Raw genomic sequence first — 113,435 nt, 5'->3', positions numbered from 1 at the left:
TTCATCGCCGGGTGCTCCGGCGGGAACCCGGAGGAGCGCGGGTCGGTGGCCAGGTCGGTCAGGCGCAGCGGCTCGGGCCGGTCGATCAGGGCGCCGAGGATGCCCCGGCCGGCCGGCAGCTCGCCGATCGCGGCGGCGGTCTCGTCGTCCACGCCGACGTGGATGAAGTCCGCCAGGCCGTGGCCGCCCGGTGCGATCACGCCGAGCGCGGCGTACCGGGCGTCCACCAGTTCGGCGGCGCCGGTGGCGATCCGGTGCAGCGTCGCGTGCAGGTCCAGCCCGGCGCCGACCGAGACGACGGCCTCCAGCAGCCGCTGCATCCGGTCGGTGACGGCGGCCGCCGACTGCAGCCGCTCCGCCACCTCGGTGACCAGCGTGTCCAGCCCGAGCGAGGAGATCTCGGGCACCCGGTGGGGCGCCGGGTCGGGAGCGGTGGCGGGTGGCAGGTCTGGCGTGGGGTCCATGGTGTCGAGCGTAGTTTGTACGGTTTTCAGCCGAAGGTCGGCGCGACCACCGGCGGGCGACCGGCTGCGGCGGTGCCCACCGCCACCGGGCCGTCCGCCGCGCGCTCGCGCTCCCACATCGCCCGCAGCCGGCCGCCCGGCTCCGCGACCAGCTCCGACCAGGTGCCGCGTTCGACCACCCGGCCGCCGTCCAGGACCAGGACCTCGTCGACGGAGCCGTCGTCGAGGCCGGCCAGCCGGTGGGTGATCAGCACGGTGCTCCGGCCGGCCGTGGCGGCGAGCAGGTCGGCGGTGAGCGCGTCGGCGGTGGGCAGGTCGAGGTGCTCGGCGGGCTCGTCCAACACGAGCACCGGGAAGTCGGCCAGTAGCGCCCGGGCGAGCGCGAGCCGCTGGCGCTGGCCACCCGAGAGCCGGGCACCGTGCTCCCCGACCATGGTGTCGAGGCCCGCCGGGAGGGTGTCCGTCCAGTCCAGCAGCCGGGCGGCGGCGAGCGCGGCGCGCAGCTCCCGCTCGTCGGCCGAGGGCCGGGCCAGCCGCAGGTTCTCCCGCAGCGAGCTGTCGAAGACGTACGCGTCCTGGGCGCAGAGCCCGATCACCCGGCGGACGTCGTCCCCGGCCAGCTCCCGACTGTCCACAGCCTGTGGACGGCCGTCGGCGAACGTGATCCGGCCCGCGGCCGGCTCCAGGAAGCGCAGCAGCGCCTGGGCGAGCGTGGTCTTGCCGGAGCCGGACGGGCCGACCACGGCGATCCGGCGGCCGGCGGCGAGGTCCAGGTCGAGGCCGACCAGCGCGTCCGCCTCCTGTCCGGCGTGGCGGACGGTCAGCCCGCGGACGGTGATCGGCAGCGGCTGCCCGGGCAGGGCCACCGGGGCGGCGGGCTCGGTGACCGGGGCGGGCGCGTCCAGCACCTCGGCCAGCCGGGCCGAGGCGGTCCGGCTGCGCCGGCGGGCCTGGACGGCGAGCGGCATCCCGGTAACGGCCTCGAAGGCGGCCAGCGGGGTCAGCACGACCACCGCCAGGCAGACCGGCGCCAGCGCACCGCTCTGCACACCCCGGATGCCGACGGCCGCGGCGGCGGCCACCGTCAGCCCGGTGAGCAGCGCGATCAGCCCGGTGCCGAGCGCGGTGGTGGCGGCCGAGCGGGCGGCCAGCCCGGTCAGCGCGGCGTCGGCGGACCGGACGGCGGCCAGCCGGCCCGGCAGCGCCCCGGCCACCGTGAGTTCGGCCGTTCCGGTGAGGGTGTCGACGACGGCGGTGGCCAGCCGGCCGCGGGCCGGGGCCTGCCGCCGCTCGGCACCGGCCGACCAGCGGGCGGCCAGCGCGGGCACCACCGCCCCGGCCAGCAGCAGCCCCAGCCCGAGGACCAGGCCGGCCGCGGGCAGGAAGGCGGCCATCGCCGCCGTCGCGGCCAGCGACACCACCGCGGCCACCGCCGCCGGCAGCCGCCAGCGCAGGTGGTGGTCCTGGACGGCGTCGACGTCGGCGACCAGCCGGGAGAGCAGGTCCCCGCGCCGGAAGGCCGGCAGCCCGGCCGGGGCCAGCACGGTCAGCCGGCGGTACACGGCGGCCCGCAGGGTGCCGAGGGTGCGCAGCACGGCGTCGTGCGAGACCAGACGCTCGGCGTAGCGGAACACGCTGCGCCCGATGCCGAAGGCCCGCACCGAGGTGACGGCCATCATCAGGTAGAGCACCGGCGGCATCTCGGAGGCGTAGGAGATGAGGTAGCCGGAGGTGGCCATCAGCGCCACCGCGCAGCCGAGCGCGAGCGCGCCGAGCAGGACGGAGAGCGCCAGCCGGGGCCGTACGGTCGCCGCTCCGGCGGGCTCCTCCGGCGGGGTGTCGGCGGCCGGCACCGGCTCCCCGTCGTGTGCGGGCCGGGGCGGCGCGGCGGCGGCCGCGGGCACCGGCGGCCCCTCCAGCCGGACGAGCCGGTCGGCGACCGCCAGCAGTGCCGGCCGGTGCGCGACCAGCAGCACGGTGCGCGCCGGATCGGCGGTCAGTACCCGGACGGCGTTCACCACGGCCGCCTCCGAGGCGCCGTCCAGGCCGGCGGTCGGCTCGTCCAGCAGCACCAGCGGCCGGTCGTCGGCGAGCAGTACCCGGGCGAGCGCCAGCCGCTGGCGCTGGCCCGCCGACAGGCCGGCGCCGTCCTCCCCCAGCACGGTGGCGAGCCCGTGCGGCAGCCGCCGCACGAAGTCCCGCGCGTGCGCGGATCCCAGCGCCGCCCACAGCTCGTCCTCGCCGGCGCCGGGCCGGTAGAGCCGCAGGTTCTCGGCGACGGTGCCGGCGAACAGGTGCGGGTGCTGCGGCACCCAGGCGATCTGCCGGCGCCAGCTCGCCGGCTCCAGCTCGTCCAGCCGGTACGTCCGCCCGTCGGCGGCGGTGATCCGGACGCTGCCCGCGTCCGGCGCGGTGAGGCCGAGCAGGACGGCGAGCAGGGTGGACTTGCCGGCCCCGCTCGGGCCGGTGAGCGCGGTGGTGGTGCCCGGCCGCAGGGTCAGCCCGGCGGCGTCCAGCGCCGGTGCGCTCCGGCCGGTGTGCAGCACCGTGAGGCCCTCGGCCTCGACGAGGGCGCCGACGAGCGCGGGGGCGGGGGCGGTCCCGGCCGGCGGCAGCGGGGTCTCCAGCACCGCGAAGAGCTCGTCGGCCGCGGTCAGCCCCTCCACGCTGGAGTGGTACAGCGCGCCGACCTGGCGGATCGGGAAGTAGACCTCGGGTGCCAGGATCAGGATCAGCAGCCCGGTCTCCAGGTCGAGCGTGCCGTCCACCAGCCGGAAGCCGATGGAGACCGCGACCAGCGCCACCGACAGGGTGGAGAGCAGCTCCAGGGCGAACGAGGAGATGAAGGCGATCCGCAGGGTGCGCAGGGTGGCCCGGCGGTAGTCGGCGGTGATCCTGGCGACGGTGGCGGCCTGGGTACGGGCCCGGTTGAACACCTTGAGCGTGGGCAGGCCGGCGACCACGTCCAGGAAGTGGTGCGAGAGCCGCGAGAGGGTCTCCCACTGCCGGTCCATCCGGCTCTGGGTGGCCATCCCGATCAGCGCCATGAAGAGCGGGATCAGCGGCAGCGTCCCGGCGATGATCGCGGCCGAGGTGAGGTCGGCGCCGACGACCCGCAGCAGCACGATCACCGGGACGACCACGGCGAGCGCCAGTTGCGGCAGGTAGCGGGCGAAGTAGTCGTCGAGCGCGTCGACGCCCCGGGTGGCGAGGGTGGTGAGTTCGCCGGTGCGCCGGCCCGCCAGGTGGGCCGGGCCGAGCGCGGTGGCGTGGTCGAGCAGCCGGCGCCGCAGGGTGGACTTCACCCGGGCCACCGAGCGGTGCGCGGTGAGTTCGGTGAGCCAGCCGACCAGCCCCCGGCCGACCGCCGTCAGCGCCAGCCAGAGCAGCGGCGCGGCCAGCTCGTCGAGGCCGGCCCGCTGCTGGAAGCCGCGGACGACGATCTCGGCGATCAGGCTCGCCTGGGCGACCACCAGGGCCGCCCCCGCCCCGCCGAGCAGGACCGATCCGGCGAGGAAGGCGCGGGTGGTGCGGGCGTACCCGAGCAGTCGGGGGTCGACGGGCTTCACGGCTCAGCCCTGGTCGAGCGCGGCGGCCGGGTCGTGCCCGGGGATGTGCTGGACGCCGATCCGCTTGCGGAAGACCCAGTACGTCCAGCCCTGGTAGAGCAGCACGAGCGGGGTGAAGACGGCCGCGACGATCGTCATCAGCTTCAGCGTGTACGGCGAGGAGGCGGCGTTGGTGACGGTCAGGCTCCACTCCGGGTTCAGGGTGGACGGCATCACGTCCGGGAACAGCGAGAGGAAGAGCATCGCGACCGCTGCCACGATGGTCGCCCCGGAGAGGACGAACGCCCAGCCCTCGCGGGCCAGTTGGTTGGCCACCAGGGCGCCGATCAGGGCCAGCACCGCGGCGGCCAGGACGGCGAGGCTCCAGCCGTTGCCGTGGTCGGCCTGGGTCCAGAGCAGGAAGGCCAGTGCCAGCACCGCCGTCACCAGGCCGAGTCGCAGCGCCAGGGCACGGGCCCGGTCGCGGATCTCCCCGACCGTCTTCAGTGCGGCGAACACCGCGCCGTGGAAGGTGAAGAGGGTGAGCGTGACCAGTCCGCCGAGCAGCGCGTACGGGTTGAGCAGGTCCCAGAAGCCGCCGACGAAGTTCTTCTGCGCGTCGATGTCGACGCCGCGGACGATGTTGGCGAAGGCCACGCCCCAGAGGAAGGCCGGGAGCAGTGACGTCCAGAAGATGGCCTCCTCCCAGTTCCGCTGCCAGCGCGCGTCGGAGCGCTTGGCCCGGTACTCGAAGGCGACCCCGCGCACGATCAGGCAGACCAGGATCACCAGCAGCGGGATGTAGAAGCCGCTGAACAGCGTCGCGTACCAGTCCGGGAAGGCCGCGAAGGTGGCGCCGCCGGCGGTGAGCAGCCAGACCTCGTTGCCGTCCCAGACCGGGCCGATGGTGTTGATCAGCACCCGCCGCTCGGCGGTGGAGCGGGCCAGCGGCTTGGTCAGGATGCCGATGCCGAAGTCGAAGCCCTCAAGGAAGAAGTAGCCGATCCACAGGACGGCGATCAGGACGAACCAGACGTCGTGGAGTTGCATGTCGGATCCTCAGTAGTCCTCGGTAGTCCGCGGTGGGGCTCGGTGAACCGGGCGGGCCCGGTGGCTCGGGTGGGGGCCCGGGCTCAGTAGGCGAAGGCGAGCGGCTTGTCCGCGTCCTCGTCCGGGGACGGGCCGCGTAGCGTCGGGTCCTCGGTGGGCGGCCGCTCGGAGGTGACCGGCCCGGCCTTGGCGTACTTGACCAGCAGCCGCACCTCGATGACGGCGAGGATCGCGTACAGCACGGTGAAGGTGGTCAGGGCCCCGATCTGGGTCCCGATGCCGACGTTGGGCGACACCGCGCTCGCGGTGGTCATCAGCCCGAAGACGGCCCACGGCTGGCGGCCCATCTCGGTGAAGATCCAGCCGAAGCTGTTGGCGATCAGCGGGAACCCCATGGTGAGGATGCCGATCCGCCAGCTCCACTTGGTGAGGGCCGGGCCGAGTTCGCGCTTCGGCAGCAGCATCAGTCTCGGCACCTCGGTGTCGCCGGTGCGGAACTCCGGTGCCAGCAGCCACTTCCGCCGGGTGGTCCAGAGCCCGACCACCCCCGCCACGAAGGAGGTCATCCCGAAGCCGATCATGAGACGGAAGCCCCAGTAGGTGACGAAGATGCTCGGGATGTAGTCCTTCGGGTCCCCGCCGTACTTGGCGGCCTCGGCGTTGGCGGTGTCGTTGATGCCGGGGACGGAGGAGCTGAAGTCGCTGTTGGCGAGGAAGGAGAGTATCCCGGGGATCTCCAGCTCGACCGAGTTGTGGCCCTTGCCGACGTCGCCGACCGCGAAGACCGAGAACGGCGCCGGGGCCTGGCTGTCCCAGAGCGCCTCGGCGGCGGCCATCTTCATCGGCTGCTGGCGGAACATCACCTTGGCGAGCGAGTCGCCGCTGAGCGCGGTGCCGAGACCGAAGACCACCGCGAGGACCAGGCCGAGGCGCAGCGAGGTCCGCATCACCGCGACCCGCTTGGGATCGGCGGCCTCCGGCCGGCGCTTGGCCTTCCAGAGGTGGAAGGAGGCGATGCCGACCATGAAGGCCGCGCCGGTGAGGAAGGCGGCGGTCAGGGTGTGCAGGACGACGGTGACGGTGGTGTCCTGGAACAGCACCCGGGCGATGTCGGTGAGCTGCGCCTTCCCGGTGACCGGGTCGACCGAGTAGCCGACCGGGTGCTGCATCCAGGAGTTGGCCGCCAGGATGAAGTAGGCGGAGAGCACGGTTCCGAGCGAGACCATCCACATGCAGGCGCAGTGCAGCTTCCTCGGCAGCTTGTCCCAGCCGAAGATCCAGAGCCCGATGAAGGTCGACTCGAAGAAGAATGCGATCAGCGCCTCCATCGCGAGCGGGGCGCCGAAGACGTCACCGACGAAGCGGGAGTAGTCCGACCAGTTCATCCCGAACTGGAACTCCTGGACGATGCCGGTGACCACGCCCATCGCGATGTTGATCAGGAAGAGCTTCCCCCAGAACTTCGTGGCGTGGAAGTACTTCTCCTTGTCCGTCCGGACCCAGGCGGTCTCCAGTCCGGCCACGATGGCGGCCAGGCTGATGGTGAGCGGTACGAAGAGGAAGTGGTAGACGGTGGTGATGCCGAATTGCCAACGCGCGATGGTTTCGTGAGCGATTGCCAGTTCCACGTCGCCCTCTCTCCGACCCGACCTCGAAGGTCACTTTCCGGACAAACTTCATCTATAGCTGTAGACCGCTGCGTACCCGTGCAAGCTTGTCCGCTTGTGAACGTGAACACGTTCACAAGGACCAGTATCCATCATGCTTACGAGTGGTTTGCAGGCGGGGTGGGATTGACCGGCGATGCCGTGCGCACAGTCTGCGGACCGGCCCTGGCCTGCCACAACGAGCGCCCGGGCGACTCACGGAACGATCTTGGACGATCCGGCGCTTGACATTCGGCCCATCGCCGCGGCACGCGCGACCGTGCCCGGCCGGGCGGTGACCCGGCCGGGCACGGGCCCGGCGCCTAGCGGCTGCCGTAGGGGCGGGTGATGATCTCCATGCCGTGGCCTGCCGGGTCGAAGAAGTACAGCCCCCGGCCGCCGTGGTGGCGGTTGATCTCGCCGGGCAGTTTCAGCTGCGGGTCGGCGTAGTAGGCGATGCCGCCCGCCTCGATCCGGGCGAAGGCGGCGTCGAACTCCTCGTCGGAGACGAGGAAGGCGTAGTGCTGCGGGGCGATCGCCTCCGCCGGGACGGACGCGAAGTCGAGGGTCACCCCGTTGCCCGTGGCGACCGGGACGAACGGGCCCCAGGCCGTCCCGACCTCAAGGCCGAGGATGGCCGCCAGGAAGGCGGCGGATTCCCGGTTGTCCCGGGCGTGAACGATGGTGTGATCGAGCTGGATCGTCATGCTTCGAATGCCTCCGTAAGGCACTCACGGGCTACCTCCATGCCTCACCCGGACGGTGACCGACACGCGATGCCGTACCGGGATCCTAGGCCGCGGCGGCGCCCGCCGACCAGCCCCCGCCGGACCGGTCGGACCGGTCGGACCGGTCGGACCGGTCGGACCGGTCGGACCGGTCGGACCGTCATACCGCTTCGCCCACGCGGGGATCACGGCCGGGCCGGCGCCCCCAGTGCCGCCAGCTCCGCCAGGTCCTCGGCGCCCAGCCGCAGCGAGGCGGCCGCGACGTTCTCCTCCAGATGGACCGGCGAGGAGGTGCCCGGGATGGCCAGGATCGAGGGGGAGACCGCCAGCAGCCAGGCCACCATCACCTGTGCCCGGGTGGCGCCGTGCCGCTCGGCCACCCGCTGGAGCGCCGGGTCCTCGGGCACCCCGGAGCCGCCGAGCGGGAAGAACGGCACGAAGGCGATGCCCCGCGCGGTGCAGTCCGCCAGCAGCGCCGCGTCCTCCGCCGAGTGCTCCAGCACGCTGAACCGGTTCTGCACGGCGGTCACCGGTGCGATCGCCTCGGCCTCGGCGAGCTGGGCCGCGTCCACGTTGCTGACCCCGAGGTGCCGGATCAGCCCCTCCTCCCGCAGCTCCGCCAGCGCCGCGAAGGACGTCGCGATCGACCGCAGGCTGGGCATCCGCCGCAGGTAGACCAGGTCGAGCCGGTCCACCCCCAGCTCACGCAGGTTGCGGTGGACGGCCGCGCGCAGCTCCGCCGGACCGGCCGGCTCCAGCCAGCTGCCGTCGGGGTTGCGGCCGGGGCCCACCTTGGTGGCGATCACCAGGCCGTCGCGGTACGGGTGCAGGGCCTCGCGGATCAGGCCGTTCGCCGAGACGTCCTCGTGGAAGTAGAACCAGGCGGTGTCGATGTGGTCGACACCGAGCTCGACCGCCCGGCGCAGCACGGCGAGGCTCCGCACGGGGTCGCAGGCCGGGCCGTCCCAGTCGCGGGCGGGCAGCTTCATCGCGCCGAAGCCCATCCGGGCGATCGGCAGGTCGCCGCCGAGCAGGAGGGAGCCGGCGGCCGAGGCGTGGGAGGTGGTCGTCATGTCGGTAAGCCTCCGCCCGGCTCGCCCGTCGCCCGACCGATCTGGCATGTTGCTGCCATGAGCACCGACCCGATCATCACCCTGCACGGCGAGCGGGAGCTCGTCCAGCGGGCCGGCCACCTCTTCGTCGCCTCGCGTGAGGAGTTCCTGGTCGCCGCCACCGACCTGCTGACCTGGTCGTCGGGCGTCAACGCCGCCTTCGCGGAGGGCAAGCGGCCGCACCTCGTCCCCGGGCTCACCATGCGCAAGCTGTACACCCGGCGCGCCCTGGCCGATCCGGAGTCGCACCGGCGGCTGGTGAGGATCGCCGGCACCGGCATCGAGGTCCGGATCAGCGACGGACCGCTCGCGCGCGAGGCGATCATCATCGACCGGCGCACCGCGATCCTGGCCGGCGCCCCCGTACGGGGCGTGCGGACGTACACCGTGGTGCAGTCGCCGGAGGTCGTCGACGGCGTGCGCTCGCTGTTCCGCGCCGCCTGGGAGACCGCCACCGACCTCGCCGACTGTGCCCGGCCGCCGCACCTCACCGAGCAGGCCCGGCAGGTCCTGAGCGCCCTCGCGACCGGCCACACCGACGAGACCGGCGCCCGCCTGCTCGGCCTCTCGCTGCGCACCTACCGCCGCCGGGTCGCCGACCTGATGACGACCCTCGGCGCCACCTCCCGCTTCCAGGCCGGCCTGCTGGCCCGGGAGCTGCTGGAGGACGGCGTCACCCCCGCCGCCCGCCGGTGATCTCCGGCCCGATCACGAACCCCTTCGCGGGCCCCTCCGGCACGAACGCCTCCTCCCCGTACGGCGTCCGGACCGAACGGGCGTAGGCACCGCGCTCGATGTCGGGGCCGGTCAGGACGGTGACGGCGCCGCCGTCGTCGAAGTCGTCGATGATCACGTACACCGGAATGCCGGCGGTCGCGTAGGCGCGGTGCTTGAGGACCACGTCTCGTCGGCGGTTCCTGCTTCCGGCTGACACCGTCTCGACCACCATCGCGAGACCCGAGGCGAGTACGCCCAGCCCTTCAGGGTGCTCGATCTCCTCCAGGTCATCGGGGGCGACGAAGACATCAGGGATCATCACCCTCAAGCCGTGGATGACGTTACCGTCGTTCGCGGGGGCCCAGCCGGTCGCTCGTAACTGGTCGTGCAGCGCCAGCAGCACGCGGCGGTTGATCGTCAGGTGGCGGGTCCCGCCGGTGGGCGACATCTCGATGGCTCCCTCGATGATCTCCGCCCTGAAGCCCTCAGGGACGTCCATCTCCTTCCACACCTGCCACAGCGCCTGGTCCAGGTCCACGACGGTCTCCTCGGCTACGAGCGCGGTCATTGAGACACCTCTTCCCGTCCAGTGTGGTCGGCTCGCGCGATCCGCATCAAGCCGCGGCCGTACGGTCGCGCACGACCGGAGACCGGGCGGAGAGAACCAGGGCGGTTCACCCGAACGGGCGGTTTCAGCGCTGGTGGGGGATCTCCACGCGGAAGGTGGCGCCGGTGCCGGGGGCGGTGTGGAGGGTGAGGGTGCCGCCGTGGGCGTGGGTGAGCGCGGTGGCGATGGCGAGGCCGAGGCCGGCGCCGCCGCCGTCGTGGCGGCTGCGCGAGGCGTCCACCCGGTAGAAGCGGTGGAACACCCGGACGGCCTGCTCCTCGGTGAGGCCGGGACCGGAGTCGGCGACCTCCAGCAGGCAGAGGCCCTCAGCGGTGCCGACGCCGATCCGCACCGGGGTGCCGGGCGGGGTGTGCTTGACGGCGTTGCCGACCAGGTTGGTGACCACCTGACGCAGCCTCGCCTCGTCGCCGAGCACCGGTGCGGGGCCGGGCGCGCCGGTGCCGGACGGACCGGTGAGGGCGACCGGGCGGGACGGGTCGAGGGCGGTGAGGTCGTGCAGGGCGTCCGCCGCGAGGGTGCGCAGGTCCATCGGCGCGAGGTCGAGCGGGCGTTCCTCGTCGAGCCGCGCGAGCACCAGCAGGTCCTCGACCAGGGCGCCCATCCGGACGGCCTCGCTCTCGATCCGGAACATCGTCCGCTTGACGTCCGCCTCGGTGGGCAGCGCCCCCATCCGGTACAGCTCGGCGAAGCCTCGGATGCCGGCCAGCGGGGTCCGCAGCTCGTGCGAGGCGTCGGCGACGAACCGCCGCATCCGTGCCTCGGACTCGGCCCGGGCGGCGAACGCGGCCTCGATCTGGGTGAGCATCGCGTTGAGGGCGGCGGACAGCCGGCCGACCTCGGTGCGGGTGGCGAGCTCGGGCATCCGGTGCGACAGCTCGCCGGAGGCGATCCGCTCGGCGCCCTCCTCGATCCGGCGCAGCGGCCGCATCCCGGCCCGGACGGCGAAGAAGCCGAGGGCCGCGATCAGCACCAGCACCGCGCCGCCGATCGCCAGGAAGGACGTGCGCAGCCGGGCGACGGTGGCGTCGATGTCCTCCCGGGAGACCGCGACCATCAGGTACGCGGGGGTGGGGGTCGGCACGGCGAAGGCGCTGGGGGGAGCGGGGCCGAGGGCGGGCGGCCGCTGGAGCGGCAGGACGAGCGTGCGCCAGCTGCGCTGGCCGCGCTGGTCGGGCAGGTCGAAGGGGGTGTCCGGGGCGGCGGCCGCCGGGTCGAGACCGGCCAGCTGCGGCGCCGGGTCGTTCTCGGAGACCGGCTGGCGCACCACCTGCTGGACCTTGCCGTCCGCCGAGAGGTACTGGACCAGGTACTGGCTGGGCAGCGCCGCCGCGGGCCGCCTCCCGCCGACCGAGGGCTGCCGGCTCTCCGGCCAGGTCGTCCGGCCGGGGGCGCGGTGCGAGAGCGGTTCGGCGAAGCGCTGCAACTGGTCGTCGAGCCGCTCCACCAGCTGCATCCGGACGGTGCCGAGCACCACGGCGTCACTGACCGCGAGCCCGGTGGTCACCAGGGCGAGGACGAGGACGAGCAGCCGGACGCGCAGCGAGAAGCGGGGGAACACGGGGGGCGGTCAGCTCTGCGGCGGCCGGCGCAGCGCGTAGCCGATGCCGCGGACGGTGTGGATCAGCTTGGGGCCGTGCGCGGGGCCGGAGTCGAGCTTGCGGCGCAGGTAGGAGATGTAGGACTCGACGATGGAGAGGTCCCCGCCGAAGTCGTAGGCCCAGACGTGGTCGAGGATCTGCGCCTTGGAGACCACCCGGCCGACGTTGGCCATCAGGTAGTGCAGCAGCTTGAACTCGGTCGGCGAGAGCGCGACCGGGGTGCCGCCGCGGGTCACCTCGTGGGCGATCGGGTCCAGCGTGAGGTCGGCGACGACCAGCCGGCCGTCCTCGGCGGGGCCGCCGGCCCGGCGCAGGATGGCCCGGATCCGGGCGATCAGCTCCTCCAGGCTGAACGGCTTGGTGACGTAGTCGTCCGCGCCGGCGGCCAGGCCCTGGACCTTGTCGCCGACGCCGTCCTTGGCGGTCAGGAAGAGCACCGGCAGGTGGTCGCCGGGGTGGCCGTGGGCGGGCCCGGCTATCTGGCCCCGGGTGGTCTGCTCGCGCAGCCGCTCGACCACGGTGAAGCCGTCCAGGTCGGGCAGCATCACGTCGAGGACGACGAGGTCGGGGCGTTCGACGGCGATCAGTTCGAGCGCCTCGGTACCGCTGGCGGCGGAGGCGACCCGGAAGCCGGAGAAGCGCAGGGAGGCGGAGAGCAGCTCCCGGATGTTGGGTTCGTCGTCGACGACGAGGAGGAACGCCTCGCCCGGGCCGCCGGCCACGGCGGAGCTGCCAGGTGTGGACACAGTGCCTTGCACGGGGGTTCCGCCTCCCGGTCGGACGATGGCGTTCAGCTTGAGGCTAGCCCGGGGAGGCTATGCGCCGTCGATGAATGTTGGATTAACACCTTAGCGGGCGGATTCGGGCGAACGAGCCCGCGCGGTCGGGCTGGATGGTGTGCGTACGAGCCGGTGGACAGGGCGGAGGCGCCGCGCGGCCGCGGCGCGGAGCCGTCCCCGGGCCGGGGGCCGGGCGGTTCCGGACCGGGGCGGTCGGTTCCCGGCCGGAGGCCGGGCCGTTCCCGGCCGGTGAGGACCGCGCGTGACCCAGGGTACGGACACACCGCGCGGGCACGGACACCGCGCGGCCCCTGGCCCGGCACGCCACCCGGTCACGGACAGCACAGCGCGCGGCCCGGCCGCCGGAGGAGGTTCGGCCGGGCCGCGCGGGCGCCCGGGGGCTGCGGGGTCAGCCGCCGGGCCCCCTCCTACCCGTGGACGGGCTAGGAGGGAGGCGTCCGGGTCTGGTTCTGGGTCCCCCGGCCACCGGCGCCGCCGCCGAAGCCGCCCGCGCCGCCCGCGCCGAAGCCGGCGGCGCCCTCGACGAGCTGGGTGGCGGCGTACCCGCCGTCGGCGGCCGGGGTGCCGACCACGGTGACGCTCTGACCGGGCTGCAGGTCGGCGACCTTGCCCTCCTTGTTGAGCTGGACCTTGGTGGCGTCGCCGGTGGTCACCTTGACGGTGTTGCCGTTGGCGTCGGTCAGGTAGACGGTGGTGCCGTCGACGGCCTTGACGGTGCCCCGGGTGAAGCCGCCCTGCGCGCCCTGGCCACCCCCCTGACCCGCGCCCTGACCGGCGCCGGCGCCCTGACCGGTGCCCTGGCCGCCCCGGCGGGTGCCGTTCTGCCCGCCCCCGAAGCCGGAGGCCGCCGCCCGGGGCTGCTGCCCCGCCGCGGCCGACTTGCCGGAGCCGGTGGAGCCGTGGCCCTGCTGGTACCAGACGCCGCCCGCGAAGGCCGCCGTGGCGAGCACGGCGCCGGCCAGGACGAGGGTCGGCCACGGCAGCCGGCGGCGCGGTGGCGCCGCCAGCTCGGCGGTGACGTCCCGGGCGTCCGGCGCGGTGGAGAGCAGGACCACCTGCTCGGCGTGGGTGCGCGGCTCGATCTCGTTGCTCATGGTCTGCGGGTCCTTGGTCACTCGTGGCGGAGGGCGTCGATCGGGCGCAGCGAGGCGGCCCGGTTGGCGGGGTAGCTGCCGAAGAACAGGCCGATGGCGACGGCGATGCCGAACGCGCCGAGCACCGACTCGGGGATCACCACCGGCTTGATGCCGACGACGGAGAAGTGCGATCCGGCGAGACCGGCCAGCACCCCGAGTCCGGCCCCGATCACCGACAGCAGGGTGGACTCGACGAGGAACTGCCCGAGGATCGCCACGCGCGGGGCGCCGAGCGCCTTGCGGATGCCGATCTCCCTGGTCCGCTCGGTGACGGTGACCAGCATGATGTTGGTGATGCCGATCCCGCCGACCAGCAGCGAGATCGCGGCCACCGCGCCGAGCAGCACGGTGAAGGTCTTGGTGGTCGACTCCCGGGCCGTGAGCAGCGAGGCCTGGTTGCCGATCCGGAAGTCCGCCTTGCTCGGGTCGGCGATCGCGTGGGTGCCGAGCAGCACCCGGGTGACCTCGGCCTGGGCGGCCGTGGTGGTCTCGGCGGAGGTGGCCTGCACCAGGATCTGGCTGACCGGGCCGAAGCCGGTGAAGGCGTTCTGCACGGTCGGCAGCGGCGCGATCACCACGTCGTCCGGATCGGTGAAGCCGGTGCCGCCCTTGGCCTGGAGCACGCCGACCACGGTGAGCGGGGTGCCGCCGACGGTGATCGCCCTGCCGACCGGGTCGGTGGTGGCGAACAGCTGCTTGGCGGTGGTGGCGCCGAGCACCGCGACCTTGCGGGAGCCGAGCACGTCGTCGGCCGTGAAGTACTCGCCCCGGCCGATCTTCAGGTTGGCGGTCTCGAAGTACGCGGGGTAGGTGCCGACGATCGAGCCGGGGCTGTAGGAGATGTCCCCGTACAGCGCGGTGCCGCTGGCGGTGACCACCGGCGCGACGGACTTGATCGAGGTCGCCTCCGGGTCGCTCGCCAGTGCCCTGGCGTCGGCGACCGTGAGCTTCTTGGCGGTGGAGGCGGTGCGCGAGCCGCCGAAGGAGGACCCGGCGGTGACCGTGAGCGAGTTGGTGCCGAGCGAGGTGATCGACTCCTTGACCGCCACCGAGGAGCCGTTGCCGACCGCGAGCAGCAGGATCACCGAGGCCACGCCGATCAGCACGCCCAGCATGGTCAGGGCGGAGCGAACCTTGTTGGCGGCCAGGCCGCCGACGGCGAACCGGAGCATCTGCCAGAGGATCATGCGAGCACCCCCTGGAGGTCGGCGGCCGCGAGCAGGGCGGGCGGCGGGCCCTCCACCGGGGCCTGCCGGACGTCGCTGACGACCGCGCCGTCGACCAACCGGATCACCCGCTTCGCGTGCAGGGCGACCTCGTCCTCGTGGGTGATCAGCACCACCGTGCGGCCGGTCGCGTTGAGGCCGTCGATCAGGGCCAGCACCTCGTCGGTGGAGCGGCTGTCCAGGTTGCCGGTGGGCTCGTCGGCGAGCAGCATCGCGGGCGCGGTGACCAGCGCCCGGGCCACCGCGACGCGCTGCTGCTGGCCGCCGGAGAGCTCATTGGGCCGGTGCCCGGAGCGCTCGGCGAGGCCGACCAGGGAGAGCGCGGCCAGCGCCCGGCGCCGGCGCTCGGCGCTGCGCACGCCCGCGTAGGCGAGCGGCAGCTCGACCTGGGCGAGCGCGGTGGTGCGGGGGACGAGGTTGAAGGACTGGAAGATGAAACCGATCTTGCGGTTGCGGACCAGCGAGAGCTGCTGCTCGTCCAGGTGTCCGACGTCGATGCCGTCCAGCAGGTAGCGGCCGGCGGTCGGTACGTCCAGGCAGCCGAGGATGTTCATCAGGGTGGACTTGCCGGAGCCCGAACTGCCCATCACCGCGACGAAGTCGCCCTGCTCGATGTCCAGGTCGACGCCCAGCGGCTCGCCGGTGGCCGGGTCGGACGGGCCGCGCAGCGCGTGCACGGTGGCGTCGCCGTGGCCGTAGGACTTGGTGAGCCGGCGGATCTGGATGACCGGGGGCGCCGCCGCCGTGCTCTGGGGCGCGGGGGCGGTCCTGCGCCCCATCAGCGGTTCCCGCCCCGGCCGGTGCCGCCGCCGGCGGCCGCGCCGACGCCTGCCACGCCGGCCGCGCCGCCGGCTCCCGTGCCGCCGCGGCTGCCCTGGCCACCGGTCAGGCCCGGGAAGGATCCGTTCGGGAAGCCGTTGGTCCCGCTGGTGGTGGCGAGTTCGACCTTGTCGCCCTCCTTCAGCCCGGAGACCACCTGCACGGTGGTGTCGCCCTCGACGCCGACCTCGACGGTGACCCGCTCGCTGGAGCCGTCCGGCTGCACCAGGGTCGCCGTCCGGCTGGTGCCGGTGCCCGCCAGGGCGGCGGTGGGCAGCGAGAGCGCGTTGTCGGCCTCGCCGGTGACCACCGAGACGGTCGCGCTGAGGCCGGTGCGCAGCTTGCTGGTGTCACCGGTGATCTGCAGCGTCGCCGCGTACTGGACGGCGGCCGCGCCGCCGCTGCCGCCACTGCTCACCGGCAGCGAACTGACGGACAGCACGGTGGCGTTGAGCTTGGTGTCGGACTGCGCGTTCAGCGCGACGGTGGCCGACTCGCCCTTCTTGAGCTTCAGCGAGTCCAGCTCGGAGAAGTTGGCGGTGACCTGCATCCCGGTCGGGTTGGTCAGCACGATGAAGCCGCTCGGGGCGCCGGAGCCGGTGGTGGTCCCGGTGGACTTGGCGGTGCTCCCGGTGCCGCCGCTCCCGGTGCCGCCGCCCACCGTGTCGCCGACCTTGTTGGAGACGGACGCGACCGTGCCGTCCACCGAGGCGGTGAGCGTCGTACCGGCCAGCGCGGCCTGGGCGTTCGCCAGGTTGGTCTGCGCGGTGGCGACCTGCTGCTGGGCCTGGGCCACGGCCGCCTCGTCCACCTTGGTGGTGGTGATCGTGGTGGTCTGCGGGACGGGGGTGGTCTGGGGAGCGGGCGCGCTGCTCGCGCCCGCTCCCCGTTCCCCGCCACCGGTGCCGCCACCGGTGGAGTCGTTGGACGAGCCGCCGGAGCCGCTGGAGGACTTGTTCGAGCTGCCCGGGATCTGCTGGGTGGTCGTGGTGGTGACGCCGGCCTGCGCCTTGGTCAGGTTGGCGTTGGCCGTGGTCAGCGCCGACTGGGCGGCATCCACCTGCTGCTGGGCCGCCGTGGTGTCGACGGTGGCCAGCACCTGTCCCTTGGTCACGGTGTCGCCCACCGCGACCTTGACGGCGGTCAGCTTCCCGCCGGTGGTGAAGTCCTGGGCGGCGTCGGTCGGCGAGGCGAGCGTGCCCGTTCCGGACACGGTGGCCAGGACCGTGCCCTTCGCCACGGTCGCGGTTCGGACCTGGGCCTTGCCGGCCGCCTTCTCCGTCCCGCTGTCCAACGTGGTGTACGCCAGGGCCACGGCGCCCACCAGGGCCACGCCCAGTGCGGAGTTCAGGAGGACGGCACCACGCCGTCGCGGAAGCACCTTCATGGCGCACAGCTTCGCCGGACGCTCTTGCGGCACCCTGGGCGCGGCCTGGGAGAACCCTGACCGGCCGAATCCGGGCATTCCGCCACGCTCCGCCCGCCCCCAGCCCTCACCTTGCCAACCCCCGCCCAACCGTTGGCCGAACTCCCAGGAGGTTCCCAGCCATCCCCAGCCATCCGGCAGCCCCGGGGGCATGGAGCCGGCCTGTCCGCCGCCGCACCGCCACTGCTGGGGAGCCACTGCGGCGGAGTAGGAAGTCGGCCGGACCGACTTCCCACTCCGAGTCGGCTTGTTCTCCGAACTGAGGCGCCTCGCTCGGGTGAGCGAGGCGTCTCAGGGGCGCTAAATCGTCACCGGTACGGGTGGGTCTATGCAGGAACGTGAATGGTCCTTGCCCGGTTCACCGGAGGCTCCTTATGGTCCTGACTAGGAGTCCGCAGCGTGTGTAGGGGAGAGGGTCATGGAGCTCACGAGGATCGCTGGCGGAGACCCGGACTGCCGCGAAGACGACTGTCCGACCGTCTACACGACCGATCGGGGGACCATCGCCGTGCAGGGCTTCACGGTGCACCGGACGACCCCGGAGGGCGAGGCCGTGGTGGAGATCCCGGAGGCTCTGCTGCGGGAGGCGTTCCATGCTCTTGACCGGTGAGGACTGGCGGGCGTTCTTCGACTCGTTCAAGCAGGAGGCTTTTCGGCTGGAGACCCGGAGTTCCTATGCCATGCCGGGCGAGGCCGAGGAGTTCCAGGAGTTCCTGGACACCGGCGAGTTGCATCTCGATGCCGACGACAGGTGGCTCACCCGTGTGCGGAACTACCGTGCCACGGGCCGCAGGATCGCTCGGGTGCATGTACTCACCCGGCCGTTGTCCGACTACCTACGGTACGAATTCGCGGCCTACGCCTACAACGTCGAAGCCGGGGAGGACATCAGGATCCTCGATCTCACCGGCACGGAGAACCCTGGTCTCCCTGATCAGGACTTCTGGATGTTCGACGACACGAAGGTCGTCGACATGAGGTATGGCCCGGATGGCACGCAGATCGGCCGAGAGCTTCTGGAAAGCCCTGACATCGACCAGTTCCGGCGCTGGCGGGATCTCGCCGTCTCGCTGTCGGTCCCCTTCACGGAGTACAGCGCGGATTGACCCACGATCCCGGTAGGGCCGGAGAGCAGCGTCGAGACCTTGCAGCAGCACTCAAGGATCTCCGGCGCGCCTCCGGCCTTTCCGGGGAGCGTCTGGCTGTTCGGTGTGGCATGAGCCAGAGCAAGATCTCCCGAATCGAGAACGGGAAGACTCTGCCGTCGGTCGTCGACGTACAGCAGATACTCAATAGTCTCGGTGTCGACGAAGACCTGGCACGGGAGCTCTTGACACTGGCCAGCGCGGCGAACGCCGAGTACGAGGACGTCAGGTCATCTGTCCGGCGTGGCCTGCATCTACGACAGCGTGAGCTAGCTGCTCTTGAGGCCGGCGCCTCGCACATCCGCTACTTCTTGCCCGCGATGCCGACCGCCCTCCTCCAGACGCCCGAGTACATGCGGACGGCGATGAGTCCCCCGGTTGCCCCGGCTGACGCTGATGTCTCCCAGGCCATTGCGCTCAAGATTGAACGGCAGGCTGTCCTGTACGACCAGGGGAAACGTTTCGACTTCCTGTTGACCGAGTCTGCTGTTCGCTGGCGGCTGTGCGAGCCGCTGGTCCTGGCCTCGCAGATCGATCGGCTCGCCTCTCTTTCCCGTCTGCCCAATGTCACGATCGGCATCGTTCCGTTGTCGGCCCAGGTAGCGGATGCGCCGTTCCACACCTTCACGGTCTACGGCGCCAACTTGGTGACCATCGAGCTCTTCACCGGACGGCTAGTACTACGCGACCCCAAGGACATTCAGCACTATCACGCCCTGTTCGAGTTCTTTCGCGGTAAGGCGATCGAGGGGGACCCACTCAGGTCCATGCTCCGGCGATGGTCGGATGAGTTCCGCCGTGCCGCATAGCCGGTTTATGCAATGACGTGAATCCTCGTGCTACTGCAAGCACGGTGACCCTACCGTGGTGACCGAACAATCTGGTCGCAACGACAAGGAGACCGGCAGATGAGGCAGATGTCGTCGCCGTGGGGAGTGAGCAGGATGGAGCCGTTCCCCCGGGGAGCCGCGGTTCCGGCGTTCACGCCTGTGATCGATCCTGAGACGCAGATCGCCGTGCTCGTGGACGAGCACGGTCGCACCGTCAAATCGGGGGGCCACGGCACCAGTACCAGCGGGCTGACGCCCACCATGACGAGCCCCGGCGACGGGTCGGGGCCGGGCGGGGCGACGGATGCCGACTCCACCGAGTCCTTCGACCAGGACCAGAGCTCCGGGTGACGAGCGACGACCGCTCGTCAGTGCTGGTCCTCACCAACTCCCGTGATGTGACCGCGGATGTGGTGCTGCGAGTGCTGGCCGGGCGTGGCGTCCCGGTGGTCCGGCTCGATCCCGGCACCGATCTGCACGAAGGCGCCTCGCTGACCACCCGGTACCGCACGACCGGTCAGCGGGGAACCTTACGGACGCCGACCCGGAGGCTGGACCTCACCCGGGTGCGGTCGGTCTGGATGCGCCGAGCCTCTCCGTACGAGGGGCCCGCGCAACTGGACGGGCGGGAGCGACGGTTCGCGGCCGCCCAGTCGTTGTGGGGTACCGGGGGTGTGCTGGCCTCGCTCCCCGGTGCGCACTACGTCAATCACCCGTGGGCCAACCGGGCTGCCGAGTACAAGCCGGCGCAACTCGCGGCAGCGCAGCGGAACGGGTTCCGCGTACCCGACACACTGATCACCAACGAGCTGGGTGCCGCACAGGAGTTCGTGGCGGGCCAGGTCACCGGGGCGGTCTACAAGCCGTTGTGGAACATCGCGTACGAGGTGGCCGGTCGGCTGCGCCAGGTGTGGGTTCGGGACGTGCGTGCCGGTGAGCTGACCGCCGGGGTGGAGGTCTGCCCGCACCTGTTCCAGGCCAAGGTGGCGAAGGCGTTCGACGTGCGGTTGACCGCGGTCGGCGACCGGGCCTTCGCGGTTCGGATCGACAGCCCCGAGCTCGACTGGCGCCGGAGGCAGGACCTCATGGCGTGCGCTCCGGTTGCCGTGCCCGAGGAGGTCTCGCGCGCCGTCACGTCCTACCTCGGTGAACTCCGGCTGGTGTACGGAGCGTTCGACTTCGCCGTGACAGCGGCCGGTGAATGGTACTTCCTGGAGTGCAACCCCAACGGGCAGTGGGCGTGGCAGCCGCCCGAGACCACCGATGCGATCGCCCAGGCCATCGCGGACCAGTTGCAGAGAGGCCCCGACGCATGAGCCCGTCCGCAGAGCTCCGAGCCGCCATGGTCCGCCGACTCACGGCAGAAGGCACGCTGAGCGATCCGGCGTGGTGCAGGGCGGCGGAGGCCGTCGCACGCGAGGACTTCGTCGGACCGTACTTCGAGCCGACGCCGAACAGCGCACCGACCGCCTACCGGTCGGTGCGCCCGAACGATCCCGGGTGGCTGGAGGGTGTCTACGCCGATCGGACGCTGATCACGCAGCTCGACGGCACGACACGGCCGGGTCAGGAGGGCGGGGAGCCGATCGTCGGCTCCCCGTCCTCCTCGTCGACCCTGCCGTCGCTGGTCCTGCGGATGTGGCAGCAGCTCGACGCCGCCCCGGGCCACCGTGTGCTGGAAATCGGCACCGGGACGGGATACTCGACGGCCCTGGGCGCCCACCGGCTCGGCGATGCCAACCTCACGAGCGTCGAGTACGACCCCGTGGTGGCCGAAGCCGCGGCGGTCGCGCTTCACGAGGCGGGCTACACCCCCCGGCTGATCAGCGGCGACGGCCTGCGAGGGGACCCTGGCGGCGGAGCGTACGACCGGCTGATCGCCACGTGTTCGGTCCGGTACATCCCGATGCCCTGGCTGCACCAGGTGAAGCCGGGCGGTCGGATCCTGGTCACCCTGTCCGGGTGGAGCTACGCGTCCGGGCTCGCGCTGCTCACGGTCACCGGAGCGGGGAGTGCGACCGGCCGATTCCTGCCCGGGTTCACCAGCTTCATGATCGCCCGCCCGCACGACCGCCCGCCCCGGTCCGGCCTCGCGATGCTGCCCGGGGAGGAGCGCGCGAGCCGGATCGATCCCGCCGTCATCGGGACGTGGACCGGGAGCTGGGTAGCCCAGCTCGCAGCACCCTCGGCGGAGCGGATGGGGGCGGGCGGAGAGCAGGTTCTCGTGGACGTGGCAACGGGTTCGCTGGCCCGGACGAGAGCTGATGCGAGTGGTGGTTGGACCGTCATCCAACGCGGACCGCTGCGGCTCTGGGACCAGGTTGAGCGAGCCGTCGAGGCCTGGCAGGAGGCCGGCGAGCCGCACCAGGAAGGATTCGGGATCACCGTTTCGGACGCAGGGCAGCGGGTGTGGATCGGCACAGAGGACGCCCCGGGCTGGGACCTGCCGGTGTGAATGAAGTGGATCGGCTGGTGGCGCCCCCTCGCTCGGGTCGAGCGAGGGGCGCTGTCCGGTCAGGTCGTGAGGTGGTCGAACTCGCCGGCCTTGATGCCCTGGACGAACTTGGCGAACTTCAGGGGCGTGGTACGGACGATGATCTCGCCGGTGTCGGACTCACGGAGTTCGACCATGCCGTCGACGGTGCGCACCTCCATGCAGTTATCACTAGAGCTGCTGAACGAAGACTTCTGCCATTGATTCTGGGACATCTTTAGTCCTTCAAGCTTCGCGCTGTACGTTGGATCAGATCTCGCGATTCTTCACAAGTGAGAGCCGCCCTCTCGATGCGGTCAAAAGTGCTGCGATATGATTCGAGTTCATCTGGGGCATCGAAGAACATGGGGCCTCGCGAGGACTCCATTTCAACTGTATCGAGTTCGGAAACCGCTCCGAAGCTGTAGAGGATGCTCTCGATCGGGCCTGGGTGGGTGTGCACGCCGAAGGGGACCACACGGACACTCACGTTGGCCCTGGCAGAGTCATCGACCACGCAAAAGAGTTGCTCTCGCAGCACATCGGTGCCGCCGAAGCGCGTGAGCAGGCTGGACTCGTGGACGTACACCTCCAGCTTCTTACCAGGACTCTGAAGGAAGGTGTCTCGCCGCTTTCTGCGAAAGGAGGTGCGCAGCTCGATCTCATGAGGTGTGAGGCCAGGAATCTTCCGACTGAACATACCTTGCGCATACTCACTGGTCTGCAGGAGTCCTGGAAGGAATACGGACGTCCAAACCTTGACGGTCCCTGCAGCGAAGTCTTCGTGTTCTGCAGATTCAAGGAAGGCACTGGGGATCAGGCCGCGATACTCCTCCCACCAACCCTTCCCTCGTGAGGCAATGATTTCGGCAAGCGCGCCGATGAGCGGCTGATTGGTGTAGTTACAGGCTGCCGTGATCGTGTGGAGCCGATCAACGTTGACGCTGGTCTTCCCGCTCTCCATCTGCGTCACCTGGGTGGGACTCACGCCGAGTACGCGAGCAAGCTGACTGCCGCCGAGGCCGGCCTGTTCGCGCATCCGTCGCAGCTCGGCGCCCAAACGGCGTTGGCGGAGAGTCGGGTTGGGGCGACCGGGCATGACGTCCTCTCGGCGTTTCGTGAGACCAGTGTGCCGTGTGACCCGCGCGCAGAGTCAACCGATCACACGGGAGGGGGAACTTCCCCGCGAACTACCAAAATTTAGGTTCCTGTGCGCTACGGTCGTCTCACATCGATCCGATGGATCGTCAGTAACGCCTGTTTCCAGGGCAGTAGGCGCCTGCTGCCCGCGCACCGCAGAGCAGCCGTACGCGGGACTCCCAGTCCCGCTCCGGCCTGGCTCACGGCGACGTATCCGCCGGTGACACCACACCCACTCCACTCCGCCTCTCTTCGGAGGTCCCTCATGTGTGCCTTCACCCTGCCCGAACCGCCCGACTGGTCCGCCGCCCGCGAGGAGCTGCGCGAGGCCCTCGACCTCGCCGGCTGGCCCGACGACCTCATCCACGACGCCGAACTCGCCCTCTGCGAGCTCTACGTCAACGCCTGGCGCCACGGCGGCAGCCCCGCCCCGCTCGTCGTCGTCCTCCTGCGCGACCACACCCTGCGCGTCTCCGTCGCCGACGACAACCCCCACCTGCCCGAACCCCGCACCCCCGCCGACCCCTACGCCCTCTCCGGCCGGGGCCTGCACCTCGTCCGCTCCCTCACCCACCGCTTCGGCACCGACCCCCGCAAGCACGGCAAGCGCGTCTGGTTCGAGCTGGACGCCGCCGCGTGAGCGCCGCCCGCCGCACCCCGATCGCCCCCGACGACCCCCGCATGCGTGACTACACCCACCCCCAGATCACCACCCTCCTCGGCGAACTCCACACCCGAGGCGCCAGGTTCGGCATCCAGTGGGGCTCTGCCACCACCGTGGGCGGCACCGTCGACGGCCGCATCCTCGTCGACTTCGGCAACGCCCCCGTGGCCACCCTCCTCAACCTCCTCCACCTGCTCCGCGACACCGAGAGGAACGAGCCGTGGGAGTCCTGATCCCCCTCGTCACCGAAGCGATCCACACCGAACGCACCACCGTCGCCTACCTCAGCGTCGAACACGCCCCCGACGCCACCGTCCAGCTCCGCCTCGCCGTCGACCTCGACATCCACACCGGCCCCGGCGAACACCTCGCCCTCCCCCTCACCCACGACCAGGCCCACGAACTCCTCCACGACCTCGCCGCCCACCTCGGCCACCGCGTCCTGGGAATCCGCCGATGAGAACCGGCACCGCCAACTTCCTCATCGGCGCCGCCCTCCTCACCCTCCTCGCCCTCGCCCTCACCACCGTCACCCTCGGCGTCATCACCGCCCTCAAGGTCAACGACGACCAGCACACCCTCGCGCCGAAACCCATCACCCCCCACGGCCGCTGGGAACTGCGCACCCGCCCCGACGGCACCCACGAATACGCCTGGATCGCCCGCCAGGCCGGCCACTACGGCCCCGAAATCCGACAGCAACCCCCCGCCCCCGGCCGACACCGCATACCCACCTAGCAGCGGCAAAGCGAAGGCCCCCGCCCACCCGGGCAGGGGCCTCGCCGCCACCGCACGGAAATTCCCGGTGCGGCGAGCCGGTTCGGACCTATCCTGCCTGCCGTGACCGACTGGAGCAGGATCGAAGCCGCCGACTGTGCCGTACCCGCCGACCGGCCACTGGAGGAGCTGGTCCGCGAACTCTCCGGCGCCCTGGCGGACCCCGATCCGGACGTCCGGGACGGAGCGCCGTACGCCGTCCTCGCGACCTGGATCGAGCGCGGGGTGATCGACGGGCCCCGGCGGCTGGCGCTGGGGGACGAGATGGCCGCCCGCTTCCTCGACCCGCAGATCCAGGCCCGCACCTTCGCCCCCCTCGTCCTCGACATGCTGGTGGAGAAGGGGGACTTCGAGGCCGGCTGGGTGGACGCGTTCGAGCGGTGGTACCCGGCGGAGACGGACCTGCGCGGCCATGACGAGAAGCTCGGCTGGCTCCACGCCGTCGCGCACGGCGCGGACCTGCTGGACCGGTTCGGCCGCCACCCCGAGGTGGATCCGGTGCGGATGCTGCACCTCGCCGCCGCGCGGCTGACGGCGCCCACCGACCACGTGTTCGACCAGCTGGAGGACGACCGGCTGGCGCGGGCGGTCGCCCGGGTGCTCACCCGGCCCGATCTGAGCGAGTCCGACGCGACCACGTGGCTGGACCCGGTCGCCGCCCGCTTCGGGGCCGACCGCCTCAGTACCCCGGTGCCCGCCCACCTCAGCAACTGCCAGCGCACGCTGCGCCTGCTCTACGTCCTCGCGGACCGCGGCGTGCGGGCACGGAACACCGATGCCGCACCGGAGGCCCTCCCCCACGGGGCGGCGGTCAAGGAACGCCTCGCCGCCGTCCTCGACCGGATCGTCAAGCGGTAGGCGCGGGAGCACCCGCCCCGGGCGTGGCCGTCCCGGCCGCCACGGCCCCGAGATCCACCATCGAAGCGACCCCACCCCGGCCGGCACCGCACATCCGCCCGAGCCGGCACGTTGAGGCCCTCGCCCACCGGGCGAGGGCCTCTCCGGTCTTCGACCGCAGTGATCGCCGGTACTCCACGCCCGTCACCGGCCCGCGCGAAAGGTTCCGAAAATAACTCCGAACCCACCTGCAACCACCGGCCGGGATGCGCGTCTATACGGATGAAGGCACGGAGAGCGAGACCGGCGAGGCCGGGGGGCGCTACCGCTGACAGCGGGGCCGGTCGTCTTCACACACCGTCAGCACCATGACCCTGGGGAAACACGTCATGCGCAAGTCCGTTATGCCCTCTTTCACGAAGAACGTCGCCGCCACCGTCGTCCTCGCCGGCTCCGTCCAGCTGATGACCGCCGAGGCCTCCTGGGCCTGCGGCTCGGGAAACACGGCCGGCGCCGAGGCCAAGCCGGTCACCCCCGCCTCCGCGCACAAGGGCGACCTCACCGCCGGGTTCCACATGACCCCCGACGGCCAGAGCATCACCGCCGGCGGCGCCAAGGCCGAGATCGGCGTGGGAGTCACCAACTTCACCGGTGCCCCGTACGAGAACGTCGCCCCCATGATCGCGATCTTCAACCCGAAGGGCGCCACCCGGCTGGAGGACTTCACCGTCGAGGCCGCCACCGCCGGCGGCTGGAAGAGGCTCTCCCTCCACCACGGCTGCGACCCCACGATCATCGCCGACACCAGCTCGCTCAAGACGAAGCAGCTCACCGACGGCCGCGCCACCCACTTCGCCTTCCGCGTCTCCGTCTCGGCCAACGCCGCAGCCGACCTGAAGAGCTTCGAGGTCTACATCGGCGGCAAGGCCGACGGCTACCCCGGGGAGCATGGCGGCACCCACACCTACACGGTCGTCCGCACCCCCGCCCCGGCCAAGCCGGCGACCACCGCGAAGCCGGCCGCCAAGCCCACGACCAGCGCCAAGCCGACCGCCAAGCCCGCCGCCCCGAAGTCGGCCGCCCCCGTCGCGCCCGTCGAGGACAAGACCCAGACCCCCGCCACCCCCAAGACCACGCCGACCGCCTCCGCCACCACCGCCCCCGCCCCGGCCGGCACCCCCGAGCTCGCCCAGACCGGCGCCGGCACCCCCAACGGCTTCCTCGCCGCCGCCTCCGCCGCCTTCGTCGCGCTCGGCGCGGGCGTTCTGATCGCCGTGCGCCGGCTGCGTCCCCAGCGCTGACCGGCCCACGGAGCACCGCAGGGGCCCTGCCCCCGCACGGCGGTGCGGAGGCGGGGCCCCTCGTCGTTCCCGGGTGACGACCGGCTCAGTCCTCGACCGGCTCCCGGCCCGCCGACGTCCACCCCGACGTCCGCCCCGACGCCCACCCCGAGGCCGCCGCGCTGGCCGCCAGCAACCGCAGACCGGCCTCCGACGACGAGCCGGGCACCGCACTGAAGAGCAGCATCCGGTGCCCGGACGCCTCCGGCAGCGGCAGCGCCTCGAAGTCCAGCGCCAAGTCCCCGACCACCGGGTGGTGGAACTCCTTGGTGCCGAACAGGCAGTCGTGCACCGGGTGGCGCGACCAGAGCGCCGCGAACTCCGCGCTCTTCATCGACAGCTCGCCGATCACCTCGGCCAGCTGCCGGTCCTCCTGGTGCCGCCCGGCGGCCAGCCGCAGGAAGGCGACCTGGGCCCGGGCCTCGGTCTCCCAGCACGGGTAGAGCTCCCGGGTCCGCGCGTCGAGGAAGAGCAGCCGGGAGAGGTTGGGGCGCGCCGACGGCGAGTCCGGCGCCGCCGCGTCCAGGTGCCCGGCCAGCAGTGCGTGGCCGAGCGGGTTCCAGGCCAGCACCTCGTTGCGCAGGCCGACCACCACCGCCGGGACGTCGGCCATCGCCGCGATCAGCCGGCCCACCGCCGGCCGGACCCGCTCGAAGCGCTCGGCCTGGCGGCCCTTCGCCGGCCGGCCCGGGCGGGCCAGGTTGCGCAGGTGGGCGTGCTCGTCGCCGTCGAGGCGCAGCGCCCGGGCGATGGCGTCCAGCACCTCGTCGGAGACGTTGCGGCTCTGCCCCTGCTCCAACCGCGTGTAGTAGGTGATGCTGACGCCCGCCAGCTGGGACAGCTCCTCGCGCCGCAGCCCGGGCACCCGGCGCCGGCTGCCGTACGTGGTCAGCCCGACGTCCTCGGGTCGCAGCCGGGCGCGGCGGGTGCGCAGGAACTCGCCCAGCTCGCTCGGCTTCTCCGCCCCCGCCGACGCCGCCAAGGAGGCCGACGACGCCGAGGAGGGGGCCGGCGACGGCCTCTCCGCCGACCGGGGCTGCTGCGCTGACGGTGTCTCGGGTGCGGTCATGCCTCCAGTGAACACCGCCGGGCGGCGCCGAGCCTGTCCCTGCCGGTGCCACCCTCCGCGGGGGTCTGGGTACTCCCGGCGCGGCCCAGCAGGCTGCTGCCGTACCCGGAACACCCCGTCGAGTCGAAAGGCAGCGGAGCGATGACCGCCACCCTGTCCGAAGCACCAGCCCTCCCCCGCACACCAGCCGGAATGACCGGTCGGCAGCGACTCGTCCTGGTCGTCCTGCTGGCCGCCCAGTTCATGCTGGCCGTGGACTTCTCGATCCTGAACGTCGCCCTGCCGGTGATCGGCCAGGGTCTCGGCTTCGGGCTCGGCAGCCTGCAGTGGATCGCCACCGCCTTCGCCCTGAGCGCGGCGGGCTTCACCCTGCTGTTCGGACGGGTCGCCGACCTCTTCGGGCGGCGCCGGGTGTTCCTGATCGGTCTCGCCGTGCTCGGCGTCTCCTCGCTGGTCGGCGGGCTGGCCACCACCCCGGAGCTGCTGCTGGCCGCCCGGGTGGCGCAGGGCCTGGCCACCGCCGCCGTCACGCCGGCCGGGCTGGCGCTGCTCACCACCGCCTTCCCGGAGGGCCCGCTGCGCGAGCGGGCCCTGGGCCTCAACGGCGCGCTGATGTCGGCCGGCTTCACCTCGGGCGCGGTGCTCGGCGGACTGCTCACCGACCTGCTGAGCTGGCGCTGGGCGTTCTTCGTCAACGTGCCGGTGGCCCTGGCCGTCCTGCTGGTGGCGCCCCGGCTGATCGCGGAGAGCCGGCCGGCCGGGAAGGTCCGGATGGACGTCCCGGGGGCGGTCACCGTCACCGGCGGTCTGCTCGCCCTGGTCCACGGACTGACGGCGGCCGGTGAGCACGGCTGGGGCGACCCGCTCGCGCTCGGCTCGCTGGGGGTGGGCGCGGCGCTGCTGGTGGCGTTCTGGTTCGTCGAGCGGACCGCCGCCTCGCCCCTCGTGCCGGTCCGGGTGCTGCGGCGGCGCACGGTGGTCTGGGGCAACGCGGCCGGCCTGCTGGCATTCGCCACCGAGACCTCGCTGGTCTTCCTGCTGACCCTCTACCTCCAGCGGGTGCTGGGCTTCTCCGCGCTGGCCACCGGCCTGGCCTTCGGGGTCCTGGGTGCCGGCACCGTGCTCGGCGGTGTGGTCGCGCCGCGGCTGATCGGGCGGCTCGGCAGCCGGGGCGCGCTGCTCGCGGGATTCCTGGTGCAGGCCGCCGCGACCGCCGCGCTGCTCCTGCTCGGCGCCGACCGGGCCTGGCTCGGCCTGCTGCTGGCGGCGACCTTCGTCGGCGGGGTCGGCAACATGCTGGCGATCGTCGGCTTCATGGTGACGGCCACCTCGGGCCTGCCGGACGAGGAGCAGGGGCTGGCCACCGGGGTCGCCACCATGACCCAGCAGGTCGGCATCACCCTGGGCACCCCGGTGATGAGCGCGGTCGCCACCGCGGCCGCCGCGGGGACCACCGTGCTGACCGGGGTCACCTGGGCGATCGCCGTGAACACCGCGCTGGTGCTGCTCGCCGCCCTCGCCTCGGCGCTCTTCCTGCGGCGGGGATGAGTGCCCCGCCCGACCGGCGGAGTGGGACGTCGGACAGGACGACGCAGGGGCGCACCGCCGAGCGGTGCGCCCCTGGTGAAGCCGGTGTCCGTACGAGGTCAGCCGTCGATCGTCTTGCGGAACGCCTCGGCCACCGTGAGGAAGATCGAGTTGCCCTCGACCTCGCCGATCGAGATCCGGACGCCCTCCGGGAACGGGCGGACGATCACGCCGGCGTCGGCACAGGCCGCCGCGAACTCCTGGGAGCGCTCGCCGAGCGCCAGCCAGACGAAGTTGGCCTGCGAGTCCGGGATCTCCCAGCCCTGGGCGCGCAGCCCGGCGACCACCCGGGTGCGCTCCTCGACCAGTGCGTCGACCCGGACCATCAGGGCCTCCTCGGCCCGCAGCGAGGCGACGGCCGCGTTCTGCGCGAGCTGGGTGACGCCGAACGGCACCGCCGTCTTGCGCAGCGCGTTCGCCACCGGCTCGTGCGCGATCGCGAAGCCGACCCGCATGCCCGCCAGGCCGTACGCCTTGGAGAAGGTCCGCAGCACGCAGACGTTGGGGCGGTCGCGGTAGAGGTCGATGCCGTTGGGGACGTCGGCGTCGCGGATGAACTCGATGTACGCCTCGTCGACGACCACCAGGACGTCGGCGGGCACGGCATCCAGGAAGCGCTCCAGCTCGGCGCGGTGGATCACGTTGCCGGTGGGGTTGTTCGGGTTGCAGACGAAGATCAGCCGGGTGCGGTCGGTGACCGCGGCCAGCATCGCGTCCAGGTCGTGGTCGCCGCCCGCGGTGAGCGCCACCGGGACGGGGGTCGCGCCGGCGACCTGGGTGATGATCGGGTAGGCCTCGAAGGAGCGCCAGGCGAAGATCACCTCGTCGCCGGGGCCGGCCGTGGCGAGGATCAGCGACTGGGCGACGCCGACCGAGCCGGTGCCGGTGGCGATGTGCTCGGCCGGGACGTCGAAGCGCCGGGCCAGCTCGGCGGTCAGCTCGGTGACGGCCATGTCCGGGTACCGGTTGAGCGAGCCGGCCGCCGCGACGGCCGCTTCGAGCACGCCGGGCAGCGGCTCGTACGGGTTCTCGTTGGAGGACAGCTTGTAGGCGTCGGCGCCGGCGGGCTTGCCGGGCTTGTAGGTGGGGATGCCGTCCAGGCTCGACCTCAGCCGAGGCCCCTGCGCTGCCGTTCCACTCACGGTCCTTCTCCTTCTCTCTCCGTCGGGCCCACTGCGTCGGGCCCGCTGGTGCGTCCGCTCCCGCGCCGGACGGGATCGCCGCCGTGCCCCGGGATCTCGCAACGCACCGGACCACCCCGGTCGGGTGCCCTGAACGATACCGACCGCGGCTCACCCGTAGGAGTGAGATGCCCGGTCGGGTTACTGGTGCAGATCAGCCATTCTGCAGGGTTCCTTTGGCACATGTCAGAGGTAAGACGGCTGGTTTCGTGCGGGTATCGAAGGGGCGCACACGGGCTCACTCTTGGAGAAACGTATCTCCAAGGACCCCCGATGCGCCGGTCACAGACCCTTGTCAGGAGCCATACGATCGGTCCGCCATGACAGCAGCAGCCAACCAGAGCGGTCGGCGACCCACCACCTCGCGGCGTCTGGAGCGGGCCGGCATCCGGGATGTGGCAGCAGCCGCAGGAGTGTCGATCACCACCGTCTCCGACGCGCTCAACGGTAAGGGCCGCCTGCCCGACGAGACCAGAAGCCGGGTGCGCGAAGTCGCCGAGCGCCTCGGCTACCGCCCCTCGGCCGCCGCCCGAACCCTGCGCACCGGGCGCTCCGGCCTGATCGGACTGACCGTCACCACCTACGGCGAAGAGCCGTTCACCTTCACCGAGTTCGCCTACTTCGCCGAGATGGCCCGCGCCGCCACCAGCGCCGCGCTCGGCCGCGGCTACGCCCTGGTGGTGCTGCCCGCCTCCTCCCGGCACGACGTCTGGGGCAACATCGCCCTGGACGGCACCGTGGTGATCGACCCGCCCGACCAGGACCCCCTGGTCAGCGAGCTGTACCGGTCCGGCGTCCCGGTGGTCAGCGACGGCAAGCCGGGCAACTGCCCGGTCACCGCCTGGGTCGACAACGACCACGAGGCCGCCGTGCTCGGCATCCTCGACCACCTCTCCGAGGCCGGCGCCCGCCGGATCGGCCTGCTCACCGGCACCAGCACCGACACCTACACCCGGCTCTCCACCGAGGCCTACCTCGGCTGGTGCGCCAAGGTCGGCCAGGAACCGGTCTACGAGACCTACCCGGCGCACGACCCGGCCGCGGGGGCCGTCGCCGCCGACCGGCTGCTGGCCCGCCCGGACCGGCCCGACGCCGTCTACGGGCTCTTCGACCCGAACGGCACCGACCTGCTCGCCGCCGCCCGGCGGTACGGCCTGCGGGTGCCGGACGACCTGCTGCTGGTCTGCTGCAGCGAGAGCGATGTGTACGCGACCACCGAGCCGCCGATCACCACGCTCTCGCTCAAGCCCCGGCGGATCGGGACGACGGTGGTCAACCTGCTCATCGACGCCATCGAGGGGGTGGACTCCGGGACGGGCGTCGACATCGCCCGGCTCTTCCCGCCCCGCTTCCGCACCGCCGGGACGGGGCCGCCGCCCGGCACGCTGATGCCCACCGAGCTGATCGTCCGCGCGTCCTCCCAACGGCGGAGTCCGCGCACCACCGTCAGCCCGCCGCGCCCGCCGGGCGAGGTGTAGGGGGCCGACGGGCGGTGCGCGGGCCGGCCCGGGCGGTCAGGCGGCCCGCCCGGGCCGGCCGCCCGGGCCGGTGCGTGGGCCGAGCACCGGTGCGGCGGCCGGTCCCGGACTCCTGGCTCGGCATGGCCCTGTCACGGACCGGCACGCATCGCCACGGACGGCCGCAGGTGATCATCTTGCGGTCTAGACCATACCTAGCCAGGACAAAACGGACCTGACGGACCGCCCGGCTGACGCTCCGGAGGATTGGATACCCACCAGGTGACGACGCCGGGAGAGTGGTCTTCCTATGATGGGCGAATGACACCCGAGGACCGCTTCCCCGGGCCTGAACACCCCGACTCAGGCCCCCGCCACCAGCCGGACCTCGACGTGCTGCCCTTCGGCACCTACTACGAACCCGAGCCGACCGGGTACGCCGAGGCGGCCTACGAGTCGGAGACCTACAGCGGCTACGGCGGCGCCCGCTACCTCGAACAGCACTGGCCGGCCGCCGGACACCCGCAGAACACCGGTCACCCGCACGACGTCGGGCACCCGCACGCCGCGCAGACCGAGCACGGCGGGTACGAGCCGACCCTGCCGGACCGGCCCTCGCCCGCGCACCAGAACGACGACCCGCCGACCATCGAACTCGGGCCCCCGCTGCCCGAGCCCGGCCTGCCCTACCACCCGTACCCGGCGCCCGCCCCGAACGAGCCGCCCGGCCCGCTCTACGTGGTCGGCGACGTGCACGGCTACCTCGACGAGCTGCTCGCCGAACTGCGCCACCAGGGCCTGATCGACGCCGAGGGCCACTGGGCCGCCGGGCGCTCGCGGATCTGGTTCCTCGGTGACTTCACCGACCGCGGCCCCGACGGCATCGGCGTCATCGACCTGGTCATGCAGCTCGCCGCCGAGGCCGCCGCCGCGGGCGGCTACTGCCGGGCCCTGATGGGCAATCACGAACTGCTCTTCCTGGGCGCCGCCCGGTACGGCGACGAACCCGTCCAGTCCACCGCCGGTACGGCCTCCTTCCTGGCCGCCTGGCGGCTCAACGGCGGCCAGCAGCACGACCTGGACCGCCTGGAGACGCACCACATCAGCTGGCTCTCCCGGCTGCCCGCCATCGCGCTGGAGGAGGGCCACCTGCTGCTGCACTCCGACACCACCGCGTACCTGGAGTACGGCGACTCCATCGCCGAGGTCAACGACGCCGTCCACCACCTGCTCGCGGACGAGGGCGTCGACGAGTGGTGGGACTGCTTCCGCCGGTTCACCAAGCGCTTCGCGTTCCGCGGCGACGGCGGCCCGACGGCCGCCCACGAGCTGCTCGACACCTACGGCGGCGCGCGGATCGTGCACGGCCACAGCCCCATCCCGTACCTGACCGGCGCGGTGCACGCCGACGACGGCGCGCCGCCGCACATCCCGGGCCCGTACGTCTACGCCGACGAGCTCGCCGTCGCCATGGACGGCGGGGTCACCATGGAGGGGCGGCTGCTCGTCGCACGGCTGCCGATCTGACCCCCCGGCCGCCCCACCGACCCCGGGGCGAACACCCGTTCCCGGCGCCCGGGCCGTAGCGCACGCGCGGCCCGGGGCGCGAAATTCCGGAAACTTACTGTCTGCGCGGCCGTGACCACCCCTACCATCGAGGGCACACCACACCCGGCCGCCCGTGTGACGGCCCGTCTCCCTACCCGTCTCCGTGCACCGCGACGGAGCGAACGGGGTTGGCATGAACGGGGTCCCCATGAACAACGCCCCGCACCTGCTCGCCGAGGACCGCCCTGACTACGAGCGCCTCCTCGACGAAGCACTGCGTGACGGCACCGTCCTCACCGCCCTGCGCACGCCCGGCGCACTCACCGCCGACCAGTTGCGCATCAAGGCCCTGCGCGCCGCCGACGGCGTCGCGGCCGCGGCGGCCACCGAGTACACGCACTACCTCCGGCTCCGCGACAGCCTGCGGGAGACACCACCGCCCGCCCGGAGCGGCGAGCCCAGCGCGCCCGGCCTGCTCACCCAGCTGCGCTCCGCCAACGGCGGCGCCGGGCTCTTCCCGGTGCTCACCGTGCTCACCCCGATCCTGGCCTGGGCCGCCGCACTCGTCCTGCTGCTGATCGGCTACGCGCTGCGGGCCGCCGACCCCGAGCTACGGCTGGCCCGCTCGCTGCTGACCGCCGGCTGGCTGGCGCTGGCGGCCGGCGTGGTCGCGATGGCGGTGGGCATCGTCGGGCTGATCCTCACCGCCCTGCGGGACGGCGCCGGCACCCCGACGCCCCCCGGCACCGACCCGGACCTCGCCGCCGAGCTCGCCGACGCCCGGCGCGACTGGCAGCGCGCGCTGCGCGAGCGGGCACTGCTGCCCTACCTGCACACCGCCCTGCGCGCCGACCCCACGACGGCGCCGGGCATACCGGGACCGGGCGCCGAACCCGACACCGCCCGCCCCGACGGCGCCCGCCCGGACACCGCCCGCCCGGACTTCAGCAGCCCCGGTTACAGCGGGCCGGGCTACAGCGGGCCTGGCTTCACCAGCCCCGGTGCCGAGGGGCTCACCGACCCGCAGGGCCGGGAGCCGCGCACGGCCTCCTTCAGCACCCCGGACTTCACCGGCCCCGGCTACACCGGGCCGGGCTTCACGGGGCCGGACGAGGTCTGACCCCGAGGGACGGGCGGGTGGGCCGGGGCCGGTGGGCCCGGGTGGGCCGCCGCCCGGGCCCATCCGGCGTCAGTTCGCCGCGGCCGCACCCGGATCGGCCACCCAACCCGGATCTGCCCCCGCGACCGGATCGGCCCCCGCAACCGGATCGGCGCCGGGCTCCGCCCCCGCGCCGGCGTCCGTCGCGGCGCGGACGAACGCGCGGACCCGCTCGGTGGTGTTGCTCTCCAACCAGACCAGCCCGCGCTCGATCGGCGACGCGTCGCGGATCGGCACGTAGGCGACGTCCGGGCGGGGGTAGTACCGCCGGGAGTGCTCGCCCACCGGCAGGACGCCCCGGCCCATCGCCACCAGCGAGAGCATCTCGGAGAAGGTGTTGCCGACCGGCCCCTTGGGCACCGGCCGGCCCGCCGGGGTGCGCTCCGGCGTCCGGTCCCGCTTGAACTCGACCGAGGTGACCGCCGGGTACTGCACCACCGGGTGCTCGGCGAGGACTTCGAGCGAGACCGACTCCGCCCCGGCCAACGGATGCCCGGCGGCCACCGCCAGGACCCGCCGCTCCTCCATCAGCGCCGGCCCGCGGGCCATCCCGTCGAACGGGAAGGCCGCGATGAGGAGGTCGACGGAGCCGTCCAGCAGGCTGGCCCGGGAGTTGAACAGCTGCACCTCCCGGACGTCCACCCGGCAGCCCGGGTGGCGCTCGGTGAACAGCCGCACGGCCCTGAGCAGCACCGGCGCGGTCCACTCGCCCAGGAAGGCGACCCGCAGCTCCCCGGTCACCCCGCGCCCGGCCTCGACGGCGCGGCGCACCGACTCCTCGATCCCGGCGGCCAGCGGCGCCAGGTCCCCGGCCAGCCGCTGCCCGATCGCGGTGAGCCGCACGATCCGGCTGGTGCGCTCGAACAGCCGGGCGCCGATCCGCCGCTCCAGCTTCCCGATCACCTGGCTGATCCGGCCGGTGCTGACTCCCAGACGCTCGGCGGTCCGCCCGAAGTGGAGCTCCTCGGCGAGGGTCAGCAGCGCCTCGATCTCGTGGCGCTCCCACACGGCCGGCTCCCATCGTTTACTTCCGGTGAACGATCCTGGACCGATCGAGCGTTGATCCCCCGCCCGGGGCGGTCCGATCATGGAAGCACGTCACCCCGCCCGCCCCACCCCCGGGAGTCCCCAGTGAGCGCCGTCCGCGTCAAGGCCTTCGACCACCTCGTCCTCAACGTCCGGGACGTCGAGCGCTCGCTGGACTTCTACGCCGGCCTGCTCGGTCTGGCCCCCGTCCGCGTCGACGAGTGGCGGGCCGGCAAGGTCTCGTTCCCCTCCGTGCGGGTCAGCCCGGAGACCATCATCGACCTGACCGCCCGCGAGCGCGGCGGGTCCAACGTCGACCACATCTGCCTCACCGTCGACCCCCTGGACTGGCAGGAGGTCATCGACTCCGGCGCGTTCACCGTCCTCGAAGGCCCCGTCCCCCGCTACGGCGCCCGCGGCAGCGCCACCTCGGTCTACGTGCAGGACCCGGACGGCAACACCGTCGAACTCCGCTGGTACCCCGAGGACGCTTCCTGAGCGCCGGACCCGGCCCACGAACAGGCCGAGGACACGCCGGTACAGGGGTCCGGCGTGCCCTCGGCCGACATCCGGCGGGGGTGCCGGGGCCGCTGGCGGCCCCGGCCGTGCCGCGTTACACGTTCGGGTGGACGAAGTCGATGTCGGACTGCCCGGTGTACGCGCGGCTGAGCAGGAAGCGGGCCTCGGACGGCCGGTACACGCCGTAGGTGGTGCGGCCGGTGCCACTCCAGTCACCCACGATCGGCAGGTCGCCGGGCGCGCCGAAGCCGGCGGTGGAGACGCTGCCGTCGTCGTGCCGCAGCGCGAAGACACCGAGGCCCTTCAGGCCCTCGGCCGGCCGGTAGATCCCCAGCTGGGTGTGGCCGACGCCGTCCCAGTCGCCCACCACGGGCAGGTCGCCGGCGTCGCCGAAGACGGCGCTGCTGAAGCTGCCGTCGTCGTGCCGCACGATGAACGCCCCGGTGCTCGGACGGTAGACGGCCAGCTGCGCGTGCCCGTTGCCGTCCCAGCGGCCCGGCACCGGGACGTCCCCCGGGTCGCCCATCGGCACGGCGGTGACGCTGCCGTCCTGGTGTCGCAGGCCGAAGGTGCTCGAACCCGGCCGGTAGATGCCCGCCTGGTCGTGCCCGGTGCCGTCCCAGTCGCCCGCGACCGGAGTGTCACCGGCCTGGCCGAGGTAGATCCGCTCACCCTGGCCGGTCGGCGCGTTGGTGGTCAGCGGGGTCAGCGCGCCGTTCCGGTAGAACGCCACCGTGGCGGGCTGCCCGGTGGTCCAGCGGCCGGCGATCGGAGTGGCCACCGAGACCGGGTACGTGATCGAGGCCGAGCGGCCGTGGTCGTCCGTCACCGTGTGGGTGACGGTGTACGTGCCGGGCTTCGCGTAGGAGTGGCGCGCGGTGGTGGCGCTCCCCGCCACCGGCGCGGTGCCGTCACCGAAGTCGAAGCTCCGGGTGGCCACCGGCCACGGGCTGACCGTCGCGGTGCCGTCGGCCAGCACCTCCTGGCCGCCCGTGTTGTAGGGCGACAGCGCGAGGGCGGGCCGGACCGGGCCGGGAGCGGCGACCGTGACCCGGGTGGACATGGTCTTCGTCAGGCCCAGGCCGTCGGTCGCGGTCAGCGTGGCGGTGTAGGTCCCCGGGGCGTAGTCGTGCCGCGCCGGGAAGGCGACCGGGCCGGCCGGCGCGCTGCCGTCGCCGAAGTCCAGCGTGGCGGTCGCGGGGGACCAGGGCGAATCGACCCGGCCGTTGATCACGGCGGTCAGCGGCTGCCCGGCCGGCGGGGTCGACGAGACGCTCAGCGACACGGCCAGCGGGTCCTGCGCCTCGACCGCGCCCCGGTCGTAGTAGCCGACACCGGTCCCGGTGTTGGCGACCACCGGGTTGTCGGCCCGCGGCCTGCCGCGCCCGTCGGTGGTCAGCGTGCCGGGTGCGGTCGCGTCGGCCGAGTCGACGGCGGGGGAGTCGGGCCGCGACAGGTCCTCACGGGAGGCGGACAGGTCGTGCGCGCCCTGGCCGGAGGCCTGCTGGAACTGCGCGACCGTGGCGTACGTCCGGCCCGCCCAGCTGTACGGCGTCCGCGTCAGCGTGGTGACGAGGTTGTAGTCCGCCTTGGTCCCCGCGGTCGAGCCGACGGACACCGAGAGGTCCTCGTGTCCGGTGGACGCGCAGGCGCCCCAGCTCGGGTGGCCGTTCTCGTCCCCGTCCAGCACGTTGTTCTCGACCGTCGCGCCCGTGGACGCCCCGGCCAGCTCGACCAGCGGCCCGCAGGAGGCCTGGACGGTGTTGCCGGTGACCACCGCGTCCGGAGCGTCGGTGATCCGCACCCCGACGCCCGAGTTGGAGCTGAGGTAGTTGGTCGTCAGGACCGCGTGCCGTACTCCGGCGTCGACCTGGACGCCGCCCGCGTGCGAGGCGCTGATGTCGTTGCGGCTCAGGGTGACGTCGCTGCTCGCACCGGTGATCCGCGCGCTCGGGTACCCGGTGCCGACCGTGCTGTCCCAGCCGGAGCTGTAGACGACCAGGTCGTCGATGGTGACCCGGCTGGAGTCGGTGACCAGGACGGCCTCCCGACCGGAGCGCCCGAAGAGGTGCCGGACCACGACGTCGTGGACGCCGGTGAGGGCGACGACGTTGCTGAGGCCCCCGTACTCCCCGAGGACCGTTCCCCGGCCCGCCGGGTCCTCGGTGTAGGGCGTCCCGACGAAGGTGATCGGCGCCGTCGGCGTCCCGGAGCGGGTGAGCGCGATCGGCTCGTTGTAGTCACCGCCCGCGATGTGCACGGTCTGCCCCGGCCGGACGGCGTCCGCCACGGCGCCGATGGTGCAGAAGGGCGTGCCCTGGCCCCCCGCGGCGGGCGCGGAGTCGGAGCAGGACGCGGACTTGTTGTCCACGTACAGGTCGGTGGCGTCGGCGCTCGCGGTGGCGACCGAGGTGATCGCCCCGGTGACCGACAGGACCAGAACGACTGCAGCCGGAATACGTGCTCTTCGCACGGTGGTTCCCCCATGATTCACGCGATGGCGCCAGAACGGCGGAGCACACATTCGTGTGATCAACATGCTGCTGTCAAATGCATTCCACCCCCCGGCGGCGAGCCCGGGCACCGCAATCCCGGCGCGGTCGATCGGCCGTGGAAGCGCACCGGCCCGCGACTCCCCCCTTCGGGTCGCGGGAACTCGCGGGCCGTCTCCGGGTCGAGGGCCAGGTTGAACTGGTCCTCCCAGCGGAACTCGAAGCGGGCGTCGGAGAGGGCGTCGTCCCAGGCCTGGGCGCCGGGGTGGCCCTTGGCCAGGTCGGCGGCACGGACGGCGATCTTGTAGGTGATGACGCCGGTCTTCACGTCGTCCCGGTCGCGCAGGCCCGGGTTGAGTGGCTCCTCCGCCGGCGTGTGGTTCCCCGCCGCGGCCGCGCCCCGCGTGTGCGAGGCGTCCTGGACCGTTTCCCGAGACTGCTCCGGACCCCGCCGGGCCGGGCCCGACCGGAGTAGCCTGGGCTTCATCCAGGGCATTCCGCATCCGGTCCCGTTCCGGCTTCGTTCTGGGTGCAGGACAGCACCGGGCGGCGCAGAACCGCCCGGAGGCGGGTCGGGTCGACGTCATGACCACCCAGTACGCACAGTCCGCGAGCCACGGCCTCACGGTGTCGGACGCGATGGAGCCCTACGAGTACCAGATCGCCGACGACATCACCGTCGACCGGGCCAACGAGATCTTCCGCGGTGCCCACGTCGCCTACCTGCTGGTCCGCGACCACAACGGCCGCTGCGAGGGGCTGGTGACGCGGGCCGGTCTCGATTCGTTCCTGACCCGCTCCTGGTACGCCGAGCGGACCGCGCTGCGCGACACCGCGCACCAGCGGGGCCCGTTCGCCTGGCCCGGGATGGCCCTCGGCCTGGCGGCGCTGGCGATGAGGATCAAGTCCCTCGCGATCTGGCCGGTCGTCGACGACGACGGCTACCTCCTCGGCATCCTCACCGCCGACCGCGTGGCCGGCCTGACGGCCCCTCACCCCGTCGCCTGACCGTCCGGACGGGTCGGCGCGGCGCGGTCACCCCGGCGGGCGAACTCCCCCGCCCCCGCCCCGCCGACCTCCGGGGCGATGGCCGCTCAGAGCCCGAGGATCTCGCGGATGAGGCCGAGTTTGCGCTCCGGGGAGAGGCCCCGGGGGCGGTCGGCGAGCAGACCGTTCAGGACGGTGGGGACGTCGAACCCGTCGGGGGCCTGAATCGCGTCGATGACCTGGCACCGCAGACCGTCGTCCCGCAGAAACACCCACAGCTCGTGCTCCTTGCGCGGTTCGGCGTTCTCCCTCGGCGACAGCCGCCAGGCCGGGAACCAGCCGAGACCCTCCGCCGCGAGGCTCTCGGCCACTTCGTCCAGCACGTACTTGCCGAGTCTGCGGTATCCGAGTTCCTCGCGCAGCTCTCCGAGCGTGACTCGGAGCAGGCCGCCGACGAGACGGCAGCGTTCGGCCACGGTACCGGCGTCGCCCTCGGTCGCCGCGAGCAGCCCGCCCTGCCGATTCATTGGGTCGTTCATATGCAGGCCAACGACTCGATCCCCCGAGCGATACGTCATTTCACCACCATGGACGCGGCCAAGAGGAAAAACGGTACTGCTAAGGCATGGAAGGCACTCAGGGGAGGATTACGACGGCATTCGGGTCCACCGGTCCCATGCGGGAACGACGTCGGACTCCGTGAGCGTAGCCGGATCCGGAGGAGCCGACCGGAGCTGAGGCCGAGACTCCGTACGCGGCGTTGAGTACGTAGACAAACGACGCGCCGGGCAGAGGTGAAGATACCCCGACGGCGCCACCGCTTCACCCTTTTGCATCTTTATTATTCTTTCCTTCTCATGTTGTTGTTGCACGGTGTACTGAGTTGGTGACGGTGCATCACCATCCCTGGCGGACTGTCGCTCTGTGGCCCTCCCGGGGTGACGCCCGTGGCGCCCCGGCGCACGTACGAGGGCTTGTGGGCCGACCAGAACTCACCATCAGTGCTCCGAAACACCTCTTTCCGGGTGACGGAGCTCAACAACGACAAGAAGGGTCCCGTCCCATGGCAGTCGATGCCATTCCGCCCGCCCCACCCGACAGCGGGCGCCGACGCTCCCGCCTCACGGGGGCGCTCGTCCTGCTCTCCGGATTCACGTTGCTGGCGACAGCAGGTCTGGTCGCGAGCCCCGCGCACGCCGCCACGGCACCGGTGACGCTGGGGACCGACACCAGCTACGCGATCCTGGCCGCCTCAACCGTCACCAACACCGGCCCCAGCGTGATCAACGGAGACCTGGGCCTCAGCCCGGGCACCAGCGTGACGGGCTTTCCGCCCGGGATCGTGAACGGCGTCCAGCACGTCAACGACGCCCAGGCCGCACAGGCCCAGTCCGACCTGGTCATCGCCTACAACGACGCCGCGGGCCGAGCCCCCACCGCCAGCCTGACCTCTCCGGGCGACATCGGCGGACTGACGCTGACGCCCGGCGTCTACAAGGCCACGTCGTCGCTCAACCTCACCGGGACCGTCACCCTCGACGCCCTGGGCGACCCCAGTGCCGTCTTCATCTTCCAGATCGCCTCCACCCTGATCACGGCGCCGTCGAGCGTCGTCAGCCTGGTCAACGGGGCGCAGCCCTGCAACGTGTTCTGGCAGGTGGGCAGCTCCGCCACCATCGACGTCAGCTCCTTCTTCAAGGGCAACATCCTCGCCATGACGTCCATCACCGTGAACCACGCCTCGGTGATCGAAGGCCGTGCCCTGGCCCGCACGGGGGCCGTCACGCTGGACGACAACACCATCACGAGGGCGGCCTGCACCGTCGGCCCGCCCGGACCGAGCGGTCCTGCTGGCCCGAGCGGTCCTGCCGGTCCGAGCGGTCCTGCTGGTCCGAGCGGACCCACCGGTCCGACTGGACCCACCGGTCCGAGCGGACCCGCCGGTCCGGCCGGCTCGCCCGGTGCGCCCGGTTCGCCCGGCCCCGACGGCGCTCCCGGCGTACCCGGCGCCCCGGGTGCGCCTGGTTCCCCCGGCCCCAACGGCGCTCCCGGCGTGCCCGGCGCCCCTGGTGCACCTGGTGCCCCCGGCCCCAACGGCGCCCCAGGAGCCCCCGGTGCACCTGGTTCGCCCGGCCCCAACGGCGCTCCCGGCGTACCCGGCACCCCGGGTGCACCTGGTGCCCCCGGCCCCAACGGCGCCCCAGGAGCCCCCGGTGCACCTGGTGCTCCGGGTGCCAACGGACTCCCCGGCGCGAACGGCTCGCCCGGTGCCAACGGACTCCCCGGCGCGAACGGCTCGCCCGGCGCGAACGGCTCGCCCGGTGCCAACGGACTCCCCGGCGCGAACGGCTCGCCCGGCGCGAACGGCTCGCCCGGTGCGAACGGCTCACCCGGCGCCAACGGCTCACCCGGCGCACCCGGTTCTCCCGGCCCCGCAGGACCGGCAGGACCCGCAGGTCCGACAGGCCCGGCAGGACCGGCGGGCCCCGCAGGGCCGTCCCAGTCTCCAAGCGGCCACGGCGGTCACGGCGGGCCGGGGCACGGCGACCAGGGTCACGGTGGTCATGAGCAAGGTCATCACGGGAACGACCACGGCCCTCACGGCAACGTGCCGGGCGGCTCCGTGCAGGTCGGCAACGGTCACGGCGGCAACGCATCGGGCGCTCCCGTGCAGGGCGGTCCCGTGCAGCACCCGGATGAGTCGGGGGCGGCACTCGCCGCCACCGGCTCGGGTGGATCGATCGGCCTCCTGGTCGGCTCGACGGCCGCCCTCACCCTGGGCGGTGCACTCGTCGTCCTGGTGAGGCGAAGCGGACGAGCCGCGGCCCGCCGACGGCACTGACCCCGACGAAACCCGGCAAACCCCGCGGATCTCGCGGCGACGGCGGACGACCCGGCCGGCGCCGATCGTGGCCCCCCGGGACGTCCGACGACATCCGACGACGTGAAAGCGCACCGGCCCGCGACTCCCCCCACGGGACGCGGGCCGGTGCAGTCGGTGGAGAGTCAGTCCGCGATCGGCAGGTAGACCCGGTTGCCCTGCTCCGCGAACTCCTACTCTCGGCAGCTGCGGGGAGCCCGGCCGGAATGGTCCCCCGTAGATCCCGCGCAGGCTCCGTACCGGCGCACACGGCGTCTCGCCGGAGGCGAAAGGCCCCCGCCCCGCAGGCGCCTGGGGAGGCTGCGGGGCGACGGTCGAGCCCGCCAGAGGGGGATGCCAGCGGGGGTACGAGGGCGGTCAGGGGCATGCCCGCCGCCCGTTGAGTGGCGGTTGACCAGGTGCGGTTACGCCGGAACCGGGGGAAGGTCCGTGAGGGCGCGCGTGGCCTGGTCCCGCGCGCGAAAGCCGAGGCTGATGAGGGTGATGCCCTCCCCTGTGCTGAGGGGCGTCCGGCCGTGCGGCGTGAGCGCTCCGTCGAAGACGACAGCGGTGCCCACTCCAAGGTCGCATTCGAGGTAGCCGGCGGCGCTGATGAAGACGGTGGTGCTGGCCTTGTCCGCTTCGGTGGGGCGGGTGCGCTTGAGGCAGATGATCAAATTGGCCTCGCCGAACCCGGCCTCGTCCACGTGGAAGTCGAGGGACTGCCCTTCCGTGTAGCCGATGTAGACGCCGGTGTGCGGCTGATCGACGTCCAGACCGGTGGAGCGGGCCACGAGCGCGGCAAGGTCGACCTGGGCGGCGAAGTGGTTCGCGGCGTCGCCGACGGCAGCGTTGCGCTTGCCGTTGTGCCGGTAGCCGTCGGCGGTGAGGGCCTTCTCGGCTTCCGCCGCCATGGCGGTGATCAGACCGGTGGGGAACGGCTGGTCCCACAGGTGGCGGGGCTGCACCCGCTGGTGCACGGCGAGGCTCCGCACCCCGTCCCGGACGACGTCGAGGTCGTCGTGCCACCGGGTCGGGTCGCCCACGGTGGTGCGGGCCTGGAGCCAAGCCGTCCACCGACGGCTCCACTCCTCGGGTGCCGCGACGACCGGCGCTGACACGGGGGTGCTGCCGATCAGTGCGTCGACCCGGTTGAGCGCGGCTTGCGTGGACTCGACCAAGTCGGTGCTCCCCTTGGCGATCCGCAGCCGCAGCGCCTCTTGCAGGTGCGCACGGGCACCGGCGAGGTCGCCGTGCTCCATGAGATGCTTGCCGAAGTGCTGGAGCGCGAAGTCGAGCAGTTCCGGGCACCTGCCCCGCGCGGTGTCCAGGGCGCTGCGGTAGAACGTCTCCGCAGTCTCGACGTCACCGGCGTAGCGGTGGGCGTCGCCGAAGTTGAGTTCCGTGGCGACGACGGCCCGGACGTTCCCGCTGGCGATGGCCAGTTCGAGTGACCGGCGAAGGAACGTGTGGGCCTCGCCGTAGTCCCCCAGGCTCATCTGGGCGATGCCGATCCACCGGGTCAGGACGCGGGTTCGGTCGGGATCGGGCCCGGTGGACAACTCCTCCCGGAGCCGGGCCACCGCGGCGGTCAGCTCGGCCCGGTCGGTGGGGACCATCCGCAGGTCTTCGTCTTGCGTGATGAGGTGCTGGAGCACTGAGCCTTCCCTCGTTCGGTTGCGGTCAGCCTGGCACTACAGCTGGTCGATCTGCTGGCGCAGGCCGGTCAGTAGGTCCACCCCGTGCGGGGTGAAGTGCTCACCCAGGAGTTCGAGTTCGCGCATGAGGTAGCGGGCGGCCGGCAGCCCCCCGTCGTAGGCGCTCTGGAAGCACGCGCGCTCGTTGGCGGTCAGGTCGTCGCGGTCAAGCTCGGTGCGGCGGAACCGCAACAACTGGTTGTAGACGCAGATCGCGTGGAAGGCGCGATCGATCTCCCACGCCTGGTTGCGCGCGACACCCTGTCCGGCTCGCCACGCGATTTCGATCTTGGGGGAGGTCTCGGACGAGTACCCGTCGGCGAAGACCTGGTGTTGGTGGATGTGCAGGGCGATCGACTGGTGCGTTCCCTCGTGCAGCAGGTTCTCCGCGAGGAAGAAGGGGGACGGCTCCGTGGTGACGGTGTTCGGCGGGATATGGTGCCGGGCCTTGTCGGTGAACACGATGACGTACGGGAGCGCCGGGTCACTGGAACTGGTCAGCGAGGAGGCGCGGACACCGGGCTTGAGGCCGACCCACAGCATGCCGCGAACGAACTCGCGCATCCGGTCGAAGCCCTCGGGATGGACCAGTGACAGGCGGTCCAGCGCGGCCGTCAGCGCCGCGCGCCGCTCGTCGGTGTGTTCCACGATCCGGTAGTTCGCCAGGTTCACGTCGTCGGCGATCTCGCGGGGCAGCTCGGCGTCGAACCAGTCGAAGGTCACGCCGGCCACCGTCAAGGACTCGCTGCACAGGGTGCGGGCGTGCTCCGCGTAGGGCGTGCCCGACCGCAGGATGCGGCCCATCAGTGCAAATGGGAGAGCCCACTCGGCTCCCGCCTCCCGGAGCTGGGCCAACTCCGGGTCGCTGCGGGTGAGATCGAAGAAGGAACCGGACGGAACGCGGTCGGCAATCGTGGTCGACACGGTGGACTCTCCTTGGACGGAAACTGCAGAGGGTGGAGCGGGAGGGGGCGGGCCGACTCGGCTGCTCACGCCGAGCCGACCCGCCATGCCGTCAACCAGACGGCGTCACTTCAGACCCGAGATCAGCTCTCGGTTCCCACGGGCGCGAAGTCGCCGTCCGGGACCATGTGGTCCAGGGCCCGGGTCAGCCCGGTGACTGCCGGCGCGAAGTCGCCGTCCGGGACGGAGTGGTCCAGCCGCCGCGTCAGGGCGGAGACCTCCGGGGCCCGCTTGGTGTCGCTGCTCATGTGCTTCTCCCATCGAGTTCGCTCTGCCCACCCGGAGATGGGCGGGCAGTCGTGCAGGGTGGTGCAGCCCAGCCCGCCGGAAGCGTCCTTCCGAAGGACTGGGAGTTCGTGAGCGCCCTGGGGGCGCGGGATGGTCAGATCGACGGTTCGCGGTCTGGAGTGAATTGGGCAGTCTGCGCCGAGCCGAGGTGATCAGGGTCCAACTGGTGTGCAGCGGAGACGCCGAGGAGGTGCACGGTGATCACGTGCCCGACTGCCCAGAGGCCGGCCAGTACCGCTCCGACCCGATCACGGTGCTCGCCTCGGCGACAGCCCCGCGCCGTGCTGAATTCGGCAGTCACAGCTTCACCGTCCGCAACTCGAACCAGACCCATTTCCCGAATGGCGCCCAGGTCATTCCCCACCGAGAGGACAAGGCGTCTAGCAGCCCCCGGCCGTACCCGGACTGCGCCTCGGGTGCAGGGACCGTGCGGCACGGCACTTCGCCGGAGGAGTCCCGGACCCCAGCCTGCACGGACTCCCGCTGCTGTGTTACGGAAATGGCGATCTTCGTGCAGCCCGTGTGCTTGGCCGCGTTCGCCCCCAGCTCGGTCACCAGCAGCGCGGCCATATCGTCCAACTCGGTGAGCGACCAGGCGGCCAGAGCGATGCGATCCAACTCGGGTGTCACCCCAGCGGATTGAGGGACGCACGGTAGTTCCATCAGGCAGCCGAGATCGTCAGGCCGTACTGCCGGGACCTCGACGGGTACGGCGCCCGAGGTGCCGGCCGGCGTTGAGATGACGCTTACGGACATGCGGGCCTCCAGTCTACGAGCGAGTCAGGAATGGGCGGCCGTCAACCGGCATGTACGACCGCGCCGAACCAGCCGCACTCGGCGGCCCAGGCAGTCGGGGTTCCCTCGTTCAGTGAACCCGCAGATCACTACGATCGGTATGCCTGCCTGCACGTAGAGTGGTTTACGCGGTTTACAGCGCCAGTCGGGGGTTTGATCTTGGATCCGCTCAAAGAGCCCAACAGCCGCCTGAGAGAGGCGATTTCAACCACCGGTTGGACCTACGAGGCGCTCGCCAACGCGGTGAAGCGGATCGGTGCAGAGAACGGCGAAGTCCTCCGGACCAACAAGTCCGCCGTGGCTCATTGGGTCAGCGGCAGGCAGCAGCCAGAGGGCCAAGTCGGCCAGTACATCGCAGAAGCACTCTCCAGGCGGGCCGGACGCCGAATCACGCTGGCCGAGATCGGGTTCGCCGCGCCCGAGGAGTCCTTGGCCAGCAGCGCCGATCCGATCGAAGCGGCTGGGATCCTGGGTCGCGCAGACGTCGAGCGCCACAACTTCCTTGCCATCGCGGCGTTCACCACCGCTGGGGTCGCCATGCCCCTCATCTACGACCCCGAGCCGATCTCTCGCCTAATGCGAGCCCGCACCACCACCGCGCGGGTCGGTGTCGAAGAGATCGAGGTGGTCCGGCAGGTCACGGCAGTGTTCAGCGTGGCGGACGAGCGGCTGGGCGGAGGGCACGGCCTGACCACCGTGACGGCCTACCTCGCTGATACGGCAGCCCCCATGCTCCACGGCCGCTTCCCGGACGAGAACACCCGAAGGCAGGCCTTCGGCGCCGTGGCCGAGCTTGCCTACCTGGCTGGATGGAAGAACCACGACCTGGGCCGAGAAGGCGCCGCCCAGCACTACTACCGCGTCGGCTACCAACTCGCCGTCGAGGCTGACCCGCACGGTCACGCGGGCTGGATGATGCGCGCACTTGCCCACCAAGCACTCAGCCTCAAACAGCCGCAGCATTGTGCAGCACTGATCGAAAATGCCCTGGCCCGCAGCCTTGGCCGCGTGGATGGGCAGACCGAGGCGCTTCTCCACACCACCCACGCAAGGGCCTTCGCTGCCACCCGCGACAAGCCGGCTGCTGCCCGAGCACTACTCGCGGCAGAGGATGCTCTCACCCGGCCTGGCGACCCTCAGCCGACCTTCTCACTCGTCAGCGGGCCAGCCGCCGGCACTGTTGCCAGCCACACCGCCCGGACCCTCACGGACCTGGAAGACCACACGGGCACCGAACAGCAGCACCGCGCCGCACTGATCCGCTGGGACGCCGAGAAGTACAAGCGGGTCCACGCGCTCACTTACGCCGACCTGGGGGACAGCCTCGCAGCACAAGCCCGAGCCGATGAAGCAGTGTCTACCTGGGGACGCGCTCTCGACCTCATGGAGGGCATGACCTCGGACCGCACCAGAAAGGCGATCGGGTCGATTCGCCCTCAGTTAGCGATCTACCGTAGACGCGGAGTCCCAGGGGCCATTGACCTGGAACGCCGCGCACGCGAGGCACTGACCTAACTGCCGCACCGCCGGAAGGGACCGAAGTACGTGGCCCAGACAACCGCCGACCAGTCCACCGCGCTCAAGCCCGCCACGGAGTCGATGACACTGCTGGTTGCCGCCGTAATCGTCCATGACCGCGAGACGCAGCGGGTGGCTCTCCTGCGACGCGGCCCCAAGGCCAAGTTCGCCCAAGGCATGTGGGACCTGCCCGTCGGCAAGAGCGAGCCCGGCGAACCCATCACCCAGACCGCCGTGCGCGAGCTCAACGAGGAAACCGGCCTCGTGGTCGCGCCGGAGGACCTGCGGCTGGTGCACGTCATCCACGGCGCCCGGGGCGTCGAGGCCCCCAACGGCTTCCTGACGGTGGTGTTCGCCGCGCACCAGTGGTCGGGCAAGCTCAGCAACGGGGAGCCTGAGAAGCACTCGGAGGTCTCATGGGTCAGCACCGACGCTATCCCGCAGGAGTTCGTGTCTACCACCGGCACGGCGCTTGCCAGCTATCTCCAGAACGGGCCAAGCGTTTCACTCGACTCCTGGCGTGGCGGAGCGTAGAGGCAGCCGACATCGAGTCGGCACGAGGGCTGGGAGCACCGACGGGTCCGAGTTGACCCAGCTCCAGCCCACCGTTGACTACCAGCCACTAGCGGCATCGCCGAGCCGGGATGCTTCGTCCTGCTCCCGGTTCGGCACTGCCCCGGGCTCCTCGCCGGTCCCGCCAACCGAATGTCACCCACGCACGGTGTAGCGGGTCTTCAAGCCGGGCGTCGCACGGCCCCGCAGATGAACCGGCGTGACATCAGGCGACGACCACACACACCGTAAGCAGAGACAACCCATAGATCACGATGGCAAGGTGCAGAATCACCCACAGCCGGTGAAGCCGCACGCGATGAAGCCGGGGGAACTCACGGTAGTGCTCCTCGCGGGCCTTCACGAGCAGTTCGTCTAACCCCAGCACGCCTCGCTGTGCAAGATCCTTGGTCAACACCCGGGCCTGGGAGAGGTGGTACGAGGCCCGCTCGTAGTACTTGGACACCGCCACTGCCCCGTAAACTCCGGTCAGTGCAACGAAGAGGCACAGGGGCATGACGTACAGCGTGAATCGCTGCTGAACGATCAGAGCGCTTAGAGCCGCGGTGATGACAAGCAGGAGGTTTGTCAGTGTGGAGCGCTGAGTCTCGCACTGCCGCAGTTGCTCTCGTTGTTCCTTCCAGTAGGCCCGTATCGCATCTTCAGAGACCTCGGCCATGAGGCTCCCTCCTTAACATCGGTGCACCCTGAACACCAGTTCTCTGGTTCGCCTTGAAGGTGAACCCTCGGCAGGGGAGACGCGGAAGCATGAAGATCTTCATCAGCAGTGCTCGCAAGGGCCTGGAGGAAGAGCGTGACGCCCTCAGCGGGCTGATCCTCGCCTTGGGGCACACGCCTGTGCGGTTTGAGGACTTCTCCGCACAGAGCACGCCTAGCCGGGAGGCATGTCTGAGGGCACTGGAGACCGCAGATGTTTGTCTCTTCCTGCTAGGTCCGAACTACGGCCACATCTTCCCCGAGACAGGCCAGTCTGCAACTCATGACGAGTGGGTGGCAGCACAAAAGGCGGGCATGACCCGAATCGTCTATCGGAAGCAAGGCGTGACGTTCGAGCCAGCCCAGCACGGCTTCATACGGGCCGTCGAAGCCTACGCAACCGGCGTCTTCCGCGACTCCTTCGACACCACCATCGAGCTGACGACCAAAGTCGTCCAGAAGATCCGGGAGTTGGAGTCAGTCTCGTCTCCGCTTGGATTCTCCAAGCTGACCCAGTCACCCGACCTGCACTGGTTCCTCGATGACACCACCGCTCCCGCGTGGGCCGGCGTGCGAGCGCCCTTGCTGGAGGTACACACCCTGCCCCTGGACTTCGACGGCCACTCTGCACGGGAACTGGAACAGCTGGGTACATCGCTCGTCGACCGAATCCGTGCCACCGGGATGGTCAGGAACGACGTGGCATTGAGCCCATCCAAGGCCCAGGGATACGCGGCCGTCGAGATCCCCTCCAGCCGACCCCGATCGTGGAACACATCCCGGCCGGGGGGACTCGTAGGCATCTGGCTGAACAAGACAGGCCAGGTGTCCATCAGAGCCACGTTGCCGGGCGATACCCTCGGCTCGATCTTGGACGCTGCTGCCTTGCCTCAGCAGGTTGCCGAGTTGCTGAGGTTCACGGGCGCGCTGAACATCATCCAACAGGACCGCATCGTGGTGGCGGCAGGTGTGTCAAACGCTGGCCAGACGAGCGTCGATACGTTCAACCCGCATCAGCCCCGTCAGTCTGCCCAAATGGCTGGTTTCGGTCGGACACTCCAACTGCGCACCGAACCCGATGAGTCCGTTACGCTGGCCGCTCTCGGAACTGGGGCTCTGGAGGTCGCCAGCTTTCTCGCGCGAGAGCTGATCTCGCAACATCCCTCTGCCAGATAAGCCCGGCTCGGCCGCTCTCCACCGCATCGGTTCTATCCGCGACCCGGCAGCCGGCATGCGCCGATCGACTGGTTAGGCGCCGAGCCGGGAAGCCCCCTCCTGCCTCCCGGCTCGGCGCCACAATGTCGCAGGTCGTCAGTCGGCGAGCGGAAGGTAGACCCGGTTGCCGTTGGCCGCGAACTCCGCGGACTTGGCCTTCATGCCGGCTTCGGCCTCATCGTCGCTGGTCACGGCCATGTCGTCGCCGTACGTGCCCATGACACTTTTGCTGATCTTCATCGAGCAGAACTTGAACAAAGGCAGTATGGGCTGATCTACTGCCTGAAGTTCTTGGCACCAAGGGGTCACCGCTTGCCGAAAACCCTTGCCACGAGAGCAAATCGGATGCGGCACGACCAGCGAAGTGCCTCCAACTTGGCCCGGAATAGCTACCGTTGCCCCATGACAGATCTGCGCCAGGTGCCGGTTGACGAGGTACTGGAGCGGGTCGAGACCGCGTTGGGGACCCAGCTCGATCGTGCGACGGTTGTCCGCAAGCGTCGATCCGTAGGCGCTCGCACCGGGCGCGGCACGTGGGTGCGGATCGAGCGGCGCGGGTTGGAGCGGATCGGCGTGCAGGGCGGGGACGGCACGCCCGCGGCCGAGGCACTGGACGGCATCGCGAAACCCGCGTGGCTAGCCGGCCTCGCATGGCGGGACGAGGCCGAGCCGGTGATGTGGCGAGCCGACGAAACCAGGCTTCTACCAGCCGAACCGGCGGGGCCCGCAGTCGTGGCGGACGAACCCGAGCTACCTCCCGGGTGGTGGGCACAGCTGAACGCGTCTCTCGATGCACTCGCTCGGCAGCGGACGAACCGGATCGCCACCCCCGACACGGAGACCATCACGCAGGAGCTGGTGACCCGGACGATCCATCAAGTGTTCCCAGTTGTCGATGCGACGGTGATCGAGTGGTGTCCGGCGCATGCGGATCTGAACTGGGCGAACGTGACGGCGCCGGAGTTCTGCGTCTTCGACTGGGAGGACTGGGGGATGGCCCCGCGCGGCCTGGACGCGGCCACACTGTGGGCGGCGTCGCTCGCCGTACCGGAGCTGGCCGATCGCGTCCGCGCCGAGCGGAGCGCCGACTTCGCGAGCCGGGACGGCAAGTTGATGGCGTTGTTCGTCGCGGCGAAGATCCTCGGGTCGTACGGGCATTCCGAGGACCCGCGCCGCGATGGTGCTCGCGCGCTGGCGGAGCAAGCGGTGAAGGAACTTCAGGGGGACTGACACAGAAGCTGCCGGTAGGCCTGGACGACCTCGGTGTCGATCTCCTGGCCCAGGCCGCCGAGCAGTTCCCGCAGGTGCTCGGCGTCGTCGGTGCTGACGGCCACCGCGTCCACTGCGGGCAGCGCGAAGGCGACTCGGAACGCCGCCTGCACCGGAGTGGCACGGAGACCGCAGGAACATCCTCGGGTCCACCTTCTGCCAGACAGGTGCGGTGGTGCTGCCACCGAAGGGGCTCATGCCCCACTGAGGTGTCCCCCGGAGTGCGGACACAGGGGCCGCGACGTCCTTGAACGTCCGCCGTCCCGCCGAGGCCCACCACAACGCCACCGCGTCCGACCGGAACTCCGCACTGTACTTCGATGGCCTCGCCATGCAGATCTTCACCTTCCTGGACCAACAAGATCCATTGTCAGGTGTGTCCACACCGCGGGGGTCACCTCACTTCCGCTACCCGGTCCGCAACAGTGGTGATGCCACGCTCGACGGCGTTACCCGCATCCACATCCGTCACTTCCACAACGTGATGGTGGGCATTGCCGGGCTACTCGACGCCGCCGATACAGGCATCCGAGAGATGACGGACAGGAAGCATGAGATGGCTGGGTACAACCTCTACGGCGGCTGAGGTCAGGACTGTCCCGATCCCTGGCGAGCCGTCGCCGGGTAGGGCGTCCTGGGAGTCCTTACCCGTCTCGGGGGACGGATGCCGTAACTCGGTGGGGCCAGAAGCCGAACGGAGCTCCTGGCCCCACCGAGCGCGGTGGTGTGTGGTCAGTCCGCCATCGGCAGGTAGACCTTGTTGCCCTGGGCCTTGAACTCCTCGGACATCGCCTTCATGCCCTCGACCGCGGCCTCGTCGTACTCCGGCGAGGCCGCGCCGGCGCCGAACTTCTCATTGATGCTTTTACTGATCTTCATCGAGCAGAACTTCGGGCCGCACATCGAGCAGAAGTGGGCCGTCTTGGCGGGCTCGGCGGGGAGGGTCTCGTCGTGGAACTCGCGGGCCGTCTCCGGGTCGAGGGCCAGGTTGAACTGGTCCTCCCAGCGGAACTCGAAGCGGGCGTCGGAGAGGGCGTCGTCCCAGGCCTGGGCGCCGGGGTGGCCCTTGGCCAGGTCGGCGGCGTGGGCGGCGATCTTGTAGGTGATGACGCCGGTCTTCACGTCGTCCCGGTTGGGCAGGCCCAGGTGCTCCTTGGGGGTGACGTAGCAGAGCATCGCGGTGCCCCACCAGGCGATCATCGCGGCGCCGATGCCCGAGGTGATGTGGTCGTAGCCGGGGGCGACGTCCGTGGTCAGCGGGCCGAGGGTGTAGAACGGCGCCTCGTCGCAGATCTCCTTCTGGAGATCCATGTTCTCCTTGATCTTGTTCATCGGGACGTGGCCCGGCCCCTCGATCATCACCTGGACGTCTCGCTCCCGGGCGATCCGGCCCAGCTCGCCCAGCGTCTGCAGCTCGGCGAACTGCGCCTCGTCGTTGGCGTCGGCGATCGAGCCGGGGCGCAGGCCGTCACCGAGCGAGAAGGTGACGTCGTAGCTCGCGAGGATCTCGCAGAGCTCCTCGAAGTTGGTGTAGAGGAAGTTCTCCCGGTGGTGGGCCAGGCACCAGGCCGCCATGATCGAGCCGCCGCGCGAGACGATGCCGGTCTTGCGACGGGCCGTCAGCGGCACGTACCGCAGCAGCACGCCGGCGTGCACGGTCATGTAGTCGACGCCTTGCTCGCACTGCTCGACGATGGTGTCCCGGTAGACGTCCCAGCTGAGCTCCTCGGCCCGGCCGTCGACCTTCTCCAGCGCCTGGTAGAGCGGCACCGTGCCGATCGGGACGGGGGAGTTGCGCAGGATCCACTCCCGGGTGGTGTGGATGTTGCGGCCGGTGGAGAGGTCCATGACGGTGTCGGCGCCCCAGCGGGTGGCCCAGGTCATCTTCTCCACCTCCTCCTCGATCGAGGAGGTGACGGCGGAGTTGCCGATGTTGGCGTTGATCTTCACCAGGAAGTTCGTGCCGATGATCGACGGCTCCACCTCGGGGTGGTTCACGTTGACCGGGATGACGGCGCGGCCGCGCGCCACCTCGGCGCGGACGTACTCCGGGTCCAGGCCCTCGCGCAGGGCCACGAACTCCATCTCCGGCGTCACCACGCCGCGCCGGGCGTAGGCGAGCTGGGTGACGGAGGCGCCGGACCGGCCGCGCAGCGGGCGGCGCGGGCGGCCGGGGAAGACGGCGTCCAGGTTGCGCAGGTTCCCGCCGCGCGGCGAGGTGTGCTTGATCCCGTCGTCCTCCGGGCGGGCCTCGCGGCCGTCGTACTCCTCGACGTCGCCGCGCTGGCGGATCCAGGCGTCCCGCAGCGGCGGCAGGCCGCGCCGCACGTCGGCCTCGTAGGCGGGGTCGGTGTACGAGCCGGAGGTGTCGTAGAGCGGGACGGTCCGGCCGTTGGTCAGGACGACCTCGCGGTACGGGACCCGCAGGTCGGGGCGGGACCCCTGGCGGTAGGCCTTGCGCCAGGCCGGGGTCGGGTAGCCGGTGGCCGCGCTTCCGGCGGCCTGGTTCCGGGCAGACTGCGGCTGTGCGTCGAACGTGGTCATCAGACCCTCTACTCCCTACGCCGGCATTACCCGGTCAGGTTCCTGCGGTCGACGCAGCGGTCGGCACGTCCAGCGACGTTCCGGTCAGCGCCCTCTCAGCCCGGTGCTCCGAGCTCCCGTGTCCGCAGGCGGTGTTGCCTGCGCATGACGTCCAACACCGTAGCGAGCGGATCGCCGCTGGTCCAGAGGGGGTCCCCGGGCGGCGATCCGGACCACGGGGCGCCGCGGCGCTCCGGGGCGGGCAGACTGGCAGTCACGCGGGGCGGGCGGCGAAGGAGGAGCGCAGTGATCGGGAGCACGGGGCGGGTCAGCGGAGCGGTGGGCGCGGGACTGGTCGGCGAGGTGATGGTGCACGTCCCGGAGCGCCGGGGCACGGAGGCGTTCCTCGCCTATCTCGCCGTGCCGGGTGACCGGCTGTCGGTCGGGACGCCCGTGGTGGTGATCGAGTACCACCCGCCCCGGACCGTCTACGTGGCACCGATCCTGCCGTGACAGGGTTGTGACGGACGGTCATGTGCGATCCCTTCTCCTCCGGTTGTCCCGGGCGGACAATCCGAGTCGGCGCATCTCATGCGCCGAAAGGGGGAGTTGAACCATGGTGTTCGTCATCATCGGGACCGCCGCCGGGGTACTGCTGGTGGGTGTCACGCTCTTCAAGCTCATGTGGCGGGTGGCCGAGCCCAACGAGGCCCTGATCATCTCCGGCTCCCGGCACCGGACCGAGGGGGTCGGGGACGGCCTGGGCTTCCGGATCGTCACCGGGCGGGGGACCTTCGTCACGCCGGGGCTGCAGGGCGTCCGCCGGCTCTCGCTGGACCTCAACGAGGCCGAGCTGGACGTCGAATGCGTCACCACGCAGGGCATCCCGGTCCGGGTCAAGGGCGTGGTGATCTTCAAGATCGGCGACGACGACGTCTCCATCGCCAATGCCGCCCGGCGATTCCTGGACCAGCAGAAGCTGATCAGCCAGCGGGTCCACAACGTCTTCGCCGGCCACCTGCGCTCGATCGTCGGCGGGCTCACCGTCGAGGACATGATCCGGGACCGCGAGCGGCTCACCGGGGAGACCAGGGCCGCCTCCGGGCTGGAGATGGAGAAGCTCGGGCTGATCATCGACACCCTGCAGATCCAGGAGATCATCGACCCGACCGGCTACATCAAGAACCTCGCCATCCCGCACGCCGCCGCCGTCCAGCGGGACGCCCGGATCGCCCAGGCCGCGGCCGACCGGATGGCCACCGAGGCGGAGCAGGAGGCCGCCGCCCGCAAGGCCGAGGCGACCCGCAACAGTGCCATCCAGCAGTCCGCGTACCAGGCCGAACGGGACACCGCCAACGCCCGCGCCCAGCAGGCCGGGCCGCTCGCCGAGGCCGCCTCCCGGCAGGAGGTCGTCGTCCAGGAGACGAAGGTCGCCGAACTGGAGTCGCGCCGCAAGGAGCAGCAGCTGCAGATCGAGGTCCGCAAGCCGGCCGACGCCAAGGCGTACGAGACCCGCACCCGGGCGGACGCCGACCGCGACGCGCGGATCTCGGCGGCGCAGGCCCAGGCCCAGGAGACCGAGCTGAAGGCGGCCGCCGAGGCCGGCCAGGTCAGGATCGCGGCCCAGGCCGCGGCGGACGCCACCAGGCTGCGCGCCCTGGCCGAGGCCGAGGCGACCAGGGCCACCGGGCAGGCCGAGGCCGCGGCCACCGAGGCCCGCGGGCTGGCGGACGCGGAGGCCGCCAAGGCGATCGGGCTCGCCAAGGCCGCCGGCATCCAGGCCCGGGCCGCCGCACTCGCCGAGAACCAGGACGCCGTGGTGGCACAGGAGTTGGCGGAGAAGTGGCCGGACATCGTGCTGGCCGCCGCGCAGTCCTTCGGCAACGTCGAGCACATGGTGCTGCTCAACGGCGCCGACGGGGTGGGCGAGCTGTTCGCCAAGGCGCTCACCATGGGCGGGACCGGCCTCGGCCTGGCCCGCCAACTGCTCACCACCCTGCACGGGCCGGGGCAGCCCGGCCCGGCGCCGGACACCGCGGCGCCGGGCGGAGCCGCCGTACCGGCGGCGGCCGGGACGGCCGCGGGCGGCGCGGCCGTCGCGGTGCCCGTCCAGCAGATCCGGGTCGAGGAGTGACGGCTCCCGGCCCGGTCGAGTAGCCGCCCGCGCCCACCTGAGTACCCGTACTCAGGTGGGCGCGGCGGCGCCGGCCGGAGCATGGGGGCATGCACCCTCCAGCCACCGCGCGGATCGGCATCACCACCGTCGGAGCCCACCTCCCCGCCCACCGCCTGACCTCCCAGCAGCTCCAGGACGAGGTCACCGCCGGCGGTCGGCTCCGGCTGCCGGAGCGGATGTTCGAGAAGGCGACCGGGATCGTCACCCGGCACTTCGCGGCCGAGGGCGAGTACGCCTCCACGCTGGCGGTCGGCGCCGCCCGGCGTGCCCTGGCGGCCCGCGGACTGGACCCGCTCGACCTCGACCTGCTGCTGTACGCCTCCGCCACCCGGGACGTCTGCGAGCCCGCCACCGCCCACCTCGTCCAGGCCGAACTCGGTTCCCGGGCCCACGCGCTGGACGTCAGCAACGCCTGCAACAGCTTCCTCAACGGCATCGACCTGGCCCGCGCGATGATCCTGGCGGGCCGCGCCCGGCGCGCCCTGGTGGTCACCGGCGAGACGCCGAGCCGGGCGATGCGCCGCGATCCGGCCGGTCAGGAGGACTTCCGGGACGGCTTCGCCGGGTACACCTTCGGCGACGCCGGCGCGGCCGTGGTCGTCGAGGCGGTAGAGCGCGGCGGCATCCTGGACATCGAGACCGAGACGGCCTCCGAGCACTGGGCGGCCGGCGGCATCCCCGGCGGTGGCTCGCGCCACCCGCGCGGCGACGAGTACAGCTACTTCCGGGGCGGCGGAAAGGAGTTGCGCGGCGTCTTCGAGCAGATCGGCGGCGCCATCCTGACCAGGGTCGCGGCCCGTACCGGCCTCGGCTGGGACGACTACGCGCGGGTGCTGGTGCACCAGGTGACCGTCCCCTACCTGGAGTGCTTCGTCGAGCTAACCGGCGTGCCCGCGGAGAAGCTGGTCGTCACCGTGCCGGAGCTGGGCAATGTCGCCAGCGCCACCCTGGGCATCCAACTCGAACGAATAACCCCGGAGTTGAACCCCGGGGACAAGGTGCTGCTGATCGGCCTCGGCGGCGGCGTCAGCCTGATGACGATGGTCTGGGAGGCGTCATGAGCACCGGGACGGACCTCTGGGTGGTCGTGCCGGCCTACCAGGAGGAGGCCAGGATCGAGCACACCCTGGCCGCCCTGGCCGCCCAGCACGACCGCGCGTTCACCCTGCTGGTCGCCGACAACGGCTCCAGCGACGCCACCGTGGCGAAGGTCCGGGCCTTCGCCGCCCGGGCGCCGTTCCCGGTCGAGGTGCTGGTCGAGCCGGAGAAGGGCGTCGGCTCGGCGATCGACACGGGCTTCCGGTACGCCATCGCGCACGGCGCGACCCTGCTGGCCCGCACCGATGCCGACTGCCTGCCCGAACCCGGCTGGACGGCGGCCGCCCGGGCCGGGATGCGCGCCTGCGGCGGGCTGGTCTGCGGCCGGGTGACCGCCCGCCGGGACGAGCACGGGCCGGCCGGGCGCGCGGTGTTCCTGGTGCTGGTCGCGCTCGGCGCCCTCTTCGGCCGGATCCGGCCCGCGCACCGCCGCCGGCACGGCTACCTCACGCCGTACCGGATGCACGCCGGCAACAACATGGCGATCACCGCGGAGCTGTACCGGGACGTCGGCGGGATGCCGCGCCGGCCGTCGCCCACCGACCGGATGTTCATCAACCGGGTGCGCCGCCACACCACCGCGATCGTCCACCGCCGCGACATGGTGGTGCAGAACTCCACCCGGCGGATCCGCGCCTACGGCGTGGTCGGCACCGCCCGCTGGTACCTGGAGCGCGGCGCCGGCCGGCGCTCGGTCGACGTCCGCTGAACCGGCCGCACGCCCGCGGAACCGCGCACCCGCTGACCGCGCACCCCCCGGAACCGGGCGCCCGGAGAACCGACCACCGCAACCCCGTCGAGGAGGGCCCCGTGCTCGACCGGCTCGCCCACGCCCTGCGCACCGTCCACCCCGACCGGCCCGCCGTCCTGGGCCGCGGCCGCACCGGCGGCACCAGGGTCCTGATCCGCCGCGGCGAACTCGCCGACCTGGCCGACCGCTACGCCGCCGCCCTGCACGCCCGCGGCCTCGGCCCCGGCGCCACCCTCGGCGTCGCCGTCCGCCCCGGCCCCCGGGCGCTCGCCGTCCTGCTCGCCGCCCACCGGCTCGGCCTGCGCGCCGCCGTCCTCGACCCGACCGCCGGGCCGGACGTGCTGGCCGCCCGGCTCGCCCTGGCCCGGCCGGACCTCGTGCTCGCCGACGCCGCCGCCCAGGCGGTGGCGGGCTGGGCCGGGCCGCTGGCCCGCCGCGCCGACCTCGCACTGCCCCGGCTGTCGGCGCTCGGCCCGGTCGCCACCCTGGGCCGCCGGCTGCCCGGCTGCGCCCCCCGGCTCGCGGTCACCGGCGGCGCCGCGCCCGCGCACCGCGACGGCGGCGCGGACACCGACGCGGTGATCGTCTTCACCTCCGGCACCACCGCCCGCCCGCGCGCCGTCGTGCACACCCGCGAGGGCCTGGCGGCCGGCCTGCGCACCGTCACCGACCTGGTCGACCCCCGCCCGGGCAGCACCGTGCTCGGCGGCACCTTCTTCGTCCTGGTGCCCGCGCTGGCGGCCGGCGCCGCCGTCGCCCTGCCGGCCCGGCGCCCGCGGGCGCTGGCCGGCCAACTCGCCCGGCTGGCACCGGCCCGGACCTACCTCACCCCGCCCGCCCTGCGCGCCGCGCTCGGCGCCGGGGCCCGCTTCCACGGCCGGGTCTGGACCGGCTCCGCGCCCGCCGACGCCGCCCTGCTGCGCCGGGTCAAGCAGGCCGGCGCCGACCAGGCCTGGGGCGTGTACGCGCTCACCGAGCTGTTCCCGGCCGCCGCCGTCGAAGAGGCCGGGAAGAGCGCCCACACCGGGCCCGGGGACCTGGTCGGCGCACCGCTGCCCGGGGTGCGCACCGGCCTCACCCCGGAGGGCGAGCTCCTGCTCACCGGCCCGGGCGCCCGGCACCGCTACCTCGGCGAGGAACCCGACCCCTGGGTCCGCACCGGCGACCGGGCCACCCTCGCCCCGGACGGGCGGATCGTGCTCGCCGGCCGGCTGAAGGACATGGTGCTGCGCCGGGCCGAGAACATCTACCCGGGTCTGTACGAGCCCGCGCTGCACCTGCCGGACGTCGAACTCGCCGTCCTGGTCGGGGTCCCGGCCGCCGGCGCGCCGGGCGACGAACGGCTGGTGGCCCTCGTCCAGCCGCGTCCCGGCGCCGATCCGCGGCGGCTGCGCGCCGCCCTGAGGGGCCCGCTCGACCGGATGGGCGGCGCCCGCCCGGACGCCGTGCTGTTCGGGGAGGTCCCGCTGGCCGGGCGCTCCCGCAAGCCCGACCGGGCGGCGGCCGCCGCCCACTGCGCCCGGGAGCTGTCCGCATGACCACCGACCGCGGCACCGGCCGCGCACCCGCCCCCGCGCCCGCCCGCGCACCCACCCCGACGCCCGGCCCCACGCCCACCCACGCACCCGCCGCCCACGCACCCGCCGCCGACCGGGCCGCGCGCCGCCGCGACCGCCGGGTCTACCTGCGCAGCCACCCCGTGCTGTTCGCGCTGCTCTGCCTCACCCGCCGCCGCCCGGTCGTCCGGCTCGGCCGTACCGTCCTGGTCCACGGCACCGAGGCCTACCGCGAGGCGCTCACCCGCGTCCCGCTCGACCGCACGGCGGCCGGCACCACCGGTGGGGCCGCCGCCCGACTCAGCGGCGGGGGGCTGCTGTTCGACCAGGAGGGTGCCCGGCACCGCGCCGCGCGACGGGCGGTGGCGGCCGACCTCGGCACCGGAGCACTCGACCGGATCCGCCCGCACTGGCAGGCCGTGCTCGCCGAACGCGTCCCCGAACTGGCCACCGGTTCACTCGAACTCGTCACCCTGGCAGAGGAGTTGGCCGGAGTGACGGCGGCCGCGCTGACCGGCTCCGGCGCCGACCCGCGCACCCTCGCCCAGGCCTGCGCCGCCGTCGCCGCGGCCACCGCCCGGGACCACCTGCCCGGCCCGCGGCTGCCCGGCCGCCGGAGGGCCGGGGTTACCGCCGCCGCCAGGGCGGCCGACCTCACCGCGCTGCTCCCGGACCCGCTCGACGCGATGCTCACCGTCGCCGCCGTCACCACCACCGTCGCCGCCCTGCCCCGGGCCGCCGCCTGGTGCGCCGACGCCGGCCTCTGGACCGGGGTGGACGCCGGGACGGCCCCCGGCCTGGCCGCCGAACTCCTCCGGCTGACCGCGCCCTCGCCACTGCTCCCCCGGGTCACCGCCGCCGACGCCACGCTGGCCGGCTGCCCCGTCCGGGCCGGCGACCGCCTGGTCCTGGTCGCCCGGCACGCCGCCGGGGCCCACCGGACCGGACCGGCCCCCGGCCCGGCCGCCACCCAGGCCGTCTTCGGCGCCGGCCCGCACGCCTGCCCGGGCGCCGGCCTCGCCCGGGCCCTGCTCACGGACGTGCTGCTCGCGCTGGCCCCGCACCGCCCGGTGGTCGTCCGGGCCCGGGTCGACCGGCGGTCCGCGCTCCCGGGCTACGCGGAGCTCACCGTCCGGCGCGCACCGGAGCCCGGGGCGGCCCGTCCCACGACACCCGAGCGGCTTGAGGAGTCCCGATGCGGATAGCCGTCACCGGCGCCGGCGGCTTCTGCGGCTCGCACGTCGCCCTCGCCGCCGCCGCGCTGGGCCTCGACGTGCTCTGCTACGGCCGGTCCCCCGGCCCGGTCGGCCGCCACGTCCACTGGGACGCCACCACCGGCGACCCCGACCTGGCCGGCGCCGACCTGGTGGTGCACTGCGCCGCGGCCGTCGCCGACCTCCCCCGGGGCTCCGCCGGCGAGGCCGGGCAGTACGCCGTGAACGTCACCGGTACCGCACGGCTGCTGCGCGCCGCCGCCGGCCGTCCGGTGGTCCAGGTGAGCAGCGCCAGCGTCTACGACCCCCGGATCGGCCGCTCCTGGATCATGGAGCACCACCCCACCGAGGGCGGCCACCTCAACGCCTACGGGCGCACCAAGGCGGCCGCCGAACGGCTCGCGCTGGAGGCGGGCGCCGTCGTCCTTCGCCCACGCGCCGTCTACGGGCCGGGCGATCCGCACCTCGCGCCCCAACTGCTGGCACGGGTGCGGCACGGACTGCTGCTGCTCCCCGGCGGCGACGTCCGGATCAGCCTGACCGCCGTGCAGAACCTCGCCGACGCCTGCCTGGCCGCCCTGGGCCTGACCGGCGGCCGCGCCTGGACGCCCGGCGCGTACAACATCGCCGACGACCGGCACTACCGGCGCGACGACGCCGTCCGCCGGGTGCTCGCCGCGCACGGCGTGCGGGCCCGGATCGGCCACGTGCCGGCGCCGCTCGCCCGGCTGGCCGCCCGGACCGGCCGCGTCCCCGGGCTGACCCCGTACGCGGTCGACCAGCTCGCCACCGGCGTCACCCTCGACCTCGGCCGGTCCCGGACCCAGCACTGGCGGCCGCTCTGGGACCTCGACACCGTCCTGCTGCTCGACCGGGCCACCGCCGCCGCCCGGGGCGCGTCCGCCGACGACTGACGCCCGCACCCCCGAGGGGGTACGGGCGTCCGGGACCGGCGGCTCAGCTCCTGGCGGCCTTCTTCACCAGGATCACCACGGCGGCCGCGATCCCCACCACCACCAGCAGCTTGATGACCAGGCTCAGCAGCGCGCCCACCACGCCGAAGACGAATCCGATGATGTTCCAGGCCAGGATCAGCACCAGCACCGGAACGACGATATTGCGCACCCACGAGGGCAGCGACTTCCAGAACTCAGCCATGTCCGTTCCTTCTCTCCCCTCGGGCCGGCTGCCGTCCGGTGCCGCATCCCGCTTGCTTCGATACTTCGATCGTACGGTGACGCACGGGTCGGAACGAGGGCCGATGGCCCGGAGAGAACCCGGAGATCACCCCTACTCCGGCCCCCGGGGAGACCCGGGGGAGGACGCCCGAAAGGGCACCCGGAAAGGCCCCGGAAAGGCTCGGGGGAACGGCCCGGACGCCGGCCCCGGAGGGTGTCAGACCGGCCAGGTCTCGCCGCGCCAGGCGGCGTCCCAGAACATCCACTCGTACCGCGAGGTGGTGGTGAAGTGCTCCACCACCCGGCGGCGTTCGGCCGGGGAGATCTCCTCGCCGAGCCGGTCGGCCAGCGCGAGGACGCGGCGCACCACGGACTGGAAGGCCTCGTCGCCGTAGGTGGCGATCCACTTGGCGTACAGCGGGTCGGGGGAGCCCTCGGCCAGCAGCCGGTCGCCGACCCGGGCGTAGATCCAGTAGCAGGGCAGCACGGCGCCGACCGCCTCCGCGAAGGAGCCGCCGTACACCGTGGCCAGCAGGTAGCTGGTGTAGGCCCGGGTGGTGGGCAGCACCGGCTCGGCGGCGGCCTGCTCGGCGTCGGCGCCGAAGGCCGTCATGAACTCCGCGTGCATGCCCTGCTCGGCCGCCAGCGCGCCGACCGCGTCGTCCGCGAAGGCCCGCACGTCCTCCTCGCCGGGCGCCTTGGCGGCGCAGACGGCGAGCGCGCGGGCGTAGTCGCGCAGGTAGTGCGAGTCCTGGACGACGAAGTGGCGGAACGCCTCGCGCGGCAGGGTGCCGTCGGTGAGGCCGCCGATGAAGGGGTGGTCGAGGATCTCGGCGTAGATCGGCTCGATCGCCGCCCAGAGTTCTTCCGTCAGGCTCAGGCTCATGCCCCGACCCTAGCCGGACCGCCGCGGGCCCCGGCCGTCAGTCCTCCGGCGGGGAGAACACCACCAGGACCCGCAACTCCTCGGTGACGTGGTGGAACCGGTGCGGCACTCCCGCCGGGACGTAGACCACGGTGCCGCGGGCCACCGTGGTGGTCTCGTTCCCGACGGTCAACTCGGCCCGGCCGCTGACCACCTGGTAGATCTCGTCCTGGGCGTGCGCGGTCTGCGGGTCGGTGGCGCCGGGGGAGAGCGCGTAGAGCCCGGCGGACATCCGCGGCTCGCGCAGGAAGCGCAGATAGGCACCGTCGTTGGCGGCGCGCTCGGCGTCGAGTTCGTCCAGCCGGAACAGCTTCATCGGGGGTGCCCCTCCTCGTCCTTGGCCCGGGTCCAGGGGGCATTCAACACCAAACATGCCGGTCGGGCGCTTCCCCCGCCCCGACCGGCCTGGGACGCTGGCCCCATGAAGGGTTTCGTCATCAAGACACTTATCAACGCGGCCGCCATCTGGGTGGCCGCCTGGATCGTCTCCGGGATCACGCTGACCGGCGACGACTGGCAGAGCAAGACCCTGACGGTGATCGCCGTCGCACTGATCTTCGGCGTGGTCAACTGGCTGATCAAGCCCGTGGTCAAGCTGTTCTCGCTGCCGCTGTTCATCCTCACCCTGGGCCTGATCACCTTCGTCATCAACGCCCTGATGCTCTGGCTGACCTCCTGGGCCTCGGACAAGCTCGACCTGGACTTCCACGTCGACGGCTTCTGGGCGGCGCTGTTCGGCGCGCTCATCATCAGCCTGGTCTCCTGGGGCCTCAACCTGGCGCTCGGCGACGACGACTGAGCGACGCGCCGCCGTCCGCGTGCCCGGGCACGCGAAAGGGGCCCGCACCCGGTTCCGCACCGGGACGGGCCCCTTCGTCCCACCGTCGCCGGCGGGCGACCGGTCACCGCTCGCAGCCTCCGAGGATGTCGGCGAGCTGCGCGTCGATCTCCCCGCCGGTCAGCTCCCGGCCCCTCGGCACCAGCCGGTCGGTCCGCGCGAGGAAGGCGGTCAGCGGCGCCGCGCAGGCGCGCAACCGGGCATGTCCTTCGGGGGAGCGCAGCACGACGCAGACCTCCGAGAGCTCCTCGCCGACCGGGTGGACGTGCACGTCGCCCTCGCCCGTCGGCCGGTCGACCCCGTCGAACAGCAGCTCCCGGGCGAAGACCCAGGTGACCGGGGCGTCGCCGGGCAGGTGGAAGGTGAGGCGGACCGCGAACGGGTCGGCGGGTTCGTACTCCAGCTCGACCACGAGGCGGAAGGAGAGCTCGGTGGAGACCACGAGGCTCATCACCAGGTGACCCTGGACTGTGCTGTGCTGCATGGCGCCAGTACCTCTCGTTCTGCCCGACCGGGTGGCTGGTCGCTCATCGCAGCACAGGCCGGGCGCGGCTGCAATCACTCTCCGACCGTTCGATCGACAAATTCCTTTGGATTGAAGGTAATGGTGGAGATCAGTTCGATATTTTGAAGATCACGTGAACATTCACCTTGGCTATCCAAGATCCATCGGCGCTGTGAACACGCCCCGAACGGACGCACCCGAGCAGGTACGAGTTTCGGGCCGGTCGGCGTGCGGGAGACTCCCGCACAACGCTCCAGCCCCGGAGGTGGCCATGCGCACCCCGCCCCGACCCGTCGTCAAACGCACCGCGCGGGCGATCCTGCTGGAGCTGGACCCGGCCGATCCCCATGGACCGGCCTCGATCGTGCTGATCAAACGCACCCGGCCCGGCTCCCCGCACCCGTACTGGATCACCCCCGGCGGCGGGGTCGAGAGCGAGGACCGCACGGTCACCGACGCCCTGCACCGCGAGGTGGACGAGGAGCTCGGCGGCAAGGTCGTGGACCTCGTCCCCGCCTTCGTCGACACCATCAGCCACACCCACCACGACGACGGCACGCTGCTCCACCCGCACGGGGTCAAGGTCCAGCACTTCTTCGTCTGCCGGCTCGCGTCGATGGACCTCGACCGCCGGCACGGGCCGGAGGTGGACGAGCCCAACGGCGAGTACGAGGTGGTCCGGGTGCCCTTCACCCGGGAGGGCGTCACCTCGGTCAACGTCGTCCCGCCCAGCCTGCGGGCGTACCTGGCGGCCAACATCGAGGGCGTCCGGGCCCTGCTCGCCCCCGACTTCGACTGACGGGCCCGGGGCCCAGGGCAGGAGCCGGGAGCCGGAACCGGGCCGTCCGGCTCCCGGCTCAGCCCGCCGCCAGATCGCCGACCAGGTCGTGCCGGATCCGCTCGGGCGCCACCCCGGCCCGCAGCAGCACCCCGGCGCCGCGCCGCACCATCGCGGCCGGCCCGCCCAGAAAGGCCTCCCGGTCCGCCCACGGTCCGAACCGGCCGACCACCTCGGGCAGTTCACCGGTGAGCATTCCGCCGCCCGGCACCGGACCACCGGCCTGCGGCCCCGGCCCGGACAGCACCGGGTGCACCGACAGCCAGCGGTGGCGCTCGGCCAGCGCGCGCAGCGCCGCCAGCTCGTAGAGTTCGGCGGCCCGCCGGGCCCCGTAGAAGACGTCCACCGCGCGGCCCGCCGCGCCGTACTCGGCCACCTCCTCCACCAGCGCCTTGATCGGGGCGATCCCGGTGCCGCCGCCGAGGCAGAGCAGGTCCGCCCCGGACGTGTGGTCGACGGTCATCGTGCCCGCCGCCGGGCCCAGCCGCAGCACCGAGCCCGGTGCGGCCCGGTGCACCAGCGCGTTGCTCACCCAGCCCGCCTGGACGGCCTTGACGTGGAGGGTCAGCAGACCGTCCGGCCGGGGCGCGGAGGCGAACGAGAAGTACCGCCAGACCCGCGGCCACCAGGGCGTCTCCAGACTGGTGTACTGGCCGGCCCGGTACGGATAGGCCTGGTCGGGGCGGAGGGTGAGCACCGCGACGTCCGGGGTGCGCAGCTCGTGCCCGACCACCTCGGCCTGCCACCAGGGCGGCGAGGTACGGGCGTCATCCTCGGCGGCCTCGATCATGATCGAGGAGACCAGCCGGTAGACCCGCCGCCAGGCCAGCTCGGTCTCGGCGTCCCAGCGGCTGCCCGAGTACCGGGCCAGCGCCGCCACCAGGCACTCCCCCACCGGTCCGTAGTGACCGGTCAGGGTGCCGTACCGGCGGTGGCCGCGCCCCAGGGCGCTCAGGTAGCCGCGCAGGCCCTCCGGGTCGCCGGCGCTGCGGGCGGCCATCAGCAGCGCGCGGAAGAGCCGGTCGCGCTGGACGTCCATGGCGGCCGGGAAGAGCGCGCGGACCTCGGGGTGGTGCAGGAAGATCAGCGCGTAGAAGTGCGCGGTGGCCCGGTCGGCGACCGGCTCGACCACGGCCAGGCTGGCCCGGATCAGCTCGATGTCCCGGGCGGTGGGCGGCTGCTGCGCGGCGGCGGACCCGGGGCCGGACACGGCGGGACCTGCGCCGGACACGGCGGCGGGCACCGGCTCGGGTGCGGTCGCCCCGCCGGCCACGGCGGCGGCCGGCGGCCGGGCGGGATCGCCGCCCACGACGGTCCAGTTGAGGCCGGGGGCCCGGGTGAACAGCGGCTCGATCGCGGGCACCGGCGGCCCGGCGGGCGTCGACGGCGCCGGGATCGCGGGCGGCCGGGCCGGCGGGTCGGGGATCGCCACCCGCAGCGCCGCGGCGGGGGCCGGGACGAGCGGAGCCACCGGCACCGGGGCGGCGGAGACCGGCGGGAGGTCCGGCGGGTCCAGCGGCATCGGCGGGACGGCCGCCACCGCGGTCGGCACGGTGTCCGGGGCCGGCTCCGGGCCGGAGTCCGGCATCCCCGGGACGGCCGCGGCTCCCGCCGAGCCGTGTCCGGTGCGGACCAGGAGAGTTCTGCGTGACTTCACCGCAACGTTTCGAGTACCCAAGAGAATCGTTTCGCCTCCGGCCGGCCTGTGCCACCACCTGGCTTGTTCCTGCTGACGCCTAGGCAGCGTGGCACGCCCGAAGTGCTCATCCGACAAATCGCGCGAAGGCCGGACACCCGCCCCCCGTACGCGCTACTCTCGCTCGATCTGCGGTCGCCCTGGGTGTCCGGGCGGCCGCCCAAGGCGACCGCCCGGACGCCGGTCACAACTGCCGCAGCAGCATGCCCGGTTGCTCGACGCAGTCCGCGACGAACCGCAGGAACCCGCCCGCGGTACCGCCGTCGCAGACCCGGTGGTCGAAGGTGAACGACAGCTGGGTCACCTCGCGCACCGCCAACTCGCCCTGGTGAACCCAAGGTTTGGCGACGATCCGGCCCACCCCGAGCATCGCCGCCTCGGGGTGGTTGAGGATCGGGGTGGAGCCGTCCACCCCGAACACCCCGTAGTTGTTCAGGGTGAAGGTCCCACCCGTGAGCTCGGCCGGGGTGAGCGCCCCGGTCCTGGCCGACTCGGTCAACCGCGCCAGTTCGGCACCGAGTTGCTCGGTGCTCAGCCGCTGGGCGTCGCGCACCACCGGAACGACCAGGCCCCGCTCGCCCTGGGCGGCGAAGCCAAGGTGCACCGCGGAGTGCCGGAGGACACCCGAACCGTCCTCGGTGACACTGGAGTTGAGTTCGGGGAAGCGGGCCAGCGCCACCGTGCAGATCCGGGCGAGCAGCGCCAGCACGCTCACCTTCGGCCCGGGTGTGGCATTCAACTGCTTTCGCAGCGACATCAGTTCGGTGGCGTCCGCGTCGACCCAGCAGGTCGCCGCCGGGATCTCCCGGTGACTGCGGGTGAGCTTCTCGGCCACCGCCCTGCGCAGACCGCGCAGCGGCACCACCTCGGCCCCGGCCGGCGCGGTCGCCCCGTTGGACACCGGCACCGCCGCCGGCGCACCGCCGGGGGCCAGCGCCGCGATCGCCCGTTCGACGTCCGCGCGCATGATCAGACCGTCCGGCCCGCTGCCGGTCAGTGCCGCCAGATCGATCCCGTGCTCCCGGGCCGACCGCCGGACCAGCGGCGAGATCACCGGCACCACCACCGGCGCGACGGCCACGGCCACGACCGGCGGAGCGGCGGGCGCCACCACGGCGACCGGCGCGGCGACGGCCGTCGGAGCAGCCGCCGGAACAGGCGCCTGAGCGGTGGCCGGTGCCCCGACCCGGCGGCGCCTGCCGCCCTTGTCCGGCTCCGCGACCCCGTACCCGACCAGCGGACGCTCCACCTCGGCGGACGGGGACGGCGCGCCCGCGGCGGGCGACACCGCGACCGTCACCAGCGGCGCGCCGACCGCCACCTCCTCGCCCGGCTCGCCGTACCGGGCGGTGACCACCCCGCCGTACGGGCAGGGCACCTCGACCACCGCCTTGGCGGTCTCCACCTCCACCACCGGCTGGTCCACGGCGATCACCTCACCGACCTCGACCATCCAGCGCACCACCTCCGCCCCGGTGAGCCCCTCACCGAGGTCGGGCAGCGTGAACTCGCGTACGACCGGCATCATCCTCAGGCCTCCCACTGCAGCCGGGCGACCGCGTCCAGGATCCGGTCCACCCCGGGGAGGTGGTGGTGCTCCAGCATCGGCGGCGGGTACGGGATGTCGAAGCCGGTGACCCGCAGCACCGGGGCCGCCAGGTGGTGGAAGCAGCGCTCGGTCACCCGGGCGGCGATCTCCGCACCGGTGCCGCCGAAGCCGGTCGCCTCGTGCACCACCACGGCCCGGCCGAGCGAGCGCACCACCCGGCAGACCGTCTCGTCGTCGAACGGGACCAGGGTGCGCAGATCGAGCACCGCGAGGTCCCAGCCCTCGGCCTTGGCCGCCTCGGCCGCCTCCAGGCAGACCGGCAGCGAGGGGCCGTAGGTGATCAGCACCGCCGACGTCCCGGTCCGCCGCAGGACGGCCCGTCCGATCGGCTCGACCGGCGCCGCCGGGTCGAACTCCGCCTTGCCCCAGTAGAGCCGCTTGGGCTCCAGGAAGACCACCGGATCGTCCGAGGCGATCGAGGCCCGCAGCAGCCCGTAGGCGTCCGCCACCGTCGCCGGGGTGACCACGTGCAGCCCGGGGGTGCTGGTGTAGTAGGCCTCGGAGGCGTCGCTGTGGTGCTCGACCCCGCCGATGCCGCCGCCGTACGGGATGCGCACGGTGATCGGCAGCGGCAGCCGCCCGGCCGTGCGGTTGCGCATCTTGGCGACGTGCGAGAACAGCTGCTCCAGCGCCGGGTAGGCGAAGGCGTCGAACTGCATCTCGACCACCGGGCGCAGCCCGTACATCGCCATGCCGATCGCGGTGCCGAGGATGCCGGCCTCGGCCAGCGGGGTGTCCAGGCAGCGGTCGGCGCCGAACTCGGCGGTCAGGCCGTCGGTGATCCGGAAGACGCCGCCGAGCGCGCCGACGTCCTCGCCGAGCACGTGCACGGCCGGGTCCGCGCGCAGGGCGTCCCGCAGCGCGGAGTTGAGCGCCTGCGCCATGGTGGCGGTGCGCGGACCGGCCGGGGCGGGTCGCGCGGGGGGCCGGCCGAGGGTGGCGGCGGGCGACGGTTGGGCGGTGTTGCTCATGGGTGCTGCACCTCGGCCTCGGCGGCCAGCTCGGCGGACAACTGGGCTGCCTGCTCCCGCAGTTGCGGGGTCGGCTCGGCGTACACATGGGCGAACAGCGCCATCGGGTCCAGCTCGGCGTCGGCGTGGAACTCGGCCCGCATCCGGGCCGCCAGAGCCTCCGCCTCGTCGGCCGACTCCTGCACCAGGGCGTCGTCCAGCAGGCCGATCCGGCGCAGGTGCCGCTCCATCAGCAGGACCGGGTCGTGCTCCCGCCAGGCCGCCACCTCGGTGTCGTCCCGGTAGCGGGTGGCGTCGTCGGCGTTGGTGTGCGCCTCGACGCGGTAGGTGAGCGCCTCGACCAGGGTCGGGCCGCCACCGGTCCGGGCCCGCTCGACCGCCTCGGTCAGCACGCCGTGCACGGCGGGCGCGTCGTTGCCGTCCACCAGCCGGCCCGGTATCCCGTAGCCGACCGCCTTGTGGGCGAGCGTCGGCGCGGCGGACTGCGCGGTGAGCGGGACGGAGATCGCGTACCCGTTGTTCTGGACCAGGAAGACCACCGGGGCGTTCAGCACCGCGGCGAAGTTCAGCGCCTCGTGGAAGTCGCCCTCGCTGGTGCCGCCGTCGCCGAGCAGCGCCAGCGCGACCACCGGGTCGCCGCCGAGCCGGGCGGCGTGCGCGAGGCCGACGGCGTGCGGGGCCTGGGTGGCCAGCGGGGTGCAGAGCGGCGCCGTCCGGGTGGCCAGCGGGTCGTAGCCGGTGTGGGCGTTGCCGCGCAGCAGGGTCAGCGCCTCCAGCGGGTCGACGCCGCGGGAGACCACCGCGAGGGTGTCGCGGTAGCTCGGGAAGAGCCAGTCCTGCTCGCCGAGCGCCAGCGCGGCGGCGACCTGGCAGGCCTCCTGGCCGGTGGACGCCGGGTAGACGGCCAGCCGGCCCTGCTTGGTGAGGGTGGTGGCCTGCTGGTTGTAGCGGCGGCCGACCACCAGGCGGCGGTACAGCTCGCGCAGCAGCGCGGGGTCGTACTTCTCCAGCTCGGGGGTGCCGAGCACGCGGACCGGTGAGGCGTCCGGAAGCAGCGGGGCCGGGTCGCTGCGCGGGGCGGTCGCCCCGGGCAGCCAACCGGGCACCGCCGTGTGGTGTCTGTGATCGAGAACGGTCATCTCGGGCACCTCCAGGGGTAGCGGGGGCTCCCTACCGATTGTTCGGTCGCCTGTTCATCTTGACCAGAAGCGTGACAAGGTGGTGGACAATCGGCCCGGGTGGCGGTCGACTGGTGGCAGTGCGTCCAATCCGTGGGGGTGGGGGGTCATGTCGGCTGAACAGACGTCCAGACTCGACCGTGTCGACCGGGCGATCCTGCGGCTGCTGCAGCAGGACGGTCGCGCCTCGATCCGCTCGGTGGCCGAGCGGGTGCACGTGTCCCGGGCGAATGCGTACGCCCGGATATCCAGGATGGTCGAGGACGGCGTCATTCGCGGCTTCACCGCCCGCGTGGACCACGAAAAGGCAGGTCAGGGCGCATCCGCCTACGTCACCCTGAAGATCGTGCAGAACTCCTGGCGGACGGTCCGCGAGCAACTGCTGGAGCTGCCCGGCGTCGCGCACATCGCGCTGGTGGGCGGAGACTTCGACGTGCTGCTGCTGGTGCACACCGCCGACAACCACGCGCTGCGCGAACTGGTGCTGGGCAGCATCCAGTCCATCCCCCAGGTGCTCGGCACCCGCACCATGCTGGTCTTCGAGGAGACCGACCAGGTGCCGCCGCTTTGATCGGGCGCCCGCTCGCCTCCGGGGCGCTTCGACCCGGCGCCGACGGTCGGCGCTCAGTGTCCTCGCCCGCTCGCCTCCGGGGCGCTTCGACCCGGCGCCGACGGTCGGCGCTCCAACACCCCTCGTTCCTCGGGGCGTCCTCGCTTCTCCCTTTCGGCACCGGCGCGCCCCTTCGGCTCGGGGCGGGTCGGGGCGTCCTCGCTTCTCCCTTTCGGCACCGGCGCGCCCCTTCGGCTCGGGGCGCACCGGGCCGGGGCGACCGTTGAGGGCCAGGCGGGCGTCCCCCGGGACCGGGTAGTGCCGGGGCGGGGTGACCGTTGGGGGACCGGTGGAGCGTCCCCGGGCCCGATGAGGGCCGAGTCGGGTGCCCTTTCGGGACGGGTGGGTGGCCCTTTGGCGCGGTACCTTCCGGCCCCGGCCCCTCCCGGTGCTACCGGGCGCGGAGACCGTCGAAGGCCAGGTGGACCACCGCGTCCGCGACGCCGTCGGCCGCCTTCACGCCGGGCCGGTACCACTCCACGATCGAGTTGATCATGCCGAAGAGCAGCCGGGTGGCCAGCCGCGGCTCGACGTCCGCCCGCAGCGAGCCGTCCGCGACGGCGGCCCTCAGCAGCTCGGCCACCTGGTGGTCGAAGTCCCGGCGGCGTTCCAGCGCCCACTGCTCGGTCAGGGTGTTGCCCCGCACCCGCAGCAGCAGGGTGACGTACGGCAGCTCGGTGAGCAGCACCTCCGCGGTGCGCCGCACCACGTGCTCCAGCCGCTCCACCGCGGGGCCCTCGACCGCGCCCGGTTCGGCGAGGATGCCGAAGAGCCCGTCCAGGGCCCGCCCGACGGCCAGCCGGAGCAGTTCCTCCTTGCCGCGGACGTGGTGGTAGATCGAGGACTTGGAGATCCCGGCCGCCCGGGAGAGGTCCTCCATCGAGGTGCCGTCGTAGCCGCGCTCGTTGAAGACGTCGACGGTCACCGCGAGCAGCGACTCCACGGTGTAGGCGGTACGCGTGGTGTGATCGGCCATCCTCCGAGTATCCCCGGCCCCGCTGCGCCCGATGCGCCCGGGTCCATTGGTCCGCACCAACAGCGCGGCCGACGGCCTAGAATCTGCGGACCAGCGTCCACGGCCAGCAGGGTGGGGTCCAGTCTCATGAGCGCAATACCGGCAGTCGCCTCCGACGTGCCCGAGCAGCGCAGCGAGGAGCCGGGGGACGCGGCGCGGGCCGACTGGCGCGAGCGCGGCCGCGCCCTGGTCCTGCGCTTCGGGCCGGCCGTGTGGTGCTACGCGGTGCTCAAGCTGATCGGCTTCACCGTCTTCATGAAGCTGCTCTCCTTCTCGGGCGACTACGTCAAGAAGCACCCGCGGTTCGGCGGCGGCGCGAACCCCTGGGACGTGCTGGCCAGCTGGGACGGCTGGTGGTACCAGCAGATCGCCCAGTTCGGCTACCACCCCGCGCTGGTCCCCGTCCCGGGCGGCCTCCCCGGCTTCACCGTCGAGCAGAACTCGGCCGCCTTCTTCCCGCTCTACCCGGGGCTGATGCGGCTGGTCTCGGACGGCACCGGGCTCGGCCTGTACGGCGCCGGGATGCTGGTCTCGGTGGTGGCCTCGCTGTTCGCCGCGGCCGGGATCTACGCGGTGGTGGACCAGCTGGCCGGCCCGCGCGCGGGCGTGATCGCGGCCGGGCTCTGGGCGATCGCCCCGGGCTCCGGCGCCGAGTGGGCGCTCTACTCCGACTCGCTGTTCGTCGCGCTGGCGGCCTGGGCCTGCTACTGCGTGATGACCGGGCAGTGGATCGCCGCCGGTGTGATCACGCTGGTCGCCGGCCTCAACCGGCCGACCTCGGCGGCCCTGATCGGCGCCGTCGGCCTGGCCGCGCTGGTCGAGCTGTACCGGCGGGGGAGCGGCGTCGCCCGCCCGGTGACCGCGATGCTGCTGGCCCCGCTCGGCCTGCTCGGCTACGTCGGCTGGGTGGGCTGGCGGACGGGCGAGTGGGGCGGCTACTTCAAGCTCCAGCACGACGCCTGGCTGCACTACTTCGACTTCGGCCACGGCACCTTCGAGGCGATCCGCGGCGTCCTGCTGGGCCGTTCGGACTACCCGTTCGCCTGGCCGGTGACCGACCTGCTGGCCACCCTGATCGTGCTGACCCTGCCGGTGCTGATCGTGCTGCTGGTCCGGCTGCGTCCGCCGCTGGTGCTGACCGCCTACACGCTGGCCACCATCGTCTCGGTGCTGGGCAGCCTGGGGATCTTCGGCAACACCTCGCGCTACCTGCTCCCGGCCTTCCCGCTGCTGATCGCCCTGGCGGTGGCCATGCGCAAGCTGAGCTGGCCGGTGCTGGCGACGGTGCTCGGCACCGGCGCGATCGCCTCCGGCTGGTACGCCGGGTACGTCATCTTCGAGCTCGGCATCCCGTAGACCGGTACCCCGCTCCGCCCCGGGGGGCGTCCGCTGCGGACGCGCCCCCGCGCGTTCTCCGGATCCGATCCGCACACCCTCTTGAGCCGACCGATCGTTCGGTTACTCTGTGACGTGTCCCGTCCTCCCCTCTGAGGAGCGCACACCATGTCCGCAGCGGTCACCCACCCCCTCGTCGCCGAGCTGGTCGAACGCCACCAGGCCACCCTGGACGCCGCGCTCGCCGCCGCCGCGTCCCGCGACTACTGGTCGCCCTACCCCGAGTTCCCGAAGGCCTACGGCGAGAGCGGCGCCGCGGACGGCAAGGCCGCCTTCGAGGCGCTGCTGAACCTCCCGTTCGCCCTCGACGGCCACCCGGCCGACGGCGACCTGATCGGCGGCGAGGCGTCCCCGTACGGCGTCGAGATGGGCATCGGCTACCCGCACGCCGACGCGGACACGCTGATCGCCGCGCTGCTCGCGGCCCGGCCCGGCTGGGCCGCCGCGACCCCGCTCACCCGGGCCGCCGTCTGCCTGGAGATCCTGGCCCGGATCAACGCGCGCTCGCACGAGTTCGCGCACGCGGTGATGCACACCACCGGCCAGGCCTACGGCATGGCCTTCCAGGCCGGCGGCCCGCACGCCCAGGACCGCGGTCTGGAGGCGGTCACCTACGCCTACGCCGAGCAGACCCGGCTGCCCGCCAGCGCCGGCTGGACCAAGCCGCAGGGCAAGCGCGACCCGCTGGTGATGACCAAGGAGTTCACCGTCGTCCCGCGCGGCCTCGCGCTGCTGATCGGCTGCAACACCTTCCCCACCTGGAACGGCTACCCCGGTCTGTTCGCCTCGCTGGCCACCGGCAACCCGGTGCTGGTCAAGCCGCACCCGCGCGCCGTGCTGCCGCTCGCGCTGACCGTGCGGACCGCCCGCGAGGTGCTCGCCGAGGCCGGCTTCGACCCGAACCTGGTCTGCCTGGCCGCCGAGCACGAGGGCGGCACCGTCGCCCAGACGCTCGCCGTCCGCCCCGAGGTCAAGCTGATCGACTACACCGGCTCGACCGCCTTCGGCGACTGGCTGGAGGAGAACGCGCGCCAGGCCGAGGTGTACACCGAGAAGGCCGGCGTGAACACCGTGGTCGTCGACTCCACCGACGACTACCGGGGCATGCTGGGCAACCTGGCCTTCTCGCTCTCGCTCTACAGCGGCCAGATGTGCACCACCCCGCAGAACCTGCTGATCCCGCGCACCGGCATCGACACCGACCAGGGCGCCAAGTCCTACGACGAGGTGGTCACCGACCTCGCAAGCGCGATCGAGGGCCTGCTCTCCGACGACGCCCGCGCCACGGCCGTGCTCGGCGCCGTGGTCAACCCCGGTGTGCTGCAGCGCTCGGTGGCCGCGGCCGGCGGCGAGTACGGCGAACTCGCCCTCGCCCCGCGGGTGGTGACCTCCACGGAGTTCCCCGCCGCGACAATCCGCACGCCCGCGCTGGTCAAGCTGGACGCCGACAAGCCGGACGACCGCGCGGTCCTGCGCGACGAGTGCTTCGGCCCGGTCTCCTTCGCCGTCGCGGTGGAGTCCACCGCCGCCGCGGTCGAGCTGCTGCGCGACACCGTCCGGACCCAGGGCGCGATGACCGCCTCCGGCTACACCACCTCGTCCGAGGTCGAGGCCGCGCTGGTCGAGGCCGCGCTCGACTCCGGCGTCTCGCTCTCGCTCAACCTCACCGGCGGCGTGTACGCCAACCAGACCGCCGCCTTCTCCGACCTGCACGGCACCGGTGCCAACCCGGCCGCCAACGCCGCCTACTGCGACGGCGCCTTCGTCGCCAACCGGTTCCGCACCGTGGAGATCCGCCGCCACAGCTGAGCCGATCAGGTTCCGGGCCCCGGCGGTGCCACGCCGGGGCCCGGTTCCGTCCCGCGGGAATTCACAGCCCCGCCCGCGCCAGCGATGATGGAGGCCGGGAGGGCGCCCGGACCGGCGTCCAACCTCCGTCCGAGCACCGGGAGCTGACACATGACCGCGAAGCAGACCGTCACCGACGTCCTGATCGTCGGGGCCGGACCGACCGGCCTGCTGCTGGCCGGGGACCTCGCCACCGCCGGGATCCGGGTCACCGTCCTGGAGAAGCGCGACACCGAGTCCAACCTCACCCGGGCCTTCGCGGTGCACGCCCGCAGCCTGGAGCTGCTGGACGCCCGGGGCCTGGCCGACGACCTGATCGCCACCGGCCGCCCGCTCAGCTCGCTGCGGCTCTTCGACCGGCTCCGGGTCGACCTCGCCGCCCTGCCGAGCCGCTTCCCGTTCGTCCTGATCACCCCGCAGTACCACACCGAACGCCTCCTCCAGGAGCGCGCGCTGAAGGCCGGCGCGACCCTCCTGCGCGGCGCCGAGGTGGTCGGGCTGCGGCAGGACGCCGAGGGCGTCACCGTCGAGACCCGCCCCCGCGCCCGCAGCGGGGAGGCGCCCGCGGACGGCACCACCGAGACCCACCGGGCCGCCTACGTGGTCGGCACCGACGGCGTCCACTCCACCGTCCGCGACCTGCTCGGCATCCCCTTCCCCGGCGAGTCGGTGGTCAACTCCGTCGTCCTGGCCGACGTCCGGCTGGACCGCGCGCCCGACGAGTTGCTGACCGTCGGCGCCGGCGAGGGCGGCTTCGCCTTCCTCGCGCCGTTCGGCGACGGCTGGTACCGGGTCATCGCCTGGGACCGCGCCGAGCAGCACGCGGACGGCGCCCCGCCCTCGCTGGAGCGGATCGCCGAGATGACCCGCACCGCCCTCGGCGAGGACTACGGGCTGCACGACGCCCGGTGGAGCTCCACCTTCCACAGCGACGAGCGGCAGGTGCCGAACTACCGCTCCGGCCGGGTCTTCCTGGCCGGCGACGCGGCGCACTGCCACTCCCCGGCCGGCGGCCAGGGCATGAACACCGGCCTCCAGGACGCCGCCAACCTCTCCTGGAAGCTCGTCGCCGCCGTCCGGGGCCACGCCACCGACGCCCTGCTGGACACCTACCAGACCGAGCGGCACCCGGTCGGCAAGTCGGTGCTGCGCACCTCCGGCGCGCTGATCCGGCTCGCCCTCGCCCAGTCCGCTCCCACCCGGGTGCTGCGCGGCGCCCTCACCACGCTGGCCGACCACCTGGACGTGGTCGCCGAGCGCGGCGCCCGGACGGTGTCCGGGATCGGCATCCGCTACGCGGCGCCGAAGGACGCCCACCCGCTGGCCGGCCGGCGCGTGCCGGACCTGCGGCTGACCGCCCTGGAGGAGGCCCGGGAGGACGGGCCGGCCGCGCCCGAGCGGCTCTACGAGGCACTGCGCGCGGGCACGTTCGTGCTGGTCAGCAATGACCAGCTGCCCGCCGCCGAGCCGTGGGCGGGCCGGCTGCAGACCGTCGCGCCGGCCGACCCGCACGGCAAGCTGCGTGACACCGTGCTGCTGGTCCGCCCCGACGGCTACGCCGCCTGGGCCGCCGTCGACCCGGGCCAGGGCGAGGTCCGCGCCGCGCTGGCCCAGTGGCTCGGCGCCCCCGACCAGGGCTGAGGAGCAGCGGCGGGGGCGGTTCACCGCCCCCGCCGCCGGCCCTAGGCGCGCGCCTTCTCGTAATGCCGGGCCGCTTTCGCGCGGTTTCCGCACACCGCCATCGAGCACCACCGCCGGCGGCCGTTCTGCGATGTGTCGAAGAAGTGCAGAATGCAGGCCTCGTGGGCACATTTCTTGATCCGGAGGGTGCCCCGGGCGAGCAGGTCGAGGAAGTCGTCGACCGCCAGCCAGGCCGCCAGCCACTGCGGCCCGTCCACCTCGACGTGCGCCGCCGGCCCCGCCGGACCGAGCTCGCGCCGCAGCCGCCCGTGCCGCAGCACCTCGTTCAGACCGGCCGCCGCGGGCGCCGTCACCTCACCCCGGGCGTCCAGGTCCCGGACCGCCGCGGCGAGCGCCTCCCGGGCCTGCCGCAGCGCCACGAGCCCCGCGTCGTCGGCCTCGCAGCGGTCCGCCAGCCCGGCGGAGGAGAGCCAGACCCCGAAGCCGTCCGGCCGGTCCAGCAGGTCGTTCACCGGGCTGCCCGCCCACCGCGTGTTGAGCAGGTCGAGCGCGAGCGGCTCGCCGGTCAGCGGGCGGGGGTCGCGCGGGTCTGCCGTCCGGTCGGTCATCGGATACTCCCTCGGTCTCGCCCGGTACCCGATTCTACGTCGCCCGCGGCCGCCGAATCGGGGCGGTCCGGAGCGTGAATTCCGGCCGTTAACTGTATGAAGACCCCTCCATTCCGTTCTCCACAGTTGACTGTTCTTTAGCAACGAATTGCTTGACCATAAGCCAATTCCCGGAACCGCTCTGTCATGTTCTAGCCAGCGTTTCACCCCAGAGACGCCCTGGCCCCTGCCGGCCCCCACATGCCGGCCAGAGGAGGATTCCGTGCGCCCTCGCTCCCTCGCCCTCGTCGCGGCACTCGCCGTCCTGCCGCTGTCCGCGGTCTCGCTCGGCGTGACCGCCGCGCAGGCCGCCCCGGCCCCCAACGCCGCCGCGCCGCGCGTCTCGCTGCCGAACACCGTCACCCCCGCGGTGGCCCGTTCCGAGAAGAAGGGCGACGTACCCGCCGAGCAGCAGCTCTCCGTCGCGGTCAGCCTGAAGCTGCGCGACACCGCCGAGCTGGACCGCTTCCTCGCCGCGATCGCCACCCCCGGCGCCCCCGAGTTCGGCACCCACCTGACGCCGCAGCAGTTCACCGACCGGTTCGGCCCGACCCAGGCCGCCGTCGACCAGGTCCGCGGCTACCTGACCGCCCAGGGCCTGACCGTCTCCGCCGTCAGCGACAACCGCCAGGTGGTCGACGCGCACGGCACCGCCGAGCAGATCGCCAAGGCCTTCGGCACCCACGAGAGCGCCTACCTGGACCCGCAGCAGCAGCGCACCTTCTTCGCCAACGACGCGGCGGCCTCCGTGCCGGCCGACCTCGCCGGCGTGGTGCAGGGCATATCCGGCCTGAACAACCACACCGTCCGCACCACCCGCAACGTGAAGCCGTCCACGCCGGCCGCACCGAACGCGGTCACCGCCGCCCCCAGCGGCTTCGGCCCGAGCCAGTACGACGGCGCGTACAACCTGAACAAGACCGGCGCCGACGGCACCGGCGTCAGCGTCGCGCTCTGGGAGTTCGACGGCTACAGCCCCAACAACCTGAAGACCTACGACAGCCAGTACGGGCTCACCGGCCCGGCCGTCTCCACCGTGTCGGTGGACGGCGCCAACTACGACTCCTCCCCCGGCGAGGGCCAGGGCGAGGTCGAGCTGGACAGCGAGATCGTGCGCGGCGTCGCCCCCAAGGCGACCCAGCTGGTCTACGAGGCCCCCAACAGCGACCAGGGCGAGATCGACATGGCCGCCAAGATCGTCGCGGACGACCGGGTCTCGGTCATCTCCATCTCCTGGGGCTCCTGCGAGCCCGACACCACCGCCTCCTCCATGACGGCGGTCGACAACTCCTTCAAGCAGGCCGCCGCCCAGGGCATCTCGATCTTCTCGGCCTCCGGCGACGACGGCTCGCGCGACTGCACCCGCTCCACCAGCGGCTCCTCCGTCAAGGCGGTCGACTTCCCCGCGTCCAGCCCGCACCAGACCGGCGTCGGCGGGACCAACCTCAAGGTCTCCGGCAGCGCCTACTCCTCCGAGAGCGCCTGGAGCACCGCCGGCGGCGGCGTCTCCACCGTCTTCGCCAAGCCGAGCTGGCAGACCGGCACCGGGGTGAGCGGCACCATGCGCACCGTCCCGGACGTCTCCTCCAACGCCGACCCGGCCAGCGGCTTCGCCATCTACACCGCCGGCGGCTGGCAGGTCTACGGCGGCACCAGCGCGGCCGCCCCGCTCTGGTCCGGCTACGCGGCGCAGTTCAACCAGAAGGCCAAGGCGGCCGGGCAGCCCGTCCTCGGTGAGGCCAGCCCGCGGCTGTACGCCGTCGCCAACGGCAGCGGCTACGGCACCACGTTCCACGACGTGACCACGGGCAAGAACCAGGACTTCTCCACCAAGGCCGGCTACGACCAGGTCACCGGCTGGGGCAGCCCGATCGCCGACGCCCTGGACGCGGCGCTGCTCGGCGGCACCACCACGCCGCCCACCGGCGGCTGCACCGCGGCCCAGCTGATCGGCAACGGCGGCTTCGAGACCGGCACCGCCGCGCCGTGGACGGCGTCCACCGGCGTCGTCGACAACGCCTCCGGCGAGGCCGCGCACGCCGGCTCCTGGAAGGCCTGGCTGGACGGCTACGGCAGCGCCCACACCGACACCCTGGCGCAGACCGTGTCGATCCCGGCCGGCTGCAAGGCCACGCTCTCCTTCTGGGTGCACGTCGACACCGCCGAGTCCGGCTCCACCGCGTACGACAAGCTGACCGTCCAGGCCGGCTCGACCACGCTGGCCACCCTGTCCAACGCCAACGCGGCCACCGGCTTCGTCCAGAAGTCCTTCGACCTGTCGGCCTTCGCGGGCCAGACGGTGACGGTCAAGTTCACCGGCACCGAGGACGCCTCGCTCAAGACCAGCTTCGTGATCGACGACGCCGCGCTCAGCGTCTCCTGATCACCTCCGCGACCCCACGCCGTCGGGACGGTCCGCACCGGGACCGCCCCGACGGCGTGTTTCCGTTCTGTTTCAAGATCGATAACCCTGTGGCCCACCCCTCGTGACCACTGTCATACGCACGACTGATGACGTAGCCTCTCGACCGTGCATAGGGTTCCCCACAGCTCGGTGAAGCCGTTCACGGCGCCCTCCGGCGCCGGACCGACCGCGCCGAACCCGCTTGCTGGGGAAGGTAACCGCATGGGCTCACAACACCCCCAGGACGCCCGGCTCCGGCTGGTCGGACCGCGCCCCGGCGCGCCCGCACCCGCCGCCGTGCCCCCCGCCACGACCGTCACCACCGCCGCGACCGCCACCACACCCGCCGCCGCCCCGGGCGCCGGCCGGCCCGCCCCCGCCGGGGGCTTCGCCGACACCCTGCACCTGGCCATCGAGGCCAGCGGCCTGAGCCTCGACCGGATCCGCGCCGCTCTCGCCCAACGCGGGGTCAGGGTCAGCGTGACCACGCTGAGTTACTGGCGTCGCGGCCGCAGCCAGCCCGAGCGGGCCAGTTCGCTGCGCGCCGTCCACCTGCTGGAGGAACTGCTCGGCCTGCCGCACTCCACCCTCTCCGCCCTGCTCGGCCCGCCGCGCCCGCGGGGCCGCTGGGCCGCCGCCGCCAACACCGCGCACCTGCGGCTGGAGGACGTCTGGCCGGGCGAGCAGCAGATCGCCGAGGTCTTCGCCGAGCTGGACGCCCCGCCGGTCGGCGAGCTGGAGCGGCTCTCCATCCACGACTCGTACTACGTCGACGCCGAGCGCCGCGGCAACCTGCTGCGGATGCGCCAGGTGGTCCGCGCCACCGTCGGCGGCGTCGGCCGCTGCCTGGTGGTGCACAAGGCCGACGAGGAGGCCACCGGCTGCCCCGAGATCACCTCGGTCCGGCACGGCCGCCTCGGCCGGGTCCGCCGCAGGCCGAAGGCAGGCCTGGTGGTCGGCGAGCTGATGCTGGACCGCCCGCTCGGCCACGGGGACAGCACGGTCTTCGAGTACGAGGTGGAGATCCCGCCCGGCGGCCCGACCATGGAGTACAGCCGCCGGTTCGCCATCCCGGTGCGCGAGTACGTGCTCCAGGTGCACTTCGACCCGGCGGCCGTGCCCGTCCACTGCGAGCGCTACGACCGCGCTCCGGGCGAGGACGTCGACCGCCGCCGCGAGCAGCTGTGGATCGGCGCCTCGGCCAGCGCCCACGTGCTCGCCCCCGACCAGCAGCCCGGCCACGTCGGCATCCGCTGGGAGTGGGAGTAGCGGGGCGCACCCCGCGGCGGGGCGCCGGGCGGCGCCCCCGGTCAGGAGCTCACTCGTGGCTCAGCCCGCCGCCGAGGTACATCACCGCGACCCCGCCGACCACCAGCACGGCCCCGATCAGCGAGGCCGGTTTGACCGGCTCGCCGAACACGACCGCGCCGCCGACCAGCGCCCCGACCGTGCCGAGCCCGGACCAGACGGCGTACACCGGGCCCACGTTCAACGACTTCAGCGCCTGGGCCAGCAGCACGAACGCGGCGACGTAGCCGATCGCGACCACCACGCTGGGCGCGAGCCTGGTCAGTCCGTGCGAGGCCCGCAGGGCCAGTGTCGCCGTCACCTCGGCCGCGATGGCCGCTCCCACCAGCAGGTACGCCGTCATGTCCGTCCCCCGTCTCGTTTCGGATGACCTAGCTTCTGCCGCCGGCGAGGTCGACCAGCAGCTTGCGCAACTCACGGTGCAGCCCGTCGTGCGGCGGGCTGAGGTCGAGCAGGCGGGCCGACCACCAGCCGTCCACGGCCATCCGCACGAGGGTGGCCACGGCCGGGTCCAGGCCGTCCTCGACGAGCCGCCGCTGCCAGCGCTCGTAGCGGGACCGCAGCACGTCGAGCAGTTCCGGACCGCCGGCCGCGGCGAGCAGCGCCACCGGCACCTGGTCCGCCCCGCTGGTGTCCCCGGCCGGTGACTCCTCCGGGATGCTCGCCTCCAACCAGGCGAGCGCGAAGGCGCCGGGAGGCGCCTGCGGCCCGGGCAGTACGGCCTCGAACCGGTCCGCGAGCCGCTCGACGACCCCCTGGACGAGCGCCCGCTTGTTGGGGAAGTGGTGCAGCAGCCCGCCCTTGCTGACGCCGGCCTCGACGGCCACCGCGTCCAGCCGCACCGCGTCCAGACCTCCCCGCACCAGCAGCCGCTCGACAGCGTCGAGCAGATGATCACGCACCGTTCCGGCCCTCTCTCCGTGTCACGGACCGTCCAGACGGTCGGCGCCCACCCTAGCAGAACCGATGTGACTCGCCGGTAATTCCAAGCGGCCCGAAAGAGACGGGTGTTGACAGCCCGGAATGGAGCGTGCTTACGTTTCCTCGGCCGAAAACAGGCGAGATCCCGGGGATCCCCGCCCGGCCACCTCAAGATTCATGCGCACGATGATCGAAGAAGCGGCGCCGGGATTTTTCTCCGCGCCAGGGGGAACGCTGTTCGACATCCACGGGGGATCATGCGAGACATACGGATTCGACGATGTCCGCGCAGGCCGGCAGCCCACGAGCACTAGCTGACAACACGTCAACAAGGCTGAGGCAGAGGCTGTTCGCGCCGCCTCAACACACCGTCGGCTCATCCGCCAGGCCCGGTCGTGCTTCGACGACCACGCCCGGGGCCACTGCGCAACGACGCGCACCGCACCGGGGCAGGCTTCCGCACGGCCCCGTCCGATGCGGCCGGCCCGGCCATGCCCAAGCGGCGGGTATTCCGTTCAAACCAGGGTCAAAATTCGCGTGAACCGATGCGTCGAATACGCCGATCATCGAATTCGAGGGAATCTGGTGGACATTTTCTCCAAGGTATCCGACTACCGTGCTGCCCGGGATGCCATGGCGGCCGGGATCTATCCCTACTTCCTCCCGCTCACCGGCCACGAAGGCACCACGGTCACCCTGGGTGACCGTGAGCTGGTGATGTGCGGCTCCAACAACTATCTGGGTCTGACCTCCGATCCCCGGGTCAGAAAGGCGGCCGCCGACGCGCTCGACCGGTACGGCCCGTCCTGCACCGGATCCCGCTTCCTCAACGGGAACCTCGACCTGCACGACCAGTTGGAGAGCGAACTCGCCGACTTCTACGGCAAGCCCGCGGCGGCCGTGCTCTCCACGGGCTACCAGGCCAACCTCGGCACGATCAGCGCCCTGGCCGGCCGCGGCGACGTCGTCTTCGCCGACCGCGACGCGCACGCCTCCATCGTCGACGGCTGCCTGCTCAGCGGCGCCAAGCACCGGCGCTTCCGGCACAACGACGCCCGCGCGCTGGACCGCGGCCTGGCCGCCGTCCCGACCCAGGCCGGCAAGCTGGTCGTGGTCGACGGCGTCTACTCGATGGAGGGCGACCTCTGCGCCCTGCCGGAGATCGTCGAGGTCTGCGAGCGCCACGGGGCCCGGCTGATCGTCGACGACGCGCACGGCCTCGGCGTCCTCGACCAGGGCCGGGGCACCTGCTCCCACTTCGGCCTCACCGACCGGGTCGACCTCATCACGGTCACCTTCAGCAAGTCCCTGGCCTCGCTCGGCGGAGCCGTCGTCGGCGACGACGACGTCATCCACTACATCAAGCACCACGCCCGCAGCCTGATCTTCAGCGCCTCCGCGACCCCGGCCAGCATGGCCGCCGCGCTGACCGCGCTGCGGATCCTGCGCGAGGAGCCCTGGCGCCCCGAGCGGGCCCAGCAGAACGCCGACCACCTGCGGGCCGGCCTGCTCTCCCTCGGCATCAGCCCGGGTGAGAGCAGCACCCCGGTGATCCCGCTGCGCACCCGCGGGGTCGTCGACACCCTGCTGCTCTGGCGCCGGCTCATCGACAAGGGCGTCTACACCAACCCGGTGGTGCCGCCGGCCGCCTCGCCCCGACTGCGGCTCAGCCTGATGGCCACCCACACCACCGAGCACCTGAACCGGGTGCTGGACGCGCTCAGCGACGAGACGGCCATGTTCCTGCGCGACGGCGAGCCGGACGCCACCGACGAGCTGGCCGAGCTCGCGGAGCTCGCCGACTCGTCCGCCGCCCGGCCGTGAGCCGGACGCCGGACCCCGCACGGGGCAGCCGGGCGGGCGCACCGGGCGGCCCGCCGGCCGGCCCCGCGGCGCCCCTGGTGCCCGGCCCCCCGACGATCGCCGCGCTGGCCGGCGGCGCGGCCGGTGCCGTCCTCGGCGCCGGCCTGCCCCCGGCCGGCGGCGGCGCGCCCGACTGGCCCTGGTGCGCCGCCGCCGCGATCGGCGCCGCGCTCACCCTGGCGGCCGCCCTGCCGCGGCGCCGGACCGCGGCCGCCCTGCTGCCGGGCCCGCCCCACCGGGCCCCGGCGGCCGGGCTGCTGCTGCTCGGCGCCGCCCTGCCCGCCTCGGCCACCACCGCGAGCCCCGTCCTCGCGGCCGTGGTCACCGCCGTCGCCGCACTGACCGTCGCGGTGACGCTCGGCCCGGACCGCCCCGCCGCCGGCCGGGCGCCCGTGGTGGCCCCGGCGGTGTTCGCCCTGGTCGCGGGCGTCGCCGCCGGGGCCACCGCCCCCTCGGTGTCCGCCGGCCTCCTCGGCACCCTGGCCGGCCTGGCCGGCCTCCTGCTCCTCGCCTGCGCGGCACCGGCCTCGCAGCCCTCGGAATCCGACCACATCAGAAGGAGCCAGCCATGAGTCGCCTCGGACTCGCCGCGCGTGCCCTGCGCCTCACCCTGAGCCGCACCCACGCCGACACCACGCCCGACTACGACGCCGCGAGTTCCAGCTACGACAGCTACTTCAGCCCGGTGATGGGGGTGCACTCGGTCGCCGCGCTGAACGAGGTGGAGATCCGCCCGGGCGATGACGTCCTCGAACTCGCCTGCGGCACCGGACACCTGACCCACGAGATCGTCCGCCGACTGGAGGGCCGCGGCTCGGTGCACGCGGTGGACAAGTCCCCCGGCATGCTGGCCGTGGCGCAGGCCAAGATCCTCCCCGACACCCTGCGCGCGCCGGAGCTCGACGTCTCCCTCCAGGAGGGCGACATGGAGGAGTTCCTGCGCCCCCGCCCGACCGCCTCGGCGGACCTCGTCGTGGTCGGCTGGGCGATCTGCTACAGCAAGCCGGTCAAGCTGCTGGAGCAGATCAGGAGAGTCCTGCGGCCCGGCGGCCGGGTGGTGGTGATCGAGACCCGCGGCGACGCGCTCAAGACCCTGATCACCCAGCTGGAGAAGGTCTTCGCCGCGGACCCGTCGCTGCTCACCGGTCTGGTCCGGGTGAACCTGCCGAAGGACGCCGCCACGGTGGCCCGCTGGTTCACCAAGGCCGGCCTGACCGTCGACGTCCAGCGCGACGGCCACCAGGTACTGCCCGCCGACACCCCGGAGGCGGCCCTGGAGTGGGTCCAGCGCTCCGGCGCGGCGGCCGGCTTCAAGGACGCCGTCGACCACCGCCGCGAGGACCACGCGCTGGAGCTGATCCGCGCCGGCCTGGCCGAACACGTGGCCAGGAACGGCACGCTGGAGCTGCGGCACACCTTCGCGGTGGTCACCGGCACCAGCCCCAGCACCCCCTCGGCCGGCACCGGCCCGGGCGGGCGCCACCGCGAGGGAGTCGGCAGCGCATGACCACGACCGTCACCCCCGCACCACCGGAGACCACCCACGGCGCGGTGCAACGCCGCCTGCTGCGCCTCGCCGGGGTGCTCACCGCCCGCCCGAAGACCGTGCTCGCCGTCTGGGCCGTGGTCATCGCGGTCTGCTTCCCGTTCGCCTCGCAGCTGAACGACGTCCTGACCAAACAGGGCGCCTCCAAGGTCGTCCCGGGCACCAGCAGTGCCCGGGCCGACCAGCTCGTCGAGCAGTCCTTCCCCGACCGCTCGCAGCGCGAGTCGATCGTCGCGATCGGCGCCCCGGACGTCCGGGGCGAGCAACTGCGCAAGCTGCTGGCCGAGCTGGACGGCCGGATCGCCGGGAAGGAGCGCACCGGCGAGGTGCGGCAGTCCGTCTCGGCGTACACCCTCTACCGGGACTCCACCACCGAGTACCTGCGCCAACTGCGCACCCAGGTGGACCGCGACCTCACCGCCGCGGGGGCCGGCACCTCCCCGGAGGCCCGCCGGCAGGCGGTGGACGCGGCGGTGGCGGCCGGCCAGGTCCCGGCCGGCCTCGCCGACCTGGCGCAGCGGGGGGTGGCCGCCGACGAGGCGGCACTGCCCGGTCTCGCCGCGGGCTTCGCGGGCGCCACCGACTGGCGCTCCTTCCCGGTGCCGGTGCCCGCCGACGCCGTGAACCGCCTGCTCGCCGAGGACGGCCGGGCGGCCCTGGTGACGGTCAGCTTCGCCAAACAGGCCGGGCACGATCCGGACGTGGACTGGCTGCGCTCGGCCATCGACGGCTCGCTGCGCGCCGTCGGCGCCGGCCCGGACGTCGACGCCCACGTGACCGGCGAGCTCGCCCTGATCAAGGACACCTACAAGAAGGCCGAGGACGACAACGCCCTGATGGAGACGGTCGCCTACGCGATCATCTTCGTGGTGCTGCTGCTGTTCTTCCGCGCCGTGGTGCCCGCCGTGCTGACCGTGGCCGCGATCGGGCTGGCCATGACGGTCAGCCAGGCGGCGCTGTTCGCGCTCGGCCACGGCGTGACGCTCACCCAGTTCACCATCACGATCATGAACTTCGTGATGCTGGGCGCGGGCGTCGACTACAGCATGCTGCTCTCCTCGCGCTACCGGCAGGAACGGCTGGCCGGCCGCCCGCCGAAGGAGGCGGCGGTGCACGCCACCGCGCACGCGGGCGAGTCCATGCTGCTCGCGGCGGTGGCCGTGGTCCTCGCCTTCGGGGCCACCCTGCTCTCCCCGGTGGACTGGATCCCGCCGCTCGGCTACGGCGGGCTGATCGGCATCCCGATCGTGCTGCTCGCCGCGCTCACCCTGACGCCGGCCCTGCTGGTGCTGCTCGGCGACCGGTTCTTCGCGCTCGGCTGGCGCCCGCTGAGCGATCTGGAGCACGAGAGCGCCCTGGGCCGGCACCTGGCCAGGGCCGCCGACCTGGCGCGTCGCCGCAAGGTGGCGATCGTGCTGGTGTTCGCCGTGATCACGGTGCCGTTCGCGGTGATCACCGCCCAGCACCGCTCGACCGCCGACCCGGTGGCGCTCAGCCCGGCCACCGACTCCAAGGCCGGCTTCGAGCTGGTCGCCGAGAAGTGGGGCGACGCGGCCGTGCTGCCCACCCTGGTGGTCACCCGGCCGGCCGCCGGCGTGGTCGACCCGGCCACCCACCGGCTCACCGCGAGCGGCCTCGGCTCGGTGACGGCGCTCACCGACCGACTGGCCGCCGTCCCCGGCGTCGCCCGGGTCTCCGCGGTGACCAGGCCGTTCGGCAGCCCGCTGCCGGCCGACCAGGTCGACGCGCTGACCGCGGACGTACGGCGGGACTACCTGGCCGACGACGGCGCGCTGCGGATCGTGGTCGAACTCGCCGACCCGCCCTACTCCGAGGCCGCGGTCGCCACCGTGGACCGGATCCAGGACGTCACCGAGGGCGCGAAGGACGTCGGGGCGCTCCAGGTCGGCGGCGCCACCCAGGTCGACCGCCAGTACGGCAACGCGCTCAACGCCAGCTTCTGGCAGATGATCGGGCTGGTCTCGGTCGGCGTGTTCGTGATGCTGGTGGTGGCCCTGCGCTCGCTGCTGATCCCGGTCCGGCTGATCCTCACGATCATGATGAGCAACGTCTGGGCGATCGGCATCACCGTGCTGATCTTCCACTTCTGGCTCGACCGGGCGATCATCGACGACCTGCCGATCTTCCTCACCGTCCTGATGATGGGGCTCGGCATGGACTACGAGATCTTCCTGGTCACCCGGGTCCGCGACCTGGTGCGCGGCGGGGCCGACCAGGAGAGCGCCACCATCGGCGCGGTGGTCGACACCGGCCGGGTGATCAACGCGGCGGGCCTGGTGATGGCCGGCAGCCTCGGCACGATGGTGCTCTCCTCCACGGTGATGCTCCAGGAGTACGGCGCCGGCCTCGGCCTGGCCGTCCTGCTGGACGCCACCCTGATCCGGATGCTCTTCGTCCCGGCCACGCTGCTGCTGTTCCGCCGCTACAACTGGTGGCTCCCCTCGCTGCGCCGCGCCCCCGCGGTGGCGGAGGCGGGCCCGCGATGACCGCGAACCGTCCGGTGGCGGCGCCCGCGCCCCCCGAGCCCGCCGCCACCGGACGGGCTCGCACCCTGCACCGCCTGCGCGACCGCCACCGCGCCACGCCCGTCGCCTCGGCCGCGCTGCTGTTCGCGGTGCTGGCCTCGGTCCGGATCGCCGGAGCGTTCGCGATCCCGCTGATGGTCCTGTCGGTGGGCCTGAGCGCGCTGGTCCTGACCGTGCTGGACCGGCCGGACCGTGCCGCCGCCGGGCTGCGCCGCTTCCGGTTCGGGCCCGCGGCGGCCGGCACCGCGCTGGTGGTGCTCGCCTACGCCGACACCGTCTTCGCCACCCGCGCCGCCTTCGGGCGGGGCGGGGGCAACTGGACGTCGCTGATCCCGGAGCTGTTCCGGCAGCTGGCACCGGGCGCCCCCGTGGTCGCGGGCCTGGCCATGGTGGTCTGCATGGGTGTCCTGGTGCCGCTGGTCGAGGAGGTCTGCTACCGGGGCGTGCTGTACCACGCGGTGGAGCGCGGCCGGGGCCCGGCGGTGGCGATCGCCGCCACCTCGGCCGCCTGGGCGCTGGTCCACCTCGGCGACTACGGCCTCAACCCGTTCGACACCCGGGTGATCACCGGGGTCCTGCCGTCCGTCTTCACCATGGGCCTCGCACTCGGCGTCTGCCGCGCCTGGACGGGCTCGGCGCTGGCCAGCGCCGTCGCCCAGGGCACCGCCAACCTGCTGCTCCTCGGCTGGGTCCTCTGGGCCCTCTAGGGCTTGCCCGACGGGCGCCGGACCGGCCCGTCCCGCCGCCGTCGCCCGCCCCCTCCGCTCCGGCCGCTCCGGCCACGTCACTCCGGACCCTCCACGGTGAGGCAGGTATCCCCATGAGAATCGCGGTCACCGGCCCGATCGTCATCGACAACCTGATGACCTTCCCCGGCCGTTTCACCCACCAGTTGCTGCCCGCCCAGCTCAAGCACCTGTCGCTCTCCTTCCTGGTCGACGACCTGGAGGTGCGCTACGGCGGCGTGGCCGCCAACGTCGCCTACGGGCTCGGCCGCCTCGGCCGCCGACCGCTGCTGCTGGGCGCGGCCGGCCGGGACTTCGGCGACTACCGGGACCGGCTGACCGAGGCCGGGGTGGACACCTCCCTGGTCCGGGTCTCGACCGAGCTGGCCACCGCCCGCTACACCAGCACCACCGACGCCGACCGCAACCGGATCACCTCCTTCCACCCCGGGGCGCTGGCCGAGGACGTCAGCCCGGGCCCGCCGGGCTGGGCGGAGGGCGTCGGGCTGGTCTTCCTCGGCCCCGCCGCGGCGGAGGTGATGGCCGCCCGCGCCGCCGAGTGCCGGCGCCTCGGCCTGCCGTACCTGGTGGACGTGGCCGGCCGGACGGAGGAACTGGGCACGGCCGGCGCCGAGGCCGTGCTGACCGGCGCCGACTGCCTGGTCACCAACCGGCGCGAGCGCGGCCTGCTGCTGGAGCACACCGGGTGGACCGCCGAGGAGGTGCTGCGGCGGGTCGGCAGCTGGGTCACCACCCTCGGCCCGGAGGGCGTCTGGATCGACTACCCGGACGAGCCCTCGCTGGCCGTCCCGGCCGCCCCGATCTCCCGGCTGCCGGACGGCGCAGGCGCGGGCGGCGCGTTCCGGGCGGGCTTCCTGGCGGGCCGGGCCGACGGCCTGCCGGACGACGCCTCGGCCCGGATCGGCTGCGTGCTGGCGGCGTACGCGCTGGAGTCGGCCGGCAGCCAGGACTACCTGTTCACCGCCGAGGCCTTCCAGGACCGGCTCGCCGAGACCTACCTAACCACTACCGATGCCAGTACCGGTTGACGGGACATCAGGATAACCACTACCGTCTCTTGTACAGGTTAGAGAGCGGGCGCCTCCGGGTGCCCCGGCCACGGGAGTGATCAGCCATGTCCAGCACCGCCACCAGCACCCTGCAGACCGGCCACATCGGCCTGAACGTCACCGACCTCGACCGCTCGACGGCGTTCTACCGCAGCGTCCTCGGCCTGGAGCTGGTGAAGGAGGGCACCGACCCCGAGCGCCGCTTCGCCTTCCTCGGCCGCGACGGCCGGCTGGTGATCACCCTCTGGCAGCAGAGCGCGGGCGCCTTCGCCACCGCGGCGCCCGGCCTGCACCACCTCTCCTTCCAGGTCGACAGCCTCGACGAGGTCCGCGCGGCCGAGCGGCTGCTGCGCGAGCTGGGCGCCGGGTTCGCCCACGACGGCGTCGTCCCGCACAGTGAGGGCGCGGCCTCCGGCGGGATCTTCTTCACCGACCCGGACGGCATCCGGCTGGAGATCTTCACCCCGCAGGGCGTGGACGCGACCGGCGCCACCGCCCCCACCGGCACGGCCCCCACCTGCGGGTTCTTCTAGACCGCCCGGCCGGATCGGGAGGCAGCCGCCATGACGGACAGCAGCAGCACGCCGTACCACCCGGGCGAGCGCGCGGTGCAGGCCCGGGCCGGCCGCACCGAGCGGGCCGACCACTCGGGCCGCGCGATCGGCCGCACCATCCCGGCCGTGGCCGCCCGCTTCCTGGCGGAGCGGCGGGTGCTGGTGGTCGGCGCCGCCGACGCCGCCGGCCGGCTCTGGGCGACCCAGCTCACCGGCGGCCCCGGCTTCCTGCGCGCACCCGACGAGCGGACCCTCACGGTGGCGGCCCGGCCCGCCGCCGAGGACCCGCTGGCCGCCGTCCTGGCCGGGCCCGCCGAGGTCGGCACCATCGCCCTGGACCCGGCCGGCCGGCGGCGGATGCGGCTCAACGGCCGCTCCGCGCCGGACGGCCGCGGCGGCCTGGTGATCACCGCCGACCAGGTCTACGCCAACTGCCCCAAGTACATCCAGCGCCGCAGCCCGCTGGAGCAGCCGTCGGCCGGCGTCCCGCACGTGGTGGCCGCCGGCGCGGTGCTCACCACCGCCCAGCGGCTGGCCGCGGCCACCACCGACACCTTCTTCATCGCCACCGCCGGTCCGGACGGCCGGGTGGACGCCTCGCACCGGGGCGGCAACCCCGGCTTCCTGCGCGCCGTCGGCCCGGACCGGCTGCGCTGGCCCGAGTACGCCGGCAACAGCATGTTCATGACGCTGGGCAACCTGGAACTCGACCCGCGCGCCGGACTGCTGCTGCCCGACTTCGAGACCGGCGGGGCGCTGCTGATCACCGGCGAGGCCCGGACCGACTGGTCCGACGCGGCGGCGGCCGGCCTGCCGGGGGCCGAGCGGGTGGTCGACCTCACCGTCACCGGCGTCGTCGAACTGGCCGACGCCACCCCGCTGACCTGGACCGGCCCCGAGTACTCCCCGGCCAACCCGCCCGCCGCCTGACCGCCGCCGGGCGGCCCGCACCCGTCCGGCCACCACCGCCGGGAGCTGACCGCCCGTCGGAGCGGCCGCCGTGCCACCGCCAGCCGTTCCCCCGCGCCACGCCCGGACCGCCGACCCTCCGTCACCCGGGCGGCTCACCCTGCCGCGCCGAGCACCCGTCCGGTTTGGGAGTTTGGTCGGACAGCACGCGATACCGGCCTGGGCACGTCACTCCTGTCGTGCCATCAGGACTGACCGGGAAAGAGGCGGAGAATGACCCCCACCGAGCAACCGGCCCCGTTGCTGGAATTCGACGAGGTCGAACCGGACGAGGACTGCATATGCGGGGGCTGCCGGGCCCGCAGCCGGGCCCGGCGGCACGCCGCGCCGGTGCACGAGGGCGGGCACGCCGCGGCCCGGAGCGTCCGCCGCCGCGCCGCCGTCCTGGTGGCCGCGGTCGGCACCGCCCTGGGCGGCGGGGCGGCCGGGGCCGCGGCGGCCCCCGCGCCGACCCCCGGCGGCGCCAGCGCCGCCCAGCCGCCCACCACCCCGCAGGGCGGGGTGAGCGGCCTCTACGGCGAGGAGCCGGGCGCCCGTTCCCCCGCCGCCCCGCGGGCCACCGCGGAGCCGCTCACCAGGGCCGCGATCGTCGAGCGGGCGCAGAGCTGGCTCGCCCAGAAGGTCCCGTACAGCATGAGCCGCTTCTGGTCCGACGGCTACCGCCAGGACTGCTCCGGCTTCGTCTCGATGGCCTGGGGCCTGGACAGCAGTCAGACCACCTGGACACTGCCCGACTTCGCCGACCGGATCACCAAGGCGGACCTCCAGCCCGGCGACATCCTGATCTACAACAACCCGGCGAACCCGCAGGCCGGCTCGCACGTGACCCTCTTCGGCGGCTGGACGGACTCCTCCCGCACCCGCTACCTGGCGTACGAGCAGACCTCCCCCGGCACCACCCGGCGGGACACCCCGTACGCCTACTGGAGCAACTCCGCCTCGTACCTCCCGTACCGCGCCAAGGCGCTCTCCACCAGCGGCAGCAGCAACGACGGCGCCGGCTCTGCGTCGACCGCCTTCCCGGGCGCCGACAAGTTCGGCCCCGGGGCGAACAACGCCCACGTCACCGAACTCGGCCGGATGCTGGTCGAGCGCGGGGGCGGCCGGTTCTACACCGAGGGCCCAGGGCCGCGCTGGGGCGAGGCCGACCGGAAGGCCACCGAGGCCTTCCAGCTCGCCCAGGGCTGGCGCGGCAGCGAGGCCGACGGCCTGCCCGGCAAGGACACCTGGAACTACCTGGTCGCCCACAAGGGCCGCGACATCCCCGCCGCCGCCACCCGGCTCCCCCCGCCCCCGGTCGCCCCCGGCGGCGACACCGCGGTGCCCGCCTTCCCGGGCGGCGACCGGTTCGCCCCGGGCGCCGACAACGCGTCCGTGACGCGGCTCGGCGAGCAGCTGGTCCGCAGGGGCTTCGGCCGGTTCTACACCGAGGGCCCCGGCCCGCGCTGGGGCGAGGCCGACCGGCTGGCCGTCCAGGCCTTCCAGCTCGCCCAGGGGTGGAGCGGCGCCGAGGCGGACGGCTACCCCGGGCCGGACACCTGGCACCGGCTGTTCGCGCCGTAGCCCTCCCGGTGCCCGCCCTACAGGGGAAGGCCGGGCGGGCGGCCCGACATCCAGTGGAAGAGACCCATCGCCACGCTGGTCGCCAGGTTGAAGCTGGAGACGCCGGGCTGCATCGGCACCGCGACCAGCCGGTCCGCCCGCGCCTTCAGCTCCGCCGAGACCCCGTGCCGCTCGGTACCGAAGGCCAGCAGCGCGTCGTCCGGCAGGGCCACCGTCCGGATGTCCGAGCCCTCCGGGTCCAGCACGTACAACGGGCCCGCGGGCAGCTCTGGCAGCGCCAGCCGCTCGACGGCGGTGGCGAAGTGCAGGCCGGCGCTGCCCCGCACCACGTTCGGGTGCCAGGGGTCCAGGTCCCCCGTGGTCACCACACCGGTGGCGCCGAAACCGGCCGCCAGCCGGATCACCGCGCCCACGTTGCCCAGGTTGCGCGGATTCTCCAGCAGCACGACCGGCGCCGTCCGGGGCCGCCGGCCGAGGGCCGCCAGGTTGGCCGCGCTGGTCGGGCGCCCGGCCAGCGCGATCACCCCGGTGGGGTGCAGCCTCGGCACCAGCGTCCGCAGCGCCGCCTCCGGCAGCTCCACGGCCAGGGCGGCCACCGCGGGGGCGACGTCCTCGGCCAGCTCGGCGGCGAGCGCCAGCAGCGCGGCCCGGTCGGCGGTCAGCACCTGCCGGACGTCCCCGCCGAAGCGCAGCGCGTGCTTGAGCGTGTGGAACCCGTCCAACAGCACCGTGTCCGGCGCCGCCGCGCCCACCCGCCACTCCCGCACCCGCTCGTCGTCCATGACGCCCACTCTGCCACCCCCGCCCCACCGCCCTCGCCGGGGCGGCCGACCGCCGGCCGAGGCCCGCCGGTGCCCGGCCCCCCACGCCGCTCCGACCGGCCGCTCCGACCGGCGGCTCCACGACGTGCCCGCAGCGTGCCCGCCGGCCCGCCGACCGGCCGGACGGCCACCGCCCGACCGCCCGCGGCTACCGCGCCGTGGACTCCTGCGCGCGCTGCGCCGGGGTGGCCGAGGCGCCCCCGCGCAGCGCGCGCTCCAGGTCCTTCAGCGCCTGGAGCAGCAGCCGGCTGCTGGTCCGGACGACATCGCGCTGGACGCTCGCCGGCGCCTGCGCCAGCCGGTCCTCCAGCCCGCGCTGCGCCTCCCGCACGGCGTCGAACTCCACCGGGCGGTCGGTGAGCAGCGCGGCCGCCGCGAGCGCGGTGGCCAGCCGCAGTTCCTCGGCGAACTCGGCGGCGCCCGGCACCGGGTCGGCGTCGGCGGTGGGCAGGTGGGCCTCCAGCAGCACGGCGACCCGGCCCAGGTGGCCGACAGCCGCCCGGGCCCGGTCCAGCTGGCGGCGGCTCACCCCGGGCAGCCCGGAGGCGTGCCGGCCGGGCTCGGCGTCGGCCCGCTGCATCGCCTGGAGCAGCTCGGACCGGGCCTCCCGGGAGTCCAGCAGCGCCGAGCGGACCTCCCGCCCGCGCGGGGCGCCCGGGTCCTCGTAGACGGCGAGCACCGCGGCCGCGTAGCGCCCGGCGGCGGCCAGCCACTCGGCCAGCCGCTCGCCGAGCCGGGCGGTCTGCCAGGTGGGGAAGAGCGCGTAGGCGAGCAGCGCGACGGAGCCGCCGAGGAAGGTCAGTCCGACCCGCTCGAAGGCGGTGACGAGCGGGTTCCCCTCCTGGAGGCCGAGCAGGAAGACGACGTAGGAGGAGATGCAGACCGTCATCAGCGCGTAGCCGGTGCGAAGGGTGAGGTACGCGCCGCCGATGCAGAGCACCGCGAGCGCGGCCAGCACCCACTCGCCGGGGTGGGCCAGCTGCACCACCAGGGTGGAGACCGCGACGCCGACCATCGTCCCGGCCAGCCGGGCCACGCCCCGGCTGTAGGTCTGCGCGAAGTCGGGCCGCATCACCATGGCGGCGGTCATCGGGGCCCAGTAGCCGTGCTCGAAGCCGAGCAGCCGGGCGAGCAGGTAGGCGAGCACCACGACCGCGGTGAGCCGGACGGCGTGCTGGAACACCGCCGAGTGCGGCTGGAGCTGGCGCCGCACCGCTCGCAGGGCGACCGGCAGCATCCGGGAGAGCGGCGGTTTGAGCAGCGCTCCGCCGGCGCCGACCACCGGCGTGCTGATGGTGTCCTCGTCGCCGCGCTCCAGGGCGTCCGCGGCCTTGCGCAGCAGCCCGGCCAGCCGGCGGGCGGCCCGTCGGCTGGCGCCCTGCAGCTCCGGCCCGTCGGCCGGGGCGGCCAGCGTGAGCGCCGGTGCGGAGCGGGGCAGCTGCAGCGGATCACCGGTGCGGACGGCCCGCGCCAGCGCGTCCATCGCCTCGGCGGCGGCGGCCAGCACGGCCCGGGCCCGGTCCCGCTCGGGCCCCTCCTCGGGGGCGCCGACCTTGGGGTCGGCGATCGCGGCCAGGGTCGGGCGGACCCGCTCGGCGATGCCGCGCAGCCCGCGCAGCTCGGGCGGCCGGCGGCGGTCCTGCCAGGGCGTCAGCGCGGCCGCGTGCCGGGCCGTCATGAACGGCGCCGGGTCGACGTGCGCCGTCGGGTCCTGGCGCAGCCGCCGGGCGTAGTCGGCGAGTTCGGCGTAGGTGTCGGCGAGCGCCTCGCGCTGGGCGGTCCAGCTGCCGATCGGCCAGAACGTGATGACGGCCGCCTGGACGACGCCGCCGAGGGCGCAGACCAGCCCGTGGCCGAGCGCGGCGGGCACGCTGACCGGGAGCTGCACCACGACCAGCATGACCGAGAGGGTGTTGGCGGCGACCACCCCGGCGGTCGGCCCGATCGCCCAGGCGAGGCCCGCCCCGAAGGACCAGACCGCGAGCAGCACCGGGAACGCCCCGTACACCCCGGCCGCCAGGTACCCGAGGAAGGTACTGGTGCCGAGACCGATCCCGGCCGCGACGGCGAGCGTGGGCCGGGGGCGGAAGCTGCGCTGGAAGGTGGCCGTCCCGGCGATGAACGCGCCCATCGCGGCCGAGGTGGCGAGCCGGGGCCCGCCCAGGGCCAGGGTCGGGAAGAGCACCAGGGCGACGGCGACGGCCCCGCGGGCCGCGCGTTTGGGGTCGGTGAGCGCCCGGTCCAGGGTCAGTCCGGTCCGCGCGGTGTCTCGGAGTGCGGCAAACCAGGACATAGCGGTCAGCTTAGGGGAGCGGCTTCGTCCGGGAGCGGAGGCTCCCGGCACGCGCCACCAGGCTCCGGGACCGTACCGCCAGACCGCCGACGCGCGCGGCGGCCCAGCGCAGCACACTGGTCGGCAGGAAGACCGCGTCCGCCGCGACCATCGCCAGCGAGAACACCGGCAGCCCCAGCAGCACCGCGATCCCCAGGTGTTCGGCCATCATCACCGCCAGCAGCACGTTCTTGATCCGCCGGTCGACCAGCGTGAACGGGAACGCCACCTGGAGCAGCACCGTCCCGTAGGAGACCAGGAAGACCGGCAGCAGGGCCGAGCCGACCAGCCCGGACAGCCCCGGCCAGGGCGTGAAGTAGTCCAGGTGCAAGGGGTAGTAGAGCGCGGTGCCGTCCTGCCAGCGCGAGCCCTGCACCTTGTACCAGCCGGCCGTGGCGTAGATCAGCACCACCTCGGCGGCGATCACCAGCATCGCGCAGTTGTGCACCATGTTCGCCAGCGCGTCCAGCACCGCGCGCGGCTCGCCGTCCGGCCGCAGCCGCCCGAGCAGCCACCAGAGCCCGGCCACCGCCCACAGGCCCCAGAACACCGGCGCCCAGCCGACGTGCGGGAAGGTCGCGGCCGTCCAGGTCAGGCTGTCCCCGGAGAAGTCGCCGAGCTGGCAGACCAGCAGCACCGCCCCCAGCACCGCCCAGAGCAGCACCCCGCTCCGCCCGGGGGCCGGCCGCCGGGCGTCCAGCGACCAGACCCGCGCGCAGCGGGTGAAGACCAGGTAGACGGCCATCAGGTGGACGACGTTGTCGCCGCCGTCGCCGAGGAAGACGTTGCGGTTCTGCAGCGACAGCACGGTGACCAGGAACAGCACGGTGCTAGCCCTGGTCCGCCAGCCCAGCAGGACGGCGAGGGCGGCCAGCACCGCCAGGTGGTAGACCAGCTCGAACCAGAGCCGCCCGCCGAACCACGGCAGCACCGTCAGCGCGCCGTTGTCCGCCAGCAGCCGCTCGGCCAGGTCGAGCGACCACGGCGAGGTGTCGCCGTAGAGCACCCGTCGGTGGGGCCACTCGCGCAGCAGGAAGGCCAGCCAGACCAGGCCGAAGCCGATCCGCACCGCGGCCGCCTGGTGGCGCCCGAGCGCCTGACCGGTGAAGGCCGCGAGGGCCCGCCCGAGGGCGGCGCGGGAGCCCGCACCGGGCCGTCCGGGGGCCGGGAGCGCCTGCGCCTCCGGCCGCGGCTGCCGGGGGATCGCGTCGAGCAGCTCCGGCCCGACCGTCGGGGGCACGTCGCTCACCCGAGCCCCCGGAAGTCCTCGTCGCCCACCGGCCACCACGGCAGCTCGCGCACCTTCGGGGCGGGCGGCGCGGCCTCCCCGCTCCAGTCCGGCGGCGGGACGGTGGCGGCCGTCACCCGGAACTCGATCTGCAGGATCCGCTCGCCATCGACGCTCCGGCCGATCCGCTGCAGCGCGATCCGCTTCAGGTACTGCTCGGCCAGCTTGCCGCGCGGGTTGGTCAGCGAGTCGTCCTGCGCGCTGTGCGAGCCCTCGTAGAAGTCCCAGGCCCGGCGGAGCAGGTTCTGGTCGGCGTGGCTGGGCGCGGGGTTGCCGCGGATCGCCGCGACGTCCCGGGCGGTCAGCCCGGTCCAGTCGTGGGTCCTGGTCGCACCGCCGTCCGCGACCGTGCGCACCCGGGCGTCCAGACTGACGTTCTGCTGGAGCGGGTTGGGGGCGAACAGCTTCCAGTTCTGCTCGAACTCCGGGTACACCAGGCCGTCGACCTGCTCCCGGTACTCCCGGGAGGCCGAGTTGGCCGGGGCCACGTGCAGGAACACCGCGGCGAGGAAGAGCCCGGTGCCCGCGACCAGCACCGCGCCGGCCACCCCGAGCACGGCCAGGGCCGGCCCCGACCAGGGCCGCCCGGCGGGCGGCGCCCCGGTGTCCTCGGTCCCGGCCATGGCATCGTCTCCCCAGCCTCCGGCCGGGAGGGGTCCCACCCTGCCGGACGTACGCCGCCGGTCCCGTCCCGGCTCGGTCGAGCGCCCATCCTGCCCTACCCGGGCGCCGGCGGTCCCGGCGGCGGCGGGGGAGGCGGCCGCACCGCGCCCCCGGAGGACGGACTAGAGGACGAAGGCGTCCCGGCCGTCGCTGCTCACCATCGGGCGCCCGGCCGACTCCCACGCGTACATCCCGCCGTCCACGTTGACCGCGTCCCGGCCGTTCTGCACCAGGTACTGGACGACCTGCGCGGAGCGCCCGCCGACCCGGCAGAGCACGTAGAGCCGCTCGTCCGGCAGCTCGGCGAGGCGGGCGATCACCTGGCCCATCGGGATGTGCAGCGCGCCGTCCACGTGGCCGGCGTCCCACTCGTCCTGCTCGCGGACGTCCAGCAGGGCGGCCTCGGCGGGGACGGCGGCGGCTTCGGCGGTGGGGATCTGCGGGAACATCGTCTGACTCTCCTGGGGCTCGGTCCGGTGGGCCCCATTGTCTCCCACCGGCTGCCCGCCGAGCAGCCGTTCCAGCTCGGCCTGCTGGGCCGCGGCCTTGGCCAGCAACTGGTCGGCGAGCTCCTCCAGCAGCCCGTCCGGATCCTGCGGGGCGAGCGCGAGCAGCTGGCCCATCGCGGTGTTCTCCAGCCTGACCTGCTCGGTGGCGGTCTCGGCGATCTTGGCGGTGAGCCACTCCAGCCGTCGGCGCAGCCAACCGAGCCGGTCCGGGGCGTCCACCGCGGGCGCCGCCTCGGGGGCGGTGGACCACTCGGCGGCCAGGCCCTCCAGGGCCTCGGTGTCGCCGTACGCGTAGGCCTCGTTGACCCGGGCGATGAAGGCCGCCCGGCGCAGTTGCTCGGCCGGGTCGGTGGTCAGGTCGGGGTGGGCGCGGCGGACGAGCTCGCGGTAGACCCGCTGGGCGTCCCGGCCGGGCCGCACCCGGGCCGGCGCGGCCGGCGGCGCGGTGGCCGCGTCCTGCTCCTGCACGCTGTCGAACAGCGCGTCCAGGTCGGGGAGTTCGTCCACCCGCAGGCGCGCCTCGGCGGCCCGCCGGAGGTCCTCGGGGTGCCCGGTCCGGGTGGCCACCGTCTCGGCGATCAGCGCGTCCAGCTCGTCCAGCCGGGCGTAGAGCGGGCCGAGCAGCTGATGGTGGATCAGCGCGAAGTTGTCGATCTCGACCCGCAGCGTCTGCGTGTCGACGTCCATGGTCAGCCAGGCGAGTTCGGCGGCGGCGACCCGCTCCTCCAGCTCCTGCTGCTCCGGATCCGTCCAACGGGCGGGGCTCTGCGCGGTCACGTCTCGCCTCTGTCTCGTCCTGCCGGCTCGTCCTGCTGCCGTGCCCTCCGCCGTACCGGGAGCGGCACGCCCGCCCCGCTGGGCGGCCCGGCCTGCCACCCTACCTCCGTGCGCGCTGCTCCTCCCGGGTGGACGAGGAGCGCGGCCGGCGGCGCACCCCCGTGCCGCTCAACTGATACTGATGAATCTCCCCGTTTCGCTATCGAGCCCGGCCCGGTCCGTGCTTCGCTGGTACGCACAGCGTGCCTCCTCCAGAGAGACGGCCACCTCCAGGCGTGGCGGCCAGGCGGGAGCAGACCGAATCCATGGTGGACGAGCCCAACTCAACACCGCGTCCGGCGGCCGGCACGGCCGGGTCCGGGGCCTTACCGGGCGACCAGCCCTCAGGGGTGGTCGCGCTGGTCCGGCTCGCCCTCGTCCTGGTCGACCGGACGGGCCGTATCGCGCAGTGGAGCAGGTCCGCCGAGGAGTTGTTCGGGCACCGCGCCGACGTCACCCACGACCGCCCCGCCTCCGGCCTGCTGCCGGCCGTCGAGCCGCGCAGCGTCCCCGGCCCGGCCGCCGCCCCCGCCGTCCGGCACCGACGCGACGCGCTGGACACCCTGGCCGAGCTGACCTCCGGCGGCCGTCCGTGGGCCGGGCAGATGCCGGTCGTCGACCGCGAGGAGCACCTGCGCGACGTGCTCTGGTGGGCCTATCCGCTGGCCGGCCGGACCGGCGGGCTGCTGGCCCTGGCCGCCGACGCCCGCCCGCTGCGCTCCACCGGGCCGCGGCTCGCGCTCGGCGAGCGCCTGCTGCCGTTCGCCGCCACCCCCGCCGCCCGGGGCGGCTTCCACCGGCTCACCGCCGCCCTGACCGCGCCCGGCCGCCCGGTGCCCGAGCCGCTCGCCCGGCTGCTGCCGGCCGGCTCCGGCGACCGCCCGGCCGCGCTGCTCGACGCGCTCGCCCGGGCCGGTCTGCCCGCCCTGCGGCTGGACGCCGGCACCGTGCTCCCCGTACTGCCGGCCGATCCGCAGGCCGGCACCGCGCACGCGGCCGCGGGCATCGGCCGCCGCTACCCGACCGCCCAGCAGCGGGCCGCCCGGCTCGGCCCGCCCCCGCAGCCCGAGCAGCCCGCCCCCGGCCGGCGGCCGGCCGGTCCACTGCCCGTCCAGCGCGAGGCCGCCGACCGGCCCGCCGCCCCGGCCGCCCGGCCCGCCGGCGCCGCGGGCGCGGCCTCGGCGTCCGCCCCGGCCGTCCCCGCCCCGCCCAGAGGAGGCGCCACCATCGAGCAGGCCGCCGTCGAGTCGTCCGCCCCCGGGCATCTGGTCCACCGCGGTGACCAGGCCCCGCCCGGCGCCGTCCCCTCCCCCGCCGAGGCACCGTGCGGCACGGGCGCCGCGTCGGGCGCCACCGCGTCGGGCGGCCGGCTCTCCCCGTTCCTGACCAACGGCCAGGCCGGGGAACAACTGGCCCTGCTGGGCGAGGTCGGCGGCAAGGTCGGCACCACCCTGGACCTCGGCTTCACCGCGCGCGAGCTCTGCCAGGTGCTCGTCCCCCGGGTCGCCGACTTCGCCTGCGTCGACCTGGTGGACGGCCTGATCTCCGACTCCGAGCTGCCCGAGGCCCGGCCGGACGACGACACCATGCTGCGCCGGGTCGCCCTGGCCAACAACGACTCGACCGGCCAGTGGGACCACGTCCTCGCCGAGGGCTCGCTGGTCGCGATGCCCCGGCACACCCCGCCCGGGATGGCCCTCCAGCTGAACCAGCCGGTCCTGGTCCCGGTGATCAGCGAGGACGTCGCGGTCGACTACGCCGCCGCGCTGGGCGGTGTCCGGCTCGCGCCGGTGGTCTCCGGCCGCTCGATGCTGGTCGTGCCGCTCTCCGCCCGGGGCACCGTGCTCGGCATCCTCAAGCTGCTCCGGCTGCCCGACCGCGCCCCCTTCGACGAGGGCGACGCCGCCACCCTCAAGGAGCTGGCCGCCCGCGCCGCGCTCTCGCTGGACAACGCCCGGCTGCACCGCGCCGAGTCCAAGGTCGCCACCGTCCTGCAGCGTTCGATGATCCCGACCCGCCCGCCACAGATCCCCGGCGTGCAGATCGCCCACCGCTACCTGCCGGGCGACTCCAAGGCCGAGGTCGGCGGGGACTGGTTCGACGCGATCCAGCTGCCCGGCAGCCGGGTCGCCCTGGTGGTCGGCGACGTGATGGGCCACGGCCTGCACTCGGCCGCCGCGATGGGCCGCTTCCGCACCGCGATGCAGACCCTCGCCGCCCTGGACCTGCCGCCCGGCCAGCTGCTGCGCCACCTGGACAACCTGGCCCAGAAGCTCGGCGACGACCATCTGGCCACCTGCCTGTACGCGGTCTACGACCCGATCAACCGGACCTGCGAGCTGGCCAGCGCCGGCCACGTCCCGCCGGTGCTGGTGCACCCGGACGGCACCGGCGAGCTGCTGGAGATCCCGGCCGGCGCGCCGATCGGCGTCGGCGGGGTGCCGTTCGTCGCCAAGACCATCGACGTCTCGGACGGCTCGATGCTGGTGCTCTGCACCGACGGCCTGGTCGAGGTCAGGGGCGGCGACATAGGTACCGGGCTGGCCGCGCTCTGCGGCAATCTGATCGACCCGCAGCGCAGCCCCGAGGAGGCCTGCGACGTCGTCCTGGACCGGCTGCACTCGGACGACCGCAAGGACGACGTCGCCCTGCTGGTGGCCCGCTTCGACGGCGTCGCGCCGACCGAGGTGGCCACCTGGGACCTCACCGTGGACCACCGCGAGGTCGGCCGGGCCCGCGCGCTGGTGCGCGAGCAGCTGACCGGCTGGCACCTGGAGGGGCTCCGCGACACCACCGAGCTGCTGGTCAGCGAACTGGTGACGAACGCCGTCCGGGTCGCCCGGGACCGCGTCCAGCTCCAGCTGATCCGGGTGGACAAGCTGCTGGTCGAGGTCAGCGACGACAACCACAACCTGCCGTCGCTGGAGCCCGCCGAACAGCTCGGCGAGACCGGCCGCGGCCTGACGCTGGTCACCAAGCTCGCCGAGCGCTGGGGCACCGCCCGCAAGGCGGTCGGCAAGGTGGTCTGGTTCGAACTGCCGCTACCGCCCCCCGGCTGAGCGCCGGGTGCGGGCCCCCGCCCGCGCCCGGCCGACCGGCCCCGCCGGACAGCTCCGTGACGCCCCGCACCGGCCCCCGGGCCGTCCCCTAGGGGATCGCCGCGCCCGCCGACCGCCGGCGCCGGGCCTCCGTGGCCACCTCGATCGAGGCGGCCGCGGCCACCGAGGCCGCCGCGCCGACCCCGGCCAGCACCCGCGGCCAGAAGTCCCCGAACACCTCCACCGAGACGGCGATCAGCAGCGCGGTGACCACCGCGACGACGTGCTCCAGGCCCGCCAGGTTCGGCAGCACGACCGCTTCACCGACCATCAGCGCGACCACCACACCGGCCGTGAACCAGGCCCGGCAGCGGAACGCTATGCAGATCGCCAGCGCCACCACCGCCGCCGAGGGACCGGTGTCCCGGACGTACGCCACCCACTTCGGGAAGCCGAACATGTGGTCCGGACCGATCGCCACACCGACCCGGGCGAACAGCGTCCCGGCCAGCGTGCAGGCGTAGGCCACCACCAGGGTGAGCCGCCGTCCGAGCACGATCTCGGCGATCCCGAAGACCACGAACACCTGGGCCAGCGCCCCCCAGACCGGCAGGTCCAGCGCAGGCACGTACAGCGAGAGCGGTGTGCGCAGCAGCGAGACGTCCAGCGGCAGCGCCGCCTTCACCACCCCGATCCGGGTGACGAACCGCTCGCCGCCCGGCAGGTGCTGCACGATGCTGAACAGCAGGATCAGCGCGGTCGCCGCCGTCGACAGCGGAACGGCGGCGAACTTCTTCGCCACCAGCCGGTCCCGGACCGTCCCGAACAACGTCCCCCACTCGGCGACAGCGGCCGCACCGGCAATAGCCAGCGGCCCCTTTCGCACGCCCCCCGCGTGGGTCCTGTAAATCACAACCGTCTCTCCAAATCCCCGAAGCCGCGAACGCCTTCTCGACCACTCCAACATTAGAAGCCGGTTGATGAATCCACATCGGCATAAAAGTGGAGCGGCCTCATCCTCTGGGGGGAGAGAAACCCCGGTAGCTCCCCCCATCCGGACGACCGGACCCCTCCGCCCCCCGGCGGAGGGATTACCCCTTCCCGTCCCGCGCGGCCGCCGGCGGGCGGGGCGCCGTGCCGGCGCTCCCCGCGTGCCGGCGACGGAACAGGGCGGGCAGGCTCGGCGCGGTGATGAAGCCCTCGGCGCGCGCGCTGGCGATGCCGATGCGCGGAATCTCGCTGCTCTTCTCGAACAGCAGATAGCGCGGTTCCCAGATCGGCCGGTACTTGGCGTTGGCCCGGTACAGCGATTCGATCTGCCACCAGCGCGAGAAGAAGCCCAGCACCGAGCGCCAGAGCCGGAGCACCGGCCCCGCGCCGAGGCGCGATCCCCGCTCGAAAACGGAACGGAACATCGCGAAGTTCAACGACACCCGGGCCAGCTGGACCTCCCCGGCGCGCTGCAGGAGTTCGATCACCATGAACTCCATCAGGCCGTTCTCGGTGTCCCGGGCCCGGCGCATCAGGTCCAGCGAGAGCCCGTCCGCGCCCCACGGCACGAAGCTCAGCAGCGCCTTCAGCTCGCCGTCCCCGTCGTGGCACTCCAGCATCACGCAGCGCCCGTCGCCCGGGTCGCCGAGGCGGCCGAGGGCCATCGAGAAGCCGCGCTCGGTCGCGCCGTCGCGCCACTGGTCGGCCTTGGCCACCAGCTGGGCCATCTCGCACTCGGGGATGGACTCGTGGCGGCGGATCCGCACGGTGTACCCGGCCCGCTTGACCCGGTTGTAGGCCTGGCGGACCACTCGCATCGCCCGGCCGTCCAGCGAGAACTCGTCCAGCTCGACGATCGCCTCGTCACCGAGCTCCAGCGCGTCCAGCCCGTGCCGGGCATAGATCACCCCGGCCTCCTCGGAGGCACCCATCACGGCCGGCGCCCAGGCGTGCTCGCGGGCCTCGGCCAGCCAGGCGTCGATCGCGCCGGGCCAGGCCTCCGGGTCCCCGATCGGGTCGCCCGAGGCCAGCGAGACCCCGCCGACCACCCGGTAGGTCACCGCCGCCTTGCCGCTGGGGGAGAAGACCACCGCCTTGTCCCGGCGCAGCGCGAAGTAGCCCAGCGAGTCCCGGTCGCCCTGCTTCTCCAGCAGGCCGCGCAGCCGCTCCTCGTCCTCCGGGGTCAGCAGCTCCTTGTCCTTGGGACTGCGGAACGCCACGTAGAGCACCAGCAGGAAGAGCACCCCGCCCATCGCGTTGATGACGGCGTTGACCCAGGTGGGCGCGGAGATCACGGAGCGCAGGTGCTCGGAGGGCGTGATGGTGATCATCCGGCCGACCGAGTAGCGGAAGAGGTCCCAGAATCCGGCGCCCTGGGCGCCGTTGTTCGCCCAGACCAGCAGCGCGCCGACCACCCCGCCGAAGGCCAGGCCGCCGACGAAGGTGGCCGCCGCGGTCTTCGGGTTGGAGCTGTCGCCCTTGGAGGTGAACTCCTTCCGCCCGACCAGCAGCGCCAGCACGAACGCACAGGTCAGCACGGTGGAGATGTAGTTGAGCGGGTGCCGGTTGAAGCGCTCGTCGGGCAGCGCCATGGCGGCCAGGTAGAGGAACGCGAACAGCCCCGCCAGCGCGATGTTGAAGATCCACGCGGCCCGCTTGCGCCGACGCATCGCGATCGCCAGGAAGACCGACAGCACCGCGGTGCTCAGCCCGGCCGTCATCAGGTAGGGGGTGAAGTACTCGCCCTCGTTGTGCGTCTCGACCTGGTCCCGGAACGGCACCAGCAGCACCGTCACGAGGTTCAGCAGGGCGATCAGCCGCAGGTACCAGACGGTGGCCGCGGCGGCCCTCGGGCGCCAGCGCTCCAGCAGGCCGGCGGGCCGGGGCCCGGTGGACGCGGCGGACGGCTCCGGCTTCACAGTGGACGACACAGCTCAATTCCAAACGATCAGATGGTGGGGCGCATCCGCACACAGGCCGGCACCGGGCATCCGTGCGCCCGACGGACTGACCGGCGACCCTGGCCATGACCGGAAACCGGTGAGGGGCAGCCGACTCCATCGTTCCGCACCCCGGGTGAGGATGACGTGAACCCGGTAGCCGATTCCGCCCCCCGCCGAACGGCGGGGGTGTCCACCCAGCGGCGGCGTTCGGCACCCCGCCCCCACTGGCCCTAGTCTCGAAATGCTCAAGCACACCGCAGCGAGCGGACCGGCCGGTCCCGGCCGCCCGAACCGAGGAGGGACCATCACCACCACCCGCGTGCTGATCGTGGACGACGAGATCCTGGTCCGCTCCGGCCTCGGCCTCATCGTCGGCTCCGCCCCCGACCTGGAGGTGGTCGGCGACTGCTCCGGCGGCCGGGCCGAGGACTTCGTCCAGCGCCTGCGCCCGCACGTGGTGCTGCTCGACATCCGGATGCCCGACCTCGACGGCATCTCGGTGCTGCGCCGGCTGCGCGCCCTGCCCGACCCGCCGGCGGTGGCGATGCTCACCACCTTCGACACCGACGAGTACATCGGCACCGCGCTGCGCGCCGGCGCGGCCGGCTTCCTGCTCAAGGACACCGCCCCGGACCAGCTGGTCCACGCCGTCCGGGTGATCGCGGCCGGCGGCAGCATCCTCTCCCCGACCGTCACCCGCACCGTGATCGGCGGCTACGTGGACGGCGGCGGCCCGGACGCCGAGGCCACCTCGCTGGCCCGCACCCTCACCAGCCGCGAACTCGACGTCCTGGCGCTGCTCGGCGAGGGGCTGTCCAACGCCGAGATCGCCGACCGGCTCTTCCTGGGCACCGGCACGGTGAAGGACCACATCAGCGCGATCCTCGGCAAGCTCGGCGCCGCCAACCGGGTGCAGGCGGCGGTCGTCGCCCACCGGGCCGGCCTGGTCCGGCCGAAACCCGGCGACGGGGCATGACCACGAGCGAGCTGCCCCCCGCCAGACGCCTGCCGGCCTGGCTGACCGCGCCCTGGTTGATGCTGCTTCTGCCGGCCCTCTACTCGCTGATGGACGCCGCCCTGGTGGCCCGCGGCTCGGCCTGGTGGCAGGTGCTGCTCTCGCTGCTCGCCGCCGCGGTGCTGCCCTGGCGCCGGCGCTTCCCGGTCACCGTGCTGCTGCTCACCATGCCAGGCAGCTACCTCGCCGACATCTGGCTCGCCCCGATCACCGCCGTGTACACGGTGGCCGCCGAGCGTCCGGTGCCCCGGGTGGTGGTCCCCTGCGCGACCCTCTTCGCCCTGGTGGAGTTCTTCCACTGGCCGCTCTCCGAGCAGTCCCTCGAACCGAGCCGGGAGACCGCGCTCTACGCCATCCAGTCGGTGATGCTGGCCGCCGGCCCGGCCGCCACCGGTCTGCTCTCGCGCACCCGCCGGGAGCTGGCGGCCCGGCTGGACGAACTGACCCGGGGCCGGGCCCGGGAGAACCGGCTGCTCGCCGAGCGGGTCCTGGTCAGCGAGCGGGCCCGGCTCGCCCGGGAGATGCACGACGTGGTCTCGCACCAGGTCAGCCTGATCAGCATCCAGGCCGGCGCGCTGCAGGTCAGCACCGCGGACCCGGCCGCCGCGGCCACCGCCCGGACGATCCGGGAGCTCTCCGTGCGCACCCTGGATGAGCTGCGGCAGATGGTCGGCGTGCTGCGGGCCGCCGGCTCCCGCCCGGACACCCCGCTCGCCCCGCAGCCGCGGCTGGCCGACCTCCCCCGGCTGATCGAGGAGAGCGGCCTGGCGGCCGTGGCCGAGCTGTCCCCGGGGGACCACCCCTGGCCCGAGGCGGTCGAGCGGGCCGCCTACCGGACGGTCCAGGAGGCGCTCACCAACATCACCAAGTACGCCCCGCAGGCCACCGTCCACGTCTACGTGCGGGCGGCGGGCCGCCGGCTCCGGGTCGAGGTCCGCAACGACGCCCCGCCGGTCCGCCCGGCCGAGACCCTGCCGGGCGGCGGCCACGGCCTGGTCGGGCTGCGGGAGCGGGCCCAGCTGCTCGGCGGCACGCTCACCGCCGGCACCACCCCCGACGGCGGCTTCGCGGTACGGGCCGACCTGCCCGCCGGCCGGGAGTGACCCCGCCCGGGCCGGCTCCGCGGCCCCGGGAACGCCCCGAACACGAGAAAGCCCCGCAGATCCGAAGATCTGCGGGGCTTCGCTGTGCGCGAGGGGGGAGTTGAACCCCCACGCCCTTTCGGGCACTGGAACCTGAATCCAGCGCGTCTGCCTATTCCGCCACCCGCGCATGGGTGTTTGTCGTGGTTGCCAGCCGACCAGCCGATCCGCTCGGTACCATGTGGTCTTCGCGGCTCTTCGGTCCGGCTCCCTTGCGGGCGCCCCTTCCGACGTGGAAAACAGTAGCACGACCTGCGGGCCGCCTCCGAATCCGTTTCCCGGGACGGCCGAGCGCATCCGAACGGATGCCCGGACGAACAGCCGAGCGAGGGATGAGGGCACGTTTCGACGGGTAGCCCTGGCATGCTGCCGCCGCCATGCGTCACCCTGTGTGTCCGAGCCCACCCCCGGTCACCACGCGGTCCGGGAACCGTATGGATGGCCCCGGCGTGGATACGATCAGTACGGAAGTACCGCAAGTAAGCGCGACCGGCTCCCCGGGATCCGGTCGCGGGCAGGCGAACGAACCCTGGAAGGGGGTGCCCCAATGGGAGTGCTGAAGAAGTTCGAGCAGCGACTTGAGGGTCTCGTCAACGGCACCTTCGCCAAGGTGTTCAAATCCGAGGTCCAGCCCGTCGAGATCGCCGGCGCGCTGCAGCGCGAGTGCGACAACAACGCGAGCATCTGGAACCGCGACCGGACCGTCGTGCCCAACGACTTCATCGTCGAGCTCAGCCCGCACGACTTCGAGCGGCTCAGCCCCTACTCCGGTCAGCTGGGCACCGAGCTGGCCGGGATGGTCCGCGAGTACGCCGAGGCCCAGCGGTACTCCTTCATGGGGCCGCTCCAGGTGAACCTGGAGAAGGCCGACGACCTGGACACCGGGCTCTACCGGGTGCGCAGCCGCACGCTGGCCGCCGAGGAGCAGCCGCAGCAGCAGGCCCCGGCGCACCCCACCCAGGGGGGCGGCTACGGCCGGCCGCCGGCCGCCCCGGCCCCCGGCGCACCGTGGCAGCAGCAGGGCGCCGCTCCCTACAGCGCGCCCCCGCCGCCGGCCGCACCCCCCGCCATGCCCGCCGGCCCGCCCGCGGGCGGCAACGTCCGCCCGTTCCCCGGCGCCGGCCACGGCACCGCCGTCCGGCGCTGGATCGAGGTCAACGGCTCCCGCCACCAGATCACCGGGAACGCCTGCGTGCTCGGCCGCTCCACCGAGGCCGACGTGCGGATCGACGACCCCGGGGTCTCCCGCAAGCACGCCGAGATCCGGCCCGGCACGCCCTCGATGGTGCTCGACCTCGGGTCCACCAACGGCATCGTGGTGGACGGACAGCACACCCAGCGCGCTACGCTCCGCGACGGCTCGCGAATCGTCGTGGGTTCCACCACCATCGTCTACCGACAGGTCGAAGGGTAGTGTCCGATTTGTTCGCTCGCTTCGCTCACTCACGGGCGGGCCGGCCATGTCAGAACTGACCCTGACGGTCATGCGGCTGGGTTTCCTCGCCGTGCTGTGGCTCTTCGTCATCGTCGCGGTCCAGGTGATCCGCAGTGACCTCTTCGGCACGAAGGTGAACCCGCGTTCCTCCCGCCGGGGCGGTGCCGCGACCGCGGCCGCCGCCACGGCGGCCCCCGCCGCGGCCGCGACCGGGCGGGCCCCGCAGGGCCAGCCCGCCCCGGCCGCCCAGACCCAGGGCGGAGGCGGCGGCCGGCGCCGCGGCGCCCCGACCCAGCTGGTCGTGGTGCAGGGCTCGCTGGCCGGTACGACCGTGGCGCTGCAGGGCCAGACCATCACGCTGGGCCGCGCGCACGACTCCACCATCGTGCTGGACGACGACTACGCGTCCTCCCGGCATGCCAGGATCTATCCGGATCAGACTGGGCAGTGGACGGTCGAGGATCTAGGCTCCACCAACGGCACCTATCTGGACCGGCAGCGCCTGACCGCGCCGACCCCGCTCCAGCCGGGCATGCCGATCCGTATCGGCAGGACCGTCATCGAACTGCGGAAGTAGTAGCGCATGAGGGACAGCATCCCGTCCATGACCCAGAGGGGGGCTCAGGTCGCATGACCCTGGTGCTGCGCTTCGCCGCCGGCTCCCACAAGGGGCTGATCCGGGAGGGGAACGAGGACTCCGGCTACGCCGGGCCGCGGCTGCTCGCCGTGGCCGACGGCATGGGCGGGGCCGCGGCCGGCGAGGTCGCTTCCTCCGAGGTGCTCGGCTCGATCGTCCGGCTGGACGAGGACGTGCCCGGCGCCGACCTGCTGACCCTGCTCGGTGACGCCGTCCAGGGCGCCAACGACCGCCTCCGGCAGATGGTCGAGGAGGACCCGCAGCTGGAAGGCATGGGCTGCACCCTCACCGCGATGCTCTGGACGGGCCAGCGGATGGGTCTGGTGCACGTCGGCGACTCCCGCGCCTACCTGCTGCGTGACGGCGCGCTGGTGCAGATCACCCAGGACCACACCTGGGTGCAGCGCCTGGTCGACGAGGGCCGGATCACGCCCGAGGAGGCCGAGACCCACCCGCAGCGCTCGCTGCTGATGCGGGCGCTGGACGGCCGCGGCCAGGTCGAGCCCGACCTGTCGATCCGCGAGGTCCGGGCCGGCGACCGCTACCTGATCTGCTCCGACGGCCTCTCCGGCCCGGTCAGCCACCAGACCCTCCAGGACACCCTCGGGAGCTTCTACTCCCCCGAGCAGACCGTGCAGGAGCTGATCCAGCTCGCCCTGCGCGGCGGCGGTCCGGACAACATCACCTGCATCGTGGCGGACGTCCTCGACGTCGGTGCCACGGACACCCTGAGCGGTCAGTTCAACGACGTCCCGGTGGTCGTCGGCGCGGTCGCCGAGACCCCGCCGTCCTCGACCGTCGCCGACCAGTCGATCCGGGACACCCCGGCCGGCCGGGCGGCCGGTCTCGGCCGCTCCCCGCAGGGCGCCTTCGGCCCCGCCGAGGGCTACGACGGCGGCTACGGCGCCGCCCCGGCCGGCTTCGGCCCGGCCGAGGGCTACGAGGGCTACGCGGCCGGCGAGCCCCCGGTGTACGGCACCGAGGACTTCGACGACGAGGCGCTGCCGAAGCGCAAGGGCAAGGCGCTCAAGCTCTCGCTGGCGGCCCTGGTCGCCCTGGGCGTGCTGGGCGGCGTCGGCTTCTTCGGCTACCAGTGGACCCAGGACCAGTACTACGTCGGCGTCGACGGCGACCACGTCGCGGTCTACCAGGGCGTCAACCAGAGCCTCGCCGGGCTGAGCCTGTCCTCGGTGCACACCACGTACAAGGACATCGAGCTCAAGTACCTGCCTCAGGACCAGCGCACCCACGTCACCAACACCATCTCGGCCAGCAGCCTCGGCGACGCCGACGACAAGGTGAAGAAGCTGGGCGAGCAGGCGACGTTCTGCCACAAGGTCTCCGACGCCCGGGCGGCCGCCGCGGCCAACCCGGCGCTGCCGGGCACCGCGCCGGCCGGTCAGCCGGGCACCACGCCCGCCGTGGCGCACATCGGGTTCCGGACGGCCACCGCGCCCGCGCCGTCGCCCTCCGTGCCCGGCCGGGCGGCTCCGGCCACCCCCACGGCCTCGGCCGCCCCGACCCCCACCCCGACCACGGCCGCCCCGAGCCAGAGCGCCGCCGCCCCGGCCACCGGGTCGCAGAGCGACCTGCCCGGTCTGACGGACGAGGAGCGGCAGAAGGCCGACTCCTGCCCGAAGCCGTGACGGCCGCGACCCGACATAGGCCCGCCCCGAGCGGGCCTGCCGGCCGTCAGGGAGCGGTCACCACGTGAGCACCTTCGACCTCAGCAACGGCGCCGACAACCGCTCCGGCGACCGCCGGTCCGGCGGCGTACCGGCCGACCGCGCCTCCTCCCGGCGCCGGGGCAACACCACCATCTCCCCGCAGGGCGCGCCCAACCGACGCAACACCGAGCTGGCCATGCTGGCGTTCGCGGTGCTGCTGCCGGTCCTCGCGTACGCCAACGTGGGCCTCGCGATGGACGACTCGCTACCGGCCGGCATGCTCGGCTACGGCCTCGGCATGGGGGCGCTGGCACTGGTCGCGCACCTGCTGATGCGCCGCTTCGCGCCCTACGCGGACCCGCTGATGCTGCCGATCGCCACCCTGCTCAACGGGCTCGGCGTGGTGATGATCTGGCGGCTCGACAAGGCCGGGAAGCTGCTGCACAACAACTACCCCGCGGCGGCCAACCAGCTGATGTGGTCGGGCCTCGGGGTGGCGTTCTTCATCTTCGTGATGATCTTCCTGAAGGACCACCGGGTCCTCCAGCGCTACACCTACATCTCGATGGCGGCGGCCCTGGTGCTGCTCGCGGCGCCGGCCTTCTTCCCGGCCCGCAAGGAGGACTTCGGCGCCAAGATCTGGATCCGGATGGGCGCCTTCTCGATCCAGCCCGGTGAGTTCGCCAAGATCATCCTGACCGTGTTCTTCGCCGGCTACCTGATGGTCAAGCGGGACGCCCTGGCCCTGGCCAGCCGCCGCTTCATGGGCCTCTACCTGCCGCGCGGCCGCGACCTCGGCCCGATCATCGTGATCTGGCTGCTCAGCCTGCTGATCCTGATCTTCGAGAACGACCTGGGCTCGTCCTTCCTGTACTTCGGCCTCTTCGTGGTGATGCTGTACGTCGCCACCGAGCGCACCAGCTGGATCGTCTTCGGCCTGCTGATGTCCGTCGGCGGCGCCGTCGCGGTCGCCTCCACCGCCAGCCACGTGAAGACCCGGATCGACGCCTGGCTCGACCCGATGGCCGCCTTCACGCCCAAACCGCCCCAGGGCTCGACGGAACAGATCGGCCAGTCGCTGATGGCGCTGGGCTCCGGCGGGGTGACCGGCTCGGGCCTCGGCCAGGGCCGCTCCTGGCTGATCGACTTCGCCGCCAAGAGCGACTTCATCCTCGGCTCGTTCGGCGAGGAACTCGGGCTCACCGGCATCATGGCGATCTTCATGCTCTACGCCCTGCTGGTGCAGCGCGGCCTGCGCACCGCCATCGCGGCCCGGGACCCGTTCGGCAAGCTGTTCGCCGTCGGCCTCTCCTCGGCCATGGCGCTCCAGGTCTTCGTGGTCGCCGGCGGCGTCACCGGCCTGATCCCGCTGACCGGTATGACCATGCCGTTCCTCGCCCAGGGCGGGTCCTCGGTGGTCGCCAACTGGGCCCTGATCGCGATCCTGCTGAAGATCAGCGACAGCGCCCGCCGCCCCGGGGTGGAACCGGCCCCGGCCACCGAGCTCCAGGGGGGAGCAGCCTCGTGAACAAGCCGATCCGCCGGGTCTCGATCTTCTGCCTGGTCCTGATCCTGGCCCTGATGGTGCGCACCAACTGGGTGCAGGGCGTCCAGGCCGAGGCCTGGGCCACCAACAAGAACAACAAGCGGCAGGTGTACGACCGGTACGCCCACCCGCGGGGCAACATCATCGTCGACGGCAAGCCGGTCACCCAGTCCGACTTCGTCAACGGCCTGCGCTACAAGTACAAGCGCTCCTGGGTCGACGGCGCGATGTACGCGCCGGTGACCGGGTACTCCTCGCAGTCCTTCGGCGCCAGCCAGCTGGAGCAGCTGGAGGACGGCATCCTCTCCGGCAGCGACGACCGGCTGTTCTTCCGGAACACCCTGGACATGCTGACCGGGGAGCCGAAGAAGGGCGGGGACGTCGTCACGACGATCAACTCCAAGGCCCAGAAGGCCGCCTTCGACGGCCTCGGCAACAAGAAGGGCGCGGTGGTCGCGCTCGACCCGCGCACCGGCGCGATCCTGGCGCTGGTCTCCACCCCGTCCTACGACCCGGGCGCCTTCGCGGGCAGCGAGTCCGGCGACTCCAAGGCCTGGGTGGACCTCAACGCGGACCCGAACAAGCCGATGCTCAACCGCGCCCTGCGCGAGACGTACCCGCCCGGTTCGACGTTCAAGCTGGTCACCGCGGCGGCGGCGTTCGAGAACGGCGTGTTCCAGAGCGTCGACGACCAGACCCAGACGCCGAAGCCGTACATCCTGCCGGGCACCAAGACCGAGCTGAGGAACGAGAGCGACAACGAGCCCTGCGAGAACGCCACGGTCAAGGTCGCCATGGACTGGTCCTGCAACACCGTCTACGGCAAGATCGGCACCGAGCTCGGCAAGGAGAAGATGCGGGCGCAGGCCGAGAAGTTCGGCTTCAACAGCACCGTGGACACCCCGGTCC

The 113,435-nt window shown here is 73.1% G+C and carries 103 protein-coding genes, 1 tRNA gene and 1 pseudogene (2 of these 105 only partly in view); 57 read left to right on the top strand and 48 right to left on the bottom strand.

Annotation, left to right across the window (positions count from 1 at the left end):
* From ACZ34W_RS04625 to ACZ34W_RS04600, 6 genes are all read right to left on the bottom strand, one after another.
* On the bottom strand, positions 1–320 hold the 5' end (the start) of the coding sequence (locus ACZ34W_RS04625; protein WP_352295222.1) for a sensor histidine kinase. Its footprint begins 1,345 nt before the window's first position; 320 of the gene's 1,665 nt are visible here — the first part of the coding sequence; the start codon lies at positions 318–320; its stop codon lies beyond the left edge, outside the window.
* Between the two features lie 170 nt (positions 321–490).
* Positions 491–4,033 (bottom strand): thiol reductant ABC exporter subunit CydD, encoded by a 3,543-nt coding sequence (gene cydD, locus ACZ34W_RS04620; protein WP_465601734.1) that lies wholly within the window; start codon positions 4,031–4,033, stop codon positions 491–493.
* A gap of 3 nt (positions 4,034–4,036) precedes the next feature.
* A complete protein-coding gene (gene cydB / locus ACZ34W_RS04615; protein WP_465601732.1) occupies positions 4,037–5,062 on the bottom strand; it encodes a cytochrome d ubiquinol oxidase subunit II in 1,026 nt (341 codons plus the stop codon).
* Positions 5,063–5,145: 83 nt separating this feature from the next.
* A complete protein-coding gene (locus ACZ34W_RS04610; protein ID WP_329488903.1) occupies positions 5,146–6,690 on the bottom strand; it encodes a cytochrome ubiquinol oxidase subunit I in 1,545 nt (514 codons plus the stop codon).
* Between the two features lie 341 nt (positions 6,691–7,031).
* Positions 7,032–7,415 (bottom strand): VOC family protein, encoded by a 384-nt coding sequence (locus ACZ34W_RS04605; RefSeq protein WP_329488902.1) that lies wholly within the window; start codon positions 7,413–7,415, stop codon positions 7,032–7,034.
* A 206-nt stretch (positions 7,416–7,621) separates the two neighbouring features.
* A complete protein-coding gene (locus ACZ34W_RS04600) occupies positions 7,622–8,509 on the bottom strand; it encodes an oxidoreductase (RefSeq protein ID WP_329488901.1) in 888 nt (295 codons plus the stop codon).
* Positions 8,510–8,566: 57 nt separating this feature from the next.
* Between ACZ34W_RS04600 and ACZ34W_RS04595 the strand changes: the two genes are divergently transcribed.
* Complete coding sequence (locus ACZ34W_RS04595) at positions 8,567–9,244, top strand: helix-turn-helix transcriptional regulator (protein WP_329488900.1); 678 nt, start codon at positions 8,567–8,569, stop codon at positions 9,242–9,244.
* Here ACZ34W_RS04595 and ACZ34W_RS04590 read toward each other — a convergent pair.
* The 7 genes from ACZ34W_RS04590 to ACZ34W_RS04560 all read right to left on the bottom strand — a co-directional run bounded on the left by ACZ34W_RS04590 (position 9,222) and on the right by ACZ34W_RS04560 (position 16,859).
* Positions 9,222–9,833, bottom strand: coding sequence for a Uma2 family endonuclease (locus ACZ34W_RS04590; protein WP_465601726.1), 612 nt, complete (start codon positions 9,831–9,833; stop codon positions 9,222–9,224). The genes ACZ34W_RS04595 and ACZ34W_RS04590 overlap by 23 nt on opposite strands.
* Positions 9,834–9,957: 124 nt before the next feature.
* Positions 9,958–11,451: a sensor histidine kinase gene (locus tag ACZ34W_RS04585; RefSeq protein ID WP_329488898.1), complete on the bottom strand. Its 1,494-nt coding sequence runs from the start codon at positions 11,449–11,451 to the stop codon at positions 9,958–9,960.
* Between the two features lie 9 nt (positions 11,452–11,460).
* Complete coding sequence (locus tag ACZ34W_RS04580) at positions 11,461–12,213, bottom strand: response regulator transcription factor (protein WP_352295224.1); 753 nt, start codon at positions 12,211–12,213, stop codon at positions 11,461–11,463.
* Positions 12,214–12,713: 500 nt separating this feature from the next.
* Entirely contained in the window at positions 12,714–13,385 is a 672-nt protein-coding gene (locus tag ACZ34W_RS04575) for a hypothetical protein (protein WP_465601722.1), read from the bottom strand.
* Between the two features lie 17 nt (positions 13,386–13,402).
* Positions 13,403–14,614, bottom strand: coding sequence for an ABC transporter permease (locus tag ACZ34W_RS04570; protein WP_329488895.1), 1,212 nt, complete (start codon positions 14,612–14,614; stop codon positions 13,403–13,405).
* A complete protein-coding gene (locus ACZ34W_RS04565; protein ID WP_329488893.1) occupies positions 14,611–15,432 on the bottom strand; it encodes an ABC transporter ATP-binding protein in 822 nt (273 codons plus the stop codon). The genes ACZ34W_RS04570 and ACZ34W_RS04565 overlap by 4 nt, the downstream gene beginning before the upstream one ends.
* Complete coding sequence (locus ACZ34W_RS04560) at positions 15,432–16,859, bottom strand: efflux RND transporter periplasmic adaptor subunit (protein WP_465601718.1); 1,428 nt, start codon at positions 16,857–16,859, stop codon at positions 15,432–15,434. Before ACZ34W_RS04560 ends, ACZ34W_RS04565 begins: the two co-directional genes overlap by 1 nt.
* 457 nt (positions 16,860–17,316) lie before the next feature.
* Between ACZ34W_RS04560 and ACZ34W_RS04555 the strand changes: the two genes are divergently transcribed.
* The 6 genes from ACZ34W_RS04555 (at position 17,317) to tgmC (ending at position 21,328) form a co-directional block, all read left to right on the top strand.
* Positions 17,317–17,508: a hypothetical protein gene (locus ACZ34W_RS04555; RefSeq protein WP_359808308.1), complete on the top strand. Its 192-nt coding sequence runs from the start codon at positions 17,317–17,319 to the stop codon at positions 17,506–17,508.
* Positions 17,492–18,004, top strand: a complete 513-nt coding sequence (locus ACZ34W_RS04550; protein WP_465601715.1) for a DUF6879 family protein — start codon at positions 17,492–17,494, stop codon at positions 18,002–18,004. The genes ACZ34W_RS04555 and ACZ34W_RS04550 overlap by 17 nt, the downstream gene beginning before the upstream one ends.
* Positions 18,001–18,852: a helix-turn-helix domain-containing protein gene (locus ACZ34W_RS04545; RefSeq protein WP_465601712.1), complete on the top strand. Its 852-nt coding sequence runs from the start codon at positions 18,001–18,003 to the stop codon at positions 18,850–18,852. The genes ACZ34W_RS04550 and ACZ34W_RS04545 overlap by 4 nt, the downstream gene beginning before the upstream one ends.
* A gap of 99 nt (positions 18,853–18,951) precedes the next feature.
* Positions 18,952–19,224 carry a putative ATP-grasp-modified RiPP gene (gene tgmA / locus ACZ34W_RS04540; protein ID WP_442906831.1) on the top strand — a complete coding sequence of 91 codons (273 nt, stop codon included), beginning with the start codon at positions 18,952–18,954 and terminating at the stop codon, positions 19,222–19,224.
* A complete protein-coding gene (tgmB, locus tag ACZ34W_RS04535; RefSeq protein WP_465601709.1) occupies positions 19,221–20,189 on the top strand; it encodes an ATP-grasp ribosomal peptide maturase in 969 nt (322 codons plus the stop codon). Before tgmA ends, tgmB begins: the two co-directional genes overlap by 4 nt.
* Positions 20,186–21,328, top strand: coding sequence for an ATP-grasp peptide maturase system methyltransferase (gene tgmC, locus ACZ34W_RS04530; RefSeq protein ID WP_465601706.1), 1,143 nt, complete (start codon positions 20,186–20,188; stop codon positions 21,326–21,328). The genes tgmB and tgmC overlap by 4 nt, the downstream gene beginning before the upstream one ends.
* Positions 21,329–21,387: 59 nt before the next feature.
* Here tgmC and ACZ34W_RS04525 read toward each other — a convergent pair whose 3' ends face one another.
* Both ACZ34W_RS04525 and ACZ34W_RS04520 read right to left on the bottom strand, forming a co-directional pair.
* Entirely contained in the window at positions 21,388–21,582 is a 195-nt protein-coding gene (locus ACZ34W_RS04525; RefSeq protein WP_465601703.1) for a DUF397 domain-containing protein, read from the bottom strand.
* A 2-nt stretch (positions 21,583–21,584) separates the two neighbouring features.
* On the bottom strand, positions 21,585–22,445 hold the full coding sequence (locus ACZ34W_RS04520; protein ID WP_465601700.1) for a helix-turn-helix domain-containing protein: 861 nt from the start codon (positions 22,443–22,445) through the stop codon (positions 21,585–21,587).
* Positions 22,446–22,751: 306 nt separating this feature from the next.
* Between ACZ34W_RS04520 and ACZ34W_RS04515 the strand changes: the two genes are divergently transcribed.
* The 6 genes from ACZ34W_RS04515 to ACZ34W_RS04490 all read left to right on the top strand — a co-directional run bounded on the left by ACZ34W_RS04515 (position 22,752) and on the right by ACZ34W_RS04490 (position 26,065).
* Complete coding sequence (locus ACZ34W_RS04515) at positions 22,752–23,126, top strand: ATP-binding protein (protein ID WP_352298311.1); 375 nt, start codon at positions 22,752–22,754, stop codon at positions 23,124–23,126.
* A complete protein-coding gene (locus ACZ34W_RS04510; protein ID WP_465601697.1) occupies positions 23,123–23,383 on the top strand; it encodes a hypothetical protein in 261 nt (86 codons plus the stop codon). The genes ACZ34W_RS04515 and ACZ34W_RS04510 overlap by 4 nt, the downstream gene beginning before the upstream one ends.
* A complete protein-coding gene (locus tag ACZ34W_RS04505) occupies positions 23,371–23,610 on the top strand; it encodes a hypothetical protein (protein ID WP_329488882.1) in 240 nt (79 codons plus the stop codon). Before ACZ34W_RS04510 ends, ACZ34W_RS04505 begins: the two co-directional genes overlap by 13 nt.
* Complete coding sequence (locus ACZ34W_RS04500; protein ID WP_465601892.1) at positions 23,607–23,888, top strand: hypothetical protein; 282 nt, start codon at positions 23,607–23,609, stop codon at positions 23,886–23,888. Before ACZ34W_RS04505 ends, ACZ34W_RS04500 begins: the two co-directional genes overlap by 4 nt.
* A gap of 102 nt (positions 23,889–23,990) precedes the next feature.
* Positions 23,991–24,785, top strand: coding sequence for a DUF2785 domain-containing protein (locus tag ACZ34W_RS04495; protein WP_465601694.1), 795 nt, complete (start codon positions 23,991–23,993; stop codon positions 24,783–24,785).
* Between the two features lie 368 nt (positions 24,786–25,153).
* Complete coding sequence (locus ACZ34W_RS04490) at positions 25,154–26,065, top strand: hypothetical protein (protein ID WP_465601691.1); 912 nt, start codon at positions 25,154–25,156, stop codon at positions 26,063–26,065.
* An 85-nt stretch (positions 26,066–26,150) separates the two neighbouring features.
* Here ACZ34W_RS04490 and ACZ34W_RS04485 read toward each other — a convergent pair whose 3' ends face one another.
* Positions 26,151–27,173 (bottom strand): helix-turn-helix transcriptional regulator, encoded by a 1,023-nt coding sequence (locus tag ACZ34W_RS04485; protein ID WP_465601688.1) that lies wholly within the window; start codon positions 27,171–27,173, stop codon positions 26,151–26,153.
* 141 nt (positions 27,174–27,314) lie between these two features.
* Between ACZ34W_RS04485 and ACZ34W_RS04480 the strand changes: the two genes are divergently transcribed.
* Positions 27,315–28,721, top strand: a complete 1,407-nt coding sequence (locus tag ACZ34W_RS04480; RefSeq protein WP_329488877.1) for an MFS transporter — start codon at positions 27,315–27,317, stop codon at positions 28,719–28,721.
* Between the two features lie 98 nt (positions 28,722–28,819).
* On the opposite strand, the gene hisC is transcribed toward ACZ34W_RS04480, so the two are convergent.
* Positions 28,820–29,902, bottom strand: coding sequence for a histidinol-phosphate transaminase (hisC, locus tag ACZ34W_RS04475; protein ID WP_329488876.1), 1,083 nt, complete (start codon positions 29,900–29,902; stop codon positions 28,820–28,822).
* A gap of 359 nt (positions 29,903–30,261) precedes the next feature.
* On the opposite strand from hisC, the gene ACZ34W_RS04470 reads away from it, so the two are divergent.
* From ACZ34W_RS04470 to ACZ34W_RS04460, 3 genes are all read left to right on the top strand, one after another.
* Complete coding sequence (locus tag ACZ34W_RS04470; RefSeq protein ID WP_078879728.1) at positions 30,262–31,419, top strand: LacI family DNA-binding transcriptional regulator; 1,158 nt, start codon at positions 30,262–30,264, stop codon at positions 31,417–31,419.
* A 300-nt stretch (positions 31,420–31,719) separates the two neighbouring features.
* On the top strand, positions 31,720–32,925 hold the full coding sequence (locus ACZ34W_RS04465; RefSeq protein ID WP_329488875.1) for a metallophosphoesterase: 1,206 nt from the start codon (positions 31,720–31,722) through the stop codon (positions 32,923–32,925).
* A gap of 214 nt (positions 32,926–33,139) precedes the next feature.
* Complete coding sequence (locus tag ACZ34W_RS04460; RefSeq protein WP_465601682.1) at positions 33,140–34,066, top strand: hypothetical protein; 927 nt, start codon at positions 33,140–33,142, stop codon at positions 34,064–34,066.
* 69 nt (positions 34,067–34,135) lie between these two features.
* Here the strand turns inward: ACZ34W_RS04460 and ACZ34W_RS04455 are convergent, their stop codons facing one another.
* Positions 34,136–35,113: a LysR family transcriptional regulator gene (locus ACZ34W_RS04455; protein WP_465601679.1), complete on the bottom strand. Its 978-nt coding sequence runs from the start codon at positions 35,111–35,113 to the stop codon at positions 34,136–34,138.
* Between the two features lie 123 nt (positions 35,114–35,236).
* On the opposite strand from ACZ34W_RS04455, the gene ACZ34W_RS04450 reads away from it, so the two are divergent.
* Positions 35,237–35,629, top strand: coding sequence for a VOC family protein (locus ACZ34W_RS04450; protein WP_329488872.1), 393 nt, complete (start codon positions 35,237–35,239; stop codon positions 35,627–35,629).
* A gap of 115 nt (positions 35,630–35,744) precedes the next feature.
* Here the strand turns inward: ACZ34W_RS04450 and ACZ34W_RS04445 are convergent, their stop codons facing one another.
* Positions 35,745–38,123, bottom strand: a complete 2,379-nt coding sequence (locus ACZ34W_RS04445) for a PKD domain-containing protein (RefSeq protein WP_465601676.1) — start codon at positions 38,121–38,123, stop codon at positions 35,745–35,747.
* Positions 38,124–38,302: 179 nt separating this feature from the next.
* Positions 38,303–38,678 (bottom strand): annotated as a pseudogene (locus ACZ34W_RS04440) (phosphomethylpyrimidine synthase ThiC); the annotation flags it as partial.
* A gap of 49 nt (positions 38,679–38,727) precedes the next feature.
* Here ACZ34W_RS04440 and ACZ34W_RS04435 point away from each other — a divergent pair.
* The gene (locus tag ACZ34W_RS04435) at positions 38,728–39,150 is read left to right on the top strand and encodes a CBS domain-containing protein (RefSeq protein ID WP_465601673.1); all 423 of its coding nucleotides are present in this window, start codon (positions 38,728–38,730) and stop codon (positions 39,148–39,150) included.
* An 86-nt stretch (positions 39,151–39,236) separates the two neighbouring features.
* Here the strand turns inward: ACZ34W_RS04435 and ACZ34W_RS04430 are convergent, their stop codons facing one another.
* On the bottom strand, positions 39,237–39,656 hold the full coding sequence (locus tag ACZ34W_RS04430) for a hypothetical protein (RefSeq protein ID WP_396486109.1): 420 nt from the start codon (positions 39,654–39,656) through the stop codon (positions 39,237–39,239).
* A gap of 536 nt (positions 39,657–40,192) precedes the next feature.
* Between ACZ34W_RS04430 and ACZ34W_RS04425 the strand changes: the two genes are divergently transcribed.
* Positions 40,193–41,971 (top strand): ice-binding family protein, encoded by a 1,779-nt coding sequence (locus tag ACZ34W_RS04425; protein ID WP_465601670.1) that lies wholly within the window; start codon positions 40,193–40,195, stop codon positions 41,969–41,971.
* Between the two features lie 443 nt (positions 41,972–42,414).
* Here ACZ34W_RS04425 and ACZ34W_RS04420 read toward each other — a convergent pair whose 3' ends face one another.
* The 4 genes from ACZ34W_RS04420 to ACZ34W_RS04405 form a co-directional block, all read right to left on the bottom strand.
* Positions 42,415–43,647: a tetratricopeptide repeat protein gene (locus ACZ34W_RS04420; protein WP_465601667.1), complete on the bottom strand. Its 1,233-nt coding sequence runs from the start codon at positions 43,645–43,647 to the stop codon at positions 42,415–42,417.
* A 36-nt stretch (positions 43,648–43,683) separates the two neighbouring features.
* Positions 43,684–44,610 carry a hypothetical protein gene (locus ACZ34W_RS04415; protein ID WP_465601664.1) on the bottom strand — a complete coding sequence of 309 codons (927 nt, stop codon included), beginning with the start codon at positions 44,608–44,610 and terminating at the stop codon, positions 43,684–43,686.
* A 122-nt stretch (positions 44,611–44,732) separates the two neighbouring features.
* Positions 44,733–44,897: a hypothetical protein gene (locus ACZ34W_RS04410; protein ID WP_465601662.1), complete on the bottom strand. Its 165-nt coding sequence runs from the start codon at positions 44,895–44,897 to the stop codon at positions 44,733–44,735.
* 337 nt (positions 44,898–45,234) lie between these two features.
* Entirely contained in the window at positions 45,235–45,693 is a 459-nt protein-coding gene (locus ACZ34W_RS04405; RefSeq protein WP_465601659.1) for an ATP-binding protein, read from the bottom strand.
* Between the two features lie 198 nt (positions 45,694–45,891).
* Between ACZ34W_RS04405 and ACZ34W_RS04400 the strand changes: the two genes are divergently transcribed.
* Positions 45,892–47,247 (top strand): tetratricopeptide repeat protein, encoded by a 1,356-nt coding sequence (locus ACZ34W_RS04400; protein ID WP_465601656.1) that lies wholly within the window; start codon positions 45,892–45,894, stop codon positions 47,245–47,247.
* 30 nt (positions 47,248–47,277) lie between these two features.
* Positions 47,278–47,784 carry an NUDIX domain-containing protein gene (locus ACZ34W_RS04395; protein WP_465601653.1) on the top strand — a complete coding sequence of 169 codons (507 nt, stop codon included), beginning with the start codon at positions 47,278–47,280 and terminating at the stop codon, positions 47,782–47,784.
* Positions 47,785–48,028: 244 nt separating this feature from the next.
* Here the strand turns inward: ACZ34W_RS04395 and ACZ34W_RS04390 are convergent, their stop codons facing one another.
* Positions 48,029–48,481, bottom strand: coding sequence for a hypothetical protein (locus ACZ34W_RS04390; protein ID WP_465601650.1), 453 nt, complete (start codon positions 48,479–48,481; stop codon positions 48,029–48,031).
* Between the two features lie 89 nt (positions 48,482–48,570).
* Here ACZ34W_RS04390 and ACZ34W_RS04385 point away from each other — a divergent pair, with 89 nt between their 5' ends.
* Positions 48,571–49,695, top strand: coding sequence for a DUF4062 domain-containing protein (locus tag ACZ34W_RS04385; protein ID WP_465601647.1), 1,125 nt, complete (start codon positions 48,571–48,573; stop codon positions 49,693–49,695).
* A 135-nt stretch (positions 49,696–49,830) separates the two neighbouring features.
* On the opposite strand, the gene ACZ34W_RS04380 is transcribed toward ACZ34W_RS04385, so the two are convergent.
* Positions 49,831–49,974 (bottom strand): thiamine biosynthesis protein ThiC, encoded by a 144-nt coding sequence (locus ACZ34W_RS04380; protein ID WP_465601890.1) that lies wholly within the window; start codon positions 49,972–49,974, stop codon positions 49,831–49,833.
* Positions 49,975–50,136: 162 nt separating this feature from the next.
* On the opposite strand from ACZ34W_RS04380, the gene ACZ34W_RS04375 reads away from it, so the two are divergent.
* A complete protein-coding gene (locus ACZ34W_RS04375) occupies positions 50,137–50,964 on the top strand; it encodes a hypothetical protein (protein WP_465601644.1) in 828 nt (275 codons plus the stop codon).
* Between the two features lie 286 nt (positions 50,965–51,250).
* Positions 51,251–51,589, top strand: coding sequence for a hypothetical protein (locus ACZ34W_RS04370; protein WP_465601641.1), 339 nt, complete (start codon positions 51,251–51,253; stop codon positions 51,587–51,589).
* A gap of 146 nt (positions 51,590–51,735) precedes the next feature.
* On the opposite strand, the gene thiC is transcribed toward ACZ34W_RS04370, so the two are convergent.
* Positions 51,736–53,547, bottom strand: a complete 1,812-nt coding sequence (thiC, locus tag ACZ34W_RS04365) for a phosphomethylpyrimidine synthase ThiC (protein ID WP_359805813.1) — start codon at positions 53,545–53,547, stop codon at positions 51,736–51,738.
* 285 nt (positions 53,548–53,832) lie between these two features.
* Between thiC and ACZ34W_RS04360 the strand changes: the two genes are divergently transcribed.
* From ACZ34W_RS04360 to ACZ34W_RS04330, 7 genes are all read left to right on the top strand, one after another.
* Complete coding sequence (locus ACZ34W_RS04360; protein WP_329488866.1) at positions 53,833–54,039, top strand: hypothetical protein; 207 nt, start codon at positions 53,833–53,835, stop codon at positions 54,037–54,039.
* 103 nt (positions 54,040–54,142) lie between these two features.
* Entirely contained in the window at positions 54,143–55,660 is a 1,518-nt protein-coding gene (locus tag ACZ34W_RS04355; protein WP_329488865.1) for an SPFH domain-containing protein, read from the top strand.
* A gap of 89 nt (positions 55,661–55,749) precedes the next feature.
* Entirely contained in the window at positions 55,750–56,763 is a 1,014-nt protein-coding gene (locus tag ACZ34W_RS04350; RefSeq protein ID WP_465601636.1) for a 3-oxoacyl-ACP synthase III family protein, read from the top strand.
* Entirely contained in the window at positions 56,760–57,509 is a 750-nt protein-coding gene (locus ACZ34W_RS04345; protein ID WP_465601633.1) for a glycosyltransferase family 2 protein, read from the top strand. The genes ACZ34W_RS04350 and ACZ34W_RS04345 overlap by 4 nt, the downstream gene beginning before the upstream one ends.
* A gap of 101 nt (positions 57,510–57,610) precedes the next feature.
* Positions 57,611–59,089, top strand: a complete 1,479-nt coding sequence (locus ACZ34W_RS04340; protein ID WP_465601630.1) for a class I adenylate-forming enzyme family protein — start codon at positions 57,611–57,613, stop codon at positions 59,087–59,089.
* Positions 59,086–60,312 carry a cytochrome P450 gene (locus ACZ34W_RS04335; RefSeq protein ID WP_465601627.1) on the top strand — a complete coding sequence of 409 codons (1,227 nt, stop codon included), beginning with the start codon at positions 59,086–59,088 and terminating at the stop codon, positions 60,310–60,312. The genes ACZ34W_RS04340 and ACZ34W_RS04335 overlap by 4 nt, the downstream gene beginning before the upstream one ends.
* Positions 60,303–61,235 (top strand): NAD-dependent epimerase/dehydratase family protein, encoded by a 933-nt coding sequence (locus ACZ34W_RS04330; protein WP_465601624.1) that lies wholly within the window; start codon positions 60,303–60,305, stop codon positions 61,233–61,235. The genes ACZ34W_RS04335 and ACZ34W_RS04330 overlap by 10 nt, the downstream gene beginning before the upstream one ends.
* Positions 61,236–61,278: 43 nt before the next feature.
* Here the strand turns inward: ACZ34W_RS04330 and ACZ34W_RS04325 are convergent, their stop codons facing one another.
* The 3 genes from ACZ34W_RS04325 to ACZ34W_RS04315 all read right to left on the bottom strand — a co-directional run bounded on the left by ACZ34W_RS04325 (position 61,279) and on the right by ACZ34W_RS04315 (position 62,740).
* Positions 61,279–61,479 (bottom strand): DUF5326 family protein, encoded by a 201-nt coding sequence (locus ACZ34W_RS04325; protein WP_329488858.1) that lies wholly within the window; start codon positions 61,477–61,479, stop codon positions 61,279–61,281.
* 237 nt (positions 61,480–61,716) lie between these two features.
* The gene (gene tenA, locus ACZ34W_RS04320) at positions 61,717–62,385 is read right to left on the bottom strand and encodes a thiaminase II (protein WP_352295008.1); all 669 of its coding nucleotides are present in this window, start codon (positions 62,383–62,385) and stop codon (positions 61,717–61,719) included.
* A gap of 37 nt (positions 62,386–62,422) precedes the next feature.
* A complete protein-coding gene (locus ACZ34W_RS04315) occupies positions 62,423–62,740 on the bottom strand; it encodes a cupin domain-containing protein (RefSeq protein ID WP_329488856.1) in 318 nt (105 codons plus the stop codon).
* A 105-nt stretch (positions 62,741–62,845) separates the two neighbouring features.
* Between ACZ34W_RS04315 and ACZ34W_RS04310 the strand changes: the two genes are divergently transcribed.
* The gene (locus tag ACZ34W_RS04310; RefSeq protein ID WP_329488855.1) at positions 62,846–63,223 is read left to right on the top strand and encodes a phage holin family protein; all 378 of its coding nucleotides are present in this window, start codon (positions 62,846–62,848) and stop codon (positions 63,221–63,223) included.
* Between the two features lie 103 nt (positions 63,224–63,326).
* On the opposite strand, the gene ACZ34W_RS04305 is transcribed toward ACZ34W_RS04310, so the two are convergent.
* Positions 63,327–63,746, bottom strand: a complete 420-nt coding sequence (locus tag ACZ34W_RS04305) for an SsgA family sporulation/cell division regulator (protein WP_465601618.1) — start codon at positions 63,744–63,746, stop codon at positions 63,327–63,329.
* A 292-nt stretch (positions 63,747–64,038) separates the two neighbouring features.
* On the opposite strand from ACZ34W_RS04305, the gene ACZ34W_RS04300 reads away from it, so the two are divergent.
* Positions 64,039–64,566: an NUDIX hydrolase gene (locus ACZ34W_RS04300; protein WP_329488853.1), complete on the top strand. Its 528-nt coding sequence runs from the start codon at positions 64,039–64,041 to the stop codon at positions 64,564–64,566.
* 58 nt (positions 64,567–64,624) lie between these two features.
* On the opposite strand, the gene ACZ34W_RS04295 is transcribed toward ACZ34W_RS04300, so the two are convergent.
* From ACZ34W_RS04295 to pdhA, 4 genes are all read right to left on the bottom strand, one after another.
* Positions 64,625–66,262 carry a globin domain-containing protein gene (locus ACZ34W_RS04295; RefSeq protein WP_465601614.1) on the bottom strand — a complete coding sequence of 546 codons (1,638 nt, stop codon included), beginning with the start codon at positions 66,260–66,262 and terminating at the stop codon, positions 64,625–64,627.
* Positions 66,263–66,485: 223 nt separating this feature from the next.
* Positions 66,486–67,826 carry a dihydrolipoamide acetyltransferase family protein gene (locus tag ACZ34W_RS04290; RefSeq protein WP_465601885.1) on the bottom strand — a complete coding sequence of 447 codons (1,341 nt, stop codon included), beginning with the start codon at positions 67,824–67,826 and terminating at the stop codon, positions 66,486–66,488.
* A gap of 5 nt (positions 67,827–67,831) precedes the next feature.
* Positions 67,832–68,794 (bottom strand): alpha-ketoacid dehydrogenase subunit beta, encoded by a 963-nt coding sequence (locus ACZ34W_RS04285; RefSeq protein ID WP_329492182.1) that lies wholly within the window; start codon positions 68,792–68,794, stop codon positions 67,832–67,834.
* Positions 68,795–68,877: 83 nt separating this feature from the next.
* Positions 68,878–70,020: a pyruvate dehydrogenase (acetyl-transferring) E1 component subunit alpha gene (gene pdhA, locus ACZ34W_RS04280; RefSeq protein ID WP_465601611.1), complete on the bottom strand. Its 1,143-nt coding sequence runs from the start codon at positions 70,018–70,020 to the stop codon at positions 68,878–68,880.
* A 148-nt stretch (positions 70,021–70,168) separates the two neighbouring features.
* Between pdhA and ACZ34W_RS04275 the strand changes: the two genes are divergently transcribed.
* On the top strand, positions 70,169–70,630 hold the full coding sequence (locus ACZ34W_RS04275; protein ID WP_329488850.1) for an Lrp/AsnC family transcriptional regulator: 462 nt from the start codon (positions 70,169–70,171) through the stop codon (positions 70,628–70,630).
* Positions 70,631–71,060: 430 nt separating this feature from the next.
* On the opposite strand, the gene ACZ34W_RS04270 is transcribed toward ACZ34W_RS04275, so the two are convergent.
* On the bottom strand, positions 71,061–71,645 hold the full coding sequence (locus ACZ34W_RS04270) for a TetR/AcrR family transcriptional regulator (protein WP_465601608.1): 585 nt from the start codon (positions 71,643–71,645) through the stop codon (positions 71,061–71,063).
* Positions 71,646–71,771: 126 nt separating this feature from the next.
* Between ACZ34W_RS04270 and ACZ34W_RS04265 the strand changes: the two genes are divergently transcribed.
* The 3 genes from ACZ34W_RS04265 to ACZ34W_RS04255 all read left to right on the top strand — a co-directional run bounded on the left by ACZ34W_RS04265 (position 71,772) and on the right by ACZ34W_RS04255 (position 76,568).
* Positions 71,772–73,040 carry a hypothetical protein gene (locus ACZ34W_RS04265; RefSeq protein ID WP_465601605.1) on the top strand — a complete coding sequence of 423 codons (1,269 nt, stop codon included), beginning with the start codon at positions 71,772–71,774 and terminating at the stop codon, positions 73,038–73,040.
* A 147-nt stretch (positions 73,041–73,187) separates the two neighbouring features.
* Positions 73,188–74,888 carry a phenylacetic acid degradation protein PaaN gene (gene paaN, locus ACZ34W_RS04260; RefSeq protein WP_329488847.1) on the top strand — a complete coding sequence of 567 codons (1,701 nt, stop codon included), beginning with the start codon at positions 73,188–73,190 and terminating at the stop codon, positions 74,886–74,888.
* Between the two features lie 150 nt (positions 74,889–75,038).
* Entirely contained in the window at positions 75,039–76,568 is a 1,530-nt protein-coding gene (locus tag ACZ34W_RS04255; RefSeq protein ID WP_329488846.1) for an FAD-dependent monooxygenase, read from the top strand.
* A 41-nt stretch (positions 76,569–76,609) separates the two neighbouring features.
* On the opposite strand, the gene ACZ34W_RS04250 is transcribed toward ACZ34W_RS04255, so the two are convergent.
* Positions 76,610–77,176 carry a CGNR zinc finger domain-containing protein gene (locus ACZ34W_RS04250; protein ID WP_329488845.1) on the bottom strand — a complete coding sequence of 189 codons (567 nt, stop codon included), beginning with the start codon at positions 77,174–77,176 and terminating at the stop codon, positions 76,610–76,612.
* 262 nt (positions 77,177–77,438) lie between these two features.
* Between ACZ34W_RS04250 and ACZ34W_RS04245 the strand changes: the two genes are divergently transcribed.
* Both ACZ34W_RS04245 and ACZ34W_RS04240 read left to right on the top strand, forming a co-directional pair.
* Positions 77,439–79,598 (top strand): S53 family peptidase, encoded by a 2,160-nt coding sequence (locus tag ACZ34W_RS04245; RefSeq protein ID WP_465601600.1) that lies wholly within the window; start codon positions 77,439–77,441, stop codon positions 79,596–79,598.
* Positions 79,599–79,841: 243 nt separating this feature from the next.
* Positions 79,842–80,888: a hypothetical protein gene (locus ACZ34W_RS04240; RefSeq protein ID WP_359805853.1), complete on the top strand. Its 1,047-nt coding sequence runs from the start codon at positions 79,842–79,844 to the stop codon at positions 80,886–80,888.
* A gap of 49 nt (positions 80,889–80,937) precedes the next feature.
* On the opposite strand, the gene ACZ34W_RS04235 is transcribed toward ACZ34W_RS04240, so the two are convergent.
* On the bottom strand, positions 80,938–81,270 hold the full coding sequence (locus ACZ34W_RS04235; RefSeq protein ID WP_442906829.1) for a DMT family transporter: 333 nt from the start codon (positions 81,268–81,270) through the stop codon (positions 80,938–80,940).
* Between the two features lie 28 nt (positions 81,271–81,298).
* Positions 81,299–81,829: a TetR/AcrR family transcriptional regulator gene (locus tag ACZ34W_RS04230; RefSeq protein ID WP_329488841.1), complete on the bottom strand. Its 531-nt coding sequence runs from the start codon at positions 81,827–81,829 to the stop codon at positions 81,299–81,301.
* Positions 81,830–82,433: 604 nt separating this feature from the next.
* Between ACZ34W_RS04230 and ACZ34W_RS04225 the strand changes: the two genes are divergently transcribed.
* From ACZ34W_RS04225 to ACZ34W_RS04185, 9 genes are all read left to right on the top strand, one after another.
* Positions 82,434–83,672, top strand: coding sequence for an aminotransferase class I/II-fold pyridoxal phosphate-dependent enzyme (locus ACZ34W_RS04225; protein ID WP_465601595.1), 1,239 nt, complete (start codon positions 82,434–82,436; stop codon positions 83,670–83,672).
* Positions 83,673–83,749: 77 nt separating this feature from the next.
* Positions 83,750–84,283 carry a hypothetical protein gene (locus tag ACZ34W_RS04220; RefSeq protein WP_465601592.1) on the top strand — a complete coding sequence of 178 codons (534 nt, stop codon included), beginning with the start codon at positions 83,750–83,752 and terminating at the stop codon, positions 84,281–84,283.
* The gene (locus tag ACZ34W_RS04215) at positions 84,280–85,218 is read left to right on the top strand and encodes a class I SAM-dependent methyltransferase (protein ID WP_329488838.1); all 939 of its coding nucleotides are present in this window, start codon (positions 84,280–84,282) and stop codon (positions 85,216–85,218) included. The genes ACZ34W_RS04220 and ACZ34W_RS04215 overlap by 4 nt, the downstream gene beginning before the upstream one ends.
* Positions 85,215–87,764, top strand: coding sequence for an MMPL family transporter (locus tag ACZ34W_RS04210; protein WP_465601588.1), 2,550 nt, complete (start codon positions 85,215–85,217; stop codon positions 87,762–87,764). Before ACZ34W_RS04215 ends, ACZ34W_RS04210 begins: the two co-directional genes overlap by 4 nt.
* Complete coding sequence (locus ACZ34W_RS04205; protein ID WP_465601585.1) at positions 87,761–88,510, top strand: CPBP family glutamic-type intramembrane protease; 750 nt, start codon at positions 87,761–87,763, stop codon at positions 88,508–88,510. The genes ACZ34W_RS04210 and ACZ34W_RS04205 overlap by 4 nt, the downstream gene beginning before the upstream one ends.
* Positions 88,511–88,623: 113 nt before the next feature.
* Positions 88,624–89,577: a PfkB family carbohydrate kinase gene (locus ACZ34W_RS04200; protein ID WP_465601582.1), complete on the top strand. Its 954-nt coding sequence runs from the start codon at positions 88,624–88,626 to the stop codon at positions 89,575–89,577.
* Positions 89,578–89,663: 86 nt separating this feature from the next.
* Positions 89,664–90,131: a VOC family protein gene (locus tag ACZ34W_RS04195; protein ID WP_329488834.1), complete on the top strand. Its 468-nt coding sequence runs from the start codon at positions 89,664–89,666 to the stop codon at positions 90,129–90,131.
* Positions 90,132–90,161: 30 nt separating this feature from the next.
* Positions 90,162–91,082, top strand: a complete 921-nt coding sequence (locus ACZ34W_RS04190; RefSeq protein ID WP_465601579.1) for a pyridoxamine 5'-phosphate oxidase family protein — start codon at positions 90,162–90,164, stop codon at positions 91,080–91,082.
* Positions 91,083–91,334: 252 nt separating this feature from the next.
* Positions 91,335–92,684 carry a peptidoglycan-binding protein gene (locus tag ACZ34W_RS04185; RefSeq protein ID WP_329488832.1) on the top strand — a complete coding sequence of 450 codons (1,350 nt, stop codon included), beginning with the start codon at positions 91,335–91,337 and terminating at the stop codon, positions 92,682–92,684.
* A gap of 17 nt (positions 92,685–92,701) precedes the next feature.
* Here the strand turns inward: ACZ34W_RS04185 and ACZ34W_RS04180 are convergent, their stop codons facing one another.
* From ACZ34W_RS04180 to ACZ34W_RS04160, 5 genes are all read right to left on the bottom strand, one after another.
* Complete coding sequence (locus ACZ34W_RS04180; RefSeq protein WP_465601575.1) at positions 92,702–93,466, bottom strand: TrmH family RNA methyltransferase; 765 nt, start codon at positions 93,464–93,466, stop codon at positions 92,702–92,704.
* 187 nt (positions 93,467–93,653) lie between these two features.
* Entirely contained in the window at positions 93,654–95,798 is a 2,145-nt protein-coding gene (locus tag ACZ34W_RS04175; protein WP_329488830.1) for an FUSC family protein, read from the bottom strand.
* A 10-nt stretch (positions 95,799–95,808) separates the two neighbouring features.
* The gene (locus ACZ34W_RS04170; protein WP_465601572.1) at positions 95,809–97,086 is read right to left on the bottom strand and encodes an HTTM domain-containing protein; all 1,278 of its coding nucleotides are present in this window, start codon (positions 97,084–97,086) and stop codon (positions 95,809–95,811) included.
* Entirely contained in the window at positions 97,083–97,748 is a 666-nt protein-coding gene (locus ACZ34W_RS04165; protein WP_329488828.1) for a DUF5819 family protein, read from the bottom strand. The genes ACZ34W_RS04170 and ACZ34W_RS04165 overlap by 4 nt, the downstream gene beginning before the upstream one ends.
* A gap of 162 nt (positions 97,749–97,910) precedes the next feature.
* Complete coding sequence (locus ACZ34W_RS04160) at positions 97,911–99,074, bottom strand: rhodanese-like domain-containing protein (protein WP_329488827.1); 1,164 nt, start codon at positions 99,072–99,074, stop codon at positions 97,911–97,913.
* A 305-nt stretch (positions 99,075–99,379) separates the two neighbouring features.
* Between ACZ34W_RS04160 and ACZ34W_RS04155 the strand changes: the two genes are divergently transcribed.
* On the top strand, positions 99,380–102,172 hold the full coding sequence (locus tag ACZ34W_RS04155; RefSeq protein WP_465601567.1) for a SpoIIE family protein phosphatase: 2,793 nt from the start codon (positions 99,380–99,382) through the stop codon (positions 102,170–102,172).
* Between the two features lie 88 nt (positions 102,173–102,260).
* Here ACZ34W_RS04155 and ACZ34W_RS04150 read toward each other — a convergent pair whose 3' ends face one another.
* Together ACZ34W_RS04150 and ACZ34W_RS04145 are read right to left on the bottom strand one after the other, a co-directional pair.
* Positions 102,261–103,037 carry a hypothetical protein gene (locus tag ACZ34W_RS04150; RefSeq protein WP_329488824.1) on the bottom strand — a complete coding sequence of 259 codons (777 nt, stop codon included), beginning with the start codon at positions 103,035–103,037 and terminating at the stop codon, positions 102,261–102,263.
* A gap of 205 nt (positions 103,038–103,242) precedes the next feature.
* Positions 103,243–105,072: a phosphatidylglycerol lysyltransferase domain-containing protein gene (locus ACZ34W_RS04145; protein WP_442906828.1), complete on the bottom strand. Its 1,830-nt coding sequence runs from the start codon at positions 105,070–105,072 to the stop codon at positions 103,243–103,245.
* Between the two features lie 253 nt (positions 105,073–105,325).
* Between ACZ34W_RS04145 and ACZ34W_RS04140 the strand changes: the two genes are divergently transcribed.
* Complete coding sequence (locus ACZ34W_RS04140) at positions 105,326–106,060, top strand: response regulator (RefSeq protein ID WP_380391954.1); 735 nt, start codon at positions 105,326–105,328, stop codon at positions 106,058–106,060.
* Positions 106,057–107,202, top strand: a complete 1,146-nt coding sequence (locus ACZ34W_RS04135; RefSeq protein ID WP_329488823.1) for a sensor histidine kinase — start codon at positions 106,057–106,059, stop codon at positions 107,200–107,202. The genes ACZ34W_RS04140 and ACZ34W_RS04135 overlap by 4 nt, the downstream gene beginning before the upstream one ends.
* Positions 107,203–107,287: 85 nt before the next feature.
* Here ACZ34W_RS04135 and ACZ34W_RS04130 read toward each other — a convergent pair.
* Positions 107,288–107,371 (bottom strand) — tRNA-Leu (locus ACZ34W_RS04130).
* Positions 107,372–107,788: 417 nt separating this feature from the next.
* On the opposite strand from ACZ34W_RS04130, the gene ACZ34W_RS04125 reads away from it, so the two are divergent.
* The 5 genes from ACZ34W_RS04125 to ACZ34W_RS04105 form a co-directional block, all read left to right on the top strand.
* Complete coding sequence (locus ACZ34W_RS04125; RefSeq protein ID WP_329488822.1) at positions 107,789–108,655, top strand: DUF3662 and FHA domain-containing protein; 867 nt, start codon at positions 107,789–107,791, stop codon at positions 108,653–108,655.
* 46 nt (positions 108,656–108,701) lie between these two features.
* A complete protein-coding gene (locus ACZ34W_RS04120) occupies positions 108,702–109,253 on the top strand; it encodes an FHA domain-containing protein FhaB/FipA (protein ID WP_465601561.1) in 552 nt (183 codons plus the stop codon).
* A gap of 53 nt (positions 109,254–109,306) precedes the next feature.
* The gene (locus tag ACZ34W_RS04115) at positions 109,307–110,959 is read left to right on the top strand and encodes a PP2C family protein-serine/threonine phosphatase (RefSeq protein WP_465601558.1); all 1,653 of its coding nucleotides are present in this window, start codon (positions 109,307–109,309) and stop codon (positions 110,957–110,959) included.
* Between the two features lie 172 nt (positions 110,960–111,131).
* On the top strand, positions 111,132–112,508 hold the full coding sequence (locus tag ACZ34W_RS04110; RefSeq protein ID WP_329492179.1) for an FtsW/RodA/SpoVE family cell cycle protein: 1,377 nt from the start codon (positions 111,132–111,134) through the stop codon (positions 112,506–112,508).
* On the top strand, positions 112,505–113,435 hold the 5' portion of the coding sequence (locus tag ACZ34W_RS04105; protein ID WP_329488819.1) for a peptidoglycan D,D-transpeptidase FtsI family protein. It continues 527 nt past the right edge of the window; only the first 931 of its 1,458 coding nucleotides appear in the window; its start codon is at positions 112,505–112,507; the stop codon falls past the right edge of the window. The genes ACZ34W_RS04110 and ACZ34W_RS04105 overlap by 4 nt, the downstream gene beginning before the upstream one ends.

It is taken from the genome of Kitasatospora sp. NPDC022856 (genome assembly GCF_055561235.1).
Note: the sequence above shows the minus strand (reverse complement) of the source record. Positions and strands in the feature narration are given on the sequence as shown.

Bases quoted from the DNA above. Each gene is read 5' to 3' on its own strand.
- cydB (WP_465601732.1), bottom strand. From the start codon at position 5,062: ATGCAACTCCACGACGTCTGGTTCGTCCTGATCGCCGTCCTGTGGATC.
- ACZ34W_RS04605 (WP_329488902.1), bottom strand. From the start codon at position 7,415: ATGACGATCCAGCTCGATCACACCATCGTTCACGCCCGGGACAACCGG.
- ACZ34W_RS04600 (WP_329488901.1), bottom strand. From the start codon at position 8,509: ATGACGACCACCTCCCACGCCTCGGCCGCCGGCTCCCTCCTGCTCGGC.
- ACZ34W_RS04595 (WP_329488900.1), top strand. From the start codon at position 8,567: ATGAGCACCGACCCGATCATCACCCTGCACGGCGAGCGGGAGCTCGTC.
- ACZ34W_RS04590 (WP_465601726.1), bottom strand. From the start codon at position 9,833: ATGACCGCGCTCGTAGCCGAGGAGACCGTCGTGGACCTGGACCAGGCG.
- ACZ34W_RS04575 (WP_465601722.1), bottom strand. From the start codon at position 13,385: ATGAGCAACGAGATCGAGCCGCGCACCCACGCCGAGCAGGTGGTCCTG.
- ACZ34W_RS04570 (WP_329488895.1), bottom strand. From the start codon at position 14,614: ATGATCCTCTGGCAGATGCTCCGGTTCGCCGTCGGCGGCCTGGCCGCC.
- ACZ34W_RS04565 (WP_329488893.1), bottom strand. From the start codon at position 15,432: ATGGGGCGCAGGACCGCCCCCGCGCCCCAGAGCACGGCGGCGGCGCCC.
- ACZ34W_RS04560 (WP_465601718.1), bottom strand. From the start codon at position 16,859: ATGAAGGTGCTTCCGCGACGGCGTGGTGCCGTCCTCCTGAACTCCGCA.
- ACZ34W_RS04555 (WP_359808308.1), top strand. From the start codon at position 17,317: ATGGAGCTCACGAGGATCGCTGGCGGAGACCCGGACTGCCGCGAAGAC.
- ACZ34W_RS04550 (WP_465601715.1), top strand. From the start codon at position 17,492: ATGCTCTTGACCGGTGAGGACTGGCGGGCGTTCTTCGACTCGTTCAAG.
- tgmA (WP_442906831.1), top strand. From the start codon at position 18,952: ATGAGGCAGATGTCGTCGCCGTGGGGAGTGAGCAGGATGGAGCCGTTC.
- tgmC (WP_465601706.1), top strand. From the start codon at position 20,186: ATGAGCCCGTCCGCAGAGCTCCGAGCCGCCATGGTCCGCCGACTCACG.
- ACZ34W_RS04525 (WP_465601703.1), bottom strand. From the start codon at position 21,582: ATGTCCCAGAATCAATGGCAGAAGTCTTCGTTCAGCAGCTCTAGTGAT.
- ACZ34W_RS04520 (WP_465601700.1), bottom strand. From the start codon at position 22,445: ATGCCCGGTCGCCCCAACCCGACTCTCCGCCAACGCCGTTTGGGCGCC.
- ACZ34W_RS04515 (WP_352298311.1), top strand. From the start codon at position 22,752: ATGTGTGCCTTCACCCTGCCCGAACCGCCCGACTGGTCCGCCGCCCGC.
- ACZ34W_RS04500 (WP_465601892.1), top strand. From the start codon at position 23,607: ATGAGAACCGGCACCGCCAACTTCCTCATCGGCGCCGCCCTCCTCACC.
- ACZ34W_RS04490 (WP_465601691.1), top strand. From the start codon at position 25,154: ATGCGCAAGTCCGTTATGCCCTCTTTCACGAAGAACGTCGCCGCCACC.
- ACZ34W_RS04485 (WP_465601688.1), bottom strand. From the start codon at position 27,173: ATGACCGCACCCGAGACACCGTCAGCGCAGCAGCCCCGGTCGGCGGAG.
- ACZ34W_RS04480 (WP_329488877.1), top strand. From the start codon at position 27,315: ATGACCGCCACCCTGTCCGAAGCACCAGCCCTCCCCCGCACACCAGCC.
- ACZ34W_RS04470 (WP_078879728.1), top strand. From the start codon at position 30,262: ATGACAGCAGCAGCCAACCAGAGCGGTCGGCGACCCACCACCTCGCGG.
- ACZ34W_RS04465 (WP_329488875.1), top strand. From the start codon at position 31,720: ATGACACCCGAGGACCGCTTCCCCGGGCCTGAACACCCCGACTCAGGC.
- ACZ34W_RS04460 (WP_465601682.1), top strand. From the start codon at position 33,140: ATGAACGGGGTCCCCATGAACAACGCCCCGCACCTGCTCGCCGAGGAC.
- ACZ34W_RS04435 (WP_465601673.1), top strand. From the start codon at position 38,728: ATGACCACCCAGTACGCACAGTCCGCGAGCCACGGCCTCACGGTGTCG.
- ACZ34W_RS04430 (WP_396486109.1), bottom strand. From the start codon at position 39,656: ATGAATCGGCAGGGCGGGCTGCTCGCGGCGACCGAGGGCGACGCCGGT.
- ACZ34W_RS04425 (WP_465601670.1), top strand. From the start codon at position 40,193: ATGGCAGTCGATGCCATTCCGCCCGCCCCACCCGACAGCGGGCGCCGA.
- ACZ34W_RS04410 (WP_465601662.1), bottom strand. From the start codon at position 44,897: ATGAGCAGCGACACCAAGCGGGCCCCGGAGGTCTCCGCCCTGACGCGG.
- ACZ34W_RS04405 (WP_465601659.1), bottom strand. From the start codon at position 45,693: ATGTCCGTAAGCGTCATCTCAACGCCGGCCGGCACCTCGGGCGCCGTA.
- ACZ34W_RS04390 (WP_465601650.1), bottom strand. From the start codon at position 48,481: ATGGCCGAGGTCTCTGAAGATGCGATACGGGCCTACTGGAAGGAACAA.
- ACZ34W_RS04385 (WP_465601647.1), top strand. From the start codon at position 48,571: ATGAAGATCTTCATCAGCAGTGCTCGCAAGGGCCTGGAGGAAGAGCGT.
- ACZ34W_RS04380 (WP_465601890.1), bottom strand. From the start codon at position 49,974: ATGAAGATCAGCAAAAGTGTCATGGGCACGTACGGCGACGACATGGCC.
- ACZ34W_RS04375 (WP_465601644.1), top strand. From the start codon at position 50,137: ATGACAGATCTGCGCCAGGTGCCGGTTGACGAGGTACTGGAGCGGGTC.
- thiC (WP_359805813.1), bottom strand. From the start codon at position 53,547: ATGACCACGTTCGACGCACAGCCGCAGTCTGCCCGGAACCAGGCCGCC.
- ACZ34W_RS04355 (WP_329488865.1), top strand. From the start codon at position 54,143: ATGGTGTTCGTCATCATCGGGACCGCCGCCGGGGTACTGCTGGTGGGT.
- ACZ34W_RS04350 (WP_465601636.1), top strand. From the start codon at position 55,750: ATGCACCCTCCAGCCACCGCGCGGATCGGCATCACCACCGTCGGAGCC.
- ACZ34W_RS04345 (WP_465601633.1), top strand. From the start codon at position 56,760: ATGAGCACCGGGACGGACCTCTGGGTGGTCGTGCCGGCCTACCAGGAG.
- ACZ34W_RS04335 (WP_465601627.1), top strand. From the start codon at position 59,086: ATGACCACCGACCGCGGCACCGGCCGCGCACCCGCCCCCGCGCCCGCC.
- ACZ34W_RS04330 (WP_465601624.1), top strand. From the start codon at position 60,303: ATGCGGATAGCCGTCACCGGCGCCGGCGGCTTCTGCGGCTCGCACGTC.
- ACZ34W_RS04325 (WP_329488858.1), bottom strand. From the start codon at position 61,479: ATGGCTGAGTTCTGGAAGTCGCTGCCCTCGTGGGTGCGCAATATCGTC.
- tenA (WP_352295008.1), bottom strand. From the start codon at position 62,385: ATGAGCCTGAGCCTGACGGAAGAACTCTGGGCGGCGATCGAGCCGATC.
- ACZ34W_RS04315 (WP_329488856.1), bottom strand. From the start codon at position 62,740: ATGAAGCTGTTCCGGCTGGACGAACTCGACGCCGAGCGCGCCGCCAAC.
- ACZ34W_RS04310 (WP_329488855.1), top strand. From the start codon at position 62,846: ATGAAGGGTTTCGTCATCAAGACACTTATCAACGCGGCCGCCATCTGG.
- ACZ34W_RS04305 (WP_465601618.1), bottom strand. From the start codon at position 63,746: ATGCAGCACAGCACAGTCCAGGGTCACCTGGTGATGAGCCTCGTGGTC.
- ACZ34W_RS04300 (WP_329488853.1), top strand. From the start codon at position 64,039: ATGCGCACCCCGCCCCGACCCGTCGTCAAACGCACCGCGCGGGCGATC.
- ACZ34W_RS04290 (WP_465601885.1), bottom strand. From the start codon at position 67,826: ATGCCGGTCGTACGCGAGTTCACGCTGCCCGACCTCGGTGAGGGGCTC.
- ACZ34W_RS04285 (WP_329492182.1), bottom strand. From the start codon at position 68,794: ATGGCGCAGGCGCTCAACTCCGCGCTGCGGGACGCCCTGCGCGCGGAC.
- pdhA (WP_465601611.1), bottom strand. From the start codon at position 70,020: ATGACCGTTCTCGATCACAGACACCACACGGCGGTGCCCGGTTGGCTG.
- ACZ34W_RS04275 (WP_329488850.1), top strand. From the start codon at position 70,169: ATGTCGGCTGAACAGACGTCCAGACTCGACCGTGTCGACCGGGCGATC.
- ACZ34W_RS04270 (WP_465601608.1), bottom strand. From the start codon at position 71,645: ATGGCCGATCACACCACGCGTACCGCCTACACCGTGGAGTCGCTGCTC.
- ACZ34W_RS04265 (WP_465601605.1), top strand. From the start codon at position 71,772: ATGAGCGCAATACCGGCAGTCGCCTCCGACGTGCCCGAGCAGCGCAGC.
- paaN (WP_329488847.1), top strand. From the start codon at position 73,188: ATGTCCGCAGCGGTCACCCACCCCCTCGTCGCCGAGCTGGTCGAACGC.
- ACZ34W_RS04255 (WP_329488846.1), top strand. From the start codon at position 75,039: ATGACCGCGAAGCAGACCGTCACCGACGTCCTGATCGTCGGGGCCGGA.
- ACZ34W_RS04250 (WP_329488845.1), bottom strand. From the start codon at position 77,176: ATGACCGACCGGACGGCAGACCCGCGCGACCCCCGCCCGCTGACCGGC.
- ACZ34W_RS04240 (WP_359805853.1), top strand. From the start codon at position 79,842: ATGGGCTCACAACACCCCCAGGACGCCCGGCTCCGGCTGGTCGGACCG.
- ACZ34W_RS04235 (WP_442906829.1), bottom strand. From the start codon at position 81,270: ATGACGGCGTACCTGCTGGTGGGAGCGGCCATCGCGGCCGAGGTGACG.
- ACZ34W_RS04215 (WP_329488838.1), top strand. From the start codon at position 84,280: ATGAGTCGCCTCGGACTCGCCGCGCGTGCCCTGCGCCTCACCCTGAGC.
- ACZ34W_RS04210 (WP_465601588.1), top strand. From the start codon at position 85,215: ATGACCACGACCGTCACCCCCGCACCACCGGAGACCACCCACGGCGCG.
- ACZ34W_RS04205 (WP_465601585.1), top strand. From the start codon at position 87,761: ATGACCGCGAACCGTCCGGTGGCGGCGCCCGCGCCCCCCGAGCCCGCC.
- ACZ34W_RS04200 (WP_465601582.1), top strand. From the start codon at position 88,624: ATGAGAATCGCGGTCACCGGCCCGATCGTCATCGACAACCTGATGACC.
- ACZ34W_RS04195 (WP_329488834.1), top strand. From the start codon at position 89,664: ATGTCCAGCACCGCCACCAGCACCCTGCAGACCGGCCACATCGGCCTG.
- ACZ34W_RS04190 (WP_465601579.1), top strand. From the start codon at position 90,162: ATGACGGACAGCAGCAGCACGCCGTACCACCCGGGCGAGCGCGCGGTG.
- ACZ34W_RS04185 (WP_329488832.1), top strand. From the start codon at position 91,335: ATGACCCCCACCGAGCAACCGGCCCCGTTGCTGGAATTCGACGAGGTC.
- ACZ34W_RS04180 (WP_465601575.1), bottom strand. From the start codon at position 93,466: ATGGACGACGAGCGGGTGCGGGAGTGGCGGGTGGGCGCGGCGGCGCCG.
- ACZ34W_RS04175 (WP_329488830.1), bottom strand. From the start codon at position 95,798: ATGTCCTGGTTTGCCGCACTCCGAGACACCGCGCGGACCGGACTGACC.
- ACZ34W_RS04165 (WP_329488828.1), bottom strand. From the start codon at position 97,748: ATGGCCGGGACCGAGGACACCGGGGCGCCGCCCGCCGGGCGGCCCTGG.
- ACZ34W_RS04155 (WP_465601567.1), top strand. From the start codon at position 99,380: ATGGTGGACGAGCCCAACTCAACACCGCGTCCGGCGGCCGGCACGGCC.
- ACZ34W_RS04140 (WP_380391954.1), top strand. From the start codon at position 105,326: ATGCTCAAGCACACCGCAGCGAGCGGACCGGCCGGTCCCGGCCGCCCG.
- ACZ34W_RS04135 (WP_329488823.1), top strand. From the start codon at position 106,057: ATGACCACGAGCGAGCTGCCCCCCGCCAGACGCCTGCCGGCCTGGCTG.
- ACZ34W_RS04125 (WP_329488822.1), top strand. From the start codon at position 107,789: ATGGGAGTGCTGAAGAAGTTCGAGCAGCGACTTGAGGGTCTCGTCAAC.
- ACZ34W_RS04120 (WP_465601561.1), top strand. From the start codon at position 108,702: ATGTCAGAACTGACCCTGACGGTCATGCGGCTGGGTTTCCTCGCCGTG.
- ACZ34W_RS04115 (WP_465601558.1), top strand. From the start codon at position 109,307: ATGACCCTGGTGCTGCGCTTCGCCGCCGGCTCCCACAAGGGGCTGATC.